The organism is Paenibacillus terricola (assembly GCF_014779765.1).
Lineage (GTDB): Bacteria > Bacillota > Bacilli > Paenibacillales > Paenibacillaceae > Paenibacillus_T > Paenibacillus_T terricola.
In genome coordinates this window covers 1-115,343 of the sequence record NZ_JACXZA010000001.1, presented here as the reverse complement: position 1 = coordinate 115,343, position 115,343 = coordinate 1, and the positions used below count along the sequence as shown (strand labels likewise).

87 protein-coding genes, 15 tRNA genes, 1 rRNA gene and 3 pseudogenes (1 of these 106 running past the window's edge) are annotated in these 115,343 nt (G+C 50.4%); 19 read left to right on the top strand and 87 right to left on the bottom strand.

The genetic code is table 11. From position 1 onward, the window contains the following. Positions 1-500, top strand: partial view of an NAD kinase gene (locus tag H8B09_RS00520; RefSeq protein WP_191202727.1) — the 3' portion only. 298 nt of this gene lie to the left of the window's left edge; 500 of the gene's 798 nt are visible here — the last part of the coding sequence; the start codon falls outside the window, past its left edge; the stop codon is at positions 498-500. Positions 501-993: 493 nt separating this feature from the next. Here H8B09_RS00520 and H8B09_RS00515 read toward each other — a convergent pair whose 3' ends face one another. Together H8B09_RS00515 and lipA are read right to left on the bottom strand one after the other, a co-directional pair. Further along, on the bottom strand, positions 994-2,085 hold the full coding sequence (locus H8B09_RS00515) for a YutD family protein (RefSeq protein ID WP_318152503.1): 1,092 nt from the start codon (positions 2,083-2,085) through the stop codon (positions 994-996). A gap of 28 nt (positions 2,086-2,113) precedes the next feature. Then, positions 2,114-3,004 carry a lipoyl synthase gene (lipA, locus tag H8B09_RS00510; protein WP_191201543.1) on the bottom strand — a complete coding sequence of 297 codons (891 nt, stop codon included), beginning with the start codon at positions 3,002-3,004 and terminating at the stop codon, positions 2,114-2,116. A 152-nt stretch (positions 3,005-3,156) separates the two neighbouring features. Between lipA and H8B09_RS00505 the strand changes: the two genes are divergently transcribed. Then, a complete protein-coding gene (locus H8B09_RS00505; RefSeq protein WP_224753179.1) occupies positions 3,157-4,260 on the top strand; it encodes a M23 family metallopeptidase in 1,104 nt (367 codons plus the stop codon). Positions 4,261-4,320: 60 nt separating this feature from the next. On the opposite strand, the gene yunB is transcribed toward H8B09_RS00505, so the two are convergent. After that, positions 4,321-5,373: a sporulation protein YunB gene (gene yunB / locus H8B09_RS00500; protein WP_318152502.1), complete on the bottom strand. Its 1,053-nt coding sequence runs from the start codon at positions 5,371-5,373 to the stop codon at positions 4,321-4,323. A 203-nt stretch (positions 5,374-5,576) separates the two neighbouring features. Here yunB and H8B09_RS00495 point away from each other — a divergent pair, with 203 nt between their 5' ends. Then, positions 5,577-6,140 carry a guanylate kinase gene (locus H8B09_RS00495; protein WP_191201542.1) on the top strand — a complete coding sequence of 188 codons (564 nt, stop codon included), beginning with the start codon at positions 5,577-5,579 and terminating at the stop codon, positions 6,138-6,140. Positions 6,141-6,321: 181 nt separating this feature from the next. Then, positions 6,322-6,465: pseudogene (locus H8B09_RS00490) on the top strand (AzlD domain-containing protein); the annotation flags it as partial. Between the two features lie 115 nt (positions 6,466-6,580). On the opposite strand, the gene H8B09_RS00485 reads toward H8B09_RS00490, so the two are convergent. From H8B09_RS00485 to H8B09_RS00450, 8 genes are all read right to left on the bottom strand, one after another. After that, positions 6,581-6,751, bottom strand: coding sequence for a hypothetical protein (locus H8B09_RS00485; protein WP_191201541.1), 171 nt, complete (start codon positions 6,749-6,751; stop codon positions 6,581-6,583). A 93-nt stretch (positions 6,752-6,844) separates the two neighbouring features. Continuing rightward, positions 6,845-7,588: a hypothetical protein gene (locus tag H8B09_RS00480; protein ID WP_191201540.1), complete on the bottom strand. Its 744-nt coding sequence runs from the start codon at positions 7,586-7,588 to the stop codon at positions 6,845-6,847. 126 nt (positions 7,589-7,714) lie between these two features. Beyond that, entirely contained in the window at positions 7,715-9,799 is a 2,085-nt protein-coding gene (locus H8B09_RS00475; RefSeq protein ID WP_191202722.1) for a glycosyl hydrolase 115 family protein, read from the bottom strand. Positions 9,800-9,857: 58 nt separating this feature from the next. Continuing rightward, the gene (locus H8B09_RS00470) at positions 9,858-12,164 is read right to left on the bottom strand and encodes a helix-turn-helix domain-containing protein (RefSeq protein ID WP_191201539.1); all 2,307 of its coding nucleotides are present in this window, start codon (positions 12,162-12,164) and stop codon (positions 9,858-9,860) included. Between the two features lie 80 nt (positions 12,165-12,244). Continuing rightward, entirely contained in the window at positions 12,245-13,858 is a 1,614-nt protein-coding gene (locus H8B09_RS00465; RefSeq protein WP_191201538.1) for an extracellular solute-binding protein, read from the bottom strand. A gap of 131 nt (positions 13,859-13,989) precedes the next feature. Then, positions 13,990-14,871 (bottom strand): carbohydrate ABC transporter permease, encoded by an 882-nt coding sequence (locus tag H8B09_RS00460; RefSeq protein WP_191201537.1) that lies wholly within the window; start codon positions 14,869-14,871, stop codon positions 13,990-13,992. A gap of 11 nt (positions 14,872-14,882) precedes the next feature. Then, entirely contained in the window at positions 14,883-15,848 is a 966-nt protein-coding gene (locus H8B09_RS00455; RefSeq protein WP_191201536.1) for an ABC transporter permease, read from the bottom strand. A 393-nt stretch (positions 15,849-16,241) separates the two neighbouring features. Further along, entirely contained in the window at positions 16,242-17,144 is a 903-nt protein-coding gene (locus tag H8B09_RS00450) for an ArsR/SmtB family transcription factor (protein ID WP_191201535.1), read from the bottom strand. A 148-nt stretch (positions 17,145-17,292) separates the two neighbouring features. On the opposite strand from H8B09_RS00450, the gene arfA reads away from it, so the two are divergent. After that, complete coding sequence (gene arfA / locus H8B09_RS00445; RefSeq protein WP_191201534.1) at positions 17,293-18,807, top strand: arabinosylfuranosidase ArfA; 1,515 nt, start codon at positions 17,293-17,295, stop codon at positions 18,805-18,807. A 133-nt stretch (positions 18,808-18,940) separates the two neighbouring features. On the opposite strand, the gene H8B09_RS00440 is transcribed toward arfA, so the two are convergent. Next, on the bottom strand, positions 18,941-21,652 hold the full coding sequence (locus H8B09_RS00440) for a glycosyl hydrolase family 95 catalytic domain-containing protein (RefSeq protein ID WP_191201533.1): 2,712 nt from the start codon (positions 21,650-21,652) through the stop codon (positions 18,941-18,943). Positions 21,653-21,783: 131 nt separating this feature from the next. Between H8B09_RS00440 and H8B09_RS00435 the strand changes: the two genes are divergently transcribed. Beyond that, positions 21,784-22,707 (top strand): AraC family transcriptional regulator, encoded by a 924-nt coding sequence (locus H8B09_RS00435; RefSeq protein ID WP_191201532.1) that lies wholly within the window; start codon positions 21,784-21,786, stop codon positions 22,705-22,707. A 36-nt stretch (positions 22,708-22,743) separates the two neighbouring features. Here H8B09_RS00435 and H8B09_RS00430 read toward each other — a convergent pair whose 3' ends face one another. From H8B09_RS00430 to H8B09_RS00405, 6 genes are all read right to left on the bottom strand, one after another. Then, positions 22,744-23,499: a response regulator transcription factor gene (locus H8B09_RS00430; protein WP_191201531.1), complete on the bottom strand. Its 756-nt coding sequence runs from the start codon at positions 23,497-23,499 to the stop codon at positions 22,744-22,746. After that, complete coding sequence (locus tag H8B09_RS00425) at positions 23,477-25,228, bottom strand: cache domain-containing sensor histidine kinase (RefSeq protein ID WP_224753178.1); 1,752 nt, start codon at positions 25,226-25,228, stop codon at positions 23,477-23,479. Before H8B09_RS00425 ends, H8B09_RS00430 begins: the two co-directional genes overlap by 23 nt. A 99-nt stretch (positions 25,229-25,327) precedes the next feature. Further along, positions 25,328-26,932, bottom strand: a complete 1,605-nt coding sequence (locus H8B09_RS00420) for an extracellular solute-binding protein (protein ID WP_191201529.1) — start codon at positions 26,930-26,932, stop codon at positions 25,328-25,330. 64 nt (positions 26,933-26,996) lie between these two features. After that, entirely contained in the window at positions 26,997-27,878 is an 882-nt protein-coding gene (locus H8B09_RS00415; RefSeq protein ID WP_191201528.1) for a carbohydrate ABC transporter permease, read from the bottom strand. Between the two features lie 40 nt (positions 27,879-27,918). Continuing rightward, positions 27,919-28,791: an ABC transporter permease gene (locus tag H8B09_RS00410; protein ID WP_318152501.1), complete on the bottom strand. Its 873-nt coding sequence runs from the start codon at positions 28,789-28,791 to the stop codon at positions 27,919-27,921. Positions 28,792-29,067: 276 nt separating this feature from the next. Then, positions 29,068-32,685 carry a glycosyl hydrolase gene (locus tag H8B09_RS00405; RefSeq protein ID WP_191201527.1) on the bottom strand — a complete coding sequence of 1,206 codons (3,618 nt, stop codon included), beginning with the start codon at positions 32,683-32,685 and terminating at the stop codon, positions 29,068-29,070. Positions 32,686-32,863: 178 nt separating this feature from the next. On the opposite strand from H8B09_RS00405, the gene H8B09_RS00400 reads away from it, so the two are divergent. Beyond that, the gene (locus H8B09_RS00400; RefSeq protein WP_191201526.1) at positions 32,864-33,688 is read left to right on the top strand and encodes an AraC family transcriptional regulator; all 825 of its coding nucleotides are present in this window, start codon (positions 32,864-32,866) and stop codon (positions 33,686-33,688) included. Between the two features lie 53 nt (positions 33,689-33,741). Here H8B09_RS00400 and H8B09_RS00395 read toward each other — a convergent pair whose 3' ends face one another. The 8 genes and pseudogenes from H8B09_RS00395 to H8B09_RS00365 form a co-directional block, all read right to left on the bottom strand. After that, a complete protein-coding gene (locus tag H8B09_RS00395) occupies positions 33,742-34,350 on the bottom strand; it encodes a hypothetical protein (protein ID WP_191201525.1) in 609 nt (202 codons plus the stop codon). A 57-nt stretch (positions 34,351-34,407) separates the two neighbouring features. Next, positions 34,408-34,488, bottom strand: a pseudogene (locus H8B09_RS31155) (hypothetical protein); the annotation flags it as partial. Positions 34,489-34,510: 22 nt separating this feature from the next. Beyond that, entirely contained in the window at positions 34,511-34,861 is a 351-nt protein-coding gene (locus H8B09_RS00390) for a fibronectin type III domain-containing protein (protein ID WP_191201524.1), read from the bottom strand. Next, a complete protein-coding gene (locus H8B09_RS00385) occupies positions 34,836-36,965 on the bottom strand; it encodes a cellulase family glycosylhydrolase (RefSeq protein ID WP_191201523.1) in 2,130 nt (709 codons plus the stop codon). The genes H8B09_RS00390 and H8B09_RS00385 overlap by 26 nt, the downstream gene beginning before the upstream one ends. 568 nt (positions 36,966-37,533) lie before the next feature. Then, a complete protein-coding gene (locus H8B09_RS00380) occupies positions 37,534-38,286 on the bottom strand; it encodes a response regulator transcription factor (RefSeq protein ID WP_224753177.1) in 753 nt (250 codons plus the stop codon). 82 nt (positions 38,287-38,368) lie between these two features. Continuing rightward, positions 38,369-39,427, bottom strand: coding sequence for a LacI family DNA-binding transcriptional regulator (locus tag H8B09_RS00375; protein WP_191201522.1), 1,059 nt, complete (start codon positions 39,425-39,427; stop codon positions 38,369-38,371). A gap of 35 nt (positions 39,428-39,462) precedes the next feature. After that, positions 39,463-41,337 (bottom strand): cache domain-containing sensor histidine kinase, encoded by a 1,875-nt coding sequence (locus H8B09_RS00370; RefSeq protein WP_224753176.1) that lies wholly within the window; start codon positions 41,335-41,337, stop codon positions 39,463-39,465. 189 nt (positions 41,338-41,526) lie between these two features. Further along, complete coding sequence (locus H8B09_RS00365) at positions 41,527-42,549, bottom strand: LacI family DNA-binding transcriptional regulator (protein WP_191201520.1); 1,023 nt, start codon at positions 42,547-42,549, stop codon at positions 41,527-41,529. Positions 42,550-42,653: 104 nt separating this feature from the next. Here H8B09_RS00365 and H8B09_RS00360 point away from each other — a divergent pair, with 104 nt between their 5' ends. Then, positions 42,654-43,568 carry an ROK family protein gene (locus H8B09_RS00360; RefSeq protein ID WP_191201519.1) on the top strand — a complete coding sequence of 305 codons (915 nt, stop codon included), beginning with the start codon at positions 42,654-42,656 and terminating at the stop codon, positions 43,566-43,568. Between the two features lie 42 nt (positions 43,569-43,610). After that, positions 43,611-44,564, top strand: coding sequence for a mannose-6-phosphate isomerase, class I (gene manA / locus H8B09_RS00355; RefSeq protein ID WP_191201518.1), 954 nt, complete (start codon positions 43,611-43,613; stop codon positions 44,562-44,564). Between the two features lie 114 nt (positions 44,565-44,678). Here manA and H8B09_RS00350 read toward each other — a convergent pair whose 3' ends face one another. The 12 genes from H8B09_RS00350 to H8B09_RS00295 all read right to left on the bottom strand — a co-directional run bounded on the left by H8B09_RS00350 (position 44,679) and on the right by H8B09_RS00295 (position 59,055). Beyond that, positions 44,679-45,194: a redoxin domain-containing protein gene (locus H8B09_RS00350; RefSeq protein ID WP_191201517.1), complete on the bottom strand. Its 516-nt coding sequence runs from the start codon at positions 45,192-45,194 to the stop codon at positions 44,679-44,681. A gap of 43 nt (positions 45,195-45,237) precedes the next feature. Next, positions 45,238-45,930 (bottom strand): ABC transporter ATP-binding protein, encoded by a 693-nt coding sequence (locus tag H8B09_RS00345; protein WP_441343346.1) that lies wholly within the window; start codon positions 45,928-45,930, stop codon positions 45,238-45,240. A gap of 22 nt (positions 45,931-45,952) precedes the next feature. Beyond that, on the bottom strand, positions 45,953-46,771 hold the full coding sequence (locus tag H8B09_RS00340; RefSeq protein ID WP_191201515.1) for an ABC transporter permease: 819 nt from the start codon (positions 46,769-46,771) through the stop codon (positions 45,953-45,955). Positions 46,772-46,773: 2 nt separating this feature from the next. Next, a complete protein-coding gene (locus H8B09_RS00335; protein WP_191201514.1) occupies positions 46,774-47,352 on the bottom strand; it encodes a nitrous oxide reductase accessory protein NosL in 579 nt (192 codons plus the stop codon). Then, positions 47,349-48,677, bottom strand: coding sequence for a right-handed parallel beta-helix repeat-containing protein (locus H8B09_RS00330; RefSeq protein WP_191201513.1), 1,329 nt, complete (start codon positions 48,675-48,677; stop codon positions 47,349-47,351). Before H8B09_RS00330 ends, H8B09_RS00335 begins: the two co-directional genes overlap by 4 nt. After that, positions 48,674-49,066: a FixH family protein gene (locus H8B09_RS00325; protein ID WP_224753175.1), complete on the bottom strand. Its 393-nt coding sequence runs from the start codon at positions 49,064-49,066 to the stop codon at positions 48,674-48,676. The genes H8B09_RS00330 and H8B09_RS00325 overlap by 4 nt, the downstream gene beginning before the upstream one ends. 266 nt (positions 49,067-49,332) lie before the next feature. After that, the gene (locus tag H8B09_RS00320) at positions 49,333-50,094 is read right to left on the bottom strand and encodes a sugar phosphate isomerase/epimerase family protein (protein ID WP_191201511.1); all 762 of its coding nucleotides are present in this window, start codon (positions 50,092-50,094) and stop codon (positions 49,333-49,335) included. A 491-nt stretch (positions 50,095-50,585) separates the two neighbouring features. Then, a complete protein-coding gene (locus H8B09_RS00315; RefSeq protein WP_191201510.1) occupies positions 50,586-50,732 on the bottom strand; it encodes a hypothetical protein in 147 nt (48 codons plus the stop codon). A gap of 104 nt (positions 50,733-50,836) precedes the next feature. After that, positions 50,837-55,702 carry a glycosyl hydrolase gene (locus tag H8B09_RS00310; protein WP_224753174.1) on the bottom strand — a complete coding sequence of 1,622 codons (4,866 nt, stop codon included), beginning with the start codon at positions 55,700-55,702 and terminating at the stop codon, positions 50,837-50,839. Positions 55,703-55,840: 138 nt separating this feature from the next. Beyond that, complete coding sequence (locus tag H8B09_RS00305) at positions 55,841-56,671, bottom strand: carbohydrate ABC transporter permease (protein WP_191201508.1); 831 nt, start codon at positions 56,669-56,671, stop codon at positions 55,841-55,843. Positions 56,672-56,673: 2 nt separating this feature from the next. Continuing rightward, the gene (locus H8B09_RS00300) at positions 56,674-57,558 is read right to left on the bottom strand and encodes a carbohydrate ABC transporter permease (RefSeq protein WP_191201507.1); all 885 of its coding nucleotides are present in this window, start codon (positions 57,556-57,558) and stop codon (positions 56,674-56,676) included. 171 nt (positions 57,559-57,729) lie between these two features. Next, positions 57,730-59,055: an ABC transporter substrate-binding protein gene (locus H8B09_RS00295; RefSeq protein ID WP_191201506.1), complete on the bottom strand. Its 1,326-nt coding sequence runs from the start codon at positions 59,053-59,055 to the stop codon at positions 57,730-57,732. Positions 59,056-59,374: 319 nt separating this feature from the next. On the opposite strand from H8B09_RS00295, the gene H8B09_RS00290 reads away from it, so the two are divergent. The 3 genes from H8B09_RS00290 to H8B09_RS00280 are packed head-to-tail and all read left to right on the top strand — an operon-like array spanning position 59,375 to position 62,778. Then, complete coding sequence (locus tag H8B09_RS00290) at positions 59,375-60,343, top strand: glycoside hydrolase family 113 (RefSeq protein WP_191201505.1); 969 nt, start codon at positions 59,375-59,377, stop codon at positions 60,341-60,343. After that, the gene (locus H8B09_RS00285; protein ID WP_397376033.1) at positions 60,322-61,545 is read left to right on the top strand and encodes an AGE family epimerase/isomerase; all 1,224 of its coding nucleotides are present in this window, start codon (positions 60,322-60,324) and stop codon (positions 61,543-61,545) included. Before H8B09_RS00290 ends, H8B09_RS00285 begins: the two co-directional genes overlap by 22 nt. A 51-nt stretch (positions 61,546-61,596) precedes the next feature. After that, on the top strand, positions 61,597-62,778 hold the full coding sequence (locus tag H8B09_RS00280) for a glycoside hydrolase family 130 protein (RefSeq protein ID WP_191201504.1): 1,182 nt from the start codon (positions 61,597-61,599) through the stop codon (positions 62,776-62,778). Between the two features lie 67 nt (positions 62,779-62,845). Here H8B09_RS00280 and H8B09_RS00275 read toward each other — a convergent pair whose 3' ends face one another. Next, positions 62,846-64,129 (bottom strand): ABC transporter substrate-binding protein, encoded by a 1,284-nt coding sequence (locus H8B09_RS00275; RefSeq protein WP_191201503.1) that lies wholly within the window; start codon positions 64,127-64,129, stop codon positions 62,846-62,848. Positions 64,130-64,524: 395 nt separating this feature from the next. Here H8B09_RS00275 and H8B09_RS00270 point away from each other — a divergent pair, with 395 nt between their 5' ends. Next, positions 64,525-65,334, top strand: coding sequence for a class I SAM-dependent methyltransferase (locus H8B09_RS00270; RefSeq protein ID WP_191201502.1), 810 nt, complete (start codon positions 64,525-64,527; stop codon positions 65,332-65,334). 105 nt (positions 65,335-65,439) lie between these two features. On the opposite strand, the gene H8B09_RS30285 is transcribed toward H8B09_RS00270, so the two are convergent. Together H8B09_RS30285 and H8B09_RS00265 are read right to left on the bottom strand one after the other, a co-directional pair. Beyond that, positions 65,440-65,649: a hypothetical protein gene (locus H8B09_RS30285; RefSeq protein ID WP_224753173.1), complete on the bottom strand. Its 210-nt coding sequence runs from the start codon at positions 65,647-65,649 to the stop codon at positions 65,440-65,442. A 35-nt stretch (positions 65,650-65,684) separates the two neighbouring features. Next, positions 65,685-66,536: an alpha-L-arabinofuranosidase family protein gene (locus H8B09_RS00265; RefSeq protein ID WP_224753172.1), complete on the bottom strand. Its 852-nt coding sequence runs from the start codon at positions 66,534-66,536 to the stop codon at positions 65,685-65,687. 267 nt (positions 66,537-66,803) lie between these two features. Between H8B09_RS00265 and H8B09_RS00260 the strand changes: the two genes are divergently transcribed. Further along, the gene (locus H8B09_RS00260) at positions 66,804-67,169 is read left to right on the top strand and encodes a YidH family protein (protein ID WP_191201501.1); all 366 of its coding nucleotides are present in this window, start codon (positions 66,804-66,806) and stop codon (positions 67,167-67,169) included. A gap of 139 nt (positions 67,170-67,308) precedes the next feature. Here H8B09_RS00260 and H8B09_RS00255 read toward each other — a convergent pair whose 3' ends face one another. The 11 genes and pseudogenes from H8B09_RS00255 to H8B09_RS00205 form a co-directional block, all read right to left on the bottom strand. Continuing rightward, positions 67,309-71,850 carry a GH32 C-terminal domain-containing protein gene (locus tag H8B09_RS00255; protein ID WP_397376043.1) on the bottom strand — a complete coding sequence of 1,514 codons (4,542 nt, stop codon included), beginning with the start codon at positions 71,848-71,850 and terminating at the stop codon, positions 67,309-67,311. Positions 71,851-72,055: 205 nt separating this feature from the next. Then, on the bottom strand, positions 72,056-78,346 hold the full coding sequence (locus H8B09_RS00250) for an S-layer homology domain-containing protein (RefSeq protein WP_191201500.1): 6,291 nt from the start codon (positions 78,344-78,346) through the stop codon (positions 72,056-72,058). 169 nt (positions 78,347-78,515) lie between these two features. Further along, positions 78,516-79,388 (bottom strand): ROK family protein, encoded by an 873-nt coding sequence (locus H8B09_RS00245; RefSeq protein ID WP_318152498.1) that lies wholly within the window; start codon positions 79,386-79,388, stop codon positions 78,516-78,518. Continuing rightward, the gene (locus H8B09_RS00240; protein ID WP_191201499.1) at positions 79,388-80,905 is read right to left on the bottom strand and encodes a glycoside hydrolase family 32 protein; all 1,518 of its coding nucleotides are present in this window, start codon (positions 80,903-80,905) and stop codon (positions 79,388-79,390) included. Before H8B09_RS00240 ends, H8B09_RS00245 begins: the two co-directional genes overlap by 1 nt. A gap of 112 nt (positions 80,906-81,017) precedes the next feature. Then, a complete protein-coding gene (locus H8B09_RS00235; protein WP_191201498.1) occupies positions 81,018-82,631 on the bottom strand; it encodes an ABC transporter substrate-binding protein in 1,614 nt (537 codons plus the stop codon). A gap of 149 nt (positions 82,632-82,780) precedes the next feature. Further along, positions 82,781-83,689, bottom strand: a complete 909-nt coding sequence (locus tag H8B09_RS00230) for a carbohydrate ABC transporter permease (RefSeq protein WP_191201497.1) — start codon at positions 83,687-83,689, stop codon at positions 82,781-82,783. Positions 83,690-83,701: 12 nt separating this feature from the next. Continuing rightward, on the bottom strand, positions 83,702-84,625 hold the full coding sequence (locus tag H8B09_RS00225) for an ABC transporter permease (protein WP_191201496.1): 924 nt from the start codon (positions 84,623-84,625) through the stop codon (positions 83,702-83,704). A gap of 294 nt (positions 84,626-84,919) precedes the next feature. Then, positions 84,920-85,894: a LacI family DNA-binding transcriptional regulator gene (locus tag H8B09_RS00220; protein ID WP_191201495.1), complete on the bottom strand. Its 975-nt coding sequence runs from the start codon at positions 85,892-85,894 to the stop codon at positions 84,920-84,922. Positions 85,895-86,079: 185 nt separating this feature from the next. Then, positions 86,080-86,355, bottom strand: a pseudogene (locus H8B09_RS00215) (ROK family protein); the annotation flags it as partial. Between the two features lie 775 nt (positions 86,356-87,130). Continuing rightward, the gene (locus H8B09_RS00210; RefSeq protein WP_191201493.1) at positions 87,131-87,919 is read right to left on the bottom strand and encodes a TrmH family RNA methyltransferase; all 789 of its coding nucleotides are present in this window, start codon (positions 87,917-87,919) and stop codon (positions 87,131-87,133) included. 136 nt (positions 87,920-88,055) lie between these two features. Then, positions 88,056-88,754 (bottom strand): potassium channel family protein, encoded by a 699-nt coding sequence (locus H8B09_RS00205; protein ID WP_318152546.1) that lies wholly within the window; start codon positions 88,752-88,754, stop codon positions 88,056-88,058. A gap of 165 nt (positions 88,755-88,919) precedes the next feature. On the opposite strand from H8B09_RS00205, the gene sspI reads away from it, so the two are divergent. Continuing rightward, positions 88,920-89,165 carry a small acid-soluble spore protein SspI gene (gene sspI / locus H8B09_RS00200; RefSeq protein ID WP_191201492.1) on the top strand — a complete coding sequence of 82 codons (246 nt, stop codon included), beginning with the start codon at positions 88,920-88,922 and terminating at the stop codon, positions 89,163-89,165. A gap of 152 nt (positions 89,166-89,317) precedes the next feature. Then, positions 89,318-89,539, top strand: coding sequence for a hypothetical protein (locus H8B09_RS00195; RefSeq protein ID WP_191201491.1), 222 nt, complete (start codon positions 89,318-89,320; stop codon positions 89,537-89,539). A gap of 16 nt (positions 89,540-89,555) precedes the next feature. On the opposite strand, the gene H8B09_RS00190 is transcribed toward H8B09_RS00195, so the two are convergent. The 8 genes from H8B09_RS00190 to H8B09_RS00155 form a co-directional block, all read right to left on the bottom strand. Beyond that, a complete protein-coding gene (locus tag H8B09_RS00190; RefSeq protein WP_191201490.1) occupies positions 89,556-90,641 on the bottom strand; it encodes a Gfo/Idh/MocA family protein in 1,086 nt (361 codons plus the stop codon). 62 nt (positions 90,642-90,703) lie between these two features. Then, positions 90,704-91,339 carry a ThuA domain-containing protein gene (locus H8B09_RS00185; RefSeq protein ID WP_191201489.1) on the bottom strand — a complete coding sequence of 212 codons (636 nt, stop codon included), beginning with the start codon at positions 91,337-91,339 and terminating at the stop codon, positions 90,704-90,706. A 56-nt stretch (positions 91,340-91,395) separates the two neighbouring features. Beyond that, entirely contained in the window at positions 91,396-92,556 is a 1,161-nt protein-coding gene (locus tag H8B09_RS00180; RefSeq protein ID WP_191202715.1) for a Gfo/Idh/MocA family protein, read from the bottom strand. A gap of 114 nt (positions 92,557-92,670) precedes the next feature. Next, a complete protein-coding gene (locus tag H8B09_RS00175) occupies positions 92,671-93,717 on the bottom strand; it encodes a LacI family DNA-binding transcriptional regulator (RefSeq protein WP_191201488.1) in 1,047 nt (348 codons plus the stop codon). A gap of 168 nt (positions 93,718-93,885) precedes the next feature. Further along, positions 93,886-95,469 carry a peptide chain release factor 3 gene (locus H8B09_RS00170; protein WP_191201487.1) on the bottom strand — a complete coding sequence of 528 codons (1,584 nt, stop codon included), beginning with the start codon at positions 95,467-95,469 and terminating at the stop codon, positions 93,886-93,888. 79 nt (positions 95,470-95,548) lie between these two features. Continuing rightward, positions 95,549-96,181 carry a cyclase family protein gene (locus H8B09_RS00165; protein ID WP_191202714.1) on the bottom strand — a complete coding sequence of 211 codons (633 nt, stop codon included), beginning with the start codon at positions 96,179-96,181 and terminating at the stop codon, positions 95,549-95,551. Between the two features lie 178 nt (positions 96,182-96,359). After that, positions 96,360-97,916 (bottom strand): glucose-6-phosphate dehydrogenase, encoded by a 1,557-nt coding sequence (gene zwf, locus H8B09_RS00160; protein ID WP_191201486.1) that lies wholly within the window; start codon positions 97,914-97,916, stop codon positions 96,360-96,362. A gap of 169 nt (positions 97,917-98,085) precedes the next feature. Further along, positions 98,086-99,012, bottom strand: coding sequence for a YwmB family TATA-box binding protein (locus H8B09_RS00155; RefSeq protein ID WP_191201485.1), 927 nt, complete (start codon positions 99,010-99,012; stop codon positions 98,086-98,088). Between the two features lie 120 nt (positions 99,013-99,132). On the opposite strand from H8B09_RS00155, the gene H8B09_RS00150 reads away from it, so the two are divergent. Together H8B09_RS00150 and H8B09_RS00145 are read left to right on the top strand one after the other, a co-directional pair. Further along, positions 99,133-99,513 carry a hypothetical protein gene (locus tag H8B09_RS00150; RefSeq protein WP_191201484.1) on the top strand — a complete coding sequence of 127 codons (381 nt, stop codon included), beginning with the start codon at positions 99,133-99,135 and terminating at the stop codon, positions 99,511-99,513. A 17-nt stretch (positions 99,514-99,530) separates the two neighbouring features. Then, on the top strand, positions 99,531-100,226 hold the full coding sequence (locus H8B09_RS00145; protein WP_224753169.1) for a hypothetical protein: 696 nt from the start codon (positions 99,531-99,533) through the stop codon (positions 100,224-100,226). 129 nt (positions 100,227-100,355) lie between these two features. Here the strand turns inward: H8B09_RS00145 and H8B09_RS00140 are convergent, their stop codons facing one another. The 11 genes from H8B09_RS00140 to H8B09_RS00090 form a co-directional block, all read right to left on the bottom strand. Next, a complete protein-coding gene (locus tag H8B09_RS00140) occupies positions 100,356-101,036 on the bottom strand; it encodes a response regulator transcription factor (protein ID WP_191201482.1) in 681 nt (226 codons plus the stop codon). A gap of 16 nt (positions 101,037-101,052) precedes the next feature. Then, positions 101,053-102,033, bottom strand: a complete 981-nt coding sequence (locus H8B09_RS00135) for a sensor histidine kinase (RefSeq protein ID WP_191201481.1) — start codon at positions 102,031-102,033, stop codon at positions 101,053-101,055. Between the two features lie 172 nt (positions 102,034-102,205). Then, positions 102,206-102,892, bottom strand: coding sequence for a PspA/IM30 family protein (locus tag H8B09_RS00130; protein WP_191201480.1), 687 nt, complete (start codon positions 102,890-102,892; stop codon positions 102,206-102,208). Between the two features lies 1 nt (position 102,893). Next, complete coding sequence (locus H8B09_RS00125; RefSeq protein ID WP_191201479.1) at positions 102,894-103,376, bottom strand: PspC domain-containing protein; 483 nt, start codon at positions 103,374-103,376, stop codon at positions 102,894-102,896. Beyond that, positions 103,373-104,053, bottom strand: coding sequence for a PspA/IM30 family protein (locus H8B09_RS00120; RefSeq protein ID WP_191201478.1), 681 nt, complete (start codon positions 104,051-104,053; stop codon positions 103,373-103,375). Before H8B09_RS00120 ends, H8B09_RS00125 begins: the two co-directional genes overlap by 4 nt. A 47-nt stretch (positions 104,054-104,100) precedes the next feature. Then, complete coding sequence (locus H8B09_RS00115; protein ID WP_191201477.1) at positions 104,101-104,388, bottom strand: LiaF transmembrane domain-containing protein; 288 nt, start codon at positions 104,386-104,388, stop codon at positions 104,101-104,103. 381 nt (positions 104,389-104,769) lie between these two features. After that, positions 104,770-106,332 (bottom strand): ABC transporter substrate-binding protein, encoded by a 1,563-nt coding sequence (locus H8B09_RS00110; RefSeq protein WP_191201476.1) that lies wholly within the window; start codon positions 106,330-106,332, stop codon positions 104,770-104,772. A gap of 115 nt (positions 106,333-106,447) precedes the next feature. Continuing rightward, positions 106,448-107,383: a carbohydrate ABC transporter permease gene (locus H8B09_RS00105; protein ID WP_224753168.1), complete on the bottom strand. Its 936-nt coding sequence runs from the start codon at positions 107,381-107,383 to the stop codon at positions 106,448-106,450. Between the two features lie 20 nt (positions 107,384-107,403). Next, complete coding sequence (locus tag H8B09_RS00100) at positions 107,404-108,333, bottom strand: ABC transporter permease (protein ID WP_224753167.1); 930 nt, start codon at positions 108,331-108,333, stop codon at positions 107,404-107,406. A gap of 146 nt (positions 108,334-108,479) precedes the next feature. Further along, the gene (locus H8B09_RS00095; RefSeq protein WP_191201475.1) at positions 108,480-110,099 is read right to left on the bottom strand and encodes a response regulator transcription factor; all 1,620 of its coding nucleotides are present in this window, start codon (positions 110,097-110,099) and stop codon (positions 108,480-108,482) included. A gap of 46 nt (positions 110,100-110,145) precedes the next feature. Continuing rightward, positions 110,146-111,909, bottom strand: a complete 1,764-nt coding sequence (locus tag H8B09_RS00090) for a sensor histidine kinase (RefSeq protein ID WP_191201474.1) — start codon at positions 111,907-111,909, stop codon at positions 110,146-110,148. Between the two features lie 168 nt (positions 111,910-112,077). Here H8B09_RS00090 and H8B09_RS00085 point away from each other — a divergent pair, with 168 nt between their 5' ends. Continuing rightward, on the top strand, positions 112,078-113,247 hold the full coding sequence (locus tag H8B09_RS00085) for a foldase protein PrsA (RefSeq protein ID WP_191201473.1): 1,170 nt from the start codon (positions 112,078-112,080) through the stop codon (positions 113,245-113,247). Between the two features lie 173 nt (positions 113,248-113,420). Here the strand turns inward: H8B09_RS00085 and H8B09_RS00080 are convergent. The 16 genes from H8B09_RS00080 to H8B09_RS00005 all read right to left on the bottom strand — a co-directional run. Then, positions 113,421-113,502, bottom strand: a tRNA-Leu gene (locus tag H8B09_RS00080). A gap of 42 nt (positions 113,503-113,544) precedes the next feature. Next, positions 113,545-113,618, bottom strand: a tRNA-Cys gene (locus tag H8B09_RS00075). A gap of 4 nt (positions 113,619-113,622) precedes the next feature. Beyond that, positions 113,623-113,697: transfer RNA gene (locus H8B09_RS00070), tRNA-Gly, on the bottom strand. A 9-nt stretch (positions 113,698-113,706) separates the two neighbouring features. Continuing rightward, positions 113,707-113,781, bottom strand: a tRNA-Gln gene (locus tag H8B09_RS00065). Between the two features lie 9 nt (positions 113,782-113,790). Beyond that, positions 113,791-113,866 (bottom strand) — tRNA-His (locus H8B09_RS00060). Between the two features lie 16 nt (positions 113,867-113,882). Continuing rightward, positions 113,883-113,956 (bottom strand) — tRNA-Trp (locus H8B09_RS00055). 10 nt (positions 113,957-113,966) lie between these two features. Next, positions 113,967-114,051, bottom strand: a tRNA-Tyr gene (locus H8B09_RS00050). 8 nt (positions 114,052-114,059) lie between these two features. Then, a tRNA-Thr gene (locus tag H8B09_RS00045) sits at positions 114,060-114,135 on the bottom strand. 18 nt (positions 114,136-114,153) lie between these two features. Further along, positions 114,154-114,229: transfer RNA gene (locus H8B09_RS00040), tRNA-Phe, on the bottom strand. A gap of 21 nt (positions 114,230-114,250) precedes the next feature. Further along, positions 114,251-114,327, bottom strand: a tRNA-Asp gene (locus tag H8B09_RS00035). 36 nt (positions 114,328-114,363) lie between these two features. Beyond that, positions 114,364-114,440 (bottom strand) — tRNA-Met (locus tag H8B09_RS00030). A 9-nt stretch (positions 114,441-114,449) separates the two neighbouring features. After that, positions 114,450-114,525, bottom strand: a tRNA-Val gene (locus H8B09_RS00025). A gap of 75 nt (positions 114,526-114,600) precedes the next feature. Beyond that, positions 114,601-114,675, bottom strand: a tRNA-Glu gene (locus H8B09_RS00020). A 5-nt stretch (positions 114,676-114,680) separates the two neighbouring features. Next, positions 114,681-114,771: transfer RNA gene (locus tag H8B09_RS00015), tRNA-Ser, on the bottom strand. Between the two features lie 3 nt (positions 114,772-114,774). After that, positions 114,775-114,850: transfer RNA gene (locus tag H8B09_RS00010), tRNA-Asn, on the bottom strand. Positions 114,851-115,119: 269 nt separating this feature from the next. Then, positions 115,120-115,343 (bottom strand): 23S ribosomal RNA (locus tag H8B09_RS00005); the annotation flags it as partial.

Below are 115,343 nucleotides of genomic sequence, written 5' to 3'. Positions count from 1 at the left end.
GCTATCCGCTGGCACAGATTGAAGTGGAAACGTCCGAGGGCATTTCCTCTTACATCGCATTAAACGAATTTACGCTTAAAGGCGTAGACGGCACGCTAGTCGCTCAGATCAGCATCAACGATGAAACGTTCGAGACGTTCCGCGGCGACGGCATTGTCATATCTACCCCTTCAGGCAGTACCGCCTATAACAAAAGCTTAGGCGGCGCTATCGTGCACCCGTCCATTGAATCGCTGCAAATTGCGGAGATCGCTTCCATCAACAACCGCGTGTACCGTACGCTGGGCTCATCCGTGCTGCTGCCGAAGCATCATCACTGCGACATTCTGTCGAGCAAGAAGCAGCGCATTATGCTGGCGATTGATCATATTACGATTCTGCGCGACGATATCCGTTCGATTCGCTGCGCGGTTGCCAACCGCAAAGTTTCCTTCGCGCGTTACCGCCCGTTCACGTTCTGGAATCGTGTGCGTGAGGCATTTATTGGCTACGAAGTGTAATAATAAGGGGCTCCGCCCCTTTCACCCCGTTTAATACCAATTTTCTCTACCCACCCAAACCCTCAAGAGTTCTACCCACCCAAACCCTCCCTGCAAGGGAGGGCCCCATGGGTTTCCAACCCCTGGACCCCGGAAGGGGCGTGGGATCAACTTAAGCGCGATTGCATACTTGGGTGCTAGGAGTCGCGTGCCCGTTGGGCACAACTTCTGGTCGTGCGTGAAAGATTAAATTGGTTGGAGACAGAAGAAAGCGCTGCTGAGCATGCTGAGCAGCGCTTATTTTTGTTTGGAGCACACTCTCGACGGATAATAAGTTGAATCTACTTTTAGTAATGATTCTACCGAATTTAGTGCGTTTATCCGGTAATTATTGGATAGCGAGTCTTGATTATAAGCAATAAGTACATGTACACTTCGTTCAACCTACAATCAAAAAAAAGCTGTACGGTTGTCGGTTCTCCGACGTTCCGTACAGCTTCTTCGGTTATATGAGTTAGGCGTTCGGGTTGTGGCCGTCTCCGACTGTTGGTTTCGGACGTTGCGTCAGCGCTGCTTCGCTTGTCGCAGCAACCGTCTGCTCGCGCGGCGGGATTGGCAGCCGCTTCTGCCCTTTGCGGTGCTTGAAGCGCGCCTGCTGGCGCCCTTCCGCCGGCAAACCGTCTGCGCCTGGCAACTCGCTGTCGAAGCGCTGCTGGCCGCCGCGCTGCTCTTGGCCGCCTCTCGGCTGACCTCCGCGCTGCTGATCGCCACGCGGTCCGCTGCCACCGCTTCGAGGCTGCTGGCCACCGCCGCTGCGCGATTGACCACCACGCAGCTGCTCTTGGCCGCGGGCGGATTGCTCCTTCCCGCGGAATTCGCCACCGCTGCGCTCATTGCCACCGCGCTGCTGCTTACCGCCGCGTGGCTGCTCGCCGCCGCTTCGTTCGCTTCCGCGCGATTGGCCATTGTTCCCGCGTTGCTGCTCTTGGCCTCTGCGCTCGCCGCGCTGCTGGCCACGACGATCTCCGCCGCTGTCGAAGCCGAAATCATCGGCCTCTCTGCGCTCATTGCTCACACGCGCATCCTTGCGCTGCGCTGGCGAAGCACCCTTGCCGGAACGATTGCCGCCAGACTCCTGGCCGTTGCGATCCGTCCGTACAGGTGCTTCTTTACGAACCGGGTGCGGCTTCCGAATATGCTCGCGAAGCACGATCGGGTCACCGTTCTCATCAAGCGCCACGACCATGTCCTCTGCTCCGGACTCGGAGGAGGATGGCGGCGTCAGCAGCAGATCCGGCTCATTCATGTCTGCCAGTTCCTGTTCGCTCGTCTCATGGCGCTGAATGACAAAGTAAGCGCACCCGAAATTGCAGTACTCATTAATATAATCGACTAGTCCCGAAATAAAGCTGTCCTTACTGCCCTTCGGATGATTATCGCGGAAAAACCCCTTCAGTCGAAGCTGGTTATATCCCCAATCACCGATAATATAATCGTAACGCTCGAGCACATCGCTATAGCGATCACGAAATGCGGACGGATTCCAGCCGTTCTTATGGTCTACGATTAGTTCATAACGTTTGCCGCCGATAAGAATGGTCCCCACTCCTTCATGAAGGTCGACTCTCGAGTCTCTAAGTCGCAGCCGTCTTCTCGGCCGACTTCACTTGCTCATGCGCATGATACGAGCTGCGAACGAGCGGACCTGACTCGACATGGCTGAAGCCACGCTTCATCCCTTCGTCTTTTAGCTGCTTGAATTCATCAGGATGCACATAGCGCACAATGGCCAGATGGTTCGGCGATGGCTGCAGATATTGTCCTAATGTCAAAATGTTGCAATCGACTGCACGCAGATCGTCCATTGCCTCCAGTATTTCCTCAAATTGCTCGCCTACGCCAAGCATGATGCTTGACTTGGTCGGTATCGATGGCTGCATTTCCTTCGCCCGACGGAGCAATTCAATCGATCTTGCATATTTCGCTCTCGCCCGTACGCGATTAGACAGCCGTGAAACGGTCTCGATATTATGATTCAGAATATCCGGCTTCGCATCCATTACAATGCGGAGCGATTCCTCATTGCCGAGGAAGTCTGGAATAAGAACTTCCACGCTGCACAATGGCAGCCGGCGGCGAATGGCCTTGATCGTCTCTGCGAAGATCATCGCGCCGCCGTCTGCAAGATCGTCACGCGCTACGGATGTAACGACGCAGTGGCGCAGCCCCATTTGTTCCGCTGCCTCAGCTACCCGTTCTGGCTCAGCCAGATCAAGCTCTGTCGGCAAACCTGTCTTAACCGCGCAGAACCGGCACGCACGCGTGCAAATATCGCCTAGTATCATGAAAGTTGCCGTGCGATTCGCCCAGCATTCGTAGATGTTCGGACAACGTGCTTCCTCACATACAGAGTGAAGCGTCTTGGAACGCATCATATCTTTAATTTCGGCATAATTGCCGTCAGTCGCTAGTTTAATCTTTAGCCATTCCGGCTTCTTCTCTGGTGACTTGCTTTTCGTACTCATGCAGATTCCCTGCTTTCTTCGGTCTTCTCCGTTACATTATAGCACGTTTCGAATAAAATCCAATGATTTGCAAACGATAACGGCAAGAACGCCGGACCCTCTCCGGCACACGCATTTCATCGCTATTATCGTTGGAGGTGGCCGCCTACCCTATGCGACATGTCATTCGAAGCGCGTACCGGCTGGTCGTGATGACCGCGGTCGTTGCTGCTGCCGCTCCTTGTGTCTTGGCGGAAGCTGCTCCTTATCCAAGAGCGAATGCAACCCAAGCACCGGCATTATCACTGCCTGCCAATACGGGCAGCAGCGAGCAGAAGATGTCTGATGCAGACATTTACAAATCACGCAGAGAGTTGTATGACCGAGTCAGCCTCGGAACGAACGTGCCGTGGTATCGACTTGCTGCGATTGATCAGTATGAACGAACCATTACGAAAGCCCGTCCCAAGACACGTGACCAGCTAGGTGCATTAACAGGCATCTTTGTTTCGGAAGAAGAATGGGCCGGAGCGCTGAACCCTAATCAGCAGGATGTTACTCCCGCTTCGATTCGCTGGTTTGGCGGAATCGGGAAAGATGGAGACGGCGACGGAAAAGCAGATCGTACGAATGACGTAGACCTGCTATTTACAAGTGCGTCTCATCTAATGAAATATGGCGATGCTGGTGATGACTTTGCGATTGCCCTCTGGGATTATTACCATAGCTCGCGAGCTGTCCAGCGGATCGTGCAATTTGCTTCTATTTATGAGAAATTCGGTACGCTTGACCTGTTCCAGCATACCTTCCCGATCCCGATTGGAAACAATTACTCCTACAGGAGCACATGGGGAACGGGACGAAGCTGGGGTGGCAGACGCGTTCATGAGGGAACCGATATTTTCGCAGGCCACGGGGTGCCCGCACGGAGTACTTGTTACGGCATTGTCGAAGTGAAGGGTTGGAACCCATACGGCGGCTGGCGGCTCGGTATTCGCGATTTGAACAATTTCTATCATTATTACGCCCATCTATCTGGCTACACGAAAAACTTGAATCAAGGCGACATCGTAACGCCAGGACAAGTGATCGGCTGGGTTGGCAGCTCCGGATACGGCAAGCCCGGCACATCAGGCAAATTTCCGCCGCATCTCCATTATGGTGTCTATCGGGATCGCGGATTGATTGAATGGGCTTTCGATCCCTACCCGCTGCTGCGCAAATGGGAAAACGACGAGCGTAATCGGATGCGTTCTTCTGGCAAAAAGAAAGGATAAGGACATAAGCCGCACAGGGGGATTTCATACGATATCCACGTGCGGCTTTGTATTTCCTTGTTACTTTGCTTCATCGCCAGCTTCAACTGAATTCGTCTCGTCATTCGACGAGCCGCTTGCTCCCATCGAATTGTCTTCTCCATTCGCTCCAGTACCACCGCCAGAGACAGAATGTGAGCTAGTATCGCCGTTGGTCCCTGTTCCTCCGCTAGGTATCGCAATGTTCGGCGCCTGCGCGGCGGATTGGCCAACGGGCTGGCCTTTGTTATCATAGTAATACATAGGGACATCGCCCACCACAAGCAGATAAGAGACCGGAATTTCGGTGATTACCTTCTCAGGCTTCGTATCGAACGGAATAATAATCGACACTTCCGCTTCGATTCGTATATACACCTCAACAAGAATCATATTGATGCCCGCATCCTGCTGTCTCGTATTCAGATCCACTTTCACTGTTCCGATCGGTTCAAAATGAACCGGGACTCGCGGTCCATACGATGAAATAAATGTGCTGCCAAACGCTTGCCCGATTGGAATATGCTCCGGAATATTGCCCACGCTGTCGAGCGTTTGCTGTACGGTGCTGATCGTCTGGCTCGTGATCCGCATATGCTCCGCATAATTCAGCATAAAGCCGGACACCTTGCCGCTGTTATTCGTCTTCCAATCAATTAGCTGTTCGAAGTCAGACTTGTTTGCCACTTGCTCGGATATCGCCTTATTAATCGCCTGAGTCGCGATTTGCTTCACGCGAAGCTCTGCAACCGTCATAAGCGGCGGTCCAAGATGTCGGTCAATATAGGCTGCCGTGAGCGCGCCTGAAGTAAGGAATAAACCTAATAGCAGCAGAATAATAGTTCTCTTGCGCAGATGAAAACCGCCGGACTGGGCGCGCCTTCCACCTCCGCCACCGCTTAGCATGGACGTACGTACCGGCTTACTGCTATGCCATCGCTTCGGTCGTGTATTCTGTCGTCCCAAGCTGCTGAACAAGGCGGATTTGCCGCGGAATGGACGTGCTTGCTTCACAGGTCTCATCCTGCTGCCAGACTGAAATCGGACGGTCCGAACGCGGCCGCTCCACATCCAGCGCCTTCCCCATCGTGCCACCGATGACCGCCTCCTTCCTGCTGCGGATGTTGTCCCCACGCTTTAGTACCAGCTTATGCCGGAATCAACCAGATCAGAAGAATGATTCCTATGGAGGTGCGCTTAAAGGAAAATGCCAAGCAATGTCGAAAACGTATATAGCAGCACCCATCTGAATATTGTGACAATTATACGTACAGCGATTGATGAAGGGAGAGAGCGCTATGGCGGGACCGTTTCTATTCATATTCACAGGTACAGGAGGCTCAGGCCGCAAAACAATCGGTAATCGGATCGGCGAGGAGCTAGGAATGTGTCTTATTCCTTCCTATACGACTAGGCCGCCACGCACAAGCGATGCCGCCGGCAAGCCGGATCGAGACTATCATTTCATCACCCGCGAAGCATTCGAAGAACTGGAGAGAAACGGTGAATTCGTGGAGACGGTCACGATCAACCGAGAACGATATGGCGTACGGCGTTCAGATGTTGATAATGCATTGTTCCATGCTAAGCGCAATGCATACGTTATTGTGAATCCTGAAGGAGCGGATGCGCTCAAGAAGCGCTACGGACCATCCGTCATACGCCTTTTCCTGTATACAGATAAAGTAACCGTGCGAGCAAGACTGGAAGCGAAAGGGACATCCTTCGAGATTGCAGACCGCTATATGAAGGACTATGCCGAAGAAGTCCTATACCGCAAGCAGTGCGAACATGTCATCGAGAATCTCGAACTGCTGCCTACTTTAGCGCGAATACGCGAAGCGATTCAGGCGCATTTGTAAACTCACACAACCATTGCCAATTGGTACGTAACAAAACACAGGGACAGGCGCCAAGGTCTATTATTTTTGACTTTGGCGCCTGTCCCTTTTATTCTAATTTGTATGATAGATCACGTATGTGGTGGAGCCAGGACGGAGAGATTAAGCCATGCAAGACCCTACAACTAAACAGTCACAATAGAACGGCGAGCTCGCCCCTATTGGCCATATCGTAGAGCTTCTTGCACCCCTGCCAACGTTCTTAACGGCAATCATAACGCGCAGCCTGCTAGGAACCGTCGTGGTTGGCATTGTATCCATCATGGTGCTTCGTTTTATTTTCTAGATAAATCGTCATTGCTATGAAAATAAGAAAGGCTGCCGAGAATTTCTCGACAGCCTAAGCCTCATGGCTTTGTGTAAAGTACGTTCAATAGTACGTATAGAGTAGGGTACGATTATTAGATTTCGGCGTTCTTGAGCGCGTGCTCCCAGCTTGGGAAATAAAACAGAGCGTTGCGCATTAACTCCGGATTGTTCTGCTTCACTTGCTTCTTATTGACTGAGCCACCACTTGATTGGAGTTTTCTAATGAGCTGCAGAACCTCATCTGCTCCGAGCGTTGTATCCATTGTTTCTCACTCCTTTCGAATTTTAGCTCAGTCCTCATTGTTCACCTTCGAAAACCAACTTATACCGTATGAATTAGAATTTGAGAATTATTTTCAATTAGAGACGAGGCGCCCAACGTAACCTGTTCCAAGCCCCGCTTGCTGCGTTAAGGGATTGACTGTCCATGCTGCTGCGATAGCAATAACATCCTCTTCATTCGGCCATTTAGCATCTTCGTCTGTGACCGGATCACCGAATTGCATATGCAACTGAGATTCCTCTTCTGTCAGCGCGCCCACATCTGCAAGTATCTCGCCCGACTCTCCCAAATAGCCATATGCCCGAACGAGTTCGCCGTTCATCGCCTTCGCCCATGCATAATAGCTGACAATACGATGACTGCCATAATAGTACGCCTCCCCAAACGTCTGGCTCAGCGATATGATCGTCTTGATTGGCGCCGCCTGTCTCACATCTTCTTCGTGCTTTTCTCCTAGCGCTGGCATACCTGTATTGACAATAAACGTCCACCCCTGCACAGGTGGTGTAACGAAATAGTAATCCCCATCCGATCCAAATGCTCCAGCCATACCAGTGCTCCAGTTCGCTGCATGCACGTCCTTGAAACCAAGCGCTTGCACGACGCTATCCGTATCCGTCGATTTCACAGCGAACCATTGTGTTTTATATCCGAATGCTTGCGGCTGATCCGGTGTAGAGTCGAATTGTAGAGGGGCTTTAGGTTTCGGTTGTATCGTAATCTCGTCAGGTTTGTCTGAATACTTGGGACTGTTGCTCTTCCAATAAACGATAGCAATGACGAGCAGCACGGCTGCTATGAACAAGACTGCCTTCACGTTCTATTCCTGCCTTTCAGATTATGATATTACTACTATTCCAATTCCTTCATCAGTCCAAATCTGTCATTCCATACAAAAAAAGCTGTCCCTAGCAGTATACTAGCGGACAGCTCCTACAGGTATTTAAATATTGAAAAAATCACCCAATCGCTTCGCCAGCTCATCATCCGACAGCGGGTTGCGGTGCGTATTCTCTAGATAAATGTACTTCTCTGTCACTGGCATTAAGTATTCCTTGTACCAGAGGAAGAAGTCCGGGCTGTCGCCATTCATGCGGATGACGCGTCTCAGTGTATCAACATTGTTGACCGTGCTCTCAATATTGGTCAGCCAGTCGGCTTCATAGAAATGCTCCCATTTGCCATGCTCGGATTGACGCAGCACGTGGAGTCCCTCTTGGTAGCACCACATCGACTTCGAGGCATAGACGAACGCCTGCGGATAACGCTGCTGTCTGAATTGCTCGTACGCCCGGCACAACCAATAGAAACCTTCACAACCAGACAAATGGAGCGCCCCGTGAAAACGAAGCTGGTCGACCGCTCTGCGCCGATCGTCTTCTCCGAGCTTCGCCAGCAGCTCGTCGCAGCGTCCCACCCACGTTCTCCACTTCTCCATGCCAGATGCAAGCCGCGTCTCGAATCCCTTGACCTGCTCATCGAATGAAACATCGCCCACGGCCCAGAACAGCCGCGGATCCGGTTGATCAACCTTCCCTTGCAGCCAGTGCCCGATAATCTTTCTTGCCGGATGATGATAGTATTCGTCACCGGCCAGATCATCCGCGTTCGGCCCGTATGGAAGCGCAGCTTCTGAGTAGGTATGATACAGCTCAACCAGCTCGCCTAAGTGATCCGATTCCGTGTAGTAACTGCTGACGAATTGATGCAGATGCTGATCGACGTCGATCCTACCTGTCGTCCATAGCTCACGGATTACATCAAGCGAGTACACATGCGGCCGGATGTTGCCGCAGTTGAGCAGCAAATACGCATCGGCTCCAGCCTCGAACGATGCTTCAATCTCCTGCTTCAGGAAGGATGTCGACCCTGGGAACAGCGTCAAATGATTGGATGCCTGAAGATCATGGAACGTCGTGTGATAATACAGGCCATGCTCGCCTTCATCACCTGCCGCTGGGAGCGACGGAATACGTAAATTCAGATTGCCATGACGACGAGAAACCATTCGACCGTAGCCGTTATCGGCCCATATTTTGATGACGCCATCAGGCAGATCAATATAACCGCCTTTGTACAACTCCGAGATCTCGCCGTAGAGCGCAACGCAGCATACCGGATTGTCGACTCTGCTGCCGATCATGTCATACTGCTTGCGAATGACCTTGCTGATCATCGCTCCGCGCTTCTCGGACGTATCGAAAGCAGGATCGTCGATCCAGAACGGCTTGTCGCCTTGCCCGCGGAACGAGAGCACCCACAGGACGTTCATGTCCTTCTGCTCCTCGATGGCTTCCGCCCACAGCCGTTCGAACAGCTCCGGCGCTTCATGGTAGCTTGCCGTACGTCCCGGATAGGCGCGCAGGAACATCTCTGCGCCAAGCGGCTCGGCATGGTGATGCGTCACCCACAGTCCCATCTCAGACGCCAATTTATAGTGAATGCCATCGCGAGGCAAATCTGTGCCTGGGATGACCATATTACCGCCGCAGCGCAGCAGCGCTTCGAACACCGGCTCCCACACCTCAGGAGAAGGCGGATATGGCTTCTTCCATCCAATCAAACATACCTCATCATTCACGAACCAGCCCCGATAACGAACTTTGGCTTCTGGCGAATCATAGCGATCGCAAGGGATGCTGATCCTACTACGCTGAGCGACTGCCTGGTCCGTCCAGAACCAGAACGGCTGTATTCCTAAATGGATGCGGCTGAATTCCAGAATGCCGTAGATAAGCCCAAGCACATCATAACCGACAATGTGTAAGCAAGGCGCACTGCCATCCTCCGCCGAGTAGAATCGGAAGCCGAACGCTTCCGCAAACTGCGGGCACTCGTCCCGCTCCTCAGCGAATCGGACGTGCAGCTCCGCTGCAGCAGCATCTGATACAAATTCGGGTTTATGGCCTAACACCGTCTCGAGGTCTCTCACCAGCATACGAAGCGCATATTGAACCGATGAAGGAAGCTCCGCGGAATACATACGAATAGCACCATTCAATTGAAGCTGATTATTATTGTTTAACATCACTTGTTCAACCCTCTCACAGCGTCAGTCGTCAGCCATCTGACTTCGTTTGATCCTGCTATCTTGCTGATCTGCTATCTTCCTGCTCCTCCGACTTCTCAAACCCATCCTGATCATCTAGACCGCCGCTGCCGCGAGCCGCAATCTTCGTCAGCGACTCCCGATACTGCCCTGGCGATAGCCCAACAATCTTCTTGAATACTCGAATGAACGACGTCGGATTGCTGTAGCCCATCTGATCCGAAATATCCTGTACGGCCGCATCCGTCTCCCGGAGCAGCCGCTTCGCATGATCAATGCGAAGACCAATCAGGAAATCACTAAAGTTCTCGCCGATGCTCTCCTTGAACAGCTGGCTCAAATATTTCGAACTGATCTGGAACCGATCGCTCAATAAGGTCAGCGATAGATTCGGATCCATATAGTGCTCCGCAACATAATCGCGAATCTCTCGCATGAGCGTATTGTGGCGTCGACTCTGCGACAGTTCGACGATCTGCGCCGACAACAATGCAAGCGCAGTCTGGAAGTCCAGCTCCAGCTGCTTCAACGTATCTGATCTCTCAATAGCCGCCGCTAGGGTGGGCTTAATCTCCTCCTGCCACGGCTTAACTACCTCTGACAGAGACCCATCCAGCTCATAATCCAGATGGAAAATCAAATAGTGCAGAAGCCGATCGACATCCTCTTTGCGCAGATGGTGAACGGCCATTTCGTTGAACAGCCCCTTCAGCTCGCCCTGCCAATCCTGCTCCGACATGCGAAGCTGTCGGACGATCGTGCGAATGATCTCGAGATAGTCGAACCATTCGCCATCCTGTCGGCCGCGTACTTCAACGGCATCGATAATTTGATTCGATCCAAGCGAGACTTTGCGACTGACGGCTGCCTCTGCTTCTTCGAAGGAACGGGCGATCGAACAATCCTCGTCGACTGGCGCTCCAATCCCGATTGTAACGGTGAAATCGAGATGCCCTTCCACCCATGCGCGAACCTGCTCGGACAGCTGCAGCATCTGATGCTCTAGCATACTCGATTCACTGGAGATGAGCAGTACGACCAATTGGTTCTTCGCAATCCACTCCGCAACGATGCGAAGACCGTGCTGCTCTGCTGTCTCCACCGCCACGCTGCTAATGATGAATTTGAACAACGATTGATCATTTGGGTTGTATTTCAAGCCGAACTGCACATAGCTGTCCAGTTCCAACACACCAACGATGAAGTGGCCAGCCGACAGGCCAAAATGCTGCCTCTCTTGCTCCCATGATCCGCGGTCATCGCTGAACTCGCCCTTCAGCAGCATCTGCAGAAACTGCTGGCGCCGAATGACGAGATGCTCCTGCTGCTGCTCTTGGAACGACATATTGTTCGTAATCAAACGTTCAATCGCCTGGTCGATAAAAGCAAACTCGTTCGCCTTCACCTTCGAATCGCCAGTCTTCACAATGGAGGAGAAACGCTCGATCCGATGCAGGATCGACTCAATCGGTTTATAGTTTCTGCGCGTAACATAGAAGGTTGAGCCGATCGCCACAACGATGGCGCTTAAGCCTAGCAGGATCCACAGCGTACTGCCATGGAACAGGAAGTCGAGCAGTTGCCCGCCTTTAATGCTAATTCTGTATGTCCAGCCCGTATAGTTCGAGACGACATCGGCGCTCAGCCGATTCGAAGACGAGACCGATTGATCCGCATTGAAGAACGATTTGCCCTGCGAATCGTACAGCTCCGCAGTCGTAATCGTATGGTCGATCATCTGGTCGATGTAGGACTCTAGGGCATCATTTTTCACATTAATAATCAAATAACCGAGACTGCCGGAATCACGCGGGATCTTCAGTCCAAGCGAGGATACTTGAACCATCGTGGACCCGCTGAACCCCCCGCTTATACGCTGGCGCGGTGATGACCAGATGCCGGTATAAGGCTGATCAAGCGCGTTTCGAACAAAGTTCTCGTCAGGAAATTGGCTTAGCGGACGTATCGTGCTCTGATCAAGCACTTTACCATCCTTGGCTCGGTATAGATAAACCGAATCGATTAGCCCATAGCGAATCACGAGGCTATTCAACAAATTGGAAATATCGAATTCCAGCCCTTTATCCGACGGCGCGTCCAGAAACTTCTGAAGCGTCCCGCCGGTTTCGACCAGCTTCTGTGCATCGATCGAGATGTTCTTCAACGAGCTGTCCACCATATTGGTCACATACTTGGCGGTCAGGTTGTTCGCTTGAATCGCATTACGGACATTAAGTTGGTTCATAATCGAGAACGAGATGAAGATAAGAACGCTGATGGTAATGAATAGAATGGGAAGATACGATAGGAGCATCCGCATAATGTAGCTGTTATTGACTTTCATCTACCCTATCCTTCCTGTCTATGAAATATGGACAAACCCCATAATGTGATGGGGTTTGTCCGTTCTGTCGTATACGCCGATTACTTCTTCATTGCCTCGTAAGCAGTACGGCGTTCGTCTTGAACCGCTTGACCGCCGATTTTCAAATATTCCTGAACGCCCGCATCGAATATGGAGCTGAATTGGTCCGGCTTCGCGATAATGCTCTTCACGATAATCTCCGTCGCCTTATCCTTAAGCGTCGTACCGTATTTGATCTCGGCATCGATCGGATGATCGAAGCGAGGCATCGTGTAGCCATCCTTCAGCGCATTGCGGATCGTCTGCTTCGCAAGTTCCTCGTAACCTGGGAATTGGTACCCCGTAGCTTCGATGTTCTTGTCTGTAGAGCCGAACTCCTTGCCGTTCGAAATGATCGCGATGTCGCTGTTGTTGTAGAACGTCTTCTTCGCTTCGTCCGTTGTGATCGCCTTCGGGAAACCGTTCTCCAGCGTATAATGCTGGCCTTCGATCCCGTTCTGAAGCGTAAACAAAACGTCCGCTTGCGCCATCCAATCGAGATACTTGATCGCTTCTGCCGCATGCTTGCTCGTCTTCGGAATCAAGATGTGCGCGCCGATCGGATCATAGATGCCCTTCGGCGTCTTGCCGTCTGCATCCGTGAATGGATCCATCGCAACATACTCAGCGCCCGCAACGTTCTGCTTCAGCGTATCGAACACTTTATCCGGCGCCATCAGATTGGCATGAGCCGCGAGCGCGGTGAAAGCGCCTACATAACCGTTGGCAACGTCGCTTTCGAATTGCTTGCCGTCCTTATCCAGCGCGAAGTCCGGATTGATCAAGCCTTCTCGATACATGTTATTCAGGAACTGCAGACCGTCCTTATAGCCCGGCTTGAGCAGCTCCGGAATCGTATTGTTCGATGAGGCGTAAGTAAAGAATTCTTCTTCCGACATCTTCTTGACGAACGAGTTCACAAGCACGAATGGACTCGTAATGTTCGAACCGTTGATCGCGCTGAAATCATAAGGAATCAGCTTGCTGCCCACTTGGCCCGGATCCTTCTCTTTAAACGCTTTCATAGTGTCGTAGAATTGCTGTGTCGTCGTTGGCACTGGCAGACCCAGCTTATCAAGCCAATCCTTGCGAATATACGAGGACTGCGTGAATTGCAGCGTCCGTTTCGCTGGAATCGTGTACTGCTTGCCGCTGAAGACGCCATAGGACAACACTTCGTCGCCAAGATATTTCTTTAGATTAGGTGCATTCCCGATCAGCTGCGTCAGGTCTGCCAAGCCGTCATCCTTGATGTAATTGTAGATCGTGTTCATGTCGTAAGTAAATACAATATCCGGCGCATCGCCTGTTGCCATCAAGACGTTCAGCTTGTCGACTTCTTGGTTGCGCGGCACTGGAACGAATTCTAGTTTAATATTGTTCGGATCGCCGAAGTTCTTCTGGATCCACTGCGTCCAATAGTTGTTAGTAACGGGGCCGGCTCCTGCTGGCGCATTGCCGCGGTCGAACACTTCAACTTTCAGGGTGACTTGCTTGCCGCTTGTATTGCTTGCCGTACCTTCGGTGGAAGAAGTAGTGCCCGCCGAGTCATCTTTGGAGCTGCCGCAGGCCGACACAACACCAGCGAGCAGCACAGCTGCAGCCGAAGCTGCAATCCATTTTTTTGTTTGCATGAACAGATCCCCTTTTCGTTAAAATACATTTTTGGATCACGAAGCTTTACCTTTATTTCTATATGTTTCACCCCTGCTGCAGACAGGAGGATCAACCAAGTACCAGAGCATGCCGATCATGCTCGCATCGGTCAGCCCTTAACGGCGCCGATCATAATACCGGATACAAAATAACGCTGCAGCCAAGGGTAGACGATAAGGATTGGTGCAGTGGCGAACATAATGCTTGCCGCCTTGATCCCCTCAGGAATGACATCCATCTGCGCTGCGCCTTCCTGCGCGGTTAAATCCGTCACCATGCTGTTCATGACGACTTGATACAGCTTGAGCTGAATCGGATACAGCTCGGAGTTCGTGATGTAGAAAAGCGCATCCATAAATCCGTTCCAACGGGTTACCGCATAGAACAAACTGAGCGTCGCCAACACCGGCATCGACAGCGGCAGCACGATTCGAATCAAGGTGCCGATATGCGAGCTGCCATCTAGATGAGCCGACTCTTCCAGACTGGCCGGAATTGTCAAGAAGAACGTACGCAGAATAATTAAGTTGAAGGCGCTGATCATGCCCGGAAGGATAAGGGAGAATAAATTATCTAACAAACCGAGCTGCTTGACCAGCAAATATTCCGGAATGAGGCCGCCGCTGAAAAACATCGTGAACACGATCAGCATCATGAAGAAAGAACGGCCCCTGAGGTTTTCTTTGGTAAGCGGATATGCCGCAAAGATGCTCATCAGCATACTGATTACGGTGAAAGTAACCGTAAGCACAATCGTAAGGCCCATCGACCAGAGCATTCTTGAATCTTGGAACACAATCTCATAAGCATGCCAATCGAATCCCCGTGGGAAAATCGTAACACGGTCAGACATAATCTCCTGCTTTGAACTAAGCGATATCGCGATGATATGGAGAAACGGCACCAGGCAGATGATCATCGTTACGCCTACGATCAGCATAATGACGATGTCGGATATCCGAACTCTCGTTAGTGTCTTGCTGCTCTTCATCCCTGTGCCCCCTACCATATGCCTTGTTCTCCGAACTTCTTCGCAATCGCATTGGACGCGATGACGAACACTAAGCCAACAAGTGCCTGGAACAAGCCCATCGCCGTTGCAAGCGAGAATTGAGCGGATTGCAGACCTGCCTTATAGACGAACGTACTGATAACCTCGGAATAGTCTTTGACGAGATCGTTGCCCATAACGAATGGCCGTTCAAAGCCGATCGTCATAATATGGCCCAACTGCATGATGAGCATGACGACGATTGTGGAGCGAATGCCGGGCAGCGTAATATGCCACATCTTCTTCAATCGACCTGCCCCGTCCACCTCTGATGCTTCATACAGCTCCTTGTTGATGCCCGTCAGCGCTGCCAGGTAGATGATCGTTCCCCAGCCGGCGCTTTGCCAGATGCCTGTCCCTAAGTAGACGAGCAGCCAGTGGTTCTTCTCGGTTAAGAACGGAACGGAATGAAACCCAAGCGAAGTGATCAGGTTGTTCACAAGACCGCCGTTGTTGGAGAACATCTGGTACACAAGACCGCCGATAATGATCCACGATATAAAATGCGGCAAATACAGCAGCGTCTGCGCTGTTTTCTTAAACCACATCACCCGCAGCTCATTGAGCAGCAGCGCAAGTATGATCGGAGCTGGGAACGAGAATACGAGATCAAGCAGGTTCAGCAGCAGCGTGTTACGTACCACCTCATAGAACTGGCTCATCGCGAACAACTCTCGGAAGTTCTCGAATCCGATCCACTCGCTGCCCGTTACGCCTTTGAAGATGCTGTAATCTTGAAAGGCAATGGCTGCGCCGTACATCGGCACATATTTGAATAAAATAAAGTAGGCGATCGGCAAGAGGAGCAGAAAGTATAATTGATGATCTTTCCATATGCCCGTTGCCGACCGGCGCTTAACGACTCGAGGTGTGGTACTGGTTGTCTTCGAGCTTGTTGTCGTTGAGCTGTGTTCCATACGCATCCCTTCTCTCTGTGGCGTTCTCGGATCGAATAACCACACTATACGACAGAGGGGGGCAGGCGGCACAATAGACACTTTTCCTGAGGCGCTATCTGAATTCCGAAACCCTTGGCACGACTGGATTTGCGGTGTTTAGCAGGTATGGAGAACTAGGATAGTGATGGGTTATTAATAGGTGCTAAAGGATCGTAAGAATGGGGTGTAGACGAAGGTTAATTAATGCGAGATTGGACGATTTGGAGAACAAATAACGCCTTCGGGCTGTGCAATCTGAATCCGGTCTATCGGTTGAAATGGGTTCATCTCCTCTGAAGTTGCGTCTATCCGAACATTAAGAAAAGCTGTCTCGCATCGGACGATGCGGACAGCCGTTTAGATTTCACTTACTTAGGTGTAGTAGCTGCGAACGATAAGGTCTTGGTCGTAATTGCCGAAGCTTCGACCATAGAGCGTAAGTCCGCCTCGGCCCCTGCCCGTATCCTCTGCAGCGATTCGGAACGTCCAATTCATCGCACCCGTCTCAATATCGGATAGTCCGACATTGGACACCTTCAGCCCGTCCACATACGTGCCTGACTCTTTAATGCGAAGCACTTTCAGCAGTCCATACTGATTCACATCAGACTGCCACCATTCCGGTGTTAAGCGCCCTCTTGTCTTCCCGAAGTCGCCTGGACTCGTCCAGACGCCAAGCAGCTTGCCATTGAAGTAGAAACGAATGTCCGACGGCCAATGCTCATTCACGCGCGGCGCCTCTGATCCGATCTCAAGCGAGATTTCGATCTCATGCAGACGCTGGTCCTTATACAAGTAATTCGGAATCTTGTATTCGACCCATCCTCTCGCAAACCACAGAATGCCCGCGTTCACCCGTTCTGGGTCCATGAAGCAGACCGGCTGATCGTAATGGCCGATCATCGCCTTCGCCGTCGCGATCCCGCAAGTCGGAATTGCTTCATAGTCGGTATAATGGCCGATCGGAATAGACAGCTCGCGAACGCTTAGCGAGGCTGGCGCATCAGGCGACAGCTTGATCTGCATAAACTCCGCCTTCACGTAGCAGTACTTGTACGTTCCCCCGTCTACCCGCTTCATTTTGCTCCCGACGATGCCGGCCTCCTCCAACTTCCGAATATGACCGCTGACGACAGCGCTGCTCAAGTAAAGCTCGGCAGCCAGCTCCTTCACATGCCGTTCTCGTTCAAACAATTTATCAATGATCGCCAACCGGACTTCGCTCGCCAATGCTTCATAGACGCGCAGTGAATCCGAACTCGTTGTCAGCTGCATCTGCTCACCACCTGTGTAGAATTTCGTATTATGTAAATCCTAAACATTAAGATTGTATTCGATATCCCTATTATGATACGAATATAGTAGAATGACAACGTTTACTGGATTCGATAATTACTTAATTCTACCTTAGGGGGTTTCATCAATGGCGATTCGATCCACTATGCTTATCGATAAAAACTTCACGGTTGCAGCAATCGACCCTCGCGTATACGGTTCGTTCATCGAACACTTAGGACGTGCCGTATACGGTGGCATCTACGATCCAGGCCATCCGACGGCTGACGCAAACGGCTTCCGTCAGGACGCGCTTGAAGCAATCCGTGCGCTTAATGTGCCAATTATTCGCTATCCGGGCGGCAACTTCGTGTCCGGCTACAACTGGGAGGACGGCGTTGGTCCGAAGTCGGAGCGGAAACGTCTGCTCGAGCTCGCTTGGTGGACAACGGAGACGAATGAAGTAGGCACGAACGAATTCGCCGATTGGGCGAAGCTTGCAGGCACGGAAGTGATGATGGCCGTTAACCTCGGTACTCGCGGCATCGATGCAGCGCGCAATCTCGTGGAATATTGCAACCATCCATCCGGCTCCTATTGGAGCGACCTGCGTATCTCCCATGGCTACCGTGATCCTCATAACTTCAAGACATGGTGCCTCGGCAACGAGATGGATGGTCCGTGGCAGATCGGCGCGAAGACGGCATACGAATATGGACGTCTCGCGAACGAGACCGCCAAAGTCATGCGCTGGGTCGACCCTTCGATCGAGCTTGTCGCATGCGGCAGCTCCTCCCGCGGCATGTCCACCTTCGCAGAATGGGAAGCGACCGTACTGGATCTGTGCTACGATCAAGTCGATTTCCTGTCGCTGCACGCTTATTACAACAATAACAACAATAATACGGCGAACTTCCTGGCTAGCTCGCTTGACCTTAACGCTTTCATCAGCAGCGTCGCCTCGATCGCCGATTACATTCAAGCGAAGAAACGTTCCAAGAAGAAGCTTATGCTGTCGCTCGACGAATGGAATGTGTGGAACTCGATCGGTTCGAGCCGTGCGGATGAGCGTTGGCAGATCGCGCCGCCTGAATTCGAGGACGTGTACACGCACGAAGATGCGCTCGCAGTCGGTTGCTACATCATTACGATTCTTAAGAATGCGGACCGCGTGAAGATGGCCTGCCTCGCGCAGCTCATCAATACGATCGCGCCAATCATGACGGATACGGGCGGCGATCTCTGGCTGCAGACGACATACTATCCGTTCCTTCACGCTTCGAACTTCGGCCGCGGTACGGTGCTGCTGTCGAATGACCAATCGGACAAATATGATTCGAAAGACTTCACGGACGTTCCTTACCTCGAATCGGTCAGCGTATATGATGAAGAGTCTGGTCAATTAACGATCTTCGCCGTTAACCGTCATCTCGAAGAGTCGATGGAGCTGAACGTTGACGTTCGCAGCTTCGGCAACGAACTTCGACTGATCGAGCATATCGTCATGGAGAGCGATGACCTGAAGGCTGCTAACACAAAGGCAGATCCTAACCGTGTCCTGCCGCGCACCGGCGGACAGACGACGACTGACCAAGGCAAAGTAAGCGCCGTGCTCGGCCGCGCATCTTGGAACGTCATTCGTCTGCAGACGAAACGCGGCTAACACCGTTAGACGGACGAGGATTCCATATAATAGAGGAAAGAGGGAATGGGATGCAAACATCCCGTCCCCTCTTTCTTCTCGCTCAGGCGAATAATACTAAGCCCAACTTCAATACGCCGTGGCATTTAACTAGTCATGAGAATACAACGGTTACCTCTCTCTTGTCATGAAGCATCAGGTGAATATAAGCCCCTTCGGCACCACTTTTCACTTCTGCCGCCACTCCGTTAACCACCGCTTGATTCCATGGAAGTCCGGATTTCAAACGCACCTCATTGTAATTCTCCAACGATTGCAGGGTAACCGTTACCGTGCCTTCAGCGAGGCTCCAAGACAGCTGTTTAACCTCTATGCGAGTTCTTGCCATAAGCCCTTGAATAGAGCCGATCAGCCAGTCGGAAGGCAGCGCCGGCAGCACCTCGATCTCGCCGGTATTCGAGAACAACAATGCTTCATTAACCGCGCCTACTGTCCCGAACAGCGTATCAGTGCAATAGGTATGACATCTTCTGTTCGTGTCATGGTCGGACATGAGCGATTCATAGTATCCTTCGTTCGTCATCATTGGAAGAAGCGATGCTGCGACGCCTTCCCCATCCTTCAATCTGGCTGTTACCAGCGCCTTATGCATCCAGCCGTGCCCCGCTGTCGCGTCATTCGTATTGTATTTGTTGCGATTCGCAAGCGCCAATGATGCCGCTTGAGCCAGGTCAAGGTTGTTCTGCGTCTCATAAGCCGGCCATGCGGGGTAAAGATGACTAAGATGACGATGATCATTGTTTTCCGTATATTCGCTCATCGCCCATTCCCGCAGCGCGCCATCGGCGTCGTACCGGTATTCTGGCAACAGCTCCAGCACCTTCTCCCATCTCGTTACGGCTGCTTGGTAGCCTTCCCGCTTCACCGCTCGTTCGACTGCAATAATCATATGAAGACCGTCTCGGGCCGCCGAGATATCCATCGTTGCATTCGCGGTAATGGTGCTGTTGTAGCCGATCGGATGGTTCTCGGGCGAATACGTTGGAATAATGATATATTTCTCTCCGGCCATGAGCGACGTCTTGCCCTTTTGATAGCACGCTCTTCCATTAATGTCTGTAAAGTATTCTGGCGTGCAAATCTGCTCCCAGAAGTTAGCCTGCTTGGTCAAAAGCGGCAGCAGAATATCACGTTCGAGGTCCAAATACCCACTATTCAGCAGGTCAGCGAACTCCTTGTCGGTTAGTCCTCCGTCCCTTACGCTAAGAATGGACTGAAGGCTCTGAATCCTCATCTTCTCTTGGATCGGGATTTGTTGATTGCCGTAGCACTGCCAGTATTCGTATATCGGCAGCAGGCACCAGCTTGCTCCTGCATTCCAGTATTCGAAGGGATAATCGTTGTCATATTCCACGTGCATGCCTCGGTCGCCATCGGAGTTGACGGACACCTGCAGCGCATCATGCATCCCGTAGGCCATTCGCGCGTTATATTCGAAATCAGGCGCATTTCTTAGGAAGAAGGTAATATAACCAAGCGGCATTTGCGTTAAGTGTCCCGTGTTCATAGCCGATACCTGCAGATTGACGTTCGCATCAAGGGTATAGATGCCGCGCCACCCCGGATTCCATTCCCCGGTCCACATCCCGTACAAGCGTGGAGCGCTTGAGCCTCCGCAGCAGATCATCGCATATCGCCCTTGATTGTATATCCGTTCCAAGAGAGCAAGGTCGAGCTTGACGGGGTCCGCCTTCTGCGCTTGAAGGAGCGAACCGTTGTCTGTCGTGCAGCAATCCGCTTCGTCATGCAGCTTCAAACTAACGGCATTGTATTCCGCAGCATGCTTTGCGACATGCGGAGCAAGCGCCGCCTCATAATGAAAGATTCCGTTGCCGTCCCTGTATTTCTCCGATACCGCATTCGTTATGGCAAACAGCTCTTCAATGGCGCCATATCTCGCCAGTCCTGCAAACGCCTCAAGCTTGCCCATGTCATCTACTCTGCGCGAGGTCGTAATGAGATAGACCGCATCCGCGTCAATGACTTGAATCGCCGGGTTCTGCTCGACTCCTACGTTCATCGGATCGTCGGTTTCCTCAAGCATGATTCGATTCTTCGTCCCACCTGCAATAACGATCTGCGTCAATCCTGCATAGCCTCCATTCTTCCATTCGCTTAACGGATAAGAGGGGTAATGCGCCGCCTGAGCAATATATTGTGCATTCTCATCTACGATTTTCTTGTATTGAAGCGCTTTGACTTCGGAATGGCCGTTGTAAGCCCTGGCCATATTCGCTATGTCTTCAATAGATAGGATCAGGTTGATTTTGGAGCCCTTGGAGGACTGTGTAAGGCGTGTTATCGAAACATTATCTTCCCGAGATGTAAACGAAGTACGCAGCCATTGTCCATGTTCATCGGTATACCGCACGCCAGTCTCCGCGGTTTCATGGTTGGTCCATCTCTCGTAAGCGGATACATTTCCTCGTTTCATGACTTCCAATCTGAGTTGATGGCCGGGATGAAAGCTGTAATAGAAGGTTCGAACCCGCGTATTGCCGTTGGCATCCTTGATTTTCCATTGATCGTTCAGCTGGTAAACATGATGTCTCGCTTCCTCAAGCTGACCCGTCAGCTCCTCCGGAATGTCCCTTGGCTCGGCCGACGGGAAGTTGAACCACATGTTTTGAAAGATAAAGCAATCCCGATACGGCGACCCCGATGTAATGTAGCCATTCTCGCCATTTCCACTGACCATGCCGTCACGCCACTCATTACCCGGATTGGCAGCGGGAATATCTGTATAGGTTCGCGAGAAATTACCTTTATGAAACATGCGCTGCTGCTCCGATTCAATCGTCGTCATCACAATGTCCTCCTCTTGTATCATCTGATCGGATATAATTATATCGACACATGCGACCACTTCGGTATCTGTCAGAGACGACAACCCGTTGTCCAAGATGTCGTATTATCGCAGACGAAAGGAGCGGCTGCATGATGACTGAGCTGCCTTCAATTGAATTAGGCAATCTTGACGTGAAGCTCTCGCTAGGCAGACTTCTACTGAATGTTCATTATGTCAAGTTCGGCATCTTTCATCACCCCATGCCAGAGCACAGTCACAGCGCCTGCAGCTATGAGCTTCACTATATTCCGCGCGGGCAAGGGACGCTCGTCATTCATGGCGAACGATTCCCGCTAGTCCCTGGCTCTATCTATATGACGGGTCCGAATATCCCGCATGAACAGCTATCCGACCCCGCAGATCCGATGGCGGAGTATTGCGTTTTCTTGGAAGCAGCCAATGCAAATGCGAACAGCCAAGCCTCGATCGAACGGGCGCCCGGCTCGGATGACAACCTGCTCGCCGAGCGAATGCTCGCTACGCCGTTCTGGATCGGTCAGGATCGCTTCGGTCTGCTCCAACTCTTCCAATTGCTTGCCAGAGAGGCAGCCGATCGGGAGCTTGGATACCCGCGTTGCGTGGCCCGTCTGCTGGAGATTATACTCGTCCAATTTCTGCGCCAATACGAGGACCCCAGCCCATCGATAACGAGCGTGCCTGTCCGCACGCTTGACGACAGTCGACTGCTGCTGATCGAGAACGCCTTCCTTTACCGTTACGCGTCCATTACGTTGGGGCAGCTAGCCTCCGAGCTGGGATTAAGCGCGAGACAAACCGAGCGGGCCATACGCAAGCAATATGATCTTTCCTTCCATGCCAAAAAGACAGAGGCGCGAATGGCAGCGGCAGCTCGTCTATTGACGACAACCGCGTTGCCAATCGCCTCCGTCTCGAAACAGCTCGGCTTTGCGACGCCGGAGAGCTTCTCCGTAGCATTCAAGAAACATTTCACCTTCATCCCAACAGAATTTCGGCGCTCGTCTCAGCTCCAGAAACAGAAATCGAGTGATTAGCTGCACCGGCTCTCCTGACAGATTCAGAAGATGCACTTATTTCACATGACGTTCCCGATATTCGCCCGGAGTAATACCGTAATGTTCTCGAAATGCCTTATAGAAAGTTCGGCTGTTCTCGTATCCTACGCAGCGGGCAATGTGCTCCATCGACATGTGCTGCATGTCCAACAGCATGGTCTTCGCCTTCTCCATGCGTACTTCCCGGAGATAAGAAAGAAACGATTGTCCTGTTTCCCGCTTGAATAGTTGACCGATGTACGCCGGATGCAAATTAAGCCAAGATGCGGCGTCAGCAATCGAGATATCTCGGTTGTAATTGGCCTGCACGTAATCGGTCAGCATGCGCATCTTCTCATTACCGTATTTATCAGTCGAGCGCTCACTCTCCTTCGCTTCGCCTTGCTGTTCGCTCTTGGCCGTGGCGATTTCCACTGCCATTCTTCTAAGCAAGAGGCCAAGCTCGGATTGATTGATCGGCTTGAGCAGATACTCGACAACCTGAAGCCTCAGCGCTTCGCGGGCGTATTCGAATTTCTCGTAGCCGGTCAACACGATAAAGCGCCGAACGTTCCGCTTCTGCGCTTCGCGAATGAAGGATAACCCATCCATCTCAGGCATTTGAATATCGGTAATGACAAGATCGGGCCGAAAGTAAGCCATCTGCTCCAGCGCTTCGATTCCGTCCAAAGCGACGGAAATACGAGTGAACGGCGTATTCTCTTGCTCTACCATATCTCGAATGCCCGCAAGGATGATCGGCTCATCGTCAACGATCAACAGATTCAGCATGCTCTCGATCCTCCCTATACAGTCTCAACGTGCATGTTGTTCCTACGCCAAGCTTGCTCTCCAGCGTCAAGCTCGATTGCGGACCGAAATAAGCCTTGACTCGTTGTATGACGTTTCCAAGGCCGATTCCCCCTGTGTCCGAATGCATGCTTTCCTCTGCTATGTGCGTCCCCCTTAACATTTGATGCAACTGAGCCAATCGTTCCTCCGGTATGCCAACACCATTGTCAGCCACGACAATCGTTACGAATTCGCCGTCGAGCGTCATTCGAACGGCAATAGTCTTCTGTCCTCTTCGCTTGGATAAGCCATGCAGAATGCTGTTCTCCACAAGCGGCTGCAGGATGTAGCGCGGACAAGAGAGCGCGGCGGCGGCTTCATCCTTCATCCACTCCATATGCAATTCGGGCATGCGAATCTGATGAATGTCCAGATATTGCCTCAGATACTCCCATTCTTCTCCGAGCGATGCGTCGTCCTTCTTGGACAAGCTGTATCTCATTAGATTCCCTAATGAATAGGCCATCTCCGAAACGATCGAATCTCCGTGAGATCTGGCCAGCATGCGCATCGTCTCCAATGTATTATACAGAAAATGAGGCTGAATCTGCGCCTGAAGCATCCTGAACTCTGCATCCTTCTTCAGCAGCTCAACCTTCTGAACCCGATTGACGAGTTCGTCCATCCGAGCGATCATCGCGTTGTAATTCGAAATCAGATAACCCAGCTCGTCCTTCCCTGCTGGGCCTGCGTAAGAGCGTCCAAGCGATTCAGGTCCTACCTTGCGCATATGGCGAGACAGCAGAATCACGCGCTTCGTGAGAGACGATACAATCGCGTAATATAGGAAGGATAGAAGGATGAGCAAGCCCACAGCAGCAACCAGCCACCATTGCTTCACTCGGAATAGATGAAAGAGCGATTCGCGCGGATTCAACTCGATCACTGTCCATCCCAGACGCTTGACCGGTGCGGAATTAACAATGAACGGGCTAGTCGAGCTATCGCCAACTGCTGTAAATTCCTGCAGCGCCGCTTCATTTAACTGGCCGAATGTCGTTGCATCGGAGTTTCTGAACACAACACGTCCTTCATTATCGATGATGACGATCGCGTTTCCGGGATGCATATGACGAATCGATTGAACGAAGTCATCGATAATGGAGGAACGTACCGTAATGGCGAGAATGCCAAGCTCATTCGTATACAAGTCATTATAAATTTGATGATAATAAACAAGAGAGAGCGCATCCGCATCCTTTACTTTCTTCCACAATCCTTGTTTGGGGCTGAGCGTACGAAGTTCGCCATTTGTCAATTCCCCTTGCAATTCCTCATAGGGCCTGATTCCGCTAACGGTCAAGAGCTTGCGTTGATATTTGGGATAAACGAATAAACCGTCGATTTGGGGCTCCGCGAGTGAGCCGAACGAGAATGCTGGCGAAATCTCCTTCAGATAAGCGTATATCAGGTCCCGGTCATTCATGGCATCTCCGCGCAAATAATCGATTAAAGCCGAGTTGTTCTGGTAGATCGAATACAGGGATTCAATCTTCAATAGACTGGCATCCAGATTCGCTGAGAGCTGTTCAATATTTTGCTGATTGGCGAGATGATATTGTGTCGTCAGCTTGGCGTTCAATTGCGAATATACGAAATAGGCAAAGCATATAAACGGTACAATGATTAGCAAAATGTAGCCAACGAACATCTTGGTCCCGATTCGCAACAGCGTTTCACTCCGTTTTCGTAAAAAAAATGAACCCATACGAAGCAGACCGTGACTCGGTTTGTGCTTCGTATGAGTTTTCGATTGCCGTGTGCTAATTTACTGTTTCGTTATGCTGTCGTACTTTTCCTTCAACGGGCCGTATTGTTCAGTCGCCCATGTCTCCAGCTTGGCCATGCCGATTTTCTCGGCCTTCTTGATCAAATCGTCATAAGCCTTCTGCGCCTCTTCGGCAGTCGACGAGAGATAGACCTTCACAGCCTCTGTCTTCACCATATTCTCGATATTCGTCCGAATGATCTGCTCCTGCGAATCCGTATCCGGGTTAATCATGCCGATAGCTGGATTGAAGGATATGATTTTATCGTAGGCTTCGCCTTGGCGGGTAGTCTCGGAGCCTTCTTTGAAGGAGCTTAGCGCCATGCCGACTCCCGTCTCGGTCGGTACTCCCCACCAGTAAACGCCCTTCTGCTTAATGACAGCTAGATCCTGCGGATCATAGTTAAAGACCGGGTAGCCAGCCTCGTTCCATGTCCAGTCCTTGCCTTCGACTCCCCATTCCGCCAGTCTCCAGCCCTCTTCCGAGAACAGATACTTAAGGAAGCGGACCGAAGCTTCAACATTCTTATTGTCCTTCGTTACATATACACCAAGTCCTCCGGTTCCCGTGCTGACGATGGATGCCTCCGGTCCGAGCGGTTCCGCCACTTGAACGAACTGAAGACCTTTATCTTTGCCGCCGGCATTCAACCGATCGGCTCCCGAGTATGTCCAAGTGTATGCGAACCCTTTGCCGGACAACACCATTTGCTCGGTCTCTGATTCATTCTTGTAAGCGAAATTCTCGGCTGTAACATAACCATTGCGGTACAAGCTGTTCATATACAGCATGGAATCCTTAACACTTGGCTGACGAAGATAATATTCGATCTTGCCGCCGTTATCGACGAATCCGCCTTGCGCGCCGAACTGGGTGTCAAAATAGTTACGCTGCCAATTCGGGTTCAGAATAAGCGGCATCATGTCGGGATGCTTCTGCTTTACTTGCGCAAAGACGTTATCGAGATCCTGCAGCGATCGAATGGAGGGGTTCCCGAGCTCCTCCAGAATATCTTTGCGAAGAGCCAAGCCGGCAGTCATCATATGCGCATAAGGATTTGCCTTCCATTCGGACTCCGAAGAGAAATCATTGCGCATGGCGTAATAATTGCCGTCGCTTACCGTGTTGACCAGTACCTTAACCGGATCGAAGGTTACGTCAGGCGCATACTTCGGAAAAATCTCGTTATATGGCAAACTCAACTTGGCGTCGGACATCAGCTTGAAATTAAAGGATACGACCAGATCCGGAAGATCGCCGGAAGCGACCATCAGAGCAAGCTGCTTGTCGTCGGTCGCGACGGTTACCTTCGGCTTCACGCAGGTTGCTTTCGTAATCATCTCTGGAATCTCGCCTGTCCAATCCTGGAACGGATACCAGGTCGCGTCGACGAACATCGACAGCTCCACCGGTTTCGTGCAGGTCTGGTCTTGCGCGCCTTCATTCGATGCTGACGTGGTGTCCGAGGTGCTGTTTGAAGCGTTATCATTCGAAGAAGAGGTGTTGCTTTCATTGGATGATTGGCTGCATGCGGACAGAAGTCCTCCCGCGACCAGCAGAATTGCCATAAGCAGTGTCAAACGCGACTTATACCGATGAATCATTTCCATTCCCCCTATGTTAAATATAGTGAGCAGCATTCCCGTTAAGAGAAGCTGTTGAAGCCTGTTAACCCTTCACGGAGCCGAGCATCATGCCGGATACGAAATGCTTCTGCAAGAACGGATAGACTCCAAGTATCGGAATGATGGAGACGACCATTGCGGTCGCTTGTATAGAGAACGGCGTGACGCTCGTTCGCGACATGGCGGCCGCTTGCGCATCGCCGGAAGGAACCATCGTTTGGTTAATGACCTGCATCATGCGATAGGTCAGCGTGCGCAGCCCTTCATCTTGGACGAAGTAAGCGGAATCCAGCCATGCATTCCATTGACCGGAGCCAAGGAACAGACTCATCGTTGCAAGCAGCGGCATCGAAACCGGCAGCACAATGCGCGCAAAGATCCGCAGCTCCGATGCGCCGTCTATCCTGGCCGATTCGCCAAGCTCCTCTGGAATATCTCGAAAGAAGGAGATCGCGATCAGCAGGAAAAATAAATTAAGCATGCCCGGAACCACATAAACGGCAAAGTGGTTAATGAGGCCGAGGCTTCTCAACACGATGTAGAAGGCGATTAATCCTCCGGAGAAATTCATTGCGATCACGACTGCGATGAAGTACCCGGATCGGAAGATTAAGTCGCGTTTGGCTAAGCCATAGGCTACTAAGCTCGTGAACAAAATGCCCAGAAGCGTTCCAATGACGGTTCGCAGCACCGAAATGCCGAATGCTTGTATCCATTTCGGATCCTGCAGAAAATAGCTGTAATTGCTAAGCGTAAAGTGTCTGGGCCACAAATACATGCCGCCGACTGCCGTATCTTTGCCTTCGTTGAAGGTAATCAGAAGAATATAATAGAACGGATACAACGTAACCAGTATGACGACTACAAGAATGCTCGTAATAACCGTATCGAGCACTCGATCTTCCATCGACTTTCTTCGACGCATCCTTATCGCTCCTCTCGCTTCGTATCGGTAAGCCCCGGATTCAGAACAGCCCTGTTCCAGACAATCTCTTCGCAACGGCATTGCTGCCGAAGATCAAGATCACCGAGATAACAGACTGCATCAAATCGATTGCCGTGGCAAAAGAGAACCGTCCTTGGGCGAGACCGATAGAGAATGCGTAGGTCTGAATGATTTGAGACTTGTCGCTGTTTAGCGAGTTGCCCAGCAGCATGGCTTGTTCGAAGTTAGAGCCGACGAGCCCGCCCCCCAGCATGCTGCCGATCGTCAGGATCAATACGACTATGCTTGCGCTCTTAAGACCGGGCAGCGTAATGTACAGAATGCGCTTCAGGCGGCCTGCCCCGTCTATCTCTGCCGCTTCATAGAGGGAAGGATCAATTCCGGCGAGCGCGGCCAGGAATATAATCGTCCACCAGCCGGCCTCCTTCCAGATCGCCGTCGATACGGCCAATCCCCAGAAGGAATCGGGATTCGTAAGAATATCCAGCGGCTTGGCGATGAGATGAAGATTAAGCAGCAGATCGTTCAAGATCCCATAACCGCTGGAGAGGAACGCATACGCTATGCCCGTTACGACTACCCATGAAATAAAATGCGGCAAGTAGCTGGCGGTCTGGACGAAGCGTTTAAAGAAAACGTTCCGAACCTCGCTGAGCAGAATTGCGAACAGAATAGGAATCGGGTACGAGAAAATGATTTTGAGTATGCTGATCGCCAGCGTATTGCGAACCAGCATCGGAAAATTATAATCGTCGATCAGCTCTCTGAAATGGGATAAGCCTGACCATGGACTCGTGAAGATCCCTTCTATTCCGCTGGATATCCGGTAATCCTTGAACGCGATAATGATGCCGAACATTGGAATGTAACTGAAGACAATAAGGTATGCCAATCCTGCCCACACGAATAGCTGGAATGGCAATTGCTTATGCAAGCGCTTTAGTATTGACAGTGGATTCACCTCCTTGACTTTGCTGCAAGCAGCTCGCTGATGAACTCATTATAGATTCAGCGGCTTCACGCCGAATACGGTTCATAATTGAAATTGAACTGCTCATTTTAAATATTTATTGAATGCGCTTTCAATGTAAATCGATAAAACCGCACTAGGGCGAGAAACGCCTCAGCGCGGTTGACGAAATGAATGAACTGCAATATCTATAACGCACTATAGCTTGATATTGACGACAGCCAGTTGAACAGGGCCCATAAGGCCCGACTCCAGTCTGCCCCGATATCGGGTAGGAATAGTCGCGTAATGATTCGCCAGCGTATTGCGAACGGACACTTCAATCAGATTCTCGCCGGCATGCAGATAACCGCCGATATCTACTTCCCAAGGGGAATGAAGAAGAATGCGCACCGGATGACCGTTGACTGCGACTTGCGCCGAGCCCGCAACCTCCCCCAATTGAAGCAACACGCGTTCGGAAGGTTCCTCCGGATTCCAAATCAGCCTCTTCCGGTAGATCGCTTCTCCGGAATAACAAGTCAGCCCATCGATTAAGGACCAATCGCCGAGCGTTACAATGCCCTCTGCGCATTGCAGCTTGATTGGCTCTGGTATTGCGGCGCCTGCGTAATAGGTCTTGTCCGGCATAAGACGGATAGCTACCGCAGATAGCTCGATACAAGGCTTTAACAGCTTCGCCCGGTAAATAGTCGCTCCCTCTGCTCCGCATGCGACAGCGTCCACCTCGCATTCGATTCCGTCAGCCCATACCTCGATCTTCCCGTGTGCCGTTACTTCGAGAGCGGCAAGCCCCGGCGGCGCTGTGAATCGGTACCATCCCACTGCCCCTCTTCGTTCGGGAAAGGCATCATAAGGCATGACACCATTGTCGTCATACCAGGCCATCGATAGAGGATGAGAGGCGGTGCCACGGTCTGATTTATGTGCTGCAGTGAACACTACATATGCTCTGCCTGCACCTCGATATCGAAGCAGCAGTCGATTGCTGCCTGCTAGCATCGATACACGCTGCTCCATCGTTTCGATCCGTCCGCCATTTAGCCAGATCCGATCCGGAAGGAAGCCGCCCAACCGCAGGTTCGCTTCTTGAGCCTCATCCGCATACACAGTCGACCACAAATAGTAGACTCCGTCTTCCTCTTCCGGCTCATGCTTCGTTCCGGTCAACGTCGCGCTGCACCGCCCCACGGCAATAAATTCATCCGATACTTTTCCTTTGAGGCCGTGATAGCCTTGATGTCCCGGGTCGCCCTCTATCCCGTAACGAGTAGAATAATCATAAGGGTCCCAGCGGTTACTCATGGGCTCCGCCGTGAACGACGGAGAAGTCGGCATCTCCGCCCATTGCTGCTCCTGAGCCTCGCTGCATTGCTCATAAGGAAGCGGTCCCAGCTTCCAGAAGAACGGACCGTAGCCGACCGTCTTCACCTGCCATTCGGAGTCGTCAATCCCGGGCTCTTGCCAAGCTTCAGCAGCATCTTTCTCCCATGCGAATCGCAGAAACCGAGCCTCCGCACCAATCGTTTCATCACTCGGAGGCTGCCGGAAGTCCCCGAATCGATTGTCCATCGTAGGTCTCAGCTCGAAGAGCCATTTCCCGTCTAATAGTGTGATCGACGTCTGAACCGATGCAACGGAAGCATCCTGCGCATCCGTTCCATCTCGAGGTTCTGCCGCGCCAGGGGAAAAGACGACAAGCGCCAGCTCCTCGCGATCCGACGGCATGCGGATCCATGTGCCTTCCGAGGTTACCCGATCGACTTGCAGCGGTTCCGTCGTCCCGTCCCAAGGATTCCACCGTTCCACGGAACCATAGCATCTGAAGAAGCACTCCGTTCCTCTTGGGACATTGTAGACGGCATATAAATCTCGGCTGCCGATTCTCCGGTGCTGAACATAGGGGAATTGCTCCGCAGCATCAACCTGTCCAGCGCAAATAAAGTCGCGAGGAAAGGCCTCCTCGATCAATTGAACGGCTTCCGTCCAGGTGCGAGCTGTCAAGGCTCGTCCGCCTGCAGCATTCCGTTGCGCCCGTGAACCGCCATCGGCCTTCGCCTCTGCAGCCGTCCATCCGAAGAGCAAGCGAACTTCGGCATCCAGCCCTGGATCGTTCGCCCCGATGCTATCGCTCGCTTCCGGCAAGTCCCCGATTGCAATGACAATGCCTCCGGATTGATAGAAATTAAACGCCTTCCGGAGTGTTGTCCTTCGTAGCGCACGCATTGAGGGAAGAATCAGTACCTTGAACGACTCGCCTGCAACGGATAACTCCCCGTCCTTCGTCTCCGCCCGCTCCAGCGATTGATGGTCAATGAAATCAAAATCAATCCCCTTCTTGTACAGACTCTCGGCTGCGCCGAAAGCAACAGCAACTGCCCTCTCGCCATCCAACCCTGCTTCAAGCGATGCCACAGGATAGACAACAGCTACGTCGCACACGTGACTGCCTTGACTAAGCACATAGCTGAGCCGTTCCGTGCAGGCCATTAAGCTCTTCATATGCGGCCAATACGGCATTCTGAAATGATTGCACGGCGGAGCCCATTCCCACCAACCGCCGTTTGTCGTGTAATACAGTCCATGAAGGGTAAGCAGATTATGTCCGCTGACGAAATTCCGGAAGATCGCATCCGTCAACGCTTCAGTCGTCGTTCCCCAGCCGCTGCCGTAGAAGCCCTCAAGCCATGTGCGCGGCCGCTCGTACATATGCGCGATAGAACTGGCGACCTTGTTCTTGATCAGATCGCATTCCATATTCGGCTGGTCACATCCGGGACCTTGATTCCATCGCTGCGTTCGGAAGTAATCTCCGAATTCGACGGGATTCCTGCCGCGCCCTCCATGATCGCAGCCATAAATCAATCCGCGGTGCTCGTGCCAATCGAATACGGGGCGAAAATAGTGCAGCTCCGACAATTCCACCATCGCATCATTATAATCGAGCCGAACCTTCGGCGTGCGAGGACCGATATCCGTGAATAAGGCTGCCAATTCAGGGATAGGGTCGTAACCCTTCCTCGCAATAAAATGCTGACGGATCCTCTCGCTCCACAGCTTCCCCCTCAGTCCGAAATCCAACTCGTCCGAGAAGAAGAAGCCAAGCCGTGCTCCCGGAATACTCGAGAGCCGATCCTCGAAGCGTTGGAAGAAATGCTCGATGACGAGCTCGCCGCAGCGCGGATGGGTCGGATCGATTGACATAGGGACTCTCTCATGGGATACAACGGAAATCCGCCAGTTTCCTTCCGGCTTGTTCCATTGCAGACGCTCCCCTTGTATATAAGAGTTCAATCTCTCCACCTCTAGTGGCTTTCCGTCTTCCATGCGAACGGCAATAGCGCTAAGCGTATTCGCCGGGAGCGCCCACGAGAAGCTTCCATCCTCCACGATCCACTCCGAATACTTCAATACCGCGCCGGCGGTATCAGGGTGCTTAGCCAACAGCTCATCCGAATACCAACCTTGACCTGGCGTACAGAGTGTATAATCGCTTAGGCTGACCCAAATGCCGTATTCTCCAGCCTTCTCTGCGAACCAAGCAAACAAAGCCCACCATTCCTCCGAGAAGAGCGGAGGCTCGCTCGGATATGTTAAACCATAGGAATGTCCCCCTTCATCGCCGTGCGCATAATTGATCTGAAGCGCGGTAATGTGATGGTCTTTCATTTGGTCAAGCTGCCATTCCAGCCGCTCTTTATCGAGACGTTCGCCGACCCACCAATAGAAGGCGACTTCTCCATACCCTTCCGGCGGCGTTTGAAATCCGGGGTATGCATCCAGATCGGACGCTCGACTTGGGTATCCAATTCTCATCCTTGTTTCTCTCCCTCGTTTCCTTGTATCCGTGTACGCTCTCATCGTACCTAAACGGCACTCCGCCTCGATAGACACAGAAATCACGAAGATGTGCCGAATAGTAACCTTTCTGATTCTTATGATACAATCGTACTCGGTGAGACTGAGGCTAGAACAGCAAATGGGGGACAAGAGGATGACGCACTCGCAAATTCATAGACATCTTGAAGAGATGAAGCTGACTGTGACGCTGGCCGGCCACGTGCGCGTACCGCTGGAATGGAAACACCATAAGCATGTTACCGTCAATAACTGCCTGTACTATTTTCTTGAGGGCGATGGCATGCTCGAGATTGACCATCATGTGTATCAGCCAAAGGCCGGAGAAGCTTACTTCCTCCCTGCAGGTGCGGTTATCTCTTACTCAACGTCGCAGATCAACCCGTTCCGACAGATGTTCTGTCACTTCCAAGCCTATTGCGGTCCGATTCCGCTCTTTCGCCTATTCGAACCGAAGTATCGTATTCAGCTCGACAATTCACTGCGAATAGAAGAACCATTCGCACGAATGATCGAAGCCTTCCATAGCGAGGACGAATGGTCTCCGCTTGCCTGCAAGACACATATGTTTCAGCTCTTGCTTGCGTTATGGGACAAGCCGGATGATCGGCCTCATTTATCGCTGACACGCATCAATCCGCGAGCCAATGAAATCGTCGTCTATATGGAGGAGCATGTCGATGGTCCCATGAACATTGAAGCCGTCGCAACCGCTTTCGGATATAGCACCAATTACTTTTTTCGTTACTTCAAATCTACGTTCGGCACAACGCCTCATCAATATTGGATCAGATTAAAGATGGAGCATATCAAAAAATTGCTGCTGACGACGGATTGGCCCATCGGCAAAATAGCTGAGGATCTCAGCATGGAACGCTCGCATCTCACTCGCTTATTCCTCCAATACGTCGAGATGACGCCCGCCAAATTTCGTAATTGGATGAAGGGAGTCTCTGAATAACCCTCAACCTAGGCAAATAAATAACGGCGTCAGGACGCCGAACAGCCCATCCGCTAGATGGGCTGTTCGCTAACGCATATATAATTGAAGGAATTATTCATACTGGTCAATCTGAAACCTGTGCTCACGCTCGGACGATTCATCTCTGCAATGGTCGATGCATAGGCATCCGCCGCGAGATCGAAGCTGAGCGTGTGCAGCTGGATGCTGCCAGCCAGACCGCCACCCCCGCCTTGCACGCGCAAAATAATCCGATTGACGTTCTTATTTACTAGATCCGTCAATGGCACGTTAATCAGCGTAGTCGTTTTCGCCGGGATCGTTACGTATTTGCCTAGCTCGACCCACTTCCAGTCGCCATCCTTCACGATCGGCTGGAGCTGAATATCGATTGCATTGGGATTCGTCACGATCAAGCTCATATTCGAATAGCTGCTCCAGCTCTGCGCTGGCGAAGGATCCAGCTGGAAGCTTGGATAATTCTCGATCTGCAGATTAAACGTCATATTCAATCCGCCGTTATCGAGCATCGTCAAATTCGCAACGGTAGGTGTTGTCGGCTTATCAGCCCCGTTAATACCAACATACCAAGTCGAGTAGTTATCGATAATACCGGAATCAATCGCTTGAATCTGGCTTGGATCTCCCGTCGTTACATTCACAGCAGTACTTGCCGCAGAAAGGTTCCCTGCATCGTCGAATGCCTTAACCGTAAACGAATAAGCCGTGCTCGCCTTCAGGCCGGATGCGTTATAGCTAGTTGTTGCACTTGTACCGATAAGCGTGCCGTTAGCGTAGATGTTATAGCCAGCTACGCTGATATTATCGGTGGAACCCTTCCAAGTCAGGCTCGCTGTCGTAATCGAAGGGACAACTGTCTGGCGTCGTTACCGACACAGCGGCGCTCGCCGCCGACTGATTGCCTGCTGCATCAATTGCCCGTACCGTGAAGCTGTATGTCCGCTTTGCTTTCAGACCCGTTACGGTACAGCTTGTAGTCGTACTGATCGCTGCCAGCTCGCCGATGTTATAACCCGTTACTCCGACATTTGTCCGTGGAGCCCGTCCACGAGAGTGCCGTTGTCGAATAAGTGGACGCTGTTCCTTTAAGATTCGTTGGGACTGTCGGCGCCTGCGTGTCCGTCGATCAACCGCCGCTGAACACCGTTGCAAGCTTGGATGTTGCCTTAATGCCGTTCGTCCCGTTAATGATGGCATTGCCCTGCTCCGTGTAGCTCGTGCCTGCCCAGTCATTGGACATGTCGAGGTATTCGAGACCGGAGCCATTGCCCTTCCATGACCATCCGAGATAGCCGACGCCCTTCTCTTGGCTGTAGCTCATAATGGTCGCCTCATCTACATCGCCATTCGTATGCTTAATGCCGAATTCGCCGATGACGACTGCGAGGTTTTTATTCAAGACGCTATCGATGTTTGATTTGACCGTTGAGGCATTCGCGCCTGCGTACTCGTACATGTGGATCGAGAACATCGTATTTTTCTGCGGATCGGCATTGAATACTTCCGTACCATAGTCTGCGATCGATTGCGGATATTGCCCCCAACCTGCAGCGTCGACCATGATCGTGTTCTTGATGCCCGCGTTGCGAAGCTTCGGAATAACCGACTTGTAGCCTGCCGCCCAGTTCGCGCCGTTCCACGTACCATACCATTCATTGGCGATGTTCAGGATAACCGTCTTCTCTTTGCCGATAAGCGCGCTCTTCATCTCGATCCAATAGTTCGCGATATTGTCCAGCACCGTCTGGCTGTCGGAACCTGTACCGTCATGCACCTCCACGATGGCGATCAATTTGTTCTGCTCGCACAACGCAATGAGGCTCTGAAGCGCAGACAGGCTGTCCTTCGTCCACTGCTGGCCATCCGACAGCACAAGCCGTACCGTATTGGCACCGGTCTTCGCGATTGCCGGAATCGCCACGGACTCTTGGCCTTTGTACCAAGTGTAAGCATGGTTGATGCCGCGCATGACGAACGGATTGCCGTTCGCATCATAAAGTGTCGTGCCTTTGATATAAAATCCTGTGTTCGTCACCGCTGGCGCATTCGTCGTCACACTCAGTGAGACGCTCGCGGCGGATACGTTGCCAGCTGCATCGTAGGCCTTCACGGCGAAGCTGTAGGTCGTATTCGCAGTTAGGGCGGTTACTGTGTAACTCGTAGTTGTGCTCGTACCTACCTTTGTCGTGCCGTTGTAAATCTCGTACCCCGTTACGCCAACATTGTCTGTCGACGCCGACCAAGTCAGACTAACGGCCGTGTCCGTCTTTGCACTGCTTGCAAGGTTCGCGGGTGCCGTGGGCGCCTTCGTATCGTTCGTCGGCGCCGTTACCTCCGTGAACTTCCACTTCTGCTGCGCATTGCCGTTGTCCGACCACTGCTGCACATTCGCGCCATCATACGTATAGCCGCCAACGACGTCGAGCGCTTTGCCGCTTGCGCGCGATATCAACTTGTAATTGCCGCTGCCGAGGCTGATGATTTGCCATTGCTGATTCGTCTGCTCATTGTCCGTCCACTGCTGGACGTTCGCGCCATCGTACGTCGCGGCACCTGCAACCTCAAGCGCCTTGCCCGATGATTGTGCAAGAAGCTTATAGTAACCGCCACCAACATCTACAACCTTCCATTGCTGCTGCGCCTTCCCGTTATCCGACAACTGCTGCACATTCGCGCCGTCGGCTGTTGAGCCGCCGTCTACGTCAAGGTTTTTGCCGCTGTGTGCAGCTGTAAGCGTATACACTTTGCCGGATACTAACCCCGGATCCACTGGATTCGTTGGCGTATCGCCGGACGCATACACTTCAAAGTCCCACAGCGAGTAACCATAGCTCGTTCCACGCTGCGTACCGTTCATGCGAACATAACGCGCATCACGCGAAGAGATAGAGATATTATCAATGCCGCCATCGCCTGTTGTCGTTGAATAAACCGTCGTCCATGTGCTGTTATCAAGCGACGTCTGAATGGAATACGCCTTGCCGTAAGCAACCTCCCAGTTCAACATGACGCCGCTGATCGCAATCGCCGATCCGAGATCAACGCTAATCCACTGCGGATCCGAATAAACAGAGGACCAACGCGTAGAGCTGTTGCCGTCGAACGCCAAGGCAGCGGTCTTGCCGGTATCTTCATTCGAGCTTGAAGCAGCCGGCCGGTTCAACGCAAGATTCGTTGCAGCACTCGCCTTCGCAGGAATCAACAATCCGCTAACCAACAAACTAATCATCATCGCATACGCTAACAGCTTTCTCATAATCACCCTCCTGAAATGGTTGAACCAACATTCCTTGCGTTTTACTTAAGGCTGGTCGTGTATCCAAATGTGAGCTTAACGAGATACGAAAGATACCCCTCCCTTCTTTCATCGAACAATCGAATGAAAGCGCTTTTAAATTCATGAAAGCCAGATGGGACTGACGTGCTGATGGACGCAGCGCTTGAGGAGCTATTGTGGGGGAATGCCGTGTTGTTGAGCTGAGCGCGAAATCATTCGACGTTCATCACGAAATACAATATAATATCTGTTATCATATTTTGTCAATAATAAAGATAACAAAACTAACAATGCTAACAAAACTGAGACACGTCCAATGAAGTAATTAAGAACTACTACAAAAGGATTTATGGACTACACATCACTGCCACAGGCAGTTTGCCTTATGCGAACGACCCACCTTCCACCTATTACCATATCCCTAAAACGATTACTTTTGTTATCGCATCCCATGCTAACAAATATCCCTCACCTTGCAAATTTAGTACTCCCTATTCACCCCATCAATGCCTATCGCGGAATAACACACAAAAAAAGCCCGAAGCGCTCATTCCGCTCCAGGCCATCGTTTACTCTTGTAATCCTTCGGGGTAATGCCAACGATCTTCTTGAACAGCTTGTTGAAATATACCGGATCATGGTAGCCAACCTGCTGAGCGATCTCGTAGTTGCGCAAGGAAGGATTACCGACCAGCAGCTCCTTCGCTTTCTCGATCCGCAATTGAATCAAATAATCGGTAATCGTCATGTTCGTCTGGTGCTTGAACAATCGGCTCAGATAGTTGCTCTGCATCCCTGTAGATTGAGCCAGCTTCTCCAGTTCGAATGGCTGATCGTACGTTTTCTTCAGCACATCCTTCACCATCTCGACCGCATGATGCTCCCGATCCTGCAGCGGTTGCTCCACATCCTGCTTCAACAGATCGGCCTCTCGGCGCGCAGACTCAATCTGCTGCAGCGCCTTCTGCAGCTGTGCCTTATCGATTGGCTTGAGCAGGTAGTCTTTGACCCCATTGCGCAGCGCCGCCCTTGCATATTCGAACTCATCGAATCCGCTCAATACGATAATATCGACTTTCGAATCGCTCTCGCGAATCTTCCGGATCAGCTCAATGCCGTCCATGAACGGCATCTTAATATCGGTAATGACGACATCCAGTCCCTGCTGGCTTAATTGTGCAAAATGGTCCCAAGCGACCGCACCGTTATGGTAAGCCCCGAGCACCTCCAGATTAGGAATGAGCTTCGTTAGGATTTTGACTAAGCCTTGGCAGATGACTTCTTCATCGTCGACAATCATAACTTTCAGCAGTTAAGATCACCTTCTTCGGTGTAAAATGGCGCAATGCGGCGGTTTCAATGCCATCGCAAAGTAACTCCCGCTATTGTTTGTTGCCCGCTATCGATTGCCGGTAGATGACTTCGCCTGCGATGAGAATTTTCTCAAGCGGCTCTTTGGAACGTTCCAACCGTTCGAGCAGCTTATCGACCGCCCTCGCGCCAAGCATCTCTTTCGGTACGTTAACCGTCGTAATCGGCGGCGAATGGCGTACCGAATCGTCGATATTATCGAAACCGGATATCGATAAATCTTCGGGAACCGCTAACCCGAGCTCCTGCGCCGCTTTGCATGCATCAAGCGCAAGCGAATCGTTCGCGCATACGAGCGCCGTCGGCAGCGCACGCAGCTTCTTACGGCGAAGCAGCCATTGCTTAAGGGGCTCGTCATAATGCTCCATGATTTCCAGATGCGTCAGATGCTCCTGCCCGTTCCACAGCTCGAACTCCTCCATCGCATCGCGGAAACCGTTCCAGCGATCGAAGAAGCTGCGGGAGTAACGAACATTGCCGACGAACCCGATGTTCCGATGACCGATGCCGATTAGATGCTTCGTTAAACGGTACATGCAATCATAGTTGTTGGCAAACAGCGTATCCGACGGAATTAACGGATCCTCATGGTCAACAAGCACCATCGTCACGCCCAGCCGATGAATCTCCAGCAGCATGGAAGACGCGATCTCGCCGACGCCGATCATGCCAAGAATGCCCTCCGGCTTCAGCAAATGCATGAACGTCTCGGCATTCTGCTCCATAACGATGACCATGCCGATGCCCTTCTCTTCCAGACGCTTCGAAATCCCATCCAGAATGCGCCCCCAATACAATGAGTCCCGTGTCTGGAATCGGATGTTCGGCATCAGGACGAGTACGGACTGCCGAATATCTGCATTCGGCTTCTCTTCCTCTTCCCGGCCCAGCTTGATCGGCTTCATGTAGCCGCTGTTCTGGGCGAAATAACCTAACTGCGAGGCGATCTGGATGACGCGCTCCTTGGTCGCTTCGCTCACGCCTTTTTTGCCGGAGAGCGCTTTGGAGACCACATATTTAGACACGCCTAGATGGTCTGCGATTTGCTGCATCGTCACTTTTTTCGTCACGCAACTATCCCCTATCTCCTATAAATGCATGTGCATTATAAATCGCCGGTCGTCGTATCAGGCTGTGGCAGCGGCAGTCTCAGCACAACTTCAGTCCCGCCTTCCGGTCCTTCGAGCACCTGCATGCCATAACGATGTCCATAATGCAGCTTAATGCGCTCGCATACGTTCCGCAGTCCGATTCCTCCCCGGCTCGGCTTGCTGACATCTACACCTGCAAAAGATAAATTCAAACGCTCCCGCGTCTCTGGCGTCATTCCCAGTCCATCGTCAATGACATGAATGAGTAAGAATTGGTCGGATTGATCCACTCTTATGTCTATCCGCATAATGGCTTTCCGATCGTCCAGCCCGTGATAGATCGCATTCTCGACGATTGGCTGCAGCAGCAGCTTAAGCGTTGGGATTTGATCGTAAGATGCGTCCGCTTCAATCCGCAGATCGAACCGGTTCGGGTAGCGATAATTGAGCATCTCGACATAATTGCGAGCATGCTCCAGCTCCGCCCCAATGACCGTCCTCTCCCGTACTTCGCCGATGCTGTAACGGAGCAGCTTCCCGAATACAAACAGCATATCCGCTGCCGCTTCATCATCGTTCAGCTCGGCAACCATTCGGATCGTCTCCAGCGTGTTATACATAAAATGCGGATTGATCTGCGTCTGCAGCGCGAACATCTCCGCTTCGTTCTTCTTCGTCTCCATCTCATAGATTTCCTTGATGAGCTGGTCGATTCGGACGATCATCCGGTTGAATTGGTGACCGAGCTGACCGGTCTCGTCCCGCCGCTTAACCGGAAACTGAACGGAGAAATCGCCTTCCTGAACGGTTCGCATGAGACGCATCATTTTACGCAAAGGCTTGGTTAAGGCATAAGATAGCAGCGTCGATATAACCAGCGCTAGCGCAAGAGAGACGAAGGTAGCCGCCCACGTCACGTTCCGAATACGGATCGAGTCGCTCTTCAGCTCCCGTTCGGGAATAAGCACGTAAAGCTTCCAATGCGTATTCGGTGAGGTCGTGTACATAACCAACTGATCCACACCATCAACGGTCGCGTAGAAGCTGCCGCTTCCTTCGCTTACATGCAGCAGCTCCGGCGATTGGATAATAGACTTCGCATGATGCTCCTTGTCGCTGTCATAGATAATGCCGCCATTCTCGTCGACGATGAAGGAGATGCCCTGCGTCAGCTTGTCCATCTCTACCATCTGACCTTCGATAACCCCGATATCGGTATCGACGGCGATCAAGCCGATCGGCTGCAAGGTTGCATCATCCAATATTTTGCGAACGACTGTGAAAGCATATTTCTTACTGTTGAGAATGCTCGTATATGCCTCGGTGCCCAGCAGCATCGCCTTCCCGCCGGAATTCGCCGACAGCTCCTTCCATTGGTTGTAGCTCTGCTCCAAGTCCATTCGGACAGCTCCGGACTCGGTTGAATAATACCCATTGCCATACTCGTCGAAAATATATACAACGTTGGCTCCGCGCTTCATATTGTTGATGAACTTCACGGACGATTGAATACCGCGCTGAATCAAGAGCACTTGGTTCAAATCCTCTGGCGCCTGGTCGCCTCCATTGGCAGGCTGGCGCTGCGCGTAATACGTATTGGAACGAATGAGATTTTGCTTGATCTCTGCTTGGTAGGCTGGGATTGACGAGATACGCATCATGTCATCGATATAATCATCCGTTCGTTCCATCATTGCTGTCATTAAGTTCGCCGAATACGATACGGTCGTCTTCTCGATCGAATTCGTATAATTCGAATACGAGACATACCCAATGAACGTGAGCGGCAGCACTATAATGACCAGAAAAACGAACAGCAGCTTGCGCTCCATAGGCATATCCATCAGCTTGGACCATGCCGATCCGATCCAACGTCTCACGTTCATCATCCTAGTCCTTCCGTCCTAACAAAGGTTAATCTAAAAAGTAACCCAAGAAGTATATTCGGCATCAGGTGCTGACAACCGAACTTACGAACGAGTACCAAAAGTCTATTGTTGCCCTCATTATACGACAAAATGTTAGCTATCGCACTTGTTTGTTATTGTATGTTAGCATCGTTAGCTATGGATATGACCCTAACACTCACGAACGGATTCACGCGTAATAAGGGTAGGTCGGATATAGTGCCGAAGCGTCTCTCGGAATTTACCCTCCGTCTTCAGCAGCATGTCGATCGCGGCGCTGCACAAACTCGCCTTCTCGACGCGCATCGTTGTTAACTGGAGTCCTTCCGATTCCTCATATTTCAGATCGTCGAAGCCGACGATCGAGACGTCTTCCGGTACACGAATGCCTCTGCTGCGAAGTTGGCTTGCAAACAAGTAAGCGATTCGGTCATTGCCGCAGAAGAAGGCCGTTGACAACTGCTTCAATCCGTCGATAAATGTACCCAGTTCAACCTTCGTATCTTGAAAACCTACCGAGGAGGACATCACCTTCGCCGGGTCAATGGACAGACCGTTCTCCGTCATGGCTCTCCAATAACCGAACCAGCGTTCCTGATGGCTGGACGTCAAATTCGTAGGCCCGATGAATCCGATATCGCGGTGTCCCGCTTGAATTAATACGGATACAGCCTCGTAAGCCCCTTCCACATTGTCCGATGCGACAACCGGACACGGCAGCCCCGAATGATAAGAGTCAAGCATAACAAGCGGCACTTCCAGCTCCCATACGATCTCTGCGTACGCGCGATCTACAATGCCGAATAGGATGATTCCTTTGTAAGTCAGCTCTGTACAGTGCCGCGGAAGGATGAGGTTTGCTTCCATCTCTGCATCAATAGGCGCAATGACAGCATTCAAGCCCCGTGCGCGAATGCTTTTCTCCAAGCCCCAGATGATATCGTGAAAAAACTTGAAATGCTCGTTGTCCTCATAGCTCATAATCCGCTCTGGCACGAGCACTAGCACCGTACCGCCTATGTTGTGATTATCGCCATAAGGGCCATAACCTAATTGCTTGGCAGCCTCAATGATTTTGTTCCGCATGTCGGTGCTGACGCCTTGCTTGTTCAGCAGCGCGAGCGACACTGCATTTTTCGAAATGCCGAGATGATCCGCGATGTCCTGCATCGATACTTTCTTTTTCCTAGCCATCTCTTTTCATTCCTTCCCGTACGTGATAGACTAGGCACAACTTTACTTTACAATAATTTATTTGTCAAGTTTGTCAAGTAGATACTCAAGGAGGCCTGCAACCCTTGCAATACGCAGTTGGCATTGATATTGGCGGAACGAAGACCGCTATCGGGCTTGTTGATTCGAATGGACATGTGCTCGCGAAGTCGGCACTACCAACGGGTTCCGACCCTTCACATATGGTAGATGAGATTGCTGCCGCAGTAGATAAACTGATCGGCGATGCAGGTGTGTCTGCTTCGTCCCTTAAAGGCATCGGAATCGGCGCTCCAGGCCCGCTCGATACGAAGAAGGGCATCATCGCTGAGCCGCCTAACCTGCGGGATTGGTGGGGATTCCCGATTGTGGATTCGATGAAACGGCACTTCAGCCTTACGATCACATTCGAGAATGATGCGACAGCTGCCGCACTGGCAGAGCGCTGGGTAGGAGCTGGGAAGCAATCCGACCATTTTGTGTTCATTACGGTGAGCACTGGAATTGGCGCAGGCATCTTCAGCCACGGCAAACTCATTACAGGCGCAACGGGCAATGCGGGCGATATCGGCCATATCGTCATTGACCCGTCCGTAGGCACCTGCCCATGCGGGCAGAAGGGCTGCCTCGAATTTATCGCCTCCGGCACGGCTATAGCACGGATGGCTGGCGAGATTGTAGGTACTGAGGTAAGCTCGAAGGAAGCGTTCGAGCTTGCGTTCAGCGGCGAGAACGCTGCCGTGAAGGAACTGGTTGACCGCGTATTCGGTTATATTGGCGTTGGCTGCGTAACGATGATCAATGCGCTGGACCCTGAGCTTATTATTATCGGCGGCGGCGTATCGCAGGTTGGCGCACCGCTGTTCGATGCCGTTACGAGCTATATTCAGAAGCATGCGCTGAACCCATCCGGCCGCCTGACGCGCGTTGTTCCCGCTGCTTTGTCGCAAGAAGCCGGCTTAATTGGCGCCGCGGCACTCATTCATATCGATTACAAATAAGGACTATTTGAACTACCTCTCAAATAAGGAGTTTGATATACGATGAATCCGAATCTACCTATTTTCTTGCAACCCGTTTTTCAAGAGCGCATTTGGGGCGGTACGAAGCTGAACGAGTTGTTCCAATACGATATTCCTAGCAGCACGACCGGCGAATGCTGGGCCGTATCCGCTCATCCGAACGGCCAGAGCGTCGTTAGCGGCGGACCATATGCCGGATTGAAGCTTGGCGAGCTGTGGACCGCTCACCCCGAACTGTTCGCTTCCAAGTCAGCTGTATTCCCGCTTCTGACAAAGATCCTTGACGCTTCCGACGATCTATCCGTCCAGGTGCATCCAGACGATACATACGCCGGCGTTCACGAGAACGGCGAGCTAGGCAAAACCGAATGTTGGTACATCGTTGACGCCGAGCCTGGCGCATCGATTATCTACGGTCACGAAGCACAATCGAAAGAACAATTGGTTGAGCTGATTCAAGAGGGTAAGTGGAATGACCTACTGACTTCTATTCCGGTCAAAGCCGGCGACTTCTTCTACGTACCTAGCGGCACGATCCACGCGCTTGGCCGCGGCGTCGTCGTACTAGAAACGCAGCAAAGCTCGGACACAACATACCGCGTATACGACTACGATCGCCGAGACAAAGACGGTAACTTGCGCGAGCTGCATCTAGAGAAAGCGATCGCCGTGACGACGATTCCGCAAGCTTATGTTGCAGGCAGTTATGACACCCGCGATGCTGATGGGCTCGTAGTTACTAGCTTCGTGTCCAACGACTTCTTCACGGTTGAGAAATGGGATGTAGACGGCACGGCGCAGTTGCCTGGTGGCGAGCAGAAGTATAAGATCCTCAGCGTCATCGAAGGCAGCGGCATGCTGCGCTTTGACGGCCAGAGTTATGAGCTGCCGAAGGGCACACATTTCATCCTTCCTGTCGGCTTCGGCTCATACGAACTAGAGGGCAAGCTGCAGTTGATCGTTTCGAACGAGTAGCGGATTTATTATTAGTTCGGCCAAAAGGACCTCGTTCCCGTATTCAGCGGGAACGAGGTCCTTCTATTAACTAGCAGCACGCGCAATTTGCTGCTTCCCTTATCAGCATTCGTCTCAGGCATACTCTTGTACGAGCTTCTCAATTTCATTGACCGAGGCGAATTGTCCCGTCACAATCCGGGCCACCTTCTGCTCGGAATCGATCAGCACGGTGACCGGGAGCGCCTTGACTTGATAGGCCTCCATAATGTCGCCGCTCGGATCGAGCAGTTGCGGATAAGCAACGCCCAGCTTCTCGACAAATGAATTTACCGTCCCTCTCGTCTGCCCCACATTGACTCCTAACACCTGTATGCCGCTCTGCTTCGCCGCCTGATCAATCAATGGCATCTCCTCCACGCAGGACGTGCACCATGAGCCCCAGAATTGAACGAGAACAGGCTTGCCGCTGTAGTCGGATAATCTGACCTCTTGTCCGTTCGTATTCTGTGCGACAATTGCCGGCGCTGCACGGCCTATCGCAAACGCCTCGCGGTCCGTTTGAAGCCTCTGGACTACTGCGAATAAGACAGCACCCGTCAGCAGCGCCAGCACCGCCATTCCGACAATCCTTTGTAAATCTCGTTTCATCGTCCGTCCCTTCCTCTCAGAGATCATTTGGTTAGATTCAGCTTTAAGCCTCATAACCAAACAAGGTTTGGAACGCTTTATACAGCCCAAGACTATCCCCGACTTCCCGATAAGCTTCGACAGGGCCGCTCTGCACGATTCTGCCTTCCTTGAGAAAAATCACCTCATCGGCGATCGCATCAGCCACCTGCATCTGATGCGTCGAGAAGATGACGGTATGGCCTGCATCCTTAACCGTTCGAACCAGCTCCACGAAGGAGTCCATCCAATAAGGGTCAAGTCCATTCGTAGGCTCGTCCATTACGAGCAGAGCTGGATTACCGAGCAGCGCCTGCGCGAAGAGCAGCCGCTGACGCATCCCCTTGGAGAAAGAGGTGACAGGCTTGCGACGCACCTCCGACAGGCCGACAAGGGCAAGCTTCTGTCCCACAACTTCCTTGTCTACTCTTCTAAGAGTTGCCCAGAAAGCGAGCGTCTCTTCAGCAGACAAGCCATGGCTGAACAAATAGTCGTCCGGCATGTAACCGATCTGCTCGGCATATCGCTTCCGATTATTTTTCCACGATTGACCGGCCACTCGAATCGAGCCTGCTGTCGGCTGCGAGACGCCGGCTATCATCCGCAGCAGCGTACTCTTACCTGCTCCGTTGCCTCCGCACAAGGCAACGACATGCCCCTTAGTTGCCTCGAGGCTCACGCCATGAAGGATCTGCTGCTTGTTAATCGACTTGTGCACGTCTGATACGCTAAGCACCGACTCACTCACGAATGCGCCCCCTCTCCCAGATCATGTAGGCGATCCCGGCAGCCGCAGCTGCCCACAGCATACAAATCAGCACGAACCATAATGTGCCGTCAGTCCGGCTAATCCAATGCACCCAATCGTAATATTCCGGCCCGAGAATGGAGCCTCCGCCCAGCTTCACAATGACGAACAGCCGAACAAGCTCTGCAGGATTGAGGAAAGTAAGAAAGACGAGTGCAGACTTCACATAGAGATATGGCACCATCCCGAGAATCGCCACAAGCAGCGACGACCAGCCGATAACGGCGAAGAACCAGATCGCCACGCTTATCGTGAGCGCCTGCCAGCGATTCCGCGCGAAGGTGCCAATCATCATCGCAATCGCGACGAACAAGAAAGATAACCCCATCGAGAACGCAACAAACAGCACAAAATCCGTGATCGCAAAACCGCCGCCGAACACGGCCCCTAACATACCCGAGACACCGTAACCAACGAACATAATAACCCACAGCACCATGGTAAGACCTGCGTATTTGCCTGCAATAAACGATAAGGTACCCAGCGGATAAGCCGAGAGCAGCCGCCAGCTGCCCTCCTCCTTCTCGGCAGTAAGCGAGAAGGAACCTAGAAGCAGCGACATAAGCGGCACGAGGTACAAGATCAAATTCAGCATTGCACTCGTAACTCCCGAGTACCCTTCCACTGCATTACGTGAATTAATAAGCAGCAAGATTAGGCTGAATGCGGTAAATAGCGCCATGAAGGAATAGGCCCACGGATTTCGAAAACCCATTCGGATTTCGCGAATAGCAATCGTACGAAAATCCATAATTAATTGGAATGCGCATCAGAAGATGCATCGTTCATGCTCATATCGCCATCCATCTCTGAATGAGCCGACTCGTCATGTCCGCTCATATCCATTCCGCCCATCATGTCTGTATTCTGCTGCCAAGTGTGGCTCGCCAGCTCTGCGCTTGTCATGACAACGCCTTTGTCCTGCGACTTCACGAAGGCATCGGCCGATGCCTTATCCTTAAACGAATAGATCCCATACGCCATCGGAGAACGGTAAGAAGCATCATAGGCATAGTACGCATCCTCATACTTAATCCACTCGTTGTCGTTATAGTCACGAACAAAAGAAGCGCCGATTTCTTCGCTCGGGTTCGTTGCTTCCCATTTGTGCATGCAGCCGATATCGTCGAACAGATGAACCTTCCCATTCTTCGTAACAAGCTGCGTTGCATACGCATCATCCTTCACCTGCATGTTGCATGCCGCGCATTTGGCCGTATCTTCATTGATTGCAACGGCCTTGTACTCTTTTCCGCCGCAGCCAGCAAGCATTACCATAAGAAACAGCAAGCATGCAGCAACCGATAGTTTCGTTAATTTTATTGATTTCATGTTCGTTTAACCCCCGTATTATAAATGATAATTGTACCAATAAGGAGCAGACACAAGCTCATCCAGAACGTGTAAGAATTGTGCTTCGCCGCCATAGTCTGCTGGCCTGCCGGCATCATGAGCGGCTCCGTATCCATCGTCCAGGACGATCGATCGGATTGCATCATCGTCTCAAGAAACTGCATGCCCGGCGACTGGAAGAATAACTGGAAAGCAGGTGTCTGGTGCGTCAACTGCTGGAAGAACGGATTGATCGCATAAGCAATGTCGCTTCGGCCATCGCCATTCGCGTCGATCCCACTGAAGTTGTCCCAGAAATTCGCTGTCAGACGATTGTCCGGGCTGTCCGTCGCCTCCGCATTAATGACATTGGCGATAAAATCATTCGCCTGCAGCTCGTTGCCTTCCGATTCCAGAAATTGAATGCCGACAAAATTCCGTACAATGCGGTTGTTCCGAATGTCGTTCTTGCTGGACTGCTCGATATAGAAACCGACGCGATTGCCTTCTACTCGATTGCCCTCTATCGTCGAAGTATGGACATCAAACAGCAGCAGCCCCTGTGAATTGACATTCTCGCTCTGCTTGGTGAACGAGTTGTCTTCAACTATGGCATCCGTTACTCCCATTACCATCGCGCCGGTCACATTGTAGCTCCCTGCATTGCCGCGAATGATCGTGCCCTCCGTGTACATGCAGTGAATACCGTACCGCGAATGGTCAATCCGATTGCCCGTAACCTGATTGCGATGGCTGCTTTCCTGATAGATCCCGTCATTCATGGAAGAGATTCGATTCCCGCTGATGACATTGTCATGTGAATCATAAAGATCGATTCCATTTCGCTTCGCCGACATTTTCACCTGTTGGCCAGACTCTCCGAGCCATTGAATCGAATTATCGGCAATCTCATTCCGATTCGACTTTCGCAAGCGTATGCCGAAAGAGTGCGTATAGATGTCGAGCTTGGACAGCGTCGCCTTCGATGCAGCCAACTCGATCGCGGACGACTCCTCCATCGACCGTTGCTCGATGGTAATGCCGCTGACCGTGACGCCATCGGCTATAATCGTGAGAGCAGGTTTAGCTGTATCGTTGACAATGACCGCGCCTGGCTCTCCGACAAGTGCAAGCCGTTTGTCGATCGTTATTGCCCCGCTGTATTCACCCGACGGAATCGTCACCGTATCGCCCGGCATAGCCTCGTCAATGAGCTGTTGAATGGCGCTCTTGCTCGGCGATGCGCAAGCAGCACAAGGGGCGATCCCTAGAAATACAACAAACAAAAACAGACATGCGGCGAACCCTCCTTTGCGCTTGATCATTGAACCTCCAGCTTTTTCAACTTCGTCACATGCAGATCATCCTGATACAGATGAACATATATCGTATAGGTGCCTGGTTGATCGAAAGTTTTCGCTGCGCTATATTCCCCGTCTCCTGCCGCTTCTGCATTAATAATTTCAGGAAGCCCTTTGTTGTCCGGCTTGCGTATATCGAATGCCACCTGAACGCCGTCCGAGCGGACCAAGCCTGTTATGATAGCGATCAATTTGCCGGGCTCGCCAGCCTTCACAGCCACCGGATCAGTGGCCAGCTCCACCTTTACATCAGCTGGATCCTGGCCTTGAGCAGCCGTGCTGTTCGTGCACCCGGACAACAGCATGAATGAGAGACAGCCTAATAAAACGAATGCCAGCATCTTCCCTCTCAATCTCGTCATCCCTTTCTGTTTATGGATTATGCTTATCATTGTATCCCTTAGCCATGTATGCCAAATGACTCATTAGGGCTATCGAAGGCGTTACTTTATGAACGCTTTATGACGATTATGCTTGGTGGTTTCCATCGCTCTCTCTCAAAAAAAGAGGTCTTCGACTCCCGCAGATGCGGGAGTCGAAGACCTCTTGGAACCATTCATTACCGATATGCCTTTCTTCACGACGCCACCGAGAAATCGTACAATTCCTATACAATGACTTAAGCAAACCCAACTTTACTCAGATTATTGTAACTGATACGCAGGCTCTCAAAGGCCTCCACTGGCCCCGCATCACGCTCGATCAGATACCACTCCACTCCCGCTTCCTCACAGGCAGGTAGAATATCCGTCCAATCCAGGTTTCCTTCCATCACCTCAGCCATTACAGGCTGGGTATCAATGATCGTCATATCTTTCAAATGGATGGCTTCAATCCGTTGGTTCAACTTGCGGATCCATGCCGCCGGATTGCCACCTCCAGCCTGAACCCAATAGGTGTCCAGCGTGAACAGAAAGGTCTCCGGATTCGTATTCTCCATGAGAATCTCCAAGCCTGTCTTCCCTTGGAAACGCTCAAATTCAAATTGATGGTTATGGTAACTAAACTTGAGCCTGTTCCGGCCAAGCTCATCCGCAATATCGCTGAATTGTTTCGCGAAAGCCTTATACCCTTCTTCACTCCAGAATTGCTTCGGCAATCCGCCCAAACCAACCAGTCTGCACCCCAGCGTATGGTGGTCCTTGATCAAAGCGTCCAGGTCGTTCGTAAACCGATCGTATCCCATATGGGTAAGCACAATGTTCAGATCGTGTGAACGTGCAATTGAGGCTACTTCATCTACTGGCAAATGCCACAGCGCAGAGGCCTGAACGGTGGTGTAGCCCATCTCCTTGATCTTTCGGAGCGTAACATCGAACTCTTCAGGCGTTTTGCAATAATCGCGAACGGTATACAGCTGTGCACCCAATCTTTTCATCATCTATAAGCTCCTCCTAATGATTGTGGGCTATGTCGATAACCCTAATGTGGTAGACTTCAGGTTCCGTCATGCTTGCAGCACGTTCTATATGGCCTGTTTGATCTAAATGTAACATTAAATAATTGCATAAACTTCGCGATTATTGTCTGAAACCTTGCATATCTTGCGGTAATAAGGTGTGGAATCGATCACTTGGGAGATATCGCACCATTAAGGTAGAACGTCGAACCACAACGATTGCCACGGGGCTTATTTCGCTCCAACCGCTCGTAGTCCGTTAGTATGGCGGATATGATACTCCAACACATTGAGTACGCGATTCAGTCAAACAGTCGCGATATAAGACACTACCTCTCCCCACTAACGGACTATGGTGACTATATTCTGCGATATTTCACCACTTTTGCTCGCTTACGGACTATGTGGACTCTATTGAGTTTGTTTGAACCGATTCTGCATCATTTTGAGGGGAATAGGGCCTGTAGGGTCCGTTACCCATCCATCTCGATCAATTTGACCAAATAAGGTCCATGTAGTCCGTTAGCACGGCGGATACGATAATCCCGATACTCCAACACCTTGAGTACCACTAATACCCAGCTCAGCGCCGCAGCAAGAAGGACCCCAACGCCACGCAAAAAGGACCTCGCTTCCACCAACCGTAGAAGCCGAGATCCTATTCACACTACCTATCGATACATCTTCACTTCATCCTATCGATAGGCTTTCACTTCAACTCAGTCTACCGATATGCCTTCACTTCATCGACGTACACATTTGCCGTGCCCGCCTCGCCTCCTGGCGTCACGATCTGAATGCCGATCGCATTGACCGACTTCAAGTCGTCAGCGGTGAATGGCTGAGCGCCATCCGGCACATATGGACTCATATTCGAGAAGTCGATCGTTAACGTGGCGAAGCCATCACCGTCTGCTGACAGCGCACCGGAATCAATCCATACGACCCAGTTACGCAGCTGAATAAACAGCTTCGCCTGAACGCCAACAACAGCCGAATCGATCTTCACCTTAGCGGTCAGCCCTTTGAAGCTGCTCAGATCAAGGCTGCCCGCCTTGCTGATTGCCAAGTAAGGACTGCCCTCAGGCCATGTCACAGCCGTCTTCAGCACACCGTAATCTTGCCCACTGTTCGAATACACATCATGCGTAACCGTCAGATTGCCTGCCGCGTTACCCGTCCAGCCCTGCATATCCGAATCGAACCCGAACGACACCTCTGGCAGCGCCGCCGCCAATGCAACATCCTTGAGCAGCAGCTTCGCTGTTCCCGCATCATCGCCAACCTCTTCAAGCTTAATGCCAATCAGCTTAATATCGCTAAGCTTCACACCTGCGATCCCAGCCGCATCCTTCAGCGAAATCGTCAGCGCCGTATAACCATTCGAATCAATTGCAACCGGCGTACCGCTGTCCACCCAAGTCCAGCCGCTGCCGCTCTTCAGGAACAAGCGAGCCTTGGCAGTTCCTTGGCTCAGCTTCACATTGGCCGTCATCGTATCCAACTTGGACAGATCAAGCCCCGACGGATAAGTGACCAGCTCGAACGCTTGAGCCGAAGATGGCATACCGCCATTGCCTAGAGGGAAATCAACCGAAAGCGCACCTTCCCCAGCATCGTAACCAATCGAAGAAGCATTCGCGTTGTTGTTCTCCAGCTTCCAGCCTGCCAGATCATCATCCGATCGGAAGTGGTACAGCGCGCCTGCCGGCGTTCCCGGTTGCTCATTATGATCGCCGGGCTCCGGAAGGCCGTCCTGATGAACCGCGCGAATCTCATCGACGTACAGTTCACCGCTATGGCTGTCATTGTCCATCGCATTCACATACAGATTGAAGTTCGTTACCGACTGAAGTGCTTCCTTCGTAACAGGACCGCCTGAACTCCAAGGCGCAACCTTGAAGTCGCCGAACGGAATGACAAGCGGGTATTCGCTCGACGCAGCAAGAGTTGGATACGCCTCATAGTACGTGCCGTTCATGACAACCTGCACAACAAGCTTGAGCGGCTTGCCTTCCTCTGCGAACTCTCCTGCATCACCCGTCTTCACCCACAGCTTCAGTGCGTTATTGCTCGACCAATCGACAGTGCCCAAGCTTCGGTTCACGCCGACATAGCCCATCGCATTCGGATCGAACGCATATTGAAGCTTCATGCCGTAATCGCCGCCCGATTTGCTGCTGCTATCCAGCGCAATGCTGAATGTACCGCCCGACACAACCTTCGAATACTTCGAAGCGAGCGCATCCGTAGAACCGCTATAGCCTTCGAAGTCATCAACAAGACTCGTGTCCAGAACCGGCGCCGTATATGCATTATAGAGTCCAAGGTCATCGACCAGAATCGAGATCGGAGCCGATGAGGACAGTCCGCTGCCTACAAGAGAAACGATTAGTCCCTCTGCCATTGCGGCCGAGCTTGCAATATTAAGCTCGATCACAGGATTGTATTGGTAGTAATCGACACCGTCTACCGTCACCTTCGGCAAATCTGTCAGCGTCATCTTCGTTGCATTCTCGCCATACTTCACGTCCCATGCGTCCTGATACATCGCAATCGCCTGAATCGAAGCGCCAGCTCCGCCCGCCGTTACGGGGATGAGCGCAGACAGCTTCAAACGCTGCACCTGCGACAAGTTCACGCCATTAAGCGCCGCATCCGTCAGTTTCAGCTTAAGCTCCTGCCACGTATCAGCGGTTGACAGTCCACTTGCCACCTTAATCGCAAGCTTGCCGTCATTGCCAACCACCGCATGATCCAAGCTCATTGCAATACTGTCCGGCCAATGGCCAAAATCGCTAACCGTCGCCTGCGCATCCTCCGGCGTATCGAATGTGAACGTACGAAGCGCCAGCTCCGGCACCTTCACGAACACCGAGATTTGCTGCTCCAGCTTCGTACCGTTCGGCAAATAAGCACGTACCGTAATCGATGCCGACTTGCCATTGAGCTCCGCGCTCGGCTTCCAATCCCCTGCGTAGTAGCCCTTGCTATCCAGCGTCATCGCTGTTTCTTCGCCGCCAGCGCCAATGCTGTACGTTACCTTCGTCGGGGATGCATCATTCACTTTGACCCGAATCACCGTCGTCGCTTCGCTTGCCGTGCCTACATTCGTCGGCGATACAATATGAAGAAATGGCTGCTCCGCCGCCGAATTCGGAGACTGGCCGTATACGTTATCGCCGCGAATTTCACCCGCGAATGCGGTATATGGATCCTCATAGTAATGTACAAAATCTTCGAGCAGCTCATGATCGCCTTTGCCCGCGACATTCTTATAAGGAACGAACAGATTGCGCTCGTCATCGAAGTTCGCCCACGTAAGCATATAAGCGATCCGCTTCGCGTCCGGATCATTCTTGATCGCATTCATCACCTTAGTGAACCACTGCTTCTCGTTGTTGCCCGATACCTTCATCCCTTGCGCACTGTAGCCGTATTCGGACAACGTCGCAATCTTGCTTTTACGGTCTGCGACCTGGCTGATCATCTTCAGATCCTTCACTAAGCCATTAAGGAACGAGTCGCTGCCCGCGCCATCGCGGCTGTCGTATTGATCCATCCCGAGAATATCGACATAATCGTCGCCCGGATACGTCGTCAAATATTCGTTCTCGCTGCCGTTGAACGAGCCATTCGGCGAATACACGTATAAGAAGTTGCGCACATGCTTCACATCGCGCAAATACTCGACGGTATAGCGATACAGTTCCACATATTCGACCTTCGTTGTCGTCGCCGCCCCCCACCAGAACCAGCTGCCGTTCTGCTCATGGAATGGACGGAACAGCACAGGAATCAGTTTGCCGTTATCATCCTTCAGCCCGTTGGCGAATTCCGCGATGCGATCCAGATAATCATTGAAGCCATCGTTCTTGTCGCCGCCTGGCAGGATCCGCGTGACGACCGACTTCGTCGCGCCCGCCGTATTGCTTGTATCGTTGAAGCTGCCGCCCGTAACGAAGTTGTACGGGTGCGTGCTCAGCGTCACGACACCGCCCAGCTCATGCGCATGCTTCATTGCTGCCGTAAGGCCAAGCCGGCTTGCTTCATAATCGCCAGCCACGCCCGGCGGGTTCTCATGGCCGTCCAGACTTAACGTATCCCATCCGAACACAGCTGGATAATCGCCAACACCGTTCTTCACATCCGAGATCACATTGCCGTCGCCATCCTTGCCTGCGAACGACACATCCGTATCATGCTGATGGCCGAACAGCACTTCTTGCCCGCGCGTCTGCTCCAAATAAGCGAACAGCGATTTTGTCTCTGTTGATGCCTGAGCGTCGACAAGATCAACGGTCGACACAGTCGTACCGCCGCCACCGCCTCCGCCTGAGCCGCCCGTTCCATTAGTTCCTGTTCCGTTGCCCGTACCGCCATTCTCATTGTCCGAGCCGTCAGCTTGGAGTTTGCCATCCTTCCACGAATAAGTTCCACTCTTCGCGATCGTCTCGCCATTAATGATGATGCTGCCGCCTTGAAGCGTGATCGAAACCTCGCCATTAAGCCCCTGTATATCGAATGAAGAACCCTCGGCATCAGCGCTTACCGTTATCGCTCCAACAGAGGAGCCATTCTCGATAACGAGCTGCCCGGCGGAATTAAACATAACCTCTCCAACAGAAGAGCCACCTGCCAAGACGATGCGTACATTGCCTTCCGCACGATCGACAAGCAGCTGCCCAAGTTTACTGCTGTTCACATGAATCGAATGGTCGCCGCCACCGGCAACGATTGTCTTGCCTGCCACAGATACTTTGTCGATCGTCGCTTCGCCATCCGCGATACCAGGCGCGAGATACAGATTGCCTGAAATCGACGCCTCCTTCAGCGTTACACCGGTATGATTGATGAGCCCATTGCCCTTGATCTCGCCACTGACGAACGTTCCCGCCTTATAATAGAAGCCAGCGACGAGACGGTCGATGATCGTCATCAGTTCGGCACGTGTAATCTCTCCGTTCGGACGGAACGTACCATCTGCGTAACCTTGAATAACGCCATCCATCGCCGCAATTGCATCTCGAGCATAAGAACGAATAGCAGCCTCGTCCGCGAATGCCAGCTTCGCTCCTCCACCTGCACTCGCAAGCTGGAATACCCGAGCCAGCAGCGTAACCGCATCTTGGCGTGTTACATTCGCTGAAGCTTGCGCCTTATTGCCCTCATAACCTTGATAGTACCCCGCCTCGCGCGCAATGCTCAGCTCGTTGGCATACCAAGCGCTGCTAGGCACATCCGCAAACAGCTTGTCCGATTTCACATAATAACCGAACAGCCGATTCATTATCGTAACTAGCTGTACCCGTGTCACCTTGCCATTCGGATTCAGAGAACCATCCACGGAGCCTTTAATGATGCCGTAGCCCTCCCACTTCGTCATAACGGCATCGGCCCAATTCACCGCTTTAGCATTTCCGCCATTAACCCGCTGCTGCTCCACCTTCGCCGCATCCGCCTCCGGCAAACCAGCAGCCTGCGCTGTCCCTGTTACAAGCAGCGACGCTGTCAGCATCGCAGCCAATATGGCGCTTGATCCACTCTTCCCCTTGTTCAATCGATTCACGCTCCATCCTATTTTGATCAATCCCTATGTATCCCTCGCTCGAAAGCCGCCTGCCGAGTTCACCTCCTTATGCTGGCTGAATCCGCCATATAAAGCGCTTACAAATATCATCATTAAATAAGAGGGAACCTTACCAGTCCCCTCCCACTCACATGAAAGCTACTTCACTGCCCCGCTCGTGACCCCTGCGAAAATATACTTCTGCAGGAATAGATACATCACAGCCGTCGGAATCATAATAATTAGAATCGCTGACGATATCATCTGCCAGTCGCCGCTGTTCACGCCGAAGAATCGCATGAGCGCGGTCGATACAACGACTTTGTCCGGCTTGGACAAATACAGATACGGCGTATACATATCGTTGTAGATCGAGATCGTCTTCAGAATAACCACCGTCGCTGTCGCCGGTCCGAGAAGCGGCAGAATAATGGAATAGAAAATTTTGAACAAAGAAGCGCCTTCCATCATCGCAGCCTCGTCCAGGTCATACGGGATGTTCCGAATGAACTGCAGATAAATATAAATTTGAAGAATATCCGCTCCTACATACAGCAGCGTTGGTCCCATCAGATGATTCGTCAGTCCAAGACCTTGAATCGTCTTGTAGTTCACGACCTGCGTCGTAATCTGCGGGATGATCGTTGCGAATAGGAACAGCCCTACAAGCGGCCCTTGCAGCTTGAACTTAAATCGCGACACCGCATAACAGAAGGCAGAGCCCAGCAGTACGTTGAGCACAAGCGTTACGCCGAGAATGAGCAGCGTATTGCCGAAAGCGCGCCCCATATCCGCTTGCACGAATGCATCGCCGAAATTGCTGAAGTTCAGGAAGCTATCCGGCAGCGACATCGTCGACTTGTCCGTGAATTCTTCCGGCGTCTTGAAGGCGTTGGCAACGATCACATAGGGTGGAAACAGAATGCCGAACGCCGCTATTGCGAGCGATAAATATTTGATGAAGGTCCAGACCGGATTCTCTCTAGTCACCGTCAGTCCCCCTTCCTGCTTAAGAAGAATCGTTGAATCGACAATACGATAACGACAAATATCAACAAGACTACGCTCATCGCAGATGCAAGCCCATAGTTGTTAAACTGGAATGCAGTCTCGAGAATTTTCATCACGAAGGTTTCACTCGAACCTGCTGGTCCGCCCAGTGTCAGAACGAATGGAAGGTCGAACACTTCCAGCGCGCCAGTTACCGTCAGGAATAGGTTCAGCTCGATAATTTTGTAGATGTTAGGCACCGTAATGAAGCGGAATTGCTGCCATTTGCTTGCCCCGTCGATGGATGCTGCTTCATACAGATCGCCAGGAATCGATTGAAGCGCCGCCAGATAAATGACCATGTTAAAGCCCATGAAACGCCAGAAACCAATGGACGCCAACGTATAGTTAACGAACTTCTCTGTTCCAAGCCAGCTCGTCTCCGAGCCAAGTCCCATATTGCCAAGCAGGAAATTAAGCGATCCGTTCGTTGTATCAAATACATAACCGAATGCGTAAGCAACCGCGACGCCGTTCAGAATGTACGGAAGGAACAACAGCAGCCGGAAGAAATACTTCCCTTTCAGCTTGCCGTTCAATATAACTGCGAAATAGATGGCGGCAATATTTTGCACAATTCCAACTACAAAATAAGCGATGTTATGTTTGAATACACCGAAGATTTCCGAGTTGCTGAATACTTCGCGGTAGTTCTGTAAACCGATCCAATCCTTGTCCTGACTCATGCCGTCCCAGTTCGTAAAGCTGAGCCTGATGAGCTCTAATGCAGGGTAATAAGAAAATGTTAATAGGAGCAGAAGAGGCAGCGCGACGAACGATATAATAATGATTTTCTTTTGTGTTCCAAAAGGAAGCCTGCTGAGCATGGCACCCATTCCTCTCCCATAGCTTGTATTGCCGATAGCCTATCAGCGTTGCAGATCAAGCGCGTGATAGGAACGGATGTCCTGAAAGACACCCGCTCCTTACGCATCCTTAAGAGGTAGTTCAAAAAGTCCGCTTTTGATCACCGAACTTTTTGAACTCGCATCATTACCTTATTTCACGACCGATTTTTTTGCTTTTTCCCACAGTTTGTTGTATTTGTCCAGGATCGATTGCGGATCCTTCGCAAGCACGAATTCTTGAACGACTTTGCCTTGATCGATCTGCGCGACGTTCTGGATCGACGTTGCGACGTCGTTCGGAGGACCTGCCTCGATGTATTGCGGGTTGTAGCCATTGAATTCCGCCAGCTGCGCCAGGCTCGACTTCTTATCCTTCAGCGTTGGGATGAGGCCAGCGAAGTCGTCGAAGCCGGACTCTTCAATCATCCATTTCACGAATGCTTTCGCAGCTGCTACGTTACCGTTCTTGTTCACGCCATAGAACCAGTCTGGGTTCAGCGGAGCTTTCAGCGTGCCGGAGTTATCTGTAGGGAATGGGAAGAAGCCGATGTCCTCCGAAGCTGCGCCATTCTCGATAACTTGGTTAATGACCCAGTTGCCGAGCAGGTACATGCCGAACTTGCCTTGCGCGACGTCCTTCTTGGAATTCTCCCAGTTCGTCGAGTTGATGTCCTTCTCGAGGAAACCTTTCTCATTCAGCGTGCGAAGGATCGACCACGATTGGCCGTATACGCCATCCATCGTGTACGGCGTGTCGCTGTCCGCGCGTTTGTTCTGGTGATCCGAAACGCCGCCGATCATCGTTGGCACATCATAGATCCATGCGTCGAGCGGCCATTTGTCTCTGAAGTTCGAAGCAAGCGGCGTAATGCCGGCATCCTTTAGCTTCTGTGCATCCGCATAGAACTCGTCAAGCGTCTTAGGCACTGCTGTAATGCCCGCTTTCTCGAATGCTTTCTTGTTGTAGACAACGCCTACCGTGCTGCCGCCGGAGGATACGCCATACATTTTACCCTCGTAAGCTTTCAGGTCCTTGAAGCTGATGTCGCCGGAGAACTGAATATCATCGAGCGGCGCAAAATATTTCGGGAAGTCCGAATTCGGGATACCCGGTCCGATCAATACAACGTCAGGATATTCGCCCGTTGCGATTCGGATCTTCTCTGTTTTCTCATAATCCAGCACCGCTTCGAATTCGATCTTAACGTTAGGATATTTCTCTTCGAACCGTTTCTTGTAGTCGTCATATTGCTTGCCGACCATGTCCGTACGGTTCGTCAGGAATACGACTTTGCCGCTGATGTCGCCTGCTCCGTCTGTCTTTCCTACTTCTGCATCCGTTCCCGTTGCCGCTTCTGTCGATTCCTTGCCCGTGTCGGCAGGTTTCGTCTCATCTTTCTTGTCGTCGTTTCCGCAGCCCGCTAACATTGTTAGCGACATTGCACTAACTAACAATAACGATAAAGATTTTTTCACGTCTAAATCCCCCTCGATTAATGTTTGGTACCGCTTGCAAATTGAGTATACCCCCTCCCATTTCGCAATAAAATGGTCTGAATTATCTTTTCTAGTCTTCAAATTACTTCTTTATCCGACAAAGCGAGAAACTTATTCGTCAACTGTAAAGATGTGTAATCCTATGATTTTCCAAGCCGTTATCCCCTATTAATAAGAGGTAAAGCGTTTCCATTAACTTTTTCGTCTTGAGCTATTGCCAAAAGCAGCAGCCTTGGATTACCCTATGATAACAAAGTTATATTTTGTTATGCTAACAATTCGCATTGGAGAGTTGAATATGAGTAGAACAGATGATTTTATTGGTGGTATGACTTGGGGATGGACCGGTGTTAGAGGCACTTGGGCTCAGGAAGAAGCGATGCAATCGATGGAGCTAATGACTGAACGTTTGAACGTTAATTGGACGGCGATTACATTCGCCGCTTATCAAGCTCATCCGCAAGCAACAACGATAGCTTATCAGGATGCACCTACTGTAACGGACGAAGAAGTGCGCAATGCGATCTACAAAGCCAAGAAGCTTGGGCTTAACGTATGTCTAAAGCCTGTCGTCAACTGCGCCGACGGCACTTGGCGCGCGCATATTAATTTCTTCGATCACGATGTACCTTGCGAGCCGAAGTGGTCCGAGTGGTTCGCTTCCTATACCGCATTCATCCTCCACTACGCCGCTATGGCTGAGGAGACGGGCTGCGAGATGTTGTGCATCGGCTGCGAGATGGTTCAGACTGACCGCCGGGAGTCGGAGTGGAGAGCATTGATTGACAATGTAAGAACTGTATACTCTGGAACGATCACGTACAACTGCGACAAATATCAGGAAGACCGCGTGTCCTGGTGGGATGCCGTCGACGTCATCTCTGCAAGCGGCTATTACCCAATCGGCGATTGGGATCGTCAGCTTGATCGGATCGAGGCAGTTGTGAAGAAGTATGATAAGCCGTTCTTCTTCATGGAAGCAGGCTGCCCGAGCCGCCAAGGCTCCGAGCATCTGCCGAATGACTGGAACCTCGCCGGCGCCCCCGACGAGTCGGTTCAGAAGCTCTATCTAGAGACGATGTTCGAACGCTGCGATAAACGCGATTGGGTAGGCGGCTTCATGCTCTGGGATTGGCCAGCCATTCTCTATGCGGAGAATGAAGCGACTTCTAACGATGATTATTGCATGTATGCCAAGGCTGGCGAAGCAGCCGTATCCAACTACTACGCACAGAAGGTGAAGGAATGGGAGACATCACCCCGATGACGATGACGGAATTGTCGAAGATGCAATGGGCAGATGAAATTCGGCGGGAGCTAAGCGATAACATTCTTGGTTTCTGGCTGCAGCATGCGCCGGACCCTGTCAATGGCGGCTTTATTGGCGAGATCAGCCAAGAGATGGCTCGTGTCTATGATGCGGAGAAAAGCCTCGTTCTAAACACCCGCATTCTATGGACGTTCTCCGCTGCTTATCGCCAGTTCAATAGCGGAAGTTATTTGGAAATGGCGGAAAGCGCTTATTCCTATATCAAGAACCATTTCGTCGATCCTCGCAATGGCGGGATGTATTGGATGCTGGATGCGGCAGGCAAACCTTCTTCGGACAAAAAGCAAGTCTACGGGCAAGCCTTCGGCATCTATGCATTATCTGAATATTACCGGGCCACAGGCAACCTGCAGGCTCTCGACGAAGCCATCGAGCTGTTCCGATTGATCGAACGTCATGGCCGCGATCCGATTCATCTCGGTTACATCGAAGCACTCGCAGCTGACTGGTCCGCTACGGATGAGCTTAGTCTAAGCAACAAGGATCTTAACGAGAAGAAATCGATGAACACCCATCTTCATGTACTGGAAGGGTATACGAATCTGTATCGCGTATGGCCTTCCGACGAATTGAAGCACGCATTGCGAGAGCTGATCGAGATTACGGTCGAGCATATCGTCGACCGAGAGACCGGACACTTCAAACTGTTCTTCGATGAACAGTGGACGAATAAGTCCGATCATATCTCGTACGGCCATGATATCGAAGGCAGCTGGCTGCTGCATGAAGCGGCTGAGGTGCTCGGCGATCAGGAACTGCTCGCAGAAGTGAAGTTGGTTGCGATCAAAATGGCCGAAGCAACGCTCCTTGAAGGCGTTGATCCCGATGGCGGCATCCCGAACGAAGCGAATCACAAAGGACTTATCGATACGAATAAAGACTGGTGGCCGCAAGCCGAGGCCGTCGTTGGCTTCTACAACGCCTATCAATTGACTGGCGATTCGCGATATGCGGCTGCCGCCTATCACTCTTGGCATTTCATTCAGTCCTACCTTATCGACCGAACGAACGGTGAATGGTATTGGAGCGTCACGAGAGAGGGTCAGCCAACCGTCGATCATCCGAAGGTCGGCGCATGGAAATGTCCGTATCATAACGGCCGCGCATGCCTGGAGATGTTGGAGCGTCTTGAGCACTAGTATGCGATGAATAGCAGAGCAAATTGAAGAAGAAATCGGAGGAACTCATCCATGAACGAAACATTCCGCACACGCAAACAACAGCTGACTGAACATTATGAGCAGCTCATTGCCCGCCCGAACGAGATAGCGCCGCTCGGCAACGGTATTTTCGACCGCTATGTACATCCTGTCCTGACAGCCGATCACGCGCCGCTAGTCTGGAAGTACGACTTCAATCCGGAGACGAACCCCTACTTCATGGAGCGCCTCGGCATTAACTGTGTGTTCAACCCCGGCGCCATCGCATTGAACGGCAAGTTCTATCTCGTTGCTCGCGTCGAGGGCCATGACCGCAAATCGTTCTTCGCTGTTGCGGAGAGCGACAACGGCATTGACGGCTTCCGCTTCTGGGACCGCCCTGTCGTGCTGCCGGAGACGGACGATCCAGACATCAACGTCTATGACATGCGTCTCGTTCAGCATGAAGACGGCTGGATTTATGGCCTGTTCTGCACGGAGCGCAAAGATCCGCAAGCGGCGCCGGGCGATCTGTCCAGCGCAGTCGCGCAATGCGGCATCGTCCGCACGAAGGATCTCGTGGAATGGGAGCGTCTTGCCGACCTGAAGACGAGCTCCAATCAACAGCGCAATGTCGTGCTGCATCCGGAATTCGTAGATGGCCAATACGCGTTCTATACGCGTCCGCAGGACGGCTTCATCGATACCGGTTCAGGCGGCGGCATCGGCTGGGGACTGTCCGAGTCCATCGAGAACGCTGTAATTAAGAGCGAGTCCATCATCGATCACCGCCACTATCACACGATCAAGGAAGTAAAGAACGGCCAAGGGCCCGCTCCAATTAAGACGGATAAAGGCTGGCTGCACATCGCACATGGCGTTCGCAACACGGCTGCCGGACTTCGTTATGTGCTATACGTCTTCTTGTCGGAGCTGGATCGCCCGAATGTCGTGACGCATCGTCCAGGCGGTCACTTCATTGCGCCTGAGGGCATCGAACGCGTCGGCGACGTCTCGAATGTTGTATTCTGCAACGGCGTTATCGCGCAGGACAATGGCGACGTCTACATCTACTACGCTTCCTCCGATACGCGCTGCCATGTCGCAACGACAACGGTTGATCAGCTGTTGGACTATGCCATGAACACGCCGGAGGACCCGCTTCGCTCGTACGCATGCGTACAGCAGCGCATCGGCTTGGTTGAGCGCAATCTGCAATTGGCATCGAAGTAATAGTTTCGGAGTTGTAAAAGGGCGCTTCCGCCATATGCGGAAGCGCCCTTCTGTGTAATGGTATAGATTATTTGATGATCTGTTTCCGAGCTTCCTGCCACCTCGCATTATACTGCTCGAACGTCTGCTGAAGGTTCCTGGACGCGATCCACTCTTGGATATACTCGCCTGACCAGAGCGTCACCTTTGCTTTCTCTGCGATTTGGAGAATCTGATCGCTTGGCGGAACATTCTCTACGAAGGTTGGCTTGTAGGACAAGAACTGCTCCTGCTGAGGCGATACAGATGACTGTTCGTTGATCCGGACCGGCAAATAACCCTCGTCTTCTACGTAACCAGACTGCTTCACGAAGTAATCGACCCACTCCTTCGCCAGCTCTTTGTTCGTGCTGAACTTGCTCACGCCAACGAACCAGTCAGGCACGAGCGGAGCGTACCGATTCGTCTCATCATCGTATGGGAATGGGAAAAATCCGATATCGTCCGAGCTTGCCCCTGCTTCGATTACCTGCTTAATAACCCAGTTCCCGTTAATCGACATAGCCGCTTCGCCGTCGGCAATCTTCTTCTTCGACAGCTCCCACTGGTTGTTGAACAGCCCTTGCTCCGTATAGCCGCGATCAATGAGCGTCTTCACAATCTTCATCGACTGCCCCCACGGATTGCTCATATCCCAAGGCTTGTCCGAATTCGCCATCTTGTTCAAGTATTCCGGGTCACCCGTCATATAGCTGACGAACTCTTCTCCCCATATTTTGAGCGGCCACTGCGCACCATAATTGAGATAAACCGGGGTGATCCCCTTCTGCTTCAGCTTCTTGCACGCCTCATAGAACTCAGCCAGTGTGACTGGCGGTGTTTCGATACCCGCTTTCGCGAAAGCTTTCTTATTATACACGACGCCTACGGTTGATGCGCCTGACGCTATGCCATAACGCACGCCATCGTACGCCTTATAGTCCGCAAATCGAATCGAATCGAACATCTCATCCGGCAGCGGTTCGAAGTACCGCGGGAAATCCTGTGCCAGCATATTCGCAGGCAATAGCAGCACATCCCCCATATTCTGCGTGGATAGATGCGCCATAATATCAGCCGTGTAATTGCTGAAGCCTTGGAACTCCACCTTCAGCCCCGGATGCTTCTGCTCGAATGGCTCCGCATACTTGCGCATTCTCCCATTCTCAATCAGATCGACCCGATTCGTTAGTATGGTCAACGTATGATTGGATACAGCAGATGTATTGCCCTTAGTCGCGTTATCGGTCTCTGCCGATTGGCCTGAGCAGCCTGCCAACGTCCAAGATGCGGCGAGTACTGCGATTAACGTCAGGCCGATTGTCTTTCGCATCTCTCGTCCTCCTTGTGCATCTAATGAACGAACCGCGATACGTTAAGCTTTCAACATTATTGCTAATAAATTCTTATTAGGAATGTTCGAATATTTATGAAAACGTTTCACTGCTATGACTAAGAATACCACAGAACGCCAGATTAACGGAATAACAGCTTAGGAAATTAAAACATTTGTCAGCTAACAAAAATAACAATTACTACCTATGGCCTCGCAAGCATATTTGTCCTTTTTATTTCTTCTCCTCTTCGATGGATGATTCTGGTTGATTTACACTTAGGGAAACGATATATTATTAGAGAATTAGCAGCACAAATGTTCGCATTCAGTACAGCAACCTGCGCAAGTCGGATAAAGGTTTACGCTCAACAATCTTTGGGGAGGTTGTATGCATGGACAAGCATTCAGCGAATCGAACCAACATTATAGGCGGTGGCGAGGTTGGCGCCGTCACGGTCGACATGGATAAGAAGGATATCCATCAAACAAACAGCTTATTCTGGGATACACGAGGAAACGAAGTCCTAGGAGCAACCGCCCTTCCTCTATACGGAGCATTCGTCTCGGAAGAAAAGTGTCAGCTTTTCGGCGATGTCACAGGAAAGAAGCTGCTGGAGATCGGCTGCGGCAGCGGGGAGTCATTGCGATATCACGGGGAGCGCAGCGCCGGTGAACTATGGGGGATGGATCTATCCGAAAACCAAATCGAGAAAACTAGACAGCATTTGGCGGCTTACGGTCTGTCTGCGAATTTGGTCTGCGCTCCTATGGAAGAGCAATGCGGCATACCTGAGAATTATTTTGACTTTGTTTATTCCGTCTATGCCATAGGTTGGACGACCGACCTTGAGGGAACTTTCCGCCGGATAGCTTCTTACCTCAAGAAAGACGGTGCATTTATAATCAGTTGGTCTCACCCGATACACAAATGTGTTGCTGCCGAGAATGATAAATTTGTTTTCAAGAAAAATTACTTCGATGAATCTTGGTATTCCGTAACAATTGGAGATAGTACGTTATCTTTAACGGACCGCAAACTATCAACCTATGTAAATGCACTCTCCAAGGCGGGATTTGTCATCGAGCAGATGATTGAGGAATCGGATGATGACATCATACAGTCTTGGAACGCTAACAACGAATTTGCCAGAAAAGCAGCGATGCTTCCTGTCACTTTTGTGTTTAAGGCGAGGAAGCTGTAGCATCAGCCGTCAGTAAAAAAGGGCAGCACAAAGGGCATCCCCTCTGTGCTGCTCTGTGCTGCCCATCCTTTTACCACAAATACAAATCATTGCCCTTCATACGAGTTATCCAAGTACAGCACCGTCAGAAGTGATCTGTACAATATTATCGGAATGTGGCTTTATTGGGATTGTCATGTCCTTATTGAAGTCGCCAAGCTCTTCCTTATAGATAGCTACTTCCGTTCGATCCACATCGTTATAGGAATCTGGCGTTTCACCGTTGATACCGTATAAAGTCACCTTCGTGCGGCTGCATGCAAAGGAAAGCGTCACTTGGCTGCTCTCCGCTGGATGTTTATTGATAACGGCTAAGGCAATTCCCGGTTTGTCGGACCATTTTGTCGCAAGGATAGTACATTGGGGTGATGCCAGCTTCTTAAATTCCATTCGTCAAAAGCAATTTTAATTTTCTTATCTAATTTCATCGCCTTTAGAAGACCTCTAACTTCATCCACTGCATGGTCAATATGGTTCGTGTAGGCGATACATTGTTCATACGTTGCTAGCTCGTTCTTCTCTGGGACCATATCCCAATATTCATGAATGGAGATCCAATCCAAGTAATCTCCGCAATGCTTGAGCAGATTAATATTCCAATCCAAATTAGGAAGCGCTGCGGCCGAGAGCTCTGTTTGAGGATCAACATGCTTCATCATTTTGGCTGATTCCCGGACTAATCGACCCCATTCATCAGCCGATTTTGCCCCAGTTTCCCAAGAACCATAGTTTTCGTTTCCGATGCTCCAATATTTCACTTTGTATGGATCAGGATACCCGTTTTTAATTCTCCATTTGGCATATTGACCTTCATGCTCCAAGTTGCAGTATTCAACCCAATCACTTATTTCTTCAGCGGTTCCCGTTCCTGCATTGATACAAATGTATGGCTCGCAGCCAATAGCTTGACACAGTTTGATATACTCATCGGTACCGAATGTATTGGGATCCTCTACACGCCAGGCTTTATCGAATAGAGGCTTAGAATAGGAACTTGAATTTTCTTCATTGCTTGTTCGAAGCCCGTCTTCATTCGCGAACGGGGATTCAGGATCGTAAATGCCGTTGTAAATCTGCCTGTGAAAATACTCGATAAAATGTCCGTAAAGCATCGGACTGCGCTCGCCGAAGATTCTCTTTTCATTGACTTGAATATGTACCATATACCAATTCCCCCCTGTGGAAATTGATGTTGATAAGGACATCATATCAAGCCACAGCGGACAAATATATCTAATATATTGGTTTATTATCAATGATATCTTCGTCCATACTGATTACGATAATTGATTCGGCGTCAATGTCGACGATCCGCAAATAAATCCAAATCGCCATACTGGATGCTTGCTAATATTCATACCTCATGATCCTATGGAATATGAGGCGACTTTGATCACATCACTAACAAACAAGGAAGGATTCGATTAGGAATGGAGCAGAAGCAGAACGAGTTTAAATATGTACAACAACATCTTGCTAATGAACGAACGTTTCTGGCTTGGATTCGCACGTCAATTACCATCATCGGACTCGGTTTTCTAGCAGCAGGAGTCGTGTTTCGCACCACGACTTATGAGCAGTATGGACATTCCGTTGCTGCGATCATTGGAATTGGCTCGGTATTAATCGGATGTATGATCATCTATATGGCGACCGTAAATTATAGAACGAAGCAGCGAGCAATAAACGAAGAGGCATTCCGATCACCGAATACAATTATTTGGTTTACCTCAATTGGAATGGCTTTAATCTCTGTTTTTCTCTTGATGCTCGTCATCTTACTATTGTTTTATTAGCGTTACAGCGACCTTGCCTATCCGCCAGCCCTTAAACCATATAGCTCTGTTCGCTTGTAAATGCATTAAAAAAACGCCTGTCTCAAAGTGACAGGCGTAATAATTCTACGAATCGAAACATCAATTCAAACCGATACAACTAATTCACAACGACAGGCACATTCACATCATCCAGGTTCAAATGTCCGAATCCTCCAGTTGCGTTGTCCACGACTTTGATGTAACACTGTGTTCCTACATAGGTGGCAGCATTCCACTGGATTCGAGTATACGCTTCGTCATTATTGCCAGTCGCCTTCATTAATACCACCCCGTCGGAAGCACGAACAAGGGCGACATACAGATTATTGCTATCATTGCCTCCGCCAATCAGGAAGTCGATCGCCCCTATACCGCCAAGCGTAAACGTCTCGGACTTGAGTACGCCTACTTGTCCGTCTCCTCCATCCTTGAAGTCCCACAGATGATAGACGCCATTCTGATTGAAAGGCCCTCCCCAATTCCAATTGATATCACTTGTTACATCTGCCGCACTGAATGCATTGCCGCTTACGATCGTCCAGCCCGTCAAATTGCCGCTCTCGAAATCATGATTGGTCAACTCACCTAATTTCCCTGTCTTCACCAGCAATGAACTGCTTACACCTGACATATTGTTCGCTGCATCTACCGCTCTTACTGTATACGTATAAGTGGTATCTGCCATAAGCCCCGTGTCTTTAAAACTTGTCGTTGCTGTATTCCCTACCTCTATCCCATTTCTATAAATGCGATACCCCGTTACCCCTACATTATCTGAAGAAGCAGACCATGCGACCGAAATGGACGTATCCGTATGGTTAGGTGAAGTCAAGCTGCCCGGGATCGTAGGAGGAACCGAATCCACTGCACCCGAACTTGTTGGAACATTCACATCATCTACATTCACGTGTCCAAACACTCCGGTTGCGTTGTCCACGATCTTGATATAGCAGGACGTACCCACATAAGAAGCGGCGTTCCATTGAATACGACTATACACTTCGTCATTATTACCGGTTGCCTTCATTAATTCAGCTCCATCGGAAGCGCGCACAAGGGCAACATACAGGTTATTGATATCATTGCCCCCGCCTATCAGGAAATCGATCGCTCCGTTACCGCCAAGTGTAAACATCTCAGACTTGAGTACGCCTACTTGGCCGTCCCCTCCATCCTTGAACCCCCACAAATGATAATTGCCATTCTGTTTAAAAGGGCCTCCCCAACCCCAATTGACGTCACTTGTTACATCTCCCGTATTGAAAGCATTACCGCTCACGATTGTCCAACCGGTCAGATCGCCAGTCTCGAAATCATGATTAGTAATGCCTTCGCCTCCGGAAGAAGCTGAAGGTTCCGTCGTAACCGATAAACTATTGCTCGCGGCTGATAGATTGCCAGCAGAATCTCCGGCCTTAACTGTGTACGAATACATCGTATTCGAACTTAAACCAGTGTCTGTATATCCTGTCGTTATGCTTATGCCTACCTTTGTCCCATTTCGGAAGATCGAGTACCCTGCAATGTCCACATTATCTGTTGAGGGTCCCCAACTCAACGTTACCGAAGTATCGGTCTTAGACGGCGAGATCAAATTAGTCGGCGTTGTTGGCGCTTGTGTATCCGCTGCTCCAACTGATACGGGAACGATAAAATCATCGATATTAAGATGTCCCCATCCATCCGTACGTTCGTCAACGACTTTCACATACATAGAAGTTCCGATATAAGCGGTGGCATCCCACGACCTTCTCGTGTAGCTATCGGTCTCCCCTTTAGTCGTTTGCCAATTCCAGTACGTGCCGGGTCCGGTCGATCGGAATAATTCTTTCCCATCAGAAGCTCTAACAAAAGATACATAAAGCTTGTCGATATCGGAACCGCCGCCGACTAGGAAGCTGATTTGACCGTTACCTCCCAAAGTAAATGGCTTAGATTTGAGCACCCCCGTTGCGGCATCTCCATTCAGGTATCCTCCTAGATGATAGCTACCTGCCTGATTAAGAGGCTGTGAATCTTTAATGGTCTGATTTGTGACGGCTGCATTAGAGAATGCACTTCCGCTTTCTACAATCCATCCACTCAGATCCCCATTCTCAAATCCGCCGTTCGTCAAATTCGTGGAAGGAGGTGCCTCAATAACGGTGATGGCAGCGGAGGCTGTCTTTGCGCCATCTCGGGTCTTGGCTGTGATTACAGCATTACCCACTGCATGACCAGTAACAACCCCGTTTACCACAGTTGCAATGGAAGGGTTGCTGGATGTCCAGGTCAGATTCTTGTTGGAAGCGTCCGCTGGAGCCACCGTTCCATATACCGTTTTCTTCCCGCCTACCGCCAGTTGCGTGCTGGAAGGATTCAAACTTAATCCGGTAACTGGAACCTGTGTATACGCGGAATTCATGTTCCAAACTTTAAGGGATTTCACAACGATGGAGCTTGTATTCGCGTCCCCCCACAGCTGCAGCCCTTTCGCATCATCACGTGTCGAGTAGGTTCGAGTCGTAATCGATTTCTGACCATTCAAGTATGCCTCTACCATGGATTTATCCAAGTAAATGTGAAGCTTAACATTTTCATTGCCTATATCGACCGTCCCTTTTTGAATCCCCTTATTCGTGCCCGCTACCGTCTTGGTTCGATCTACGCCAAACTCCTTGGCACCGTAAGCGTAGTAGAGCAAAGTTTCTTCTTCACTATTCGGCGATTTGCGGACCTTTATGCCAACTCGATCTGCCGACCCTTTGGCCAGCTCCATCTCAATCTCCAACGTATCTCCCGTTACCGCGGACAAAGCTGAATTAGCTGCCGCAAAGCTTGTATCGGAAGTGATATTGACGAGTTGCTGTCCTCTCAGCGATTGCAATTCATCAATAGGCTTTATCCCTAACCGCCCATCTGGACGAAGACTTAGCTCCACTGGAAGTCCGGCATTATGCGCCCAGCCGGCATCGGATTCTTCTTGGGACGATCGTTCGCCTTGCGCAATCGTAAACATTATATTGCGTCCAGTCACAGGATCTACAAACCCGCTTGGACCTGTAAATTTAAAGTCGCCAAAGTCCATTAACTGCGGAGCAGGCTGATCCGGGGTGAATCTAGCTGTGCTGCTATTCCAAGTGCCAATCCAATAATATACCTCGACATCGGCACCAGATCCAACGGGACTGACAGCTAACAGATGTTTGCCGTTGCCCAGCGGCATCATCACCGGAAGCTCCCAGACCGTTCCCAATTGAGGATAGGTACTAGGATTGGACTGGTACAATGGACCACGATAGGTCCAGTTCATTAAATTAGGGTCATTTGTAGAATAAACGACAGCGGTTCCTCCTTGGCCATCCACTCCGGTCCCTACTAACATAAACCAGGTTGAGCCGTCCTTGAATACATAGGGATCTCGGAACTCTCCAATTTTCCCTTGACCAGGCTGCTGTGTCACGGCAAGCGTCGTTTCCTTCTTCCAGTTCTTTAGGTCATTATCGTTATCCTGTTGTATCGTGCTTCGAGCTACGCCGATGTTCTGATTACTGCTCATATACGCTCTCGAATCATTACCTGCCGTGAAGAATAGAGTCGGGTTCCCTGTATCATCAATGACCGAGCTTCCCGTCCAATCGCCGTCCGGATCGACCTGGAACAATTCTGGTGATAAAGCCGGCGTAATGTCCCGCCAATGCACCATATCCGTGCTTACCCAATGTCCCCAATGAATATTGTGCCAATAAGGTCCTTGCGGATTGTTCTGATAGAACAGATGGTATTGGCCGTTATAGTAGAGAGGAGCGTGTGGTTCGTTCATCCAATGTCCCGGGGCTATAGCATGGTAAGTCGGACGATATTTATCCCCTTGGAACGTGCTTCGATCAAAGCTTAAATCCGGTGTAGGCATATTGCCGCCCAGCTGTGTTACATAGCTTTGATAATCGTTCTGCGCATCTGCATCACTATAGGCCAGATTGCTGATTTTCACTTCATCAATGAGTCCGTCAAACATATTCAAAGGAAAGATGCCAAGCTGCGTGCTTTGAGTATTTTTGCCGATGATCAATGGGTTGCCTGAGTGGGTAATGGTTGAATTGACAGGTATGCTGCGCGAAGCGACCTTCTTCCCGTTCAAGTACAGTTTCATCGTGCCTTGCACACCATCTACAGTGGCGACGAGATGTGACCATTCATATTTAGGAAGCGGCTCGTACGCCCATACTTCGTACCAATTCCCATTCGATCCAATTTGGAAAGACCACGTTCCTCCCCGGAATACGCCAAGCAGAAATCCTTGTCTTGCATCCTTATCATGTTGATTGACAATAGCAGACAAACGGCCGTTATCGCCCCATTCATAGGATCTAGGCGCGACCCATGCTTCGACCGTCATGGCCTGAGTAGGCGTTGCAATAGGCTGATGGGTTACCCAAGTGGAGTAGCCATCGAATAACAAGGCACTATTCGCAATGCCATCCGACTTCCACTCTGGAGCGCTTACTGGTTTATACACCGCATTGTTGAACACATAGTGAACCGAATCATTCGTGTTACTAACCGTTTCCTTCGTTGATGTCCCCGTTCCCTCGTCAAACCTCCACTGTGCAATGATGCCCTGAGCGGCGTTGGCACTGTTAGATATGGGCCAGAGCGTACCTAGTAATGTACTGCACATTAACATTAAACTAATCGAGATTCGTTGCATAATTCGAATGACTGACATCTGTAAATTCCCTCCTTCAATTTAGAAAACTTCGTTATCGCATTATTGTTCTTGCTGCACCTCTCTTAGTTGAAGAAAAACACCCTTTAGACCAGAACACTAGCTCAATAAGCGTGAACGAAGGACTAAAGGGTGCTAATTCTAATGATGTAATTGTTTAGCTAATGAAGCCGACTTGTACGAGGAAGCGTTTCATCACTACAGCCATTTCCGCTCTTGTAAGATTAGCTTTAGGATTCAGCAATCCATCTTGGTTGCCTTTCAATAGTTCTGAAGCAATTAGCTCAGATACAGCTGATTGAGCCCATTCACTTACTTTCGAACCATCCGAATATTGAGCCAATAACGAATCGACAATCGTGCCGGAACCAAGCGCAGCACCGATATACGCCGCAGCACGAGAGAGCATAACAGCCATTTCTTCACGGGTGACATGCTGCTGCGGCCTAAAGCTGCCGTCCTGATAACCCGTAATAATGCCTGCATGAACCGCTCCTCCAACAGCATCTGAATACCAACTGCCCAAGGTAACATCGTTAAGCTTGGATGAATTACCAGCCTGATCGGATAAACCTAGTGCACGTGCAACAATTACCACGAATTCTGCCCGTGTCAGGGTTGCGTTCGGAGCAAATACCGATGCGCTTGTCCCATTAACAATTAGCTTGGATGTCAGCAGTTCAATTTCATGTTTCGCCCAATGATTGCGAATGTCCGTAAACGTCTTGATGAATTGGACTATCGTATAAATGCCGTTCTTATTGCTTTTAATCGTAACAACCGTCTTGCCATCCTTAACGTCAAACGTTGCTGGGACGAAGGTGGTCTTACCCGTGCTCGGGTCAATCATTATCGCTGTAGTTGTATTAGGATCCAATACGCCATCAACCGTAATCGAGCGTGAAATGTACAGCTTACCGAAGTTCTTCGTCTCTGATAATGTCCCATTTGCCTCTAAGAGCACTGCGAAACCAAATGCTCCTGATACCATCTTCAAGCCAGACGAGTCAGTCGCTTGTTGGATCTTGGTGAGAGCCTCTCCTGATTGTGGTTCAATCACCACATGGAGGTTACTTGCAACATTGCTCTGGATCCCATCATGCAACAACGCCAACGGGAGATCATAAGTTACGTTCCCACTCTTTACTGTGACGATCAGATTCGGAGAATGCTCAATCGCTTCTTGCAGTACCGCCAACGGCAAGGAAACGTCCAACGCGGATCCTTGTTTTATTGGTACATCAAACAAAATGGTAGAAACATTGCTATCCTTGATCCCATTGAGTACATCTCGAAGCTTCTGGCTATCAACGATCAATGAAGCCGCAGTCTGCCCATTCGCACTACTAACTTTGAGATCATCTGCAGTGACTGGGTATAACCCTGGTTGTTGTCCCGCTTCTGGCTGAGAGCTAATAATTCCACCCCCACCAACACTGCCGTTAATAATCGACACCGGTACGTTCAAATTGTCGATATTGATATGTCCCCAGCCTCCAGTCGCTTGATCGACAACTTGAATATACAACGCTTCGCCCTTGTAAGCTGATGCGTCCCACGTTACACGTCGGTATGCTTCATTGTTATTGCCGGTATCTTTCATCAGTATTTGTTTGTCAGAAGCACGTACTAGCGCAATGTAGAGATGATCGAGATCCTGTCCTCCGCCAACCAGGAGGCTGATCTTTCCGTCTCCGCCTAATGTGAACGTTTGGGAAGTCAACGACCCTGTCGCCGAATCTCCGAATTCCGGATTAATGCCCCACAAATGATAACGTTCCGGATCTTTCGCAACCCAAGCTTGATTGAATGGACCTCCCCATCCCCAATCGTTAACCTTCGTCACATTCTTATCCGTGAACGCGTTGCCTTCGGCCGTCCATCCAGACAAATCGCCTTTCTCGAAATCTGCATTAGGCAGTTCACCGACTGCTGTCGTTTGTGCCTGCGGATCTGGCCAGCTTGCCGGCACCGTGCTGCCATAAGCGGAGTTCATCTCCCAAACTTGCAACTTCTGAACGGAAGCAGCTCCGCCTTCGCTCCATAAGCTTAGGCCAAGCGCATCCCCACGCGTCGGGTATACCCTGGACGTGATGCTGTTCTTCCCATTGGCATAAGCCTCAATCATGGAGCGGTCAAGATAGATATGGAGTTTCAACAGATCGCCGTCAAGTTCCATTTTGCCGTTCTGGATACCCTTCTGAACATCTGGATCCAATGACGATTTCCATCGGTCTATGCTGAGCAGCTGGTTTTCTGCATCATAGATCAGCTTCGTTTCCTCAGCGCCATCCGCTGTCTTTCGCAACGAGATACCGACCTTCTTCGCCGTGCCGATATGGGCTTCCAAGACAACCTCCAGCATATCGCCTTGTACTTGAGCGAGTGCGCTATTCGCCTCTCCCACTGTCTTCTGAGACAGATCAACCAGCTTCTTACCACGGAGCGACTGCAGTTCCGGAATCGGCTCTACACCAAGCGTATCATCGCTGCGCAGCGACAATACGAGCGGCAATCCACCATTATGTGCCCAGCCTGCATCATTATGCTGCTGTTCCGTGCGACGATCTTGCGTGATGCTGTACAAAATCGAACGTCCTTGACCATCTATCATTCCGCTTGGTCCCGTGAAGTGCTCCCCAAAATCGAACATCCGGGGATCCTCGTGATCCGGTACAAATTTGTTATTTACCTTATCCCAAGTACCGATCCAATGATAGACATATTTCACGTTGTCTTGGTCATAGTGATCGAACCAAGGATTGATGAAGAATGCATACTTCATAGTTCCATTGCTGTCCTCACCTAATGGAAGCAGTACTGGAAGCTCCCAGACTTGACCCGTCTTGTGGTACTTCTCGTAATCGCCAACGAAGAATGGATGTTGATACGTCCAATGAACCATATCATCGGACGTATACAGCAAGGCCGTTCCGCCAACGTCCTTAATTCCCGAACCTACGAGCTGATACCAGGTGTCTCCATCCTTCCAAACATACGGATCTCGGAAGTTGCCGTACCATACTTCGCCTTCTTCTGCCTGCAAATTGGGAGCTTGGACGGTTACCGGCGTGCCGTTATAAACCCAGTTCTTCAGATCGACATCTCCGTCGTCCTTGAATGTGCTTCTCGCCAGTCCCGTTGCTTGGTTAGGACTAGCCTTGTCATCCCCAGCTGTGAAGAATAATGCAGGATTACCATTGTCATCGACAACGGCACTGCCCGACCACACGCCATCCGGCGTTTCTGATCCACCATCCGGCGACAGAGCGACAGGCATGTCCTTCCAATGGACCATATCATCGCTGACAGCATGTCCCCAATGGATTTGATGCCAGTAAGGCCCTTGCGGGTTAAATTGATAGAAGATGTGATACTTCCCGTCGAAGTAAAGCGGCGCATGCGGCTCATTCATCCAATGACCGGGCGCAATTAAGTGATATTGCGGGCGATAGCGATCCCCGTCATAATCGGTGCGGTCGAAATCCAATGAAGGAGTAGGCACAATCCCCCCATTGAAGGTAGCAGTGACTGTATTGTAGTCACTGCGGATCTGATCTTGAGTCAGCGCTTGGTTAAACACGTTCACTTCATCGATCAAGCCATTGAACATATTGGCAGTGAACACGCCGTTAATCACAGCGCCGGAATTGTTTTTGCCAATCATAAAATCAGTGTTCGCCGGCGTAATGGCAAGCTTCTTCTCGGAGGTTGCTGTACCAACCAGCTCGCCGTTCAGATACAACTTCAATTTCCCATCGGTCTTACTGTATGTCGCAGCAATGTGTGACCACTCCGACTTGTTAAGCGGCTTGTCATCCGCTGCCCATGCTTCTACCCACTTCCCATTAATTCCGACCTGGAATGACCACTTGCCATGGCGGCCCATCCCCAGGATGTAACCCGTTCGATTCGCATCGTCATATTGGTTTACGATTGCGGAGAGCTTGCCTTGATCGCCCCACTCGTAAGATCTTGGAGCAACCCATGCTTCAATCGTGATCTCATCAGCTGGCTTGGCAATTTCATTGGCCGGTCTCGCAATCCATGTAGAGTATCCGTCAAAGAGAAGCCCTTTACCGGAGACCCCATCTCTCCACAGCGGTTCGCTGTTCGGCTTGTATTTGGCATCGTTGAATACATAATGAACGGCATCATTGCGGCTTCGAACCTCGTCCTTCGCCTTCGTTCCTTGCCCCTCATTGAAGCGCCAGCTGCCGATTAAACCCGACCCTTTCACCTGAAAATCGTCGACATTGATGTGGCCGGAAGCAGTCTGATCTACTACATGAATATATAAATCTTGACCGAGATATGGCGTTGCATCCCAATTGATTCGTTGATACGCATCCGACTGCGCTCCAGTGGATTTCATCAGCACGGTATGATCAGAAGCCCGTACTAGAGCGACATAGAGGTTGTCCGTATCATTTCCTCCACCGATCAGGAAGCTAATGAATCCATTGCCGCCTAATTTGAACGTACTGGAGGTTAACGTACCAGTCCCAGCATCAGCCCCTACTGCATGATAAGTACCTTCCTGTCCGTAAGGCGTTTGATCGCGGCCGAAGCTAGTCTCACTTGTAACCGCGTTTGCAAAGGCATCGCCTTCGCTGGTCCAACCGCTTAAATCACCGGTCTCAAACCCTGGGTTCTGTATGTCCTCAGGTGTTGTGGAGTACAAATTGGTTGCCAGTACGCCATCCGTCGGCACTTCCGTCTGATAGGTGAAGAAGGCATCAGCAAATATTTGTCCCCAATCCGAATCCGCATTGTCTACAATCTCAAGGTACAGGTTCTCATCCAAATGCTTGGACAGATCCGCCTTGTATTGCACCATGTTCGCAAGCCGCATCCCTTGATCAATGTTAGGGAAGTTCGTATCCTTGAACTCCGTATTGCCATAACGTGCAATTAATTCGTCCGTGTCCGCATTATATACATCAACATGGACGAGATCCGTTCGTTTACCGCCGCCAAGCTTAAACGTAATCCAGCCCGTACCGCCAAGCGTGAAAGTGGACGAACGCAGAATACCTGTCTTTTTCTCGTCATACATCCAGCCGTTCAGATGATAATCGCCTTCCTGATTATAAGGAATGTTCTCGCTCCACCATGTCGTATCGCCCGACACGCTGCCTGGTCCGAAGGCGTTGCCAGCAACAACCATCCAGCCAAACAAGCTGCCCGATTCAAATCCAGGGTTGAGTGGCTCGTAACGTACAGGATGATATAGGTTTATAGCAGCCACACCATCTGTAGGCGTGCTTGTGAGATACGTCTTGAAGTCATCGGCGAAGACGACTCCCCAGTCACTTGTTGCATTGTCTACGATCTCGAAGTAGAGATTCTCGCCAACAAAAGCGCGCAAATCCGCTCTATATTGAACCATATTGGCTAATCGGAGACCTTGATCTACATTCGGAAAGTTAATATCGGCGAATTCCGTGTTTCCGTAACGTGCCACTAACTCATTGTTATTAGCATCATAGACGTCGATATGAACCAGATCCGTATTCTTGCCACCGCCCATTCTGAACGTGATCCAGCCAGTGCCGCTTAGCTTAAATGTGGTTGAACGCAATATACCCGTATTGGCCTCGTCATATTTCCACCCGTTTAAGTGGTACTGGCCTTCTTGGTTATATGGAATCTGTTCATTCCAATAGGAAGTCTCATCGGATACACTGTTCGGGCCGAAAGCCATTCCTTCCACTACAGTCCAGCCCGACATATCTCCTGTTTCAAATCCTGGATTTTCAATTTCTTTCACACCTGGGTCGTATAGATTATCCGCTCTAATTCCTTCACTAGGTTTGGTCTCGTAATAAGTATCGAAGGAATCGGCGAACAGCAGGCCCCAATCGGAGGTGCCATTATCTACAATATCGATATACAGATTCTGCCCGAGATATCGGCTCAGGTCTGCCTTGTATTTCACCAAGTTCGCTAAACGCAGACCTAACTCGACTTTGGGGAAATTCGCATCGCTCCACTCCGTATTCCCGTATCGAGCAATCACTTCGCCCGTATCCGCATTGTGGATCTCGATATATTCCTGATCGGTATGTCTCCCGCCGCCAAGCATGAAAGTAATCCATCCGGACCCACCCAGCGTAAAGGTAGATGACCGCACCCTTCCGGTTGCCGTTTCTTCATGTTTCCATCCATTCATATGATAGAGTCCCTCTTGCTGATAAGGAATCCCTTCAGCCCAATACATCGTATCGCTAGAAACGCTATCTGACGAGAAAGCGCTTCCATTAATGACCGTCCAGCCCGTCATATCTCCAGTTTCAAAGCCTGGGTTTTCGATTGTATTGGCATAAACCGCTGGGGCGTCATCCGCAGCATACGCTCTTCCATTGCTGCTCATATATCCTGTGGAGAGGATAAGCGAAACGATCACGGTAACGACGATGCATGATCGAATTGACTTTTTTAACATGACTTCACTACCTCCGCATTAGTTATGCATTCTATGTAATAGCTTTACAGATACGTTTGCTTCACAATGAATAGCAGATCCATTTATCATATTCCCAGTAATAGCGCTTTCAATTTCTTCTTTGAAAATCCCCTATCCTCAATGGATCTATAGAGGAAAGGGGTATAGCTTAGCGAATAGCTTGCTTGGCCAGAGCCAATGCGCCGATCAACCCGGCATTGTGACCAAGTGCGGGCGGTACAATGTAATTATCGATATTCTCGCTGAGGTTCGGATGCTGAACGTACCCACTCAGTTGCATTTTCACTTGCTCTCTGATGCGTGGGAACAAGTGGGCTTGGCTCATAATGCCTCCTCCTAGAATAATTCGCTCAGGCGATAGGACAAGGATGAAGTTCGACAGTGCTTGGCCGATATAATAGCTTTCATAGTCCCATGCGGCATGAGCATCATTCAGTTCGATGGCCTTAGTCCCCCATCTACCCTCAACCGCTGGTCCGGAAGCCATTCCTTCAAGACAATCACCGTGGTAAGGGCAATTCCCTTGATAGGAATCATGTAGATGCCTGCGCACGGCAATATGTCCCATCTCCGGGTGCGTCATTCCGTGGATAAGCTTTCCTTCCACAATCGCGCCGACGCCGATTCCCGTGCCAACTGTCATGTAGATGCAGCTGTTCAATCCGGCTGCAGCGCCCCATAACGATTCGCCCAGGGCTGCTGCGTTAACATCCGTATCGAAAACAACCGGAACATCCAGATGGCTTCTGACATGTTCCAGAATCCGATATCCGCTCCAATGCGGCTTCGGCGTTCCCAGAACGGATCCGTATGTAGAACTGTTCGGGTTAACATCGATGGGGCCAAATGTGCCAATGCCTAATGCTGATACACCTTTATTGGCGAAGAAGCTCATAGCCTGATCAAGCGTTTCTTCCGGTGTTGTCGTAGGGATCGAAATGCGTTCGAGAACTTCTCCTTCCGTCGTCCCAATCCCACAAATAAACTTCGTTCCGCCGCCCTCTATTGCCCCAATCAGCATTACATGACCTCCTTAATCGTCATTTCTTCAGCATCGGCATAGATAGATTTGAGCGGATGAAGGGCTAAAGAAAGTACGTTTGATTCTCCTCCTTGCACATACAGCTCTAGCCCTGTACTCGCGGTATCTGGGAATATTTGATCGCTGATGACCGTTTCTCCATCATTCACAAATATCTCGATAGAGGATTGGTCCACGAAAATCTGAATCTTCATTCGACCCTCTTTAAGTTCTACTGGAACCTCATGGCTGCAAGGGAAGGCATCATGGAACGCTGCCTCTCCAGAATGGCAGCGATCAACAAACAACAACCGATCGGCAGCTCTATACCCGACGATAGTCTCCTCGTTATCCGAGAGGCGAAGTTTAAATCCGAACTCTTCTGCGGTACCTGGATCAAACTCAGCTATGATTTCGTAGATATCCGCTTTTACGTTCTCGAGGAGATTGTACCCAGGATGTATAGTTTGACCTTCCCAACGCAAGCTTTCGTCGTTCCTTCTTAGTTCGAGCAGTTCCTTAACCGGATGCTGAACCAGTCGAACGCCAGCGCTCGTATCTCGAAGCAGCAATTGGCGAGGAAGCGTCATGGCGCTTCTCCATGTAGACGTCGGCGTTTGATTGGCGTATTTCCAATTACTCATCCAACCAATGAAGTACTTCTCATTATTCGGCCCTTGTATATCCGACCAAGTTACGCCAGCATAATTATCCCTGCCGTAGTCCAGCCACAGTACCGTATCTGATGATGCTTCGTTCGTGAACGATTTGCCATCGAATTGTCCAACAAAATATTGCGTTCTTGATCCTTCTGCCAGATTAGGATCATCCCCGATGCTTACAATCATGACCCACTTGCGCGTTTCCTCTTGGCCTTCTATAGGCAATTCAATTAAATCCGGACACTCCCAGACGCCGTCATGCGAGCCTTCCTTGGCACCGAATTCGCTTGCGCAAGTCCAACTCTTCAAGTCCTGCGATACATAGATTTGCACCCGATCACCGGCAGCTATCACCATTACCCAGTGCGAGCTCTGCTCGTGCCAGAATACTTTGGGGTCTCGAAAATCGGTGATTTCTTCATTGCTCAAAACGGGATTGTTCTCATACATCGACCATGTTCTACCTCTATCCGAGCTGTATGCAATGCTTTGCCGCTGTCTCGGACGGTCAGAGTCCGGGTACTGATCCGCTTGCGTAAAGATTGCAACCAATCCAGGTTCTTCGGAGAATAAACCACTGCTGTTTGTCCAATCCACGACGATGCTTCCGGAGAAGATCGCACCGTTATTGTCAGGCTTCATGGCAATAGGAAGATGCTCCCAATGAATAAGATCAGTACTAACAGCATGTCCCCAATGCATAGGTCCCCAAGTCGTCCCATGCGGATGATGCTGATAAAACAGATGATACTCGCCTTCAAAATAAACCATGCCGTTCGGGTCGTTCATCCAATTGGCAGGAGGAGTGAAATGGAATTGCGGGCGATACTTTTCATTGCGATAATCGATTGTCATGTCATGCTCATCCTTCGTTTGTACTTAATGAATAAGTGCTTATATGTAGAACAAACCGGAACAGCGAGGACATTCGTTCCGGTTTGTTCTTGTTACTGGCTTCTAGGAAGCGTTATGCATTGTTTTTCTGGAATTGGTCATATCCTTTTTGATAGATATCCAGCAATTCTTTCAGGCCGATTTGATCAAGCTTTTTCAGGTAGCCGTCCCAGTCTTTCTCTACCCCGCCGTCCATCAACCATTTCGCTTTCATTTGCTTCGTGTACTCTTTGAGCTGCGTTTCGATCTGATTGACCTTGTCCAGATCTTCCGCGGATAGGAAGACGGACGGATAGTTTTCTTTAACTTGATAAGGGAAGTAGTACTTCTCCAGCTCTTCCAAGCGCTGCTTCGCACGCGGTTCCATGTCGACAAGCGTTCCGAATTGATCTTTCGTAATGGCAGTTGGTCCACCTGGTGCTACCTTGATCCGGTATTCGCCAGCTGTCGTACCTGCAGGAACCGGAAGATTCACGAGCTTGCCGTTCTCTTCCTTGTATACTTCTCCGATCGGTCCCCAGTGCGCTTGAATGCCCGTCTTCGCATCATACAGTTGGTCAGCCCAACGAGCCGCAATTTCTGGATTTTTGTTCGCTCTTGTAATAACGAAGGAATCACGGGAATATTCCGAGTAATTCGTTTTGCCAATAACAATTTCACCTTCGTTGTTCTTCAGAGGCGGCATCAGAACGTAATCCTTCATGCGGTCTTCGCCAACGATTTCCGGACCTTCCCACCAGATGAACGAACCAAGCGTTTCATCAGCAGTTTTGCCCTTCGCTTTCAGCTTCTCCGCATCCATGGTCGCGATTTCTGGATCAATCAGACCTTCTTCGTACCAATTGTGATAATAAGCAATGGCTTCTTTATATTCCGGAAGCGCAAGGGAGTACTCCACTTTACCGTCTTTTACAATACGATGATCGTCCGTTGAAACGTCCGGTGCACCGAACATGCCGAGCAAGTCGCCTTCATTGCCGCACCAGCCTTGGAACCACCAGGACAGCGGGACTACTGTACCTTTGCCATTCACATTGTTGTCTTTGAATGCCTTCAATGCATCATGATATTCTTGCAGCGTCGTAGGAACCGGTAAGTTCAACTGGTCCAACCATTTTTTGTTAATGAACATTTGGTTAGGCATGTTGATCAAATTCATTTCTTCGGCATACGGGAGCGAGTAAATATGGCCATCAGGTGCCGTAACGATCGCTTTCAAGTCCGGTCGTTTCTCGAACAAGGCTTTCAAGTTAGGCATATATTGATCAATGAGGTCTTCAAGTGGGATGATGGTTCCTTCGGTGCCGTATTTGATCAAGTCAAAATCGGTGAACCCCGCATTATAAAATGCATCAGGAAGATCATTCGTTGCCAAGAGCAGGTTCTTCTTCTCCTGATAACCATCTCCTGGAATGTTATTCCATTCGATATGTACATTCGATTGAGTCTCGAGATTTTTAAAGAAGGTCATATCTCCGTAAGCTGGAGCCAACGGGTTCTTAGGCGAAACAAATTTAAGCGTAACTTTATCCTTCACGATCGGATAACCTGTTACATTAATGTCTGCTGCCGCATTCGTTGCCGGTGAATCCGATTTTTTGTCTGAATCATTGGATGATGAACACGCCGTAACGAGCAAACTAGACGTAAGAAGCAAGGTTAATGCTGAAGCGTAACGTTTTTTCATTTTCTTACCCTCCAATGTTGTTTGTTTTCAACTTCACAACCACCCTTTATAGACAAACCAAACCACCATTATGCTTTTGGAATAAACCACCTCCTTAAATCGCTTGCTTCTATATCAACCTGATGACAGGCTGTACAGCCCATTTAGCTTTAGCCTTTGACGCTGCCGATCATGACGCCCTTGACGAAGAATCTCTGCACGAACGGATAAATAATGAGCAGAGGGGCCGATGCAACGACGATTACGCCGTATTTCAACAAACTTGCGACTCTCTGTTGAACCTCCGCCGACTGTACGTCCGTTACGAATTGACTTGCCAGCTCGTTCTGAACGACGAGAATATTGCGCAGAATCAGCTGCAATGGATACTTAGAGTCATCCCCGAGATAAATCAATGCGTCGAAGAACGAATTCCAGTAACCAACAGCGTAGAACAAGGCCAATACGGCAATGATGGCTTTCGATAGCGGAACCACAATACGTGCAAAAAACGTAATATCCGAGCACCCATCGATTTTGGCTTGTTCGAGCAGCTCTTTAGGAATCGATTCCTGGAAGAAGGAACGTGCAATAATGACATTGAACAGAGATACTGCCTTAGGTAGAATCAGCGCCCACATCGTATTGACCAAGTGCAGTTTCTTCACGACGAGATATGTAGGAATCAAGCCGCCGGAGAAGAACATCGTAATGAGCAAGAACACCATAATGACATTGCGGCCATACAGATCATTTCGCGACAAAGCGTAACCAGCCAGCACAGTCAGCACCACATTGATCGTTGTGCCAACCGTTGTATAGAGGATGGTGTTCTTGTATCCCAACCAGATGCTTCCCTCGTGCAAAATTCTAGAATAACCTTCAAACGTCAAACCTTTCGGGAAGATCCACATTTCCCCGTTAAGGACTGTGGATGGATCACTGACAGAAGCGATTAACACGAAATATAGAGGGTAAATAACGATAATCGCGATAATCGTTAGAATCGCATAGTTAATAATGTCGAACCGTAAATCTTTACGTGATCGCAAAGCGGATTTCGTTTGGCCGCCGGACATAGATCGTCCCTCCTAAAATAAACTTGTGCTTGAAAGCTTCTTCGCGGCTTTATTGACCGAGAGCAACAAAATCAGATTAATGACCGAGTTAAATAGTCCGACCGCTGCCGAGAAGCTATACTGCGATTGCTTCAGGCCCACTTTATAGACATAAGTCGAGATGATTTCTGAAGACGGCAGGTTGGTTGGCGTTTGCAGCAGGTAAGCTTTCTCGAATCCAACGCCCATAATGTTACCTACAGCCAATATCAAGAGAATGATTGCGGTTGGCATTATCGACGGAAGGTCTACATTTAAGATGCGCTGCCATTTCGTTGCTCCGTCTACGATAGCCGCTTCATGGATCTCTGGGTTAACACCAGCCAATGCAGCAAGATAAACGATTGCGCTGAAGCCTGTTCCTTGCCACACATCAGATAAGATATATGTCGCTTTGAAGTACTCAGGTTTGGACATGAACAGAATCGGATCATGTCCGCCGAGATGGACGATCAACTGATTGATAATCCCTGTTGGAGACAGGAACACTAAGATCATTCCGGATAAGACGACAGTGGAGATAAAGAATGGCGCATAAACAGTCGTTTGGACAAACTTCTTGAAATTAAGGTTCGTGACTTGATTCAATGACAGCGCCAAAATAATCGGCAAAGGAAAAGTCACGATCAGGCCAAGCACGCTTAGACCTAACGTATTGCTTATCAATTCCTTGAAGTTATACGAATGGAAGAAGCGTTCGAAATGCTCGAAGCCTGCCCAAGGACTTCCCATAATTCCTTTGGTTACAGAGAAATCTTTGAAAGCAATGATGACCCCGTACATAGGCCAATAAGCGAATATAGCGAAAAATACGATTGTCGGAAGCAAAAACAAATACAGCTGATAATTGTTAGAAATCAGTTTCAACCGTTTTCTCAAACGATTCTCAGATTTCATTGGTACCTCTACTCCCGTGTTGAACTTCACGTTCATATGACCCCGCCTTCAATCATTATTGATGAAACGTTTCCAAAACATTGCAACGCAGTTTATGCTTGAAACGTTTCCAAAACAGTGTACCCATTTATATTTAATAAACTGTTTCCATAACCATGGATCTTCAGCATCTAACTTGAAACGTTTCCAATACTACGTATACGTTATTATCCGCTCTTCCCAAATGCTTCATCCACCAAATGAAACGTTTCCAAATTGTGAAAAGGAAATACGTTTGATTTCCTTTTCTACTACCTAAGTCGTTTTTCCTTGCCTGAATTCTACTGGAATCCGATAGGTGTCATGTTCGATCGGCACGCCTTCAATTCTCTGGAGAAGAAGCCTAACGGATGTACGGGCCATCGTTTCAACCGGCTGACGAATCGTCGATAAAATGGGGTGAAACAAGGTGTTATCTTGAATGCCGTCGTAACCAATTACTTTGACGTCATCCGGAACGCTAATCCCCTGTTTTTGCGCTTGCTCGATATATCTCGCTGCGAACATATCCGTAATAGCAAAAACGCCATCAATTTCATGATGTTCTTTAATTGCGAAGAAATTGTTGAAGAAACTTAATTCGTCCATTAACGGGTCGGGTTCCTCATAGACGACATAGTCCAAGCCCAGCGCTGCAGCTTCGTCTATAAAGCCCTGTTTACGCAACATGGTTTCACTGAATACCTTTGTTACGACTCCAATGAATGCTGGTTTCCGAACTCCCGCATTGTATAGTTCCCGCATTGCAATTCGTCCACCGCTATAGTTGTCCGATGTCACGCAAGGAACCGTCTTAGAGAAATGCCTATCTATGCTAATGATCGGAATATCATTATTGAGACTATCCTCGATATCGTTATATGTAATGCCCAGAATGCCGGCCACTTTGTTCTGATTCAGAATGTCAAAGTAATATAGCTCTTTGGACGGCTTGCCACCGCTGTTGCACAATATTAGTTTGTAGCCTTCTCGGTCAAGCTCATCTTCGATATAGTAGGCCAGTTCTGAGAAGAATGGATTCCATATGCTTGGCAGCAATAAAGCGATTAAATTCGACTTCTGCATCTTGAAGTTTCTTGCAACTTCATTGGGAACGTAATTTAACTGTTTTATAGCTTCTAACACTTTTTCCCTTGTTGTCGGCTTAACCGAAACATGGTTGTTAATGACTCGCGACACTGTTCCGAGCCCTACTCCAGCCAGTTCAGCTACTTGTTTCAAGTTAGTCAATTGTACACCTCCCTACTAGCAGCATCTGTCTTGAATGTATCTTAGCACAACTTTGGAAACGTTTCAATAATAGTTTTTGCAATGTAATTTAACACCACGAGAAGCTTCTAAAATGACAAAGAGTCTCGATAATTAAGGGACTCTTTTCGTTGGTGTGACAGTTTAACGATCCGACGTCTCTATTATTATTCCCCCGTCTGCGAACCGAGCGCCCTTACGCCCAGCGCCAAGGCCCCGCATAAGCCTGCATTGTTGCCTAATCCGGGCGGTACAATATAATGTTCGATATCCGATACAATTGATTCAGCACTTACGTATCCATTCAAATTAGTACCTACTGCCTCTCGAATCATCGGGAATAGCTGCGCTTGTTTCATTACCCCTCCGCCAAGAATGACTTTCTTGGGGGATAACGTCAGAATGACGCCTGAGATGGCCTGCGCAATGTAATACGCCTCCATATTCATTGATTCCATCGTTGTCTATATCTGTGATTTGAATAAATTCGGATACAACAAGGAAAGGTTCATTGCTATTTTTCAAAAAAAAGTAGTTCATGGAACATGTGCCGCCACAATAACCTGAAACCAAAATAGCGGATTCGCCGAAAATAGAAACATTTTTTATTTCAATCTGTTTTTTATACACTGTACCTGAAAGCAAGCCAAATTCTCGAACCGAATTTTGGTTTTCTACTTTTCCTAAATATAAGTCAAAGGCATCATCTTTTTTTTCATATACGATAAATCCAGGACTTACTTTCTTCTGGATCGAAACATTCTTTAGAGCAATTTCAGTTGTGAATGGTTGAGGGACAGCCTTAAAATTCAAATGAGTTGGTGATGATGTAGCAGAAGGAAGAGCGGAATTTGAAGGTATCGCAGAATCATGATTGCGGATATTTTGATGACAACCCGTGATGAGAATTAAGAGTATAGCTCCAATTAACATTTTTTTCATAACGGAACCCCCAACAAATTAACGCGTGGCAATCCAACACTCAGATTCGCTAGATCACACTTACCCCATTACTTCGCTACCAACCTATACACTCCTGCATTTCCTCCGCTTGCTTTCCTTGAATCCCTGTTATGGTAGATGGGAAATTTCTGAGAAAGGCATAGCAAAAGACTGGAGACGGATCGGTGTAGTGCCGATTTATCTCCAGTCTTTGGTGTTTTGAGGAAATAGTTTCTATATCTATTTCAGAACAGTATTTGGGGTGCTGGACAAAAACTATCTTCTCCCCAACTCCCGCTGTCTCAGCGCCTCATACAAAATAACCGTACCCGCCATCGCTACATTCAGCGACTCCGCCTTGCCGCGGATCGGAATAATAACCGACTGATCGGCCAGCGCCAATACGTCCGGCGAGATACCGTCCGACTCGCTGCCGAGTACCAGCCATGTCGGGCCTGTCCAATTGCAGTCGAAGCAGCTGACCGCCGACTGCAGACTCGTCGCAGCGATTCGGATGCCCCGCTCCTTCGCCTGCGGCAGCAGCTTGCCGAGATCTGCCTCGATGACCGGCAGATGGAACAACGATCCCATCGTCGAACGTACCGTCTTCGGGTTATATAGATCCACGCAGCCGCGTCCCAACACGACCGCGTCCGCACCAACCGCATCCGCGCTGCGGATAATCGTACCCGCATTGCCTGGATCGCGCACGCCGTCGAGGACGACGACGAGCGATTGCTCGCGGAACAGCGCTTCTTCATTCACGACTGGCTTGATCACCACCGCGAATACAGGCGGCGGCGAGTCCGTCCCGGTACACTTCGCCATCACAGCCTGCGATGCGCTTACGAGCAGCTCCGGCTGCTCTACAAGCGCTAGCTCCCGCTTCAGCTCCGCTGGCAGACCACGTTCGCCGTCATAGACGACGGCTTCGATCTCTGCGCTGCAGCGAAGCGCCTCTTGCACCAGATGAATGCCCTCCACGACGAATCGGCCTGCGCGGTCGCGGTGCTTTTTGTCCAATAGGGCTGCCCAGCTCTTCGCACGGGCGTTCTGTACTGACATCACATCGAACAACTTGAAAACCCTCTCTTCAACACGAACACGAACTCATCAGTAGCGTGCTCTAATCCTTAATCATATATGATTGCCCATACATAAGGCTCAACAACTCTACTCTTGTCCTTACGACCGTCCCGCCTTAACGTTCATCCAAATACGCTCGTTCCATATTCGCCAGATCGTTGTTCTTACCGACGACTACGAGTACATCATCCGACTGAATGACATCCTCAGCGGTCGGCGATATATTCATCTGCCCATTGCTCTTAATCGCCATAACGTTGCATTTGAACTTCGGACGAATGTCCAGCTGTTTCAGGTTTCTGCCCACCATCTGCGGTGGCGCGCTCAGCTCGAGGATGCTGTAGTCATCCGACAGCTCGATAAAATCCACAATATTCTTCGAAATCAGATGATGCGCAACTCGCATGCCCATATCCCGCTCCGGGTATACCACCTTGTCCGCTCCGATCTTGCTGAGCACTTTGCCATGAAGCTCCGTCTGCGCCTTCACAATAAGCTTAGGAACGCCAAGATCTTTAAGAATGAGCGTTGTCAGGATGCTGGCCTGAATATCTTGTCCAATCGCCACAACGACGACATCGAAATTCCGGATACCGAGTGCGCGAAGCGCCTCCTCATCCGTACTATCTGCCGAGACCGCATGCGTAACGAAGTGGGATGCTTCTTGTATACGTTGTTCACTGGAATCGATTGCTAGCACGTCAAAGCCGAGGTTCGATAATGTAGCTGCTACACTCGAGCCGAAACGTCCCATTCCGATAACGGCATATTGCTTCTTCGCCATAACCATTCCCCCAGTCTTGTTCTGAGCAATTATAACATATACAAGAGCTTGTTTCCTTACGTAACACCTCGACTGACATGCGCTCTAAACTTGCACCTGAATCTTCACGTGCTTCTGCCACTTGTCCCCTCGTGTGTATTGTGCGTGCGGAGGACATAATGAATACGCGTCTAACGTCAATGGGAGGTATGCTGCTTGAATACAATCGATTTGCGCCAGGCGATTATTTTGCGTGTTAAGGATAAATCGAACGAGGAGCTTAGCGATATCATTCAAGATTCAATCGGAGCGAATGAACAGGCTCTTCCTGGACTCGGCGTATTGTTCGAAATGATCTGGCAAGACAGCTCGGCAACTGAGCAGACCAACATGGTTGGCAGTCTACATCGCCACTTGAATGCCGGCGATTCGGGCGATGCGGCCGGCCTCGGACATTCTTAATGAAATAATGGACTAGAAACAAATAATTACCCCTTCATCGAGCTCATCCGGATGCGGTCATGACGCAAAGTCATCAACCGCCCATGCGAAACGGGATACCCGCGCATAGGCTACTATCATCCGGTATTGAGCAACGAGAAGGGGTAATTCCAATGGCACTGGTTGAAGATACTGAACTTGTTGATAATGAGCCGTCTTCAGAAGAAATCGCAATCTGGGCTGCCGTTCTAGTTCTCGCTGCTGATGCACTTGCCTTATACGCACTGCTCAAAGCACGTAAAGAAAAAGCATCACAGCCCGATACAACCCAAAATAAAACGCAAGACTTCGAGATCCGTAGAACGAATAGACCTAGATCGGGCAGCAGACGTTAGCTAATTAACTCTGTGTTTACGCCTGTTCTTTCATAGCGGCTGGCTGTTCGCAAGAGCTCGCCATCTGATAATGACGATCCTGCTCCGATGCAATATGGAAACCGTGCATCGCTTCAAGCACATGGTAAGCCATTTCACCATTCGCACGGTGCGGCCGACCTTCGACAATAGCTTCAGCCATGTCAATGACACCAATACCACGATTGTTATCCGTCAGCCCATGCGTCAGCGGAATCGTCTCCCACTCTCTTGAGCCTGCTCTGCGCAGCTGTATCTCTCCGCCGAAGTTATTCGGATCCGGCACGCGCAGCGTTCCTGCCGTACCATAGATTTCAATCGGCGGCAGGCCTGCTCCACCAGAAATATCGAAGCTTGTAATAAGTGTGCCGACTGCACCGGAAGCGAAGTCGATGACACCGGCAATATGCGTCGGCGTCTCTACGCGAATCTTCTGTCCGCGCTTCGGCTCGCTCTTGATCGTGCGTTCTTCATGCGTAATGACTGCAGAACCCGTAACCCGACGAATGGGGCCCAGAAGGGTGACGAATGCAGTCAGGTAGTAAGGTCCCATATCGAACATCGGTCCGCCGCCAACCTCATAATAGAAGCCTGGGTCCGGATGCCAGCTCTCATGTCCGCCGCTCATCATGAATCCCGTCGCTGCAACAGGCGTGCCGATCGCCCCATCGTCAATCAGCTTGCGGCACGACTGAATGCCGCCGCCAAGGAACGTCTCTGGCGCACATGCGACCCGGAGTCCTTTGGCCTTCGCAACTTCGAGTACGCGAGCGCCTTCTTCAAGCGTTACGGCTAGCGGCTTCTCGCCATATACATGCTTGCCAGCTTCTAGCGCGCGCAAGCTAATCTCCGCATGCGCCTTCGGTATCGTCAAGTTGACGACGATATCGACGTTCGGATCAGCCAGCAGCTCCTCGACGGAGTAGGCATGCGGCAGGCTATACTGTTCAGCCCGCATTTGAGCGCGGGACAAGTCTGCATCCGCAACGGCGATGACCTCAACCTTATCGGAAGCCGTTAAATTTTTAAGATAGATATCGCTAATATTGCCGCAACCGATAATGCCTATTCGTGATCGTGTCATTTAAGAAGATCTCCTCTCTCCTCGTACGCCCCGTACGACCCTAGCAATTCTAATTCTAACGATTAGCCTTGTTCCGGACGTGCTGCCCATAGGAAGCCTCGGCGCATCAGTTCCATCGTCTGCGGCATTGCTACAATGTTCGCTTGGTGACCAAGCGAGTTATAATACACATTGCCTTGTCCCCACTTCTTCGTCCATACGACCGGCATCTTCACATCACCGAAACTCGTCGTTGCGTGCACTTTGACTGCAGGATCCACATGCATGTAATATTTCTCGGAGCATACGTCGAAGTCGCCGATACCTTCCGTCAACGGATCGCCCGGAATGGACATCTCGACCGTATAGTCCACGCCATCGTTGCCAGGGTGCGCTACCCATTGGCCGCCAACCATGAACTGATATTCGACCTCGTTGCGGAACGAGTCGCCCATACCGCCGTGACAGCCGGCAATGCCGCAGCCATTCTCAACCGCAGCAAGCAGCGGCTTCAGTTGGTGCTGCTCAATCTTGCCCATCGTCCATACTGGAACGATCAGGTCAAGAGATTGCATAAGCTCTTCGTCCGCGTAGCTTTCCAGTGTATCCGATACGATAACCTCGAATGATTCCTTGCGCAGCATCTCTGCGAAAATCTCGCCAACTTCTTTCGGCTGATGTCCGTCCCAGCCGCCCCATACGATCAGTGCTTTTCTCATTGGTTGGTCTACTCCTCACATCAGGATCTTTGAACGGAGTTCAAAGTCACTCTGCTTTACATCTCTTCGATTGATACCCAGCGACGCTGCTCGATCGAACGATCGACTGCTTCCAGCACCTCTTGGCATTTGACGCCATCTACGAAGTTCGGCACAGGCTGACGGTCTTCCGACAGTGCCTGCATCAGCTCAACTATCTCATGCGTGAACGTATGCTCATAGCCAATCGTGTGACCTGCCGGCCACCAAGCATCCATATAAGCGTGCGCTGCATCCGTTGCAAGCACACGGCGGAAGCCCTGTACATCAGGCGCATCGTCTGTAAAATAAACCTGCAGCTCGTTCAGACGTTCGAAATCGAACTTCACGCTGCCCTTGCTGCCGTTAATTTCGAACGAGTTCGTGCAGCGGTGTCCAGCTGCGAAGCGCGTCGCCTCGAAGCTGCCAAGCGCACCGTTCTCGAACCGCGTCATGAACAACGTTGCATCGTCCACCGTTACGTCGCCGAGCGGAGCATTCGCATCGCCCTTCGCGCTGAGACCTGTCATCGCGGACGGCATCGGGCGCTGCTTAACGAACGTCTCGCTCATGCCGATCACTTCGCTGAACTCGCCAACAAGGAAGCGCGCCATATCAATCAAGTGTGCGCCAAGGTCGCCGTGCGAGCCGGAGCCCGCAATTTCCTTCTGCAAACGCCATACGAGCGGGAACGACGGATCGATAATCCAGTCCTGCAGGAACCACGCGCGGAAGTGATAAATTTGGCCAAGGCGGCCTTCTTCAATAAGCTTCTTCGCAAGCTGTACTGCAGGAGCGAAACGGTAGTTGAAGCCGACCATATGCTTCACGCCCGCTTTCTCCGCCGCTTCCAGCATCTCACGCGAGTCAGCAAGCGTTAGCGCCAGCGGCTTCTCGCAGAACAGATGCTTGCCTGCAGCTGCAGCAGCAAGCGCAATTTCTTTATGTGCATCGCTTGGGGCGTTAATATCAACGAGATCAATATCGTCACGCTTCACAAGCTCACGCCAATCGGTCTCAACTGATTCCCAGCCGAATTGACTTCTTGCTTGTTCTACGCCCTGCGGGTCGCGACCGCAGATCGCCTTCATTACCGGTTTCGTAATGTTAGGGAAGAACATCGGTGCTGCCCGATATGCGTTGCTGTGTGCTTTACCCATAAATTTGTAGCCGACCATACCTACACGTACTTGATCCAATGCCATTGCTATCGCCCCTATTCGAATATTTGTGGCCGCAGCCCATTACGTTGTCCACGCTTATGTCGAATCATTATGTTAATCTTGCTGTCCAGTCCCGCTACCTTTTATTACCTACTTGCTTCTACGTTGACGCACGCCTGTCGACTCTCTTGCAACAAGTTGCACAGGCAGTACTGCGGAACGCAATGCATCCACACCAGCGTTATCGCCTCCCAGCAGCAGAGAAGCAGCCTTCCTTCCCATTTCTTGAAAAGGAACCGCCACGCTCGTCAGCTGCGGGCTCGCCATTCGAGCCGCATCCGCATCATCATAGCCGCATATAGCGTAGTCCCGGCCAGCCTCCAGCCCATGCTCGCGCAATCCCTGCATCGCACCAATCGCCATCCGGTCGTTCGCAGCGAATACCGAATCCGCCCGCCCTGACTGAATAAGTACAGCAAGATCATTAGCAAGCTCATAACCGCTCTTGCGGCTGTAGTTGCCCGTCAGCATCAACCGCTGCTCAATCGGAAGACCCGACTGCGCTAGCACGCTCAAGTAACCTTCGCGCCGGTCAATACTGTTCGAGTACTGCTCAGGGCCATTAATGAACGCAATCTTGCTGCACCCAATGTCGATGAGATGGCGGACTGCCTCTTGGCTGCCTGACCAATGATCGGCATCAACCGTCAAGAATGGCGATTCTCCGCCTCGCGGGCCGTACCGCTGATTCAATACACAGAACGGATAGCCGTCCTGCGCCAATTCTTCCAATGCGGAACGATCCTGCGGGATTTCTCTCGCCCCCAAGACGATAAGCGCATCAATCTTCTGCGACTGAAACAGCGACACATAGTTGCGCGGCTGATCCGCCTCTCGGAACAGCAGCAATAGATCATTGCCGGACGCTTGTACTTCCGAGCCGATCCCGCTCAGCATCTCCGAGAAATAATAAGTCGAGAATAAGGATACTTTCGCCATATGAGGCAGTACGACGCCAAGGTTGCCGCTCTTCTTCCGCGCGAACTGCTGCGCAAGCGCATTCGGTACATACCCAAGCTCTGCCGCGGCCGCGAGCACGCGCTGCTTCGTCGCTTCCTTCACCGGTCCTACGCCATTAAGAACACGGGACACCGTCGCCTCCGACACACCGGCGAGCTTCGCCACTTGTTGTCTCAAAGCGATACTCCCTTTACTTGTTTATAGAGGTTGTTCAAAAAAAATGTACACGCGTACATTTTGTCATGAGAACGTCTTCATGTCAACCTGCTTCAGGATACTTTCAACAAAAAAAGTCTGTCATCCCATTCGGATGACAGACTTCATATGGGCCTTCAATGGCTCGACTTAAGGCGCCGTATCCAGGAACTTCGCCGTCGGATTCTTCTCCATTGCCGTACGCATCGCATACTCATTCTCGAACAAGACGACATAGTTGTCCTTCTTGTCTTTCACGAGCGCCGAGTTGATGCGGAACTTCGACGGGTCGATGTTGTCATCGATGATCCAGCGTGCGAACTGATACGTCATCCGTTGAAGCTGAACTTCAACGCCATATTCGGCACGCATCCGATACTCGAACACCTCGAACTGCAGTTGACCGACAACGCCGAGAATCGTATCGTCGAAGCTTATCGTGCGGAATACTTGAATCGTACCTTCCTCCGTCAACTGATCGATGCCCTTCTGGTACTGCTTTTGCTTAAGGGCATTCTTGATCGTTACCTTTGCGAAGATTTCCGGCGAGAATGTTGGCAGCTCATTGAACACAACGTTACCGCCCTGCGATAAGGAATCGCCAATGCGGAAGATACCGGGGTCAAACAGACCGATAATATCGCCCGGATATGCCGACTCGACAATGTCGCGGTCCTGCGCAAGGAACTGCTGCGGTTGGGACAGCTTAATGTCCTTGCCGGCACGAACATGCTTGACGGACATCCCGCGGTCGAAACGACCGGAACAGATACGCAGGAATGCGATCCGGTCGCGGTGCGCCGGGTTCATGTTCGCTTGAATTTTGAACACATAGCCCGTGAACTTCTCACTAGTTGGCTCGATGATGCCGTCCTCGCTCTTACGTGGCGTTGGCTTCGGTGCGAGCTGCAAGAAATTCTCCAAGAATGTCTGCACGCCGAAGTTGTTGACCGCGCTGCCGAAGAAGACAGGCGTCAGTTCACCGCGGCTTACTTTCTCCAGATCGAACTGATCGCCTGCAACATCGAGCAATTCAAGATCAGCGATCAATTGATCGGTTAAGAAATCGCCAGCCATCTCACGGATGATTGAATCGTTGTAGTCATCAACCTTACGGACTTCAATCGTCGAATGGTCTTTGCCGTTAAACAGCTCAACTTGATTTTTCATCCGATCATAGACGCCGCATAGGTCACGCCCCATACCGATCGGCCAGTTCATCGGAACCGAACGAATGCCAAGCACGCGCTCCAGCTCCTCCATGAGATCGAATGGGTTTTTTCCTTCGCGGTCAAGCTTGTTAATAAACGTGAAGATCGGAATGCCGCGCTGGCTGCACACTTGGAACAGCTTAATCGTCTGCGGCTCGACGCCCTTCGCAACGTCAATAAGCATCACGGCGCAGTCGGCAGCAGTCAATGTCCGATATGTGTCTTCACTGAAATCTTGGTGACCAGGCGTGTCCAGAATGTTAATCCGATGCCCGTTATAATCAAACTGCATAACCGAGGACGTAACGGAGATACCGCGCTGTTTCTCGATCTCCATCCAGTCCGACGTCGCATGGCGGCTTGCCTTGCGCGCTTTTACGGAACCCGCTTCACGAATGGCGCCGCCGAACAGCAGCAGCTTCTCGGTCAGCGTCGTTTTGCCGGCGTCCGGGTGCGCAATAATGGCGAATGTGCGCCGCTTCTCGACCTCTTGTATGATTTCATCCTTCAACGATACGCTCATAATGACTTCCTCTCGATTCTTCTATAGGCTATGCACGTGACAGCGCATCAACAAGCGAATGGCATTAGACACAAGCCGTCTATACGCCGCCGATCAGAATAGCCCTTGCCGGTGCCGCTTCTACGCCCGTTAACTTCAGCGGAGCGACCACGAGAAAATAATTGCCGGGGTGAATATGCTTCAATCGCAGCCCCTCTACGATTACGATGTTGCTGCGGAAAATTTGCCGATGCGTCGGGTATTCCTGCTGGGAACGCTCAATGCCCAGTCCATCGACGCCAACGCCGCGAATGCCGCATTCGATCAAATAACGTGCTGCATCTTCATTCACATAGACGAACTGACTATCGAATGTCATGCTTTCGTTCAATGAATTGCGTGTCTTGAGCAGGATCCATTCGCCCTTCTGAATGGCGAAGCGCTCCAGATCCGCACGCGATACGGAATCTGTTACATGCGTCAAATCCAGCACACGGGCCTGGCCAACGAGCTCTTCGAGTCCGAGCGATTCAATCGTAGCGCCGTCCTTCAACATATGCAGCGGCGCATCCACATGCGTCCCGCAATGAAGGTTCATCGTAAGCTGCGACTCATATACTTCGCCGTCATCATAATTGGATACGTTCGTTACGATCGGCTGATTGCCGCTCTCATTATTCCACACCTGCATGCCTTCATGAACGGTCATCGATATATCATAAATTTTGAACAAGTCTCGTCGTCCTCTCAAGCCGCCAGCCGCTTCTGCAGACAGCACATGATGTTGTTCTGAAACAGTCCGAAGGCCGGCCGACGATAAACTTCTTCGTCGACCGGCCGGATTACGACCACGCTAATGAGAAAACCTCTATCGATAACGCGTTTAGAGGTATGCTGTGATGAATGATAACTTACTTACGGCTGCCCGAGATCCAGATCACGTTGTCCTCATCTTGACCATTAACCGGCCACCAGTGGAAGCCATCTTGCGCAAGAATTTGGTCCATTACTTCTGGTCCCCACGAGCCAGCTGGATAGAAAGCAAGATCCGAATCCGTTTCTTTCCAAGCCTTCGCGATTTCATCAACGAACGACCATGCTTGCGATACTTCGTCCCAACGCGTGAAGCGCGTCGATTCGCCGCGTGCAGCATCAAAGATCAGGCGCTCATATGCTTCTGGCGTGTTGATGCCGATCTGGCACGATTGGCAGAACTCCATCGCAACGGGTTGAAGGTTATTGTCGGAGCCTGGGCGCTTCGCGTTGAACTTGATGTAGATGCCTTCCATCGGATTCACGCGAATAACGAGCAGGTTCGGATTCACTTGTTCGCCCGCACGGAACAGTACGTTCTCAGGAACATTCTTGAATTCGATGACGACTTCCGTGGTCTTCACCGGCAGGCGCTTGCCCGTACGGATGTAGAACGGTACGCCAGCCCAGCGGAAGTTGTCCACGTGGACGCGAGCGCCGAAATACGTTTCCGTTACCGATTCCGGATTAACGGAATCTTCTTGACGGTAGCCCGTCAATGCTTTCGATCCGAACGAACCTTCGGAATATTGACCGCGTACTACATTCGCACGTACCTCTTCGCCGTTCTTGAACGGACGAAGCGAACGAAGTACTTTAACCTTCTCATCCCGAATATCTTCAGGCTGCAGACGGCTAGGCGGTTCCATAGCGATAATCGTCAGCATCTGGAGCATATGGTTCTGCATCATGTCGCGAAGCGCGCCGGACTTATCATAGTAACCGCCGCGATCTTCTACGCCAACCGTCTCAGCAAGCGAGATCTGAACGTTCGCAATATGCTTGTTGTTCCAGAGCGGCTCGAAGAACGCGTTCGCGAAGCGGATCGCTTCGATGTTCTGAACCATCTCTTTGCCGAGATAGTGGTCGATGCGATAAATCTCTTCTTCCTTGAACACTTGGCTCAGTTGTCCGTTCAGCTTGCGAGCCGTTTCAAGGTCGTAACCGAATGGCTTCTCGATTACGAGGCGTTTCCAGCCGCTCGACTCCAGCAGTCCGCCATCGCGCAGATTGAAGGATACAGGTCCGAACAGTTCTGGTGCAAGCGCCAGGTAGAACAGGCGATTGCCTGGAATATTGAATTTCTGGTCCAGCTCGAGCGAACGCTTGTTCAGCTCGCGGAATCCGTCCACATTGTTGATATCGAGCGACATGTAGGTGAAGTGCTCAGCGAATTGGTTCCAGAGCGCTGTATCGTCTGCTTTATAACGGCAGAACTCAACGATGGACTCATATAAATCCGAGCGGAATTGATCGTCCGTACGAGGACGACGGGCAAGACCGACAACAGCAAAGTTCTCTGCAAGCTTGCCTTCTTTATATAAGCTGAACAGCGCCGGGAACAGCTTGCGCTTCGCAAGGTCTCCTGTTGCGCCGAACAGGTAGAAGACCGCACCTTCGGCGGCTTGTTGCTCCAATTTTACAGTAGTCGTCATGTTCCTCATTCTTCCCTTAGCAATTTTCTCTATTCTATACGTCTATCATGTATTGTAGTGTAGCATATTCATCCTTATTGCGCCATTCAACAAGCCATAAAAAAAACTGATTGTCCACCTAAGTAAAGGTAATCAATCGCATTGCAGACGAACCTCAACCTCGTCTTAATCAATCTGCCTCAGCGTAATCCCCTGTTATAACAGGTACGCCGATCACCCAGTCTAATGCTGTCGATTCGCTGTCTTGATGAACGGTCAGCTGCAGATTCGATTTCTTGCCGTTCGTCTTCATAACCTGCTCAATATGCGGCGAATACCGCGACTCGCTGATTGTCATGCCTTCCTTATCCTCATAGTTCTCGACCAGCTCCGCATCCGACTTCGCTACAACGTCTGTGAATAGTTGTTTGAGCGCTTGAAGCCCTTGAGCCGTAGTATCTGGCGCTGCCGTTCCGCTTACTCGGAAGCTGTATGCGTATTGACCTCCCGCCTCATGTACTGCCTGCTCTATCTTGTGCGCGACTGACGTTAGGCTCTCCATATCCACACCTGGAGGCGGCTTGACGACGATAATCGAATCGTTACTGCTGCGATCGGTATGGATCAGCATCGACACTTCAACCGCGGTTCCTTCACCACTTGTATTAGCAGTATCTTCTGCTGTATTCGTATCACTGGCAACCGAATCAGCATTGGCATCGGATCGTGCGCTTGTATCTGCCGTTTCTCCAATGGTTGGTACAGTCTCGATGGTTCCAATATAAGTATCTCCTGTATCTTCTTTATCGGCAGCATGCTCTGTTGAAACTTCCGATTTATGAAGGCCAAGGAGACCCGCCGCACGAAGGGCTTGTCCGCTTCGCATACCGGTCACATCATACCTAAGCAGCCAATGGCGCTCACTAGAAGCTGATGCCGGGATGGGGATCGTATCAGCCAATGACCAGACATACCGCAGATCGTCTGCAGCGGATGCATGACTGCCTCCCCCATGCTGTTGCGTTGCAATCGCAGCACCACCAATTAATACGGCTGCTGCAATAATGACGGGCATTAGCCCTTTCCGTGTTCGCCGCACAGCTGCCTGCTTGCTCATCAATGGATCAACCCCTTAAGGAATTGGGCGGGCCGAAGCTTAGTCGATCTGGGTGATTGACCATGCACACATGCCCTTGCCTGCATAAGATGGGCGTAGAACTAGGAGGTGCATAACGAAATGGAACCGATTTTCCCACTACATGAGGATAACATATCCCGATTCTGCGGACTGCCGGTATGTATCGTGACGCACGACGGCAGACGGCATGTTGGCGTGCTGTCCCACTGCCGCAGCGGCCGCGTGACATTGAACGGACCTATGGGCTCGCCGAATGCAGGTCAGCATGCCGTTCTGAATCAGCACAATTCCACAGCGGACTACACGGAACAACCGAAGAAGAACAAGAAGAACAAGAAACAGAACGTTCAGGAGGATGAGTTGTCGCAAGTTCAAACCAAAGCGTACGATTATAGCTATGACTACGGCTATTACAATCCATGGGGCGCGGCATTCGCCATCGATCTGGCAACCATCGCTTTTCTATTCCTTCTTCTATAACCAGCTGCGCTCATTCATTGCATTCCTTCTCCGCAATCCTGTTGCTCGAGCGGCGCGCGGCTCACGTTCCGCGCCCGCCGACACCATTCGCCACCTTCTGCATGATGAGAATCGATCCGCTTCAACCAAAGTCCATTCCAACAGCCGTATCTCGCGTTCAGCGCATTAGACCGTATGCCGAGTATAAGCTTCAAGAGGAACACGATGCCCTGCTTGATACGGGGGCGGACAAGCAGGATGATCGCAAGGCCGCTTCGGAAGCCGCGCAAGCCATATCCGCTCTCATAAAGCAGCTTTCCATTCTGACCAAGACGATCGTTCGGGGCTTAACCCCTCTGCCGCGTCAGCTTAGACATAAACGGAAGGACGCTTCCCATACCCCTACTTCTCTTGCGGCCGATTTCCAACGCGAGTTCGAAGCAGCCATACAGCTATTCGATGAGCATCCTTGTCTGCGTCAGTCTTGGAAGAAGGCGCTATCGGAATCGTTCCAAGATGATGTATCCCATCTGTTCGATATCGGTGGTCCTGCATCAGCCGTCCTGAAGGTCATTCATCAGATCGAGCGCACACCTGCAAGTATGCTCATTGAACCTAAGCTGCTCGCGCGTATGATGAGAAGCACTGGCTACAGCTATTCTCCTCATGCTCGTCTACAGTCTTACAGTACGATGATTCACTCGCTCAGTCTGCTCATTGAGCGACAAGGCTAACAGCCTACAACTCCACACCAATCAAATATCCAATAATTACTATTGTAACAGACAAAGAAAAAAGCCGGCAAGACGATTATCGTCTGCCGGCAGCAAATGCAAGTATCATGCAGATGCAAGCGATCCCGCTTATTCCGCCAAACCATGCTTATGCGCATAGATAGCAGCCTGCGTACGATCGTCTACATTCAATTTGGAGAAAATATTCGTAACATGGAACTTAACCGTCTTGATCCCGATGAACAGCTCATCGGCAATCTCTTGATTGGATTTGCCCGTTGCGACGAGCTTGAGCACTTCCATCTCACGTTCGGTCAATTGCTCATGCAGCTTCGCCGCCGACTGCTTGGGCTGACGGAACCGATTCATCATCTTCGCAGCAACCTGCGATTCGAGCACCGACTGTCCTCGTGCAGCAGCGCGAATCGCATCGGCGATTTCACTGGCGCGCGAAGTTTTGAGCAGATAGCTGAAAGCTCCCGCCTCGATGACCGGATACAGCTTGCTGTCATCCAGATAGCTCGTCAGAACAATGACCTTACAGTCCGGATACAACTCTAATATTTTGCGCGTCGTCTCCACGCCGTCCATGCCTTCCATTACGAGGTCCATCAGGACGACATCGGGCGAATAAGCTTGCGCAAGACGAATACCGTCATACCCGTTGCTTGCTTCTCCTACAACCTCAATGCCATCCTCTGTATCTAGAACGGCTGCCAAGCCGATTCGAACCATCTCATGATCATCGACCAGCAGCACTTTTATCGAATGTCCAATTTCCGTCTCATTACTGTGACTGACTTTATCCATCGCCCTTGCTCCTCCCTTATTCCGCCGTTCGCGCTGGTACCCATATATCGATCTTCGTGCCTGCCCCGGATTTGCTCTCGATATCAAGCGAGCCGCCCATCTCCAGCACCCGCTCCTCCATCGTCAGCAAGCCATAAGAGGAATGCTTACGCTCTTCAACTTCGAACCCTACCCCATCATCTACAAAAGTAAGCCGCACCTGCCTGCCGAAGCCGCTCAGATGAATCGACATCGACTGGGCCTTCGAGTGGCGCAGCGTATTCGAGATCGCTTCCTGCGCAATTCGGAACAGATGGTCCTCCGATTGCGTATCCAATGTCATCTCGCCATCTACAGTCAAGGTAATGGACATCGATGTTTTCTGTTGCAGCTCATAGACAAGCGTTTGCAGTGCTTCGCCCAAGTTCTTGCCGTCCAGATGGACAGGCCGCAGGTGCAGCAGAAGCGCCCGCATCTCGGATTGCGCGACAGCCGCCATCTCTTCGATCAGCTCTACCTGCCGTTTCGCACGCTCCCAGTCCTTCTCAATCGTACGCCCAACAGCCGTCGCTGTCATCGATATGGCAAACAGCTGCTGACTGACCGCATCATGGAGCTCGCGCGCAAGACGCTGACGCTCTTCGATAACGGCAGAGAATTTCACCTTCTCTTCCCACATCTCATCCGTTTCTTCGCTGCTGATGCCATCCGCTTCGTCCTCTGCATGGTCTATTGTAACCCGTGGTCGGCGATATTGACGATCTGCAAGACGCTGCAGCGCCTCCTTCAGGCGCAGCCCCTGCAGATAGCTGTTTAACGCCGCAGCAGCCAGTGCTGCAGCGATGATTGCAAGTGAAATAATGGCTCCTCGGCTTTGAAGCGTGAACACTTCTATGTAACCCAAGCTATGAAGCACAATTAGCAGAAGTCCAATGACAATCAACAACCATATGATCGTTTCAGCTGCTTGGCTTTTCCGCTTGGTCGCTTTCGATTGCTCGTTTTTTTTGACAGACATGAACCACGTGCTCCTTCTCCCGCCCTTATGGTGCGTACGTTCACTCTACCCATAATTGTAGACGTATTCCAGATCGAATGAAAGACACGATCTGTTGCATTCTTTGCAAATTGTCGCCCAAGAAGGGCGGCCGTTCATGACGGTCCGCCCATTACAATCATGCAGCTATCGATTACTCTGCGCTGCTATTCAGTTTTTTCTTCAATGCTTCCAGCTGTTCTTCTACGATGCCGCGTTTCTCAAGGTCGATCGTCGAAGCGACAGAAGCATTGTTGTATGCTGGATATGGCGTGCGGAGAACGTCTGCTTCCGCTTCCATCTGAATGATTTTCTCTTCCATCCGGCTGAAGCCGCGTGAAGCGCCGCCGCTCGTAATCGAGTTTTGCGTTGCGGACAGCTGCGACAGCTGTTTCTTCGCTTTCGCCAGCTGAGCACGTGTTGCAAGCTCGTTGCGCTTGTTGCGGAGCTGGTAGAACTCATCCTTCATGCCGTGCAGCTGCTGCATGAGATCATCAGCTTGTGCTTTAGCTTGTGCGTGAAGCTCTGTGTATTCCGTAACCTTTTGTTCCAGAACGATCTTCTCTTCAAGCAGCTTGCGTGCTTGCTCTTCATGACCTGCACGGAGTGCTGCTTCTGCTCTTGGCTCAAGCGATGCTGCCGAGCGCGCTGCTTCTTCTACACGCTGCTTCATGCGGCGCTCATTCGTCAGTTGCTTCGCTACTGTTACTTCAGCTTGGCGAATTTCTTCCTCCATATCGCGGAGGTATTGGTTCAGCATAATTACTGGATCTTCCACTTTATCAAGCAGCTCATGTACCGATGCCTTCGTCAAATCCTTCATGCGTTTAAAGATTCCCATATTAAAAATCTCCCTTCTCATACTTCGCTAGTTTGGATTTCAGTTCTTCTACTTCTTTGCGAAGCGCTTTGCGCTCCAGATCTTCCATCATCGAATCGAATTGATTAGCGTTATTGCCAGCATTATATTGACGGTTGCCGGATGGGTTGCCATATGGACCGTTGTTAGCGCCCGCTCCGCCGTATGGCGGGTTGTTGTAACCATTGTTGTAGCCTTGGTGATGCTGCTGGCCATAACCGTGGTCGTAGTAAGGGCCATTAGGTCCTGGTCCAAAGCCATTTCCATTGAATCCGCCATAATATGGCGCCTTCGGTACAACGAATGCTGCTAGAATGTAGATCGGGATAACGGTACCGCCGGAGAATACGGCGAGAACAATGAGGAGTATACGAATAAGTGTTGCATCTACTCCCATTGCTTCTGCTAAGCCACCGCACAATCCGAACAGCTTCTTATCTCGACTGGATCGATACATTTTACTCATGACGAGGACGACCACCCTTCTTTCTCAAGCTTGCGTTTCAATTGCTCCAATTCGCGCTCGACAACCGATTGTACGCGGCTGCCGGCTTCATACAGTACCTCTGCACCGATTCTTCGAATGTCACGCAAGCTCTTCGCTTCCATCTCCATATCACTGATACGGTCTTCCAGGCGGCGGAACATGGATACCGGCTCTTGGCCCTGCGCACCGTATCTTGCATTCATGCGCTGCTGCAGTCTCAATGATTCCATCCGTGCCGCGTAGTACTCGCGCTTGTCATACACGCTCTGGTATTCGCTGCGCAGCTCGCGAAGCTGATTCTCAAGCTCGACGACGTTGTTGCTCGACTGTTCATAAAGCTCGCGGTACGAATTAGCGCGTTCTTCTGCTGCTTGCTTCTCGTGGAGGGCGATGCGTGCCAGGTTCTCTTCGCCGGCCTTTAAAGCCGTCATCGCTTGCTGTTCACGCTTCTCTTTGTGCTGATCCGCTTGCAGCCATTGCGATTTCAAGTGATGATTGTGTTCGCTGTACTGTTGGTACAGCTTCTCGCATTGGATGATCTCTTCTCGTGTCGACCAGAGAAACTGATCGATCAATCGAACCGGATCTTCCGATTTTTCCAACCGTTCGTTCAAAGTTGCCGCTGTAATGTCTCGCACTCTCCGAATAATGCTCATCGGTTCTTTCCTCCTCCTATTTCTATCCGTGTCGATCTAAGCTTGTTTTAGTACTTTCTCTTGTTGAGGTGCGATACACCGAATGCTACGAGTGCGATCGCGATTGCCAGCAAGATCCATGTGTGAAACTTGCCTAGCACCATCAGTCCGCCGAATGCGATCATCAGACCGCCTAGCACTTTGCTGTTGTTCCGCCAACCTACCACACCAAGACCGATTAGGATGATCGGGAAGAGCAGCTTGATAATCCATCCGAGCGTGATGCCTAGAATGGGTAACGCGATGAGTCCGCCGACGACGATTAACGCGATTCCTTTTGCCGATTGGTTATTCATATCGTTTTCCACCACCTTCGTTTCTCTCAACTTGTTTGCTTAACCTTATGTCCTTATTCTAGGTTGTTTTGCGCTTTGCCAAAACGGACTCCCGGCTGTTTTTGTGACTGGACCTAGGTCGGGGCGCCCTCCAACCTTCAGTCGGAGCACCTCTCAGACCATTAGATCGCTGCTTATCCGAACATGAACTTCTTCTATATAAAGCTATTCCAATATTGACGGCCATACTCAGCAGCTAGGCGTTATCTTCTACACGAATTTGGTCTTCTATAGATATAAAAAAAGCGCCCTCCCTGAAGGGAGAGCGCAAGAATTGGGTGAGGGGGAAATACGTGTACCATTAACGCCGAAATCGTAGTGATTACTTAAACCAATCGAAGATTACTTCGCAGCAAGGAACTTATCGAATTGCGCTTGTTTCTCAGTGATTACTTTCTCAACGCCAGCTTTGATCAGTTTGTCCTTGTACTCAGCAAGAACAGAATCAACGTCAACCGAACCTGTTTCCAGAGCTACTTGGTATTGACGGTCGATGTTTACGATCGCGCTAACTTCAGCTTTCACAGGCTCGCTGTCGAATACGAAGCCGAGGCCTGGGGAAACTTTAGGACCTTCGTTGAATTTCTTGAATTGATCCCACTTGTCTGGAGCTTCCGAATCCATAACGTAGTTCAGGAATTGGTTACCGAACATCCAAGCAGCGCCTGGCGCATAGTTCTTCGCGTTAGCAGTTTGCGTGATGATTTCACCGTTACGTGTGTAGTGGTCGCCTTCGATACCGAAGTTGAGCAGGTTGTTCAGGTATTTGTCCGTGTGCAGCAGGTTAATGAACATCATGGCACGATCTGGATCACCCGAAGTCGTGGAGATTGCGAGCATCGAGCCGGATGTTTCCGAAGTCGAAACCGTTTTCTCATTGAGTTCGATTTGAGCCAGTTTACCAACGAGATCCGTGGATGCAGCGACTTCCTCTGCTTTACCAGGTTTCAGGGATTGAGTGATTGCGAATACGTTGCCTGCTTTCAGCGCTTCCGTATTCATCGTCGTCGTCGTTGCAGCGTCGCTGTTGATGTAGCCTTTGTTGAAGAAGTCACGCGTAATCTTCAGGTTATCTACATAACGCTGCGTATCGTAGCTTGCTTTAACTTTCGTATCCGACGCATCCTTCAGAATAATGCCTGGGATGGATGTATCGCCAAGTGCATCGAAGTTACCGAAGTAGTGCGCGTCGAAGTTTTCGCCTTTGAGCAGGTACAGCGGCGTAACTTCTGGTTTTGCTGCCTTAACTTTAGCGAATACGGCATCCAGGTCTTGGATCGATTTCACTGCGCTCATATCGATGCCCAGTTCATCCGCCCAGTCCTTACGGTATACGATACCGCCTTGAGCTGCGAGCTCTTTATTCGTAGGAACGCCATAGTTCTTACCATCGATCTTCGAGCCTTCCAAGTAAGCAGGATCCAGCTCAGCTTTAATGTCTGCGCCGTATTTATCCAGGTATGGAGCAAGATCAAGGAACGCTTTCTTCCCTACGTTAACTGCGTATTTCGTCCATTGTGCCGTGAAGAAGATATCCACTGGATCACGGGAAGCGATCATCAGGTTAACTTTATCTTCCCAAGCCGTCCAGTCGATAGGCTGGAGGTCGATCGTTGCATTGATTTTTTCCGTCAAATATTTGTTGATTGCATCTTCAACTTTAGCTTCATCCGGTTGAGCGGTACCTGGGTAAACCATGACCAGTTTGTATGGCTTCAGATCAGAAGTTGGAGCAGTTTCTTTGTCATCTGTTTTCGTGCTGACGTCGTTATCAGTAGCAGCCGGAGTCGTGCTGTCTGTTTTTGTCCCCTTATCGTCGTCCTTGCTGCCGCACGCTGCCAAAGCCATTGACGACGTGAGGGCGAGTACCATAAGCAGTAATGCACTCTTTTTCGCCTTAACCATTTCCATTTGACCTCCCAATGGTAATTAATATATATGCTATATCGGATTGTAACCGATTACAGCCAAGAGTAGAAAGGCGACGGCTTTCGCCGCCTTCATGGCGCATTGGGTTAACTTAACCCTTTACCGCGCCGACTGTCAAACCTTTTACGAAATATTTCTGGAAGAACGGATACGCGAAGATGATCGGACCGATACCAATTACGGCCATAGCCATCCGTACGGTCTCATTCGGGAACTTCGTAGCTCCGCCAATGACGTTCATCGCTTCGGTGTGCGTCATTAAGAACTGGATGTTCGTTAATGTTTTATACATGAGATACTGGACGCTGATATAGCCATCGCTCTTCTGGATGAACACAAGCGAGAGGAACCAGTCATTCCAATAGTTAAGCGTACTGAAGAGTGCCGTTGATGCAAGTACTGGCAGAGACAACGGCAGAACGATTTTGAAGAAGATGCGCATCTCGCCAGCTCCGTCGATCTTCGCTGACTCGATTACCGCTCCCGGAATCGTAGTTGCAAAGAATGTTCGAATTATGAGTACGAAGAACGCTGAGACGAGAAGCGGAAGAATAAGCGCCCAGATGTTATCTTTCAGATGCAGCATCTTTACATAAACGAGATACCAAGGTACTAGACCGCCGTTGAACAACATCGTGAAGAATACGAAGAAGGTGAAGAACTTGCGCTGCGGGAAATCCGGACGGCTGATCGGATAAGCATACAGAGCCATAATAACAAGGCTTAGAAGCGTACCGACAACCGTTACGAAGATCGAAACCCCATATGATTTCAATACATTGTGCCAATCCTCGAATACGAACTTGTAGGCGCTTAGGTCAAAGTGCTTCGGGATGAACTTGTAGCCTTCGCGGATGACATCTGACTCACTAGAGAATGACACCATTACAAGCAGCGCCAACGGGAATATACACATTAGAGAATACAAACCGAAAATGATTTTTATAGACCAGTCGCCGACCGGCGAAACCGAATTGACCGGCCGTGACGGTGCTTTTTCTGTCGGGGTCGTCATTGACGCTTCCATGAATTGCCTCCTTCATTAATCTAAAACAGCGCGCTGTCTTTATCGATACGTCTGACGAACCAATTCGCCAGGAACACGAGAACGAAACCTACAGTGGATTGATAGAGACCGGCAGCTGACGATAATCCGGAATCACCCATTGCAAGGAAGGTACGGTATACATAAGTATCGATAACGTTAGTAACAGGGAACAATACGCCTGATTCCTTCGGCACTTGGTAGAACAGACCGAAGTCCGCATAGAAGATACGTCCGATTTGGAGCAGTGTCATAATGATCATGATCGGCATGAGCAGCGGAAGCGTGATCTTCATTATTTGCTGCCACTTGCCAGCGCCGTCAATCGTTGCGGCTTCGTAATACTCGTCGTCGATGCCGATGATAGCTGCCATGTAGAGGACCATGTAGTAACCGACGTTTTTGATCGTGTTAACGATCGGAAGAATATACGGCCAAGCATGAATTTTGAAGTACCATTGTACAGGGTCTACACCAAAGAACGGAAGCACCGTCGTGTTTACGAAACCGTTTTTGTCATGCAGCAACCCATAAACGAGGTACGAGACAACAACCCAAGACAAGATGTATGGCAGGAATATGATGGATTGATGGAACCGCGCAAGAAACTTACTGCGAAGCTCATTCAACATGATAGCGAAAGCAACAGGAATAACTAAGTTAAGTACAATAAACAATGAGTTGTAGAGCAGTGTGTTTCTCGTAATGATCCAAGCGTCGCTTGTTTTGAACAAGTACTTGAAGTTCTCGAACCCTACCCATTTACTGTCGATAAAGTTCATAATGATGTTCGCGTGCGGGTAGGTCATATTTTTGAACGCGATTACGACACCCAGCATCGGGATGTAGTTATTAACTAGAAGAATCAAAAACCCTGGTAGCAGCATCAAGTAGAACATCCCGTATTTGCGCAAATTACGCGTAAGTGCCATCCAATTTCCTCCTGCTTCATTCCTATTCTCTTCTCTTGCGACTTCCTTGTGTTTCTTCTTCCTCATTGTAATGAAAAAAGCCACGACGCTCTATCTGCATCGTGACCTCATTAACGTTCCTGTGACATCTTTACTTGCTATCAGCGTTAATCGACATGATGGATTAGACGGCGATACTCCTGCGGCGTTAATCCTGTCGCTTTCTTAAATAACTTGGAGAAATGAGAGAAGTTGCTATATCCGACCGAGATCGCGATGTCGCTGATACGGACGTTGCTGTTCTCAAGCTCTGCTTTCGCCTTGATCATTCTCCGTTCCGTCGTATAGTCGGTGATGGATGATCCCGTCTCTTTACGGAACAATCGAGACAAGTAAGCTGGGTTCAAGAACACATAGTCCGCCAGCTGCTCGCGACTCATGTCCTCCTCCAGATGGTCCTCGATATACTGCTGAACCTTGCGAACGATATTGGATACATCCTTGCCGTTCAGCCTTACATACTCTGCACCTTGCGAACAGACCGAATGCGCCCAGCTCTTCAACCCTTGAAGCGACTTCAACGCATGGCCGCCATCCTCCCACTCCCGATGCGGGAATGCCGCATCAACAGACAGAGATTTACGCTGGAACGTTTGGAATACGGTATGAACAATTCCGAAGTAGATGGAAACGATATAAGCGTAATCGACGTTTTCCTGTTCTTCTGCCAATTGGTTGAAAAATTCATCCACGCGAGCCGACAGCTCTGGCCGCTTACCGCATTCAAGCAGCACAGCCCAATCAGCCAGCGGCGGATACGCTGCTGGACCCGTATGCGGCTTAAATTTATCTTTCTCCTGTTCATGTACAACTGTGCACGTATCCGTCAGATTGCTGCGCTCCAGGTTGCCCAGCATTTCAACAATCTCCCTTAAGGAAGCCACCGATGAAGGCGTACCGACGTAACAGGACAGCTGACAATGCAGATACGATGCGCATTGTTCAATGTATTGTCGGCAGCGGGAATCCAGTTCTGCCTTAGACACTGCATCCGGCTCGTAGATCAGCACGAGCAATGCGCCGCTGGCATCTAATACAACCTGACCTTTGGCATCCTTCAGAATGATTTCTTCTGCCGCATTCTTCACGCCATACGTCATTATCTCTTCGTCCCGCGCCGACCAATCTTCCTGCCATTGTTCAATACTAATGAGGACAACGCTAATCTGCGAGTCGGATTGAAGCGGAATGCCATAGAGCATTAATTGCGGATCCAACTGCTGCGGCGACACCGACTGCCGCCAATGAATGATGTCTTCCCACAACCGCTCTGCCATAACGGGCAGCTGCTTTTGCCATTGCTGATAATAATGCTCATAGGTCCGATGGAACGAGTCATGTTCCTCCTGAATGCGAACCTTCTCCGCTGCCTGCAGAATCGTCTTCTTCAAATGCTCATGATCGACGGGCTTCAACAAATAGTCGAAACCATCCAGCTGCAGCGCTTGCTGTGCATATTTGAAGTCAGCATGTCCCGTAAGCAGAATCGTCTTCGTAGTCGGCGAATTCACATTCACCCAGCTAAGCAGCTCAATGCCAGTCTGATTCGGCATATCGATATCCGAGAGCAGCACATGGATCGTATGTTGTCCGAGCAGCTCTTGTGCTTCTTCGGCATCGCAAGCCGTATAAATATTGGCGATCGGCATATCGCTCCATTCAATGCCATGAACGATCCCTCTGATAGCAATATCCTCATCATCTACGATAAGTAGATTGTATGCCATAATTCTCCCTCCTCACTTCATCAAGCTGCATTGTGTTTATTGTTAGTTAACCCGCGGATGCTTTTCGTTCGGTCACACTCGGAAACTTGATCGTAATGACCGTGCCCGTTCCTTCTTCCCCATTGGCAAATCGAATGCTTGCGCCTTCACCATAATGCAGACTTAACCGATGCGCAACGTTCATAATACCAAGCCGGCTTGATTCACCTTCAGCCAAAGGTTTACCTTCGCGCAGCTGCTCCAACACATCTGGCGGGAAGCCCACCCCGTTGTCTGCAATCGTAAGCAGGAAACCTCCGCCTTCTTGTATATCCTGCTGAACCGAAATATGAATAACGAACAGCTGCTTGCGATTTTTGAAACCATGGATAATCGAGTTCTCTACAAAAGGCTGCACGGTCAGCGCCGGAATCGGGAAATTCTTCAGCGGCTCCGGAATGTCGTAAGTAACGACCAGCTTGTTCGGGAAGCGCAGCTCTTGGATGGTTATATAGTTATCGATATGGCGCAGTTCTTCATCGAGCGTAATGGTATCCCGATTGGCTCTCATGATGAAGCGGAAATAGTCTGCCAGATGCAGCGACATCTTTTTGACCGACTCATGATCCTTCAATGCAGCGAAGTTATAAATAATGTTCAGTGAGTTCATATAGAAATGCGGATTAATCTGCGCTTGCAACTGCTTCAATTCACCTTGCTTCACGCGAAGCTGCTCCTCATACATGCCGATCTTCAGCGTCTTAATCTGCTCAGCCATTGTATTGAAGGTATTCGCTAGGAATACGAACTCCACTGTTTTATCCGACTGCAGCCTTACATCCAACATGCCAAGCGATATCTTCTTCATGCCTAGAATAAGCTCGCCAAGCGGTTTGAACATAATTCGCTGTACGAATATGAGATAAAGCATAAGCAGAATGAAGATTCCGATCGGAAGAAGGAATACGACCATTTGGAAAAATGGCAGTCCTTGAAGCATCGATTTCTCTGGCAGCATGATGGAATAGGCTATATTCGCCGTCTGACTGCCTTTGTACATGACCAGATAAGAATCGCTTGATTCGCTCCCTTTCATAGTGACATAAGCCTGTTCATTCCCAATATTAATACCATCTAATTGAACGGGTCCATCTCCCCCTGCAAGCGTATTCACAATTTGGTTCTGCTGAGTCAAATAAAGCCCGCTATCCGCGATAGCTCCTTCGCTCCACTGCTTATCAAGCATGTCTGCAATGTCCTGCACAAGAATGATTGCGCCAACATAGATGTCGTCCGTTACATGGATCGTCTTCATCAACATGTTCTTGCTTGGCATATTCTCATCACTCGTTACCTGCCAGGAGTCCAGGCCTTGATTGTTGGTATCGTTTTCAATAATATCGGGCACGTGATCTCTTAGCAGCTGTTTCATCATCTCGTAGTTATTGTTCTTCGTACCTATAATGACGTCGCTGTTGCTGTACAAGAAGATCGTATCGATCATGTTGTAGATACCTACGTCCCGTATCAGTTTGTTGTAAATCCGGACCTTCGTTAATACGTAATTATCCGTTGCATATGGATACGAGCTCAGCAGGCCTACGTCGCTGTCCAGAATCGCCATCTTCATCAAGTATTCACTCGTAGCGCTTAGATTGTTATCCGTCTGCTTGACGAATATATCAAGGGTATTCCGGTACGTCTCTGACACCTTATCCCGTACGACTTCCTTCGCGTACAGCGTATTCACGATCATGAACAGGACGAGCGGTACGATGACAGCAACAAAACTGAGCAGTAGCTTTACTTTCAGCGATTGAACAAAAACCATCTCTGTGCTCCGTTTCTCTATTTAAATTGTAGTTTTATGTATTCGACCCATTCGGACTTTTTCCTCCATCGTTTTTTTATTTGCTATTAAGGTTCGCACCTATTTAATCTGTTATAGTAATACAATGGGGCACCATTTTTAAACATTAGAGAGGAGTAACACCTAATCATGTCTGAGGAAAACAAGCGCTTTAACGAGCAAGACGAAGTTGAAACGAATTCAAATAATACAATCGAGGGTCAAGAAGAGATCGAAACGAGCAAAGATATTTACTACGAGAAGAAACAAAATGAGACAAGCATCGAATCGGATGCCGATATCGAGAACGAAGCACCTGTTAACAACCAAGCACAAGCAGCTGGCGCTGCACCGAAGCGCGCTGGTGTAGGCGGTTGGGTCGCAAGTGCGATTCTGCTCGTTGCTCTCATCGTCGTTTCCATCAAAGCATTCTCTGGCGGTGGAGGCCTGAGTGGTGAAGCTGCCTCCGTTAACGGCGTAAAGATTAGCAAAGCTGACTTGTACGATACGCTGGTCAAAGGCGGCAACGGTGAATCCGCAGTTGAAGGCCTGATCACATACGAACTCGTTAACCAAGAAGCACAGAAGAAAGGCATTACGGTAACTGATGCTGATCTGAATCGTGAACTTGATGTCATTAAGAAGAGCATGGGCAGCGAAGAAGCATTCCAACAAGCTCTTCAGCAATACAAAATGACGGAAGCTGATCTCCATCCAGACCTGCTTGAACAAGCACAGCTGCGCAAACTGCTCAGCGACCAAATCAAGATTACGGATGAAGACATCAAGAGCTACTACGATGAGAACAAAGCATCGTTCTCTACGGAAGAGCAAGTACGCGCTTCTCACATCCTCGTTGCAACGAAGGAAGAAGCGGATGCGATTGAGAAACAACTCAAAGACGGCGCTGACTTCGCAGCTCTGGCGAAAGAGAAATCGCTCGATACAGGTTCCAAGGCCAATGGCGGTGACCTCGACTTCTTCAGCAAAGGCAATATGGTCCAAGAATTCGAATCAGCAGCATTCTCCCTCAAGGTTGGCGAAGTGAGCGAACCGGTTAAATCGGAGTACGGCTACCACATCATCAAAGTAACGGATCGCAAAGAAGCATCTTCTCCAACGCTTGAAGAGAAGAAAGCCGACATTACAGATACGCTGACTTCGCAGAAGATCTACACGTTGTCGCAAACGCTGATCAGCGATCTGCGTTCGCAAGCGAAGATCGTTAACAACCTCACTGCAGATACGGCTGCTGCTCCTACGAACAGCACAGGTGATGCAACTACCGGTGACGCTCCTGCGGCAACAACAGGCAAGTAATATGGAAATGGACAAGCCCCGCATCTACGATGCGGGGCTTCTTCTATGTTTGTTGTTGTATTCATCTGTATACATTCACACTTCAGTCGTCGTTCCAACATACGCAGACAAAAGCAGATAAACAAAAAACTCTTATGCGCATGAAGCACATAAGAGTTTGAGTTGTTAAGTAATGGTGCCGGTGAGAGGACTCGAACCTCCACGGTTTCCCTCACGATTTTGAGTCGCGCGCGTCTGCCATTCCGCCACACCGGCATATCATTATTCAATTGCCCATTATTCTGCTTTTAAAGAAAATGGAGGCGCCACCCAGATTCGAACTGGGGGTAAAGCTTTTGCAGAGCTTTGCCTTACCGCTTGGCTATGGCGCCATAATGGAGCGGAAGACGGGAATCGAACCCGCGACCCTCGCCTTGGCAAGGCGATGCTCTACCGCTGAGCCACTTCCGCATAAAATAATGGCTGGGGATCAAGGATTCGAACCTTGGAATGACGGAGTCAAAGTCCGTTGCCTTACCACTTGGCTAATCCCCAATATTGCAATGGGGCGATCGAGGGGAATTGAACCCCCGAATGTCGGAATCACAATCCGATGCGTTAACCACTTCGCCACGACCGCCATGCTAACAGTTAAGTGGCAGGGGCAGCAGGAATTGAACCCACACCAAAGGTTTTGGAGACCTTTGTTCTACCTTTAAACTATGCCCCTATAAAGAAAATGGTGGAGGATGATGGATTCGAACCACCGAACTCAGAGAGAGCAGATTTACAGTCTGCCGTGTTTAGCCACTTCACTAATCCTCCATGAAACATGGTGCCGGCGATAGGAGTCGAACCCACGACCTACTGATTACAAGTCAGTTGCTCTACCAACTGAGCTACACCGGCATATTAAGTTGTCAAGAATGGTGGCTCGGGACGGAATCGAACCGCCGACACGAGGATTTTCAGTCCTCTGCTCTACCAACTGAGCTACCGAGCCTTACCTGATGTTGTTGAAAAATGGCGGAGCCGACGGGATTCGAACCCGCGGTCTCCTGCGTGACAGGCAGGCATGTTAGGCCTCTACACCACGGCTCCACACTAGAAAGTTCGGTATCTACCGAGTTGGTAAATTGGTTGCGGGGGCAGGATTTGAACCTGCGGCCTTCGGGTTATGAGCCCGACGAGCTACCGAGCTGCTCCACCCCGCGATATTATTATGGTGGAGGCTGACGGGATCGAACCGCCGACCCTCTGCTTGTAAGGCAGATGCTCTCCCAGCTGAGCTAAGCCTCCATAATAAGCGACTTTTATATCTTACTACATCTTGGGTTCTCTGGCAAGCTTTTTTTCAAGCTTTTTTAGAGAAGTTGGTGACCCGTAGGGGATTCGAACCCCTGTTACCTCCGTGAAAGGGAGGTGTCTTAACCCCTTGACCAACGGGCCGCATATGGCAGAGAGGAAGGGATTCGAACCCTCGAGACCCGGTTAGAGCCTACACGATTTCCAATCGTGCTCCTTCGACCACTCGGACACCTCTCTATATGGCTCCCCGAACAGGACTCGAACCTGTGACAACTCGATTAACAGTCGAGTGCTCTACCAACTGAGCTATCAGGGAATAGGACGACTGATGATCACGAAGCAAACTCAAGGAGCTTACTCGACGTCGAATCTTGAACCGGCTCTCGAAGTCCGCTACTCATGTAGGGATTGCCTACACTCCGTTGCTCCTTCTTCGATCCAATTCAACCTTCTCGGTGCTGATCAGTCTTTTTTGGCTGCTAGAACAAGTCATTCTAGAAACCCTTGAAGGTTACACCTTCAAAACTGGATGCGAATGTTGAATCCTTAGCCTTAGCATTTGCTTTACCTTCCGGAGAAGGATTTTAGGATAAGCCCTCGATCGATTAGTACTCGTCAGCTGCACGCATTGCTGCGCTTCCACCTCGAGCCTATCAACCTGGTCGTCTTCCAGGGATCTTACGAATTGGGAAATCTCATCTTGGAGGGGGCTTCGCGCTTAGATGCTTTCAGCGCTTATCCCGTCCGCACTTGGCTACCCAGCGGTGCTCCTGGCGGAACAACTGGTACACCAGCGGTGCGTCCATCCC

Coding starts and splice junctions, on each gene's coding strand:
- lipA (WP_191201543.1), bottom strand. CDS start 3,004: ATGAGTACGAAAAGCAAGTCACCAGAGAAGAAGCCGGAATGGCTAAAG.
- H8B09_RS00505 (WP_224753179.1), top strand. CDS start 3,157: ATGCGACATGTCATTCGAAGCGCGTACCGGCTGGTCGTGATGACCGCG.
- H8B09_RS00495 (WP_191201542.1), top strand. CDS start 5,577: ATGGCGGGACCGTTTCTATTCATATTCACAGGTACAGGAGGCTCAGGC.
- H8B09_RS00485 (WP_191201541.1), bottom strand. CDS start 6,751: ATGGATACAACGCTCGGAGCAGATGAGGTTCTGCAGCTCATTAGAAAA.
- H8B09_RS00475 (WP_191202722.1), bottom strand. CDS start 9,799: ATGTTAAACAATAATAATCAGCTTCAATTGAATGGTGCTATTCGTATG.
- H8B09_RS00470 (WP_191201539.1), bottom strand. CDS start 12,164: ATGAAAGTCAATAACAGCTACATTATGCGGATGCTCCTATCGTATCTT.
- H8B09_RS00465 (WP_191201538.1), bottom strand. CDS start 13,858: ATGCAAACAAAAAAATGGATTGCAGCTTCGGCTGCAGCTGTGCTGCTC.
- H8B09_RS00460 (WP_191201537.1), bottom strand. CDS start 14,871: ATGAAGAGCAGCAAGACACTAACGAGAGTTCGGATATCCGACATCGTC.
- H8B09_RS00455 (WP_191201536.1), bottom strand. CDS start 15,848: ATGGAACACAGCTCAACGACAACAAGCTCGAAGACAACCAGTACCACA.
- H8B09_RS00450 (WP_191201535.1), bottom strand. CDS start 17,144: ATGCAGCTGACAACGAGTTCGGATTCACTGCGCGTCTATGAAGCATTG.
- arfA (WP_191201534.1), top strand. CDS start 17,293: ATGGCGATTCGATCCACTATGCTTATCGATAAAAACTTCACGGTTGCA.
- H8B09_RS00440 (WP_191201533.1), bottom strand. CDS start 21,652: ATGACGACGATTGAATCGGAGCAGCAGCGCATGTTTCATAAAGGTAAT.
- H8B09_RS00435 (WP_191201532.1), top strand. CDS start 21,784: ATGATGACTGAGCTGCCTTCAATTGAATTAGGCAATCTTGACGTGAAG.
- H8B09_RS00430 (WP_191201531.1), bottom strand. CDS start 23,499: ATGCTGAATCTGTTGATCGTTGACGATGAGCCGATCATCCTTGCGGGC.
- H8B09_RS00420 (WP_191201529.1), bottom strand. CDS start 26,932: ATGATTCATCGGTATAAGTCGCGTTTGACACTGCTTATGGCAATTCTG.
- H8B09_RS00415 (WP_191201528.1), bottom strand. CDS start 27,878: ATGCGTCGAAGAAAGTCGATGGAAGATCGAGTGCTCGATACGGTTATT.
- H8B09_RS00405 (WP_191201527.1), bottom strand. CDS start 32,685: ATGAGAATTGGATACCCAAGTCGAGCGTCCGATCTGGATGCATACCCC.
- H8B09_RS00400 (WP_191201526.1), top strand. CDS start 32,864: ATGACGCACTCGCAAATTCATAGACATCTTGAAGAGATGAAGCTGACT.
- H8B09_RS00385 (WP_191201523.1), bottom strand. CDS start 36,965: ATGAGAAAGCTGTTAGCGTATGCGATGATGATTAGTTTGTTGGTTAGC.
- H8B09_RS00380 (WP_224753177.1), bottom strand. CDS start 38,286: ATGATTGTCGACGATGAAGAAGTCATCTGCCAAGGCTTAGTCAAAATC.
- H8B09_RS00370 (WP_224753176.1), bottom strand. CDS start 41,337: ATGATGAACGTGAGACGTTGGATCGGATCGGCATGGTCCAAGCTGATG.
- H8B09_RS00365 (WP_191201520.1), bottom strand. CDS start 42,549: ATGGCTAGGAAAAAGAAAGTATCGATGCAGGACATCGCGGATCATCTC.
- manA (WP_191201518.1), top strand. CDS start 43,611: ATGAATCCGAATCTACCTATTTTCTTGCAACCCGTTTTTCAAGAGCGC.
- H8B09_RS00350 (WP_191201517.1), bottom strand. CDS start 45,194: ATGAAACGAGATTTACAAAGGATTGTCGGAATGGCGGTGCTGGCGCTG.
- H8B09_RS00340 (WP_191201515.1), bottom strand. CDS start 46,771: ATGGATTTTCGTACGATTGCTATTCGCGAAATCCGAATGGGTTTTCGA.
- H8B09_RS00335 (WP_191201514.1), bottom strand. CDS start 47,352: ATGAAATCAATAAAATTAACGAAACTATCGGTTGCTGCATGCTTGCTG.
- H8B09_RS00330 (WP_191201513.1), bottom strand. CDS start 48,677: ATGATCAAGCGCAAAGGAGGGTTCGCCGCATGTCTGTTTTTGTTTGTT.
- H8B09_RS00320 (WP_191201511.1), bottom strand. CDS start 50,094: ATGATGAAAAGATTGGGTGCACAGCTGTATACCGTTCGCGATTATTGC.
- H8B09_RS00300 (WP_191201507.1), bottom strand. CDS start 57,558: ATGCTCAGCAGGCTTCCTTTTGGAACACAAAAGAAAATCATTATTATA.
- H8B09_RS00290 (WP_191201505.1), top strand. CDS start 59,375: ATGAGTAGAACAGATGATTTTATTGGTGGTATGACTTGGGGATGGACC.
- H8B09_RS00285 (WP_397376033.1), top strand. CDS start 60,322: ATGGGAGACATCACCCCGATGACGATGACGGAATTGTCGAAGATGCAA.
- H8B09_RS00280 (WP_191201504.1), top strand. CDS start 61,597: ATGAACGAAACATTCCGCACACGCAAACAACAGCTGACTGAACATTAT.
- H8B09_RS00275 (WP_191201503.1), bottom strand. CDS start 64,129: ATGCGAAAGACAATCGGCCTGACGTTAATCGCAGTACTCGCCGCATCT.
- H8B09_RS00270 (WP_191201502.1), top strand. CDS start 64,525: ATGGACAAGCATTCAGCGAATCGAACCAACATTATAGGCGGTGGCGAG.
- H8B09_RS00265 (WP_224753172.1), bottom strand. CDS start 66,536: ATGGTACATATTCAAGTCAATGAAAAGAGAATCTTCGGCGAGCGCAGT.
- H8B09_RS00260 (WP_191201501.1), top strand. CDS start 66,804: ATGGAGCAGAAGCAGAACGAGTTTAAATATGTACAACAACATCTTGCT.
- H8B09_RS00255 (WP_397376043.1), bottom strand. CDS start 71,850: ATGTGCAGTACATTACTAGGTACGCTCTGGCCCATATCTAACAGTGCC.
- H8B09_RS00250 (WP_191201500.1), bottom strand. CDS start 78,346: ATGTTAAAAAAGTCAATTCGATCATGCATCGTCGTTACCGTGATCGTT.
- H8B09_RS00245 (WP_318152498.1), bottom strand. CDS start 79,388: ATGCTGATTGGGGCAATAGAGGGCGGCGGAACGAAGTTTATTTGTGGG.
- H8B09_RS00240 (WP_191201499.1), bottom strand. CDS start 80,905: ATGACAATCGATTATCGCAATGAAAAGTATCGCCCGCAATTCCATTTC.
- H8B09_RS00235 (WP_191201498.1), bottom strand. CDS start 82,631: ATGAAAAAACGTTACGCTTCAGCATTAACCTTGCTTCTTACGTCTAGT.
- H8B09_RS00230 (WP_191201497.1), bottom strand. CDS start 83,689: ATGTCCGGCGGCCAAACGAAATCCGCTTTGCGATCACGTAAAGATTTA.
- H8B09_RS00225 (WP_191201496.1), bottom strand. CDS start 84,625: ATGAAATCTGAGAATCGTTTGAGAAAACGGTTGAAACTGATTTCTAAC.
- H8B09_RS00210 (WP_191201493.1), bottom strand. CDS start 87,919: ATGTCAGTACAGAACGCCCGTGCGAAGAGCTGGGCAGCCCTATTGGAC.
- H8B09_RS00195 (WP_191201491.1), top strand. CDS start 89,318: ATGGCACTGGTTGAAGATACTGAACTTGTTGATAATGAGCCGTCTTCA.
- H8B09_RS00190 (WP_191201490.1), bottom strand. CDS start 90,641: ATGACACGATCACGAATAGGCATTATCGGTTGCGGCAATATTAGCGAT.
- H8B09_RS00185 (WP_191201489.1), bottom strand. CDS start 91,339: ATGAGAAAAGCACTGATCGTATGGGGCGGCTGGGACGGACATCAGCCG.
- H8B09_RS00170 (WP_191201487.1), bottom strand. CDS start 95,469: ATGAGCGTATCGTTGAAGGATGAAATCATACAAGAGGTCGAGAAGCGG.
- zwf (WP_191201486.1), bottom strand. CDS start 97,916: ATGACGACTACTGTAAAATTGGAGCAACAAGCCGCCGAAGGTGCGGTC.
- H8B09_RS00155 (WP_191201485.1), bottom strand. CDS start 99,012: ATGAGCAAGCAGGCAGCTGTGCGGCGAACACGGAAAGGGCTAATGCCC.
- H8B09_RS00150 (WP_191201484.1), top strand. CDS start 99,133: ATGGAACCGATTTTCCCACTACATGAGGATAACATATCCCGATTCTGC.
- H8B09_RS00140 (WP_191201482.1), bottom strand. CDS start 101,036: ATGGATAAAGTCAGTCACAGTAATGAGACGGAAATTGGACATTCGATA.
- H8B09_RS00135 (WP_191201481.1), bottom strand. CDS start 102,033: ATGTCTGTCAAAAAAAACGAGCAATCGAAAGCGACCAAGCGGAAAAGC.
- H8B09_RS00130 (WP_191201480.1), bottom strand. CDS start 102,892: ATGGGAATCTTTAAACGCATGAAGGATTTGACGAAGGCATCGGTACAT.
- H8B09_RS00125 (WP_191201479.1), bottom strand. CDS start 103,376: ATGAGTAAAATGTATCGATCCAGTCGAGATAAGAAGCTGTTCGGATTG.
- H8B09_RS00120 (WP_191201478.1), bottom strand. CDS start 104,053: ATGAGCATTATTCGGAGAGTGCGAGACATTACAGCGGCAACTTTGAAC.
- H8B09_RS00115 (WP_191201477.1), bottom strand. CDS start 104,388: ATGAATAACCAATCGGCAAAAGGAATCGCGTTAATCGTCGTCGGCGGA.
- H8B09_RS00110 (WP_191201476.1), bottom strand. CDS start 106,332: ATGGTTAAGGCGAAAAAGAGTGCATTACTGCTTATGGTACTCGCCCTC.
- H8B09_RS00105 (WP_224753168.1), bottom strand. CDS start 107,383: ATGGAAGCGTCAATGACGACCCCGACAGAAAAAGCACCGTCACGGCCG.
- H8B09_RS00100 (WP_224753167.1), bottom strand. CDS start 108,333: ATGGCACTTACGCGTAATTTGCGCAAATACGGGATGTTCTACTTGATG.
- H8B09_RS00095 (WP_191201475.1), bottom strand. CDS start 110,099: ATGGCATACAATCTACTTATCGTAGATGATGAGGATATTGCTATCAGA.
- H8B09_RS00090 (WP_191201474.1), bottom strand. CDS start 111,909: ATGGTTTTTGTTCAATCGCTGAAAGTAAAGCTACTGCTCAGTTTTGTT.
- H8B09_RS00085 (WP_191201473.1), top strand. CDS start 112,078: ATGTCTGAGGAAAACAAGCGCTTTAACGAGCAAGACGAAGTTGAAACG.